Raw genomic sequence first — 80746 nt, forward strand, 5'->3', positions numbered from 1 at the left:
GAAGCCAGAGCAAAACCGGGAAAGGACGGAGGATATGCCTGCACGGGCAAGGCGCCGGGCAATTGCATCCGAGTATTTCCCTGGAATAAAAAAAAGGCAACCGGCTGCAGCCCGGAAAAGCGCACCCTTCCTTCAGTTTTTCCGCCGTTTACAGCATATTGTTCCTGGTTTTGGCCCTTTTGGGGCTCAGGTAAAGAAAATGATGCAGGAGTCCATCCCCAGACCGACATGCAAAGCAAAACATGGGAAATGTGCATGGAAGAAGCCAGGGCAAAATTGGGAAAGGGCGGAGGATATGCCTGCACGGGCAAGGCGCTGGACAACTTCATCCGGGCATTTTCCTGGGATGAAAGGAAAAGCCGTCAGCTGCAGCCTGGAAAAGCGCGCCCCTCTTTCTGTTCTTCCGCCGTTTACGGTGCGCTACTCCTGGCTCTGGAACTCTGGGACTCAGGCAGGGGGGAAAACAGCTTAAACGACAAAACGTGGCAGGCCCTGGCGCCCAAAAAAGTTCCGGATGGCAATGGAGCCTGGGGCTGCGCCAATGCCAACGGCCCCGGCCTGGCCGTCCTGGTTCACAAGCTGGGAGCCGGGCACAGCTTCACCGAATGGGAAAAGGCCCAATCCGGAGATATCATGAAACTGTGGTGGACGGAAGCCATTGGCGCGCGGGAGCGCGGCCATCTGACCATCTACTTGTCCCAGACGGAAGACAGCCTGACCTTCTGGTCCTCCAACCAATCCAATCCTGAAGGAACGCCGGGCTACGGAATAAAAACCGTACCCAAAACAACTGTCAAACATGTCCTCTTCACCCGTATCACCAGGCCGGAAGCTTTCACAAATGCTCCCTCCGTCGGAACGGACCCATGGCTGGGCTCCCTCCTGAAAAAAACCGTCACTATGGAAGAAATGCTCCGCCGCTGCGGCCTTTCCCCGTCATCCTCAGAAATCCATCCATGAATTATCCACCTCCTTCTCCTACACCCTGTTTTTCCATCCCCGCGCTTATATGGAGCGGATGCTGCGCCATCGCCGGAATCACTCTTATTCTGTCCACCTATCAGAATTACACCAGATGGAGCAAAGCCATACCTGGTTCAGGGGATATATGCGCTCAACTGAATCACGCCCGTGAAATCCGCCAACGGCATCTTTCCCTACAGCAGGAATGGCAGGAAAAATCCATCTGCATGGAAATCACGGAACAACAAATGGCCAAACTGAAAGAAGAAACTTCTCAAATCAAACGGAAGATATGGAAAGAAGAAAGAAAATGGGAAGACCTGGCAAAACAGATTGATCAGCAAAAAACTCTGTTTCTACAAGCTCAAGCTGAAATGCAGTTTGCCAAGAGTGCACTCAGGGCGGCAGGCGTGAGCCAGAAAGATATAGAAAACTACGTCTCCCGTCTGGAAGAACAACTGCAAAAAAATCCCCGTTAATTCCCCGATCATGATGAACAGATTGTCCTTTTACTCCTTTTTTTTCCTTGCTCTATGCCTGTCGGTATGGGGCGTCTCCTGGTACGCTCTCACCACGCTGAGCAACAAAATACGCACGATGGATCAGGAACTTGCCTTCTTCCTAGAACAGGAAAAGCACTATCTGAAAACCGCTCCTCAACGGGCATCCGATGCTTACCGTTTTGAACAATTCCCCGCCACTCTGGAAAAGTTCGGGGAACTGGCCATTCAACACCGCCAAATAGTCGGTCGCAAACAGGCTGTTGCGGACGGCTCCTTTCAAAAGTATTTGGAGAAAATACTGGACTCGGTAAAAGAAAAGGAAAAAAGAATCATACTGCTTCAACAGATCACCAAGCAACTTAATAAAGAAGTCCAACGTCTGCCCCCTAAACATTAAATATTGTTATTTCATGAAAATTATTATTATTTTTCTCAACTTATTTCTATCCTTGCCTCTTCTGGCTCAACTGCAGGAGAAAGTAAGCCAGGGTCAATCAATGCAAGTACACCTGAGACCACCCTACAGGCTTTTTACACCATGGCTTACATTGGGAGGATATAAAGGATCTGCCGTTATCGGTTATTCTGTTAATGCAGATATCTCATCCCCTCCTAGCGATGTACAGAGAGCAATTAAATCAGTCACTAGTCCTGTCAAAAATGCCTTTTTAACCTATAAAAAGCTGCATAATAAAACTGTGGATGAAAACAGTTATCTTTCCGACGGTATAGCGTGGTCTTATATGATAATTCGTTTTCATCAAGATAAATCTGAAGACATGCACGGGGCTATAACAGCATGGTCAACAGGAGCCAGTGGCAGCGATTATTATACTGTCGGTGCTTTTAAAAACGTATCCAGAGCCTGCATAGGAAAATGGAGCAAATCAAAAGAAGACGCACCAATGAAAGTCAGCTGGAAAATTGTTGGGAAAGACGGAGAAACTCCCGATAAAGAAGGATATGAATGCTTTGCTGGAACATTAGATCCGGACAATTACACTATCGATGGTCAATGGGTTGCATATGCTTCTCATCTTCAAGAGAAGATGCGGCATCAGTCCGGAAGCATGAAATTTACTTCTCCTCAACTTTTGGGGAACTCTTATTCATTTGAGATGAATAAAATCACTCGCGATCCCACCTGGGATAAAAAAAAGGTTAAACAGATTATCAATGATTACAATCGTATTGCGGATATCTTCGGTTCAGGTTGTTTCCCGTATTTTCTTAGTCATGAGGAACAGGAGCAAATTGTAGCTTATTACGTGCATGAGGCATGGAAGTATTATGCAGAAGACCTCCCATCTGACATTAAGTCCTCTATTGAATCGCACATAAATAAAGATGAAAACAATATTTTTAATTTCAAAGTTAATCTAGGAAATCAATTTTTTTCAGATAGTAAAAGGGATAATAATGGGTACAGGCTTCCTGTTCCTATGCAATATCATCTTCAATCTCCCTGGATATTAAATATATCTACTGGAACATTTCTCACAGATATGGTCGAGAATGAAAAACAATCTAAATCAAGGTTATCACTAATCGCTCACGAAATATTAGGACACGGTATATTCCATCGCTATTATTCAGAATTTATTAAAAAAATATCTACAAAAATAGAACATGAGAAAAACATTTCTACACCTGAAGCAAATACTGCCGCTTCAGAAGGATTAGCTGTTGCTGTTGAATATGCCGTTTACCAAAAGGAAAACGGTAATAAACACGCCAATATTTCAGAATTCGTACAATGCAGATATGTAAATACCAATGGCAAGCAAGCAGCCATGTATAAATTGGGAGTAGAGTTTCTAATACAGGAAGGCATTATAAACAAGGAGGGGAAACTGGATTTTAGCAAAATTAATAACTAAATTGCTGTCATTTTACAGATCTCCATACATTGGACATCCCATGAAAAAATCGGCAAATCTATCGGATGTCTTCCATAATGTCATCCAGATCATCCAGAAATCTCTAGCAGGAGGAGATTCCCTGACGCGAGCGGAAGAAATTATCGCCTTCATCACTGTCACCTCCCTGATAGCGTTTATCTTATACCTTGTAGCCTTTTGCAGAAAGACGCTGAAGCCAAACGCTGAAAATATTGCCCCAATGGTTATTGTCCTTCTGATGGGGATATCCCTGGTCGTGACCATTTACGGATACGTGACGGAAGGATTTTTCCTGAGTATGGTTCTATTATGGATCTTTAGCGGCATCACTCTCGGAATAGGAAGTTCCATGGGACTTTTCCGTGAATCGGACTCTTTCGGGAGTGTCATTCAAGAAACGATGTCAGAATGGAAGGCAGAGGATAAATATGCGGGTTCCCTTGAAGGTAAAAGCATTGTATTTAGCGATGGCTCCAGGGGAACTATTCGGGGTGAAGATATCGAATCTTCCATGGAAAAATGGGGAATGCGGCTTGGAGGACTCGGAGTCGGTCTGGCCATAGGAGCGGCCATTATCGGACCGCTTGTCTGGATTGTATGCGTCTTACAAGCATTTTACAACGGATGTATTTCCTTTAATAAGAAAGCCCCATAAATCAAAATACAGTTTCATGCTGAGTACCTCTATGCCATCGCAAACTACTTCCTCCGAAGTAAGCAGTCATTCCCATTGCAACCGGACATACGCTCATGGAGAGAGCTATACCGGAGAACTCCAAGGTGGATACCGCCATGGGAAAGGAACCTACTACTTTAGTGACGATTCCTGGGTACAGGGAACATGGGAAAACGACAACCTGTCAGGAAATGCCACTTTTTACCATGCAAAACAACAACGGACTGACAAGGGAACTTTTTGCGGAACATCCAGAAAAGGTCACGGAACGATGATATGGGACGACGGCACTCTATATGAAGGGACATGGAACGATACGGAAGAAGGGTTGCAAGGCAAGGGAGTCATGTGCTCTCCAGAAGGAAAAAAAGAGGCAGGAAAATGGATAAATGGCTCGTGGAAAAGAAGCTTCTCTTATAAAAATTCATTTTACGACATAGTATATCCCATTCAAAAACATCCAATTTCTTCTCTGATATCTTTCTCCCTTATCATCATCTTACTTATTCTTGGAATAACCATTGATGTAAAGGATAGTATTACGGATCCATATATAATCTATCTACTTACGGGAGATTCATTCCCATCAGTAAAAACTACTACCTTGATCAATATAGCCTACATCATATCAGGAATGGCGCTACTCCTCATTGCCATGGGCGGCCCAGTATTTAGACGAGTTTCCGGAATTCACTATAATCCACTGACAACAATAGTATTATCATCCATGTCCCTTGGGGGCGCCATGGGATTTCTTCATACATCCTACAGGGGAGAAGCCTATTATATCATTATATGCATATTCAGTCTCTATCTTCTTATTTTCATGGAGAAGTTCTACTATAAATCTGTGCGATTTGAATTTGCGCTCATTGCAGGCATCCTGTTCTCATGGCTGTCTATTTTACTTTTCAGGAATTCTTATTACCTTTTTGAAGGCATGAGCTGGCCTTATGCACTTCCACTATTATCGGTACTCGCATGTTTTGCATTGGGCCATATCAAATATGAGCAAACCGGATTTTTTCCTAATCACAAATCATTTACTTTAGCAGTATTAGGTATTTTAATAAATTATATTATCTTACAATCCTGCCTGAATATTGATAAAATACTATCTTATTTAAAATATATTTTACCTTCTCACAGTTAATGAATATCCTTTCCCTCTTATTTTTCCCTATCATTGCCGCCATATGTGGGAGCTGGGCATTTGCTGATGGAATTCACGCTCCGGCATCCATCCATGGGGCAACGATTAAACTGGATGGAGAATCATTTTACCCATCCGAAATCACTATTGAACAATATGAACCGCTGGGAAACAAAGCTCGGCTCATCATGCGCTACTCAAAGAGAATCATGCCCAGAATCTATTCAGCCGCATCTCTTACCGGGGCGACAAGGGAAGAAGAAGTGTATGGTGAAAAAGTAAAACCAGCGTTCGTCACTTTCTCAGAACGTGCAGGCCATGTCTATTCCGGAACAGTTGAGGGATCATGGCTTTCTTTTCATAGCTACAGGGGAAAAGAAGAAGAACAGGAATTGACCATTTTAAAGGCTCAGAAGATTGAATTCATTCTACCTGACAACGACCGTCCGCAAACAGGCAGTGTAGAAGGCCCGGAAACTCTGAAAAAAGGAACAATCCTTCAGATCAAGACAGATAAGAGAAGCCTCAGTTATGAAATCGGGAGTGACTGCGAGTTATCATACTACTTCCTAAAATATCCGGATGGAAAAGAAGCCGGAATTGCTTTGGATTTAACCGGGGAACCCGGGAAACCGGATGTTTCCCTCCATCTTTCAGCCTCGGAGGCCTTTGAAGAAGCTATGACTATATTTGACCCCGAGCCATATATCGTATTTACAGAAAAATTGCTCGGTAAAATCTATAAAGGAGCTTTCTTCGGCTATTTATACGGATACACCACAGGCCCAGAAACCAATGACACTCAGGAACCTAACTATAAGATGATTTTCAGGGAAAAGCTGCTCAATATTACAATTATCCTGCCGTAATAGTACATTCATATTTTTGCGTATTAATTTAAGAGAAGCTCTTTGAGTCATTTCCATTTCTAAAGTGCAATGAATGGATTTAAATCAGCCCTCATACTCAAAAGAAAAATCATGATTTTAACATATTTATTCCCTGTTTTATGGACTACTATCCTTTTCTGTGGGAATTACGTAACTGCCAAGGAGGTTCAGGCCCCCCAGTCCTTGGAAGGAGCGAATTTGGAAATTTTCGGAAGAAAAGAAGAATACGAGTGCCTGCAAAATGATGTTTTCCTGAACTTAAAAGATGGCCTTTCCTGGGAAGGGAGTGAAGACAGGATTACCAGATATGAACCGAAAGGAAACACTGCTCTTATTACCCTTCTCCATATTGATAAGAAAAAAGAGGATTATTCTTCCGGAGAATATGAAAAGAATCCAGCCTTATTCAAACGCTATTATATATCCGGAGAGACGTCTTATGATCGAGCGCAGAGGAAAAACCCGAAACCAGCGACCATCGTTTTTACTGACAAAGGAGGCCATGATTATTATAAAGGAATCCTTCAGGGATATCTGACTTGCGATAAAAAACAGAAAGCTGAAAATCTTACAAGCCTTCCAGTTGTTATCCTACTGGGTGAGGAAAAGGATCAGGATCCTGAGCTGGTGAAATTGCTTGAACAACTTAAAAACGCCCATGGAGCACGGGAAGCTAACTGGAGCCGTCAGGAGCTGGTCGAGTATTGGAAGGACCGGCTTAATAAAGTTTATCAGGAGCTCATAAATTATTACTCAAATTTTCCGGTTACAACTGAGAAATTGAAGACGGCCCAGAGCGACTGGGAGACCTCCTATGCCTCTATGGTGATTGCATACGTCTCATGCCTGACGGGGGGAGATGAAAAAGAGGAGAAAGGTCAATGGTTTGAGGCCAATATGCTCAAACTGGATTATGATACCATCAAACAGCGTTGCCGTTTTCTGGAAAATATGCTGGATCTGATCAAGATGAACGACCTTTAAGCATTGAAAAAAGTAAAGTAACTTGGTCTATTTTTTAAATTTCATTATTCTCAAACATTCCCTATATTTAGAAAGATATAAAACCAAGTAATCATGCCTCCTAAATTCATATGAATAAAATATCTATTATATTCCTATATACCTCCCTGACTCTTGTGTGCGCCTGTTCCGCCTTTGCCCAGGAAGAGGTGAAGGCGCCCCAATCCCTGGACGGAGCTTCCATCAGAATCAAGACGGCTGATGAGAAGGAAATATTCTGCGATGCGAAAGATTTGCACATCATCCTGTACACGCCGCAGGGCAATACTGCCCAGCTCATCTTCACTCATGCAGCAGAACCCGTGCCCCAAAGAATTCGTTATGAAAAACTTTCAGGAGATGAATCCTACGACGCGAGAGAAAACAAGGGAACTCCGGCCCTTCTTACTTTTACTGCCGTCAAAGGCTCCGTTTACCATGTCTCCGTGGAAGGTTACTGGACCAGCGACTATTCCCAAGAAGTTGATACCATACAGAACATGGAAATCATTTTCCCCGTGAACATATCCATCCAAGGGGATGAGGAATGCATCGAACTCCTCCCTGAACCGGAAGAATTTGAAGATCCTCAACGTACCTGAACCCATTTCCCGCTCCAAATCATTTGAAAACTCCAACAGAGCTCCCTTCCATTAGAATCACTCATCCATTGCATGCATATGATCCCTCCTTTTAACAAACTGTTATCTGCCCTCCTCCTTTTCCTGTTTTTATTCATCCCCCAGTCCTTCGCCCGGGATGATAGAATGCAGCAATTCGCCTCCTTATTGAAGGATACACTCAAAGCCTCTTCCTGCAATGAAAAGACTGCAAAGTCATCAAACCCACGGATGAAGGAATCTCCGTCCTCTGCCATGAAGCAGAAACAGGATAGCAAAAAACAGGAACGCCTGTTTGAAAAAATAGCGGCGGAGGCGGAGAAACTGATCAAAAAATACAAGATTGACGTTAATCAGGAAGTAAAGGTTCTCTCCAAGGAGGTAACCCCCGTCGCTGTCGTGGCAGAATCCGGCAATGTCCCAATGATGGAAGTGCTTATCAAGCACGGAGTAACCCTTAATCAGGAAGGATATACTTATTACGGCGGGCATAAGAGCAAGGCATTTCCCGTCATAATCGTAGCAAAATCCGGCAATGTTCCAATGATGGAACTTCTTATCAAGCACGGGGTAAATCTTGACCTGAAAGATGGGAAAATCCATGTCAATTACGAGACCCATCCAAGCCATTCTGCCGTACTGAATGCCGCGGCGAAATCCGGCTATACCTCGATGGTGGAGCTACTTTTGAAATACATACCGGATATTGACTTCCAGAGAGTAGGAACTACAAACATCGCCGCACGAAGAGGGGATTTGAACATGCTCCGCTTCCTGAAAGAACAAGGAATTCCCTTTCATTCCGGCTGTCTGGCAGCAGTCAGCCATCAGTGCAATATACTAACAGGCTGTCGTTCAAAACAGAACACCAATTGCCCCCATCTGATGGTCATTCAGTATTTGTTGGAGAACGGGTTTGATATTAAAAAGGACAGAGGCGAAGCACTGGCCTGGGCCTGTTTAAGTGGAAATGAAACCATGGTTCGCTTCTTGCTGGAACATGGGGCGGAATGCCATATTCACAGCGCAGCCATTTGCCCAGCCTCCGGCTCAGCCATTGTCAAAGCAGGAGAAGGAGGAAACATCAATGTCATCAAGATGCTCCTTGCGAAAGGAGCCAATATCCATGACGTCAGGAAAGATGGCAAAGCCAATGCCCTTCATCAAGCAGCCAACTACGGTAAAGCTGCCATTGTTCCCTTCCTTGTCCAACAAGGAATTGAAGTCAATACACCCAATGGCTACGGGCAAACGCCATTGATCCTGGCCGCCAAATTTGGCTGGCTGGATACGGTAAAAGTCCTGCTTGCCCAAGGGGCAGACGCCTCCGTCAGGGACCACAAGGGGAAAACAGCCGCCGACTATGCCTTGGAATCGTCAAATCATACCAAGGATACTCTGGACGGAGCCCGTTTTGACAAGAAGGGAGCTGGAGAAGCCTATCGTCTCCTAAAGAAAGCTCGCTAACTGACTCGAACCCACTTTCGGCTCACAGAGCCATGCTCTTTCCCCTGCCGGATCTTCCAACTTCCAATTCCCTGCACCGGGTTATCCCGGCAACGCTCCCGATCTTAACGTCATCAGCTTGGGCTGGGCCGTGTATTCGCGGCCTTTTTTCACCAGGCCGCCGGCGCTCACCAGATTCTGGAGCTTTTCATAAATCCTCAGCCTCAGGATCTCCTCACCGCCCAGGGACATATGCTTTTCCTTCATCACAACGACGGTACGCTGGAAGATGTCATTGAATTCCAGCATGCCCGCCTCATGAAGAATGATAATAAGCTCATCAGTCACCAAATCCGGTGTCTTGCGCGAGGAATGTGATCTCCTATCCTCCAGCATGATGTTAGAATATTATATGACACACTTCCAGGAGTCAAGTTGATAAGACCAGCGTCATTTTCCGCCGGAAAACGGCAAAAAGGCCTCAAAGAAGAATGACCGGGGATCAAATGAGCAAATTCCCCGGCGTCCGGGAGGCCGCTTTCATGAGCTGCCTTGTAAAGAACGGGCCCGGACCGGATAACAAACGCGGAGATAACTACCCGGCCCGGATGATTTGATTGTCCATCAGCAGCGGAAGGCAACAAATCCTCCCTGCTTTCCGGAAATTTCAAGGCAGCGGGCGGAACACTGATTGAAGAACGCGCCACTTCAACCACCGGCCGTTGCAAGCAGCGGTCCCTTGCTGAAGGGCTGCCTTTGATTCATTCTTCCGTGATGCGCGGCGCGTTTACGCCGCCCACCAGCAGCACGATTTCCCCTTTTGGGGCACGTTCCGCAAATTCCGCCGCCAGACGGGAAGCCGGACCGCGGTGGTAGGTTTCAAAGGTCTTGGTCAGTTCCCTGGCTACGCAGACGGGCACGTCCGGATCCAGCGCCGCCAGGGCCTGCACGGTTTTGACAATGCGGTGGGGGGATTCGTAAAAGATGCTCGTGTGGCTGGCTTCCACCGCCGCCTGAAGCATGGCTCCCTTCCTGCCGGATTTGACGGGCAGAAAGCCGCCAAAGAAAAAAGCGTCCGTAGGCAGTCCGGAACCCACCAGGGCCGTCACCACGGCGGACGGTCCGGGAAGCACGGTAAAGCTTATCCCCTTTTCCTTGAGCGTCTGGATAAGGCGGTAGCCCGGATCGCTCACGCCCGGCATTCCCGCATCACTGATCACGGCAAAGCTTTCCCCGCCCGCGGCACGCGCGGCAATTTCTCCAGAGCGCGGCTGCTCATTGTGGTCATGCATGCTTATCAGCGGCTTGCGGATTTCATAATGGGAGAGCAGCAGTCCGGAATGGCGGGTGTCTTCACACGCAATGACATCCACCTTGCGCAGCACGTCCAGAGCACGCAGGGTAACATCCGTCCGGTTGCCGATCGGCACCGGAACAAAGTAAACGCTGTATTCCACTTCCGCCATAAGCACAAATTCTACGGAGCAGTACGGAGCTATCCGTTGGTAAGGGTTTCCGCAATGGAGGTGGCCACCAGCCGCGCCGCATAGGAGAGGGCGTTGGTCCTGGCCGTTTGAATGTTGCCCAGGTCAAAGAACTGGCTCACTTCCTCCGCGGAGTTGGAGTACAGCACCTCTCCCGTCTTTCCGTCCACCACCCGGTACTTGACGGACAGGCGCAGGCCCAGTTCCGTACTCTTGTAGGTGTCTTCCCGGCTGGAACGCAACTGGTCAAACGTAACGGAGTACACTTCCCCTTCCACCCGGATATCCGCATCCGCTCTGGTGCTCAGCCGGTAGGTGCCGTCCCGCTGCAATTCATCCGCCAGAGCGCCGGTCACCAGCGTAGCGGCACGGGGTTCCAGCGAGTTATTGGCAAAGAGGCAGACCTTGACCGTCTGCGCAAATTCCAGCTTGGGCGGCTTGGTTCCCCCCAGCTGGTAGCCGCAGGAACCGGCCAGCAGGCACAGAACGGGCAGAAGAAGTTTGAAGACGTTCCGGATACGGTTCATGCGGACGGAGAGTTCCTGTTATTTGCTGGTCACGCCCAGTTTTTTCAGGCGCGCCTTCGCTTTGGCGGCGGCGGCCGGATTGACGTCACCCTTGGCGGCCACTTCCTGATAGCAGAAGATGGCCGCATTGGTATCCTTCATCTTGGTAAGGTAGTATTCCGCCACTTCCAGCTGCTGGGCCACCAGCTCACGCTTCATGGCGGCCAGGTCGGAACGGGCGGCTCCAGCACGGGCGCTGTTGGGATAGCGCTGGAGGTAGTCTTCATACGCTTCCTGGGCACGGGCTACATTGACGTGGTTGCGGTCGCCGTCGGCAGCCGCCTGGCGGTACAGGGTGGCTATCTGGAGCTGGGCCGTGGGGGCCAGCGGAGAGTTCGGGTGGTTGTCCACCAGGTTCTGGTACGCCTCAATGGCTTCCTTCATCCGGCCGCGGGCGGCCAGGTAGCTGCCCAGCACGTTCATGGCCTGCGGAGCGGTGGAGGCATACGGGGCGTTGTCACGCACGTGGTTCAGCCACTCCGTGACATTCTTGGGATCCATCCTGACATCAAACATCCACAGCACGCGGTTGGTCAGCGCGCCGCTCGCCGCGCCAAAAGCCATTTCCTTCTGCCGCTCCATCGCCTTCTTGTACAGGGGGCTGTCCGGGTGCCGGTCAATGAGTTTCTGGTACTGGTCAAACGCATCCGCAGGCTCCTTCCGGGCCTCGTAAAGTTCCGCCATTCTGAACCGGGCCTGCGGCGCTTCCTTGGAAAGGGGGTGCTTTTCTACCACGCGCCTGTATTTCTTGATGGCTCCGGAAAGATCGTTCTTTGCTTCCTTAGCCCGGGCCTCCTGCATCAGGGCAATAGCCTGCTGGTCCACCATGCGGACGGTTCCGGGGGGAGGGGGCGCTTCCGAAGAGCACTGGCACAGCGCCAGCGTTCCGGATACGGCGGCCATCATGAGAAGCAGCTTTTTCACATTCATCATTTTACAGCAGAAAAAGAGCGCGCGTCAACCTGGTGAACGCAGATTGACGCGCAAAAAAAGTCAGTGTCCCTTGCCGTACACGGCTTCGGCATCAAAAACAACGCCGCCGTCCGCTTCACGCAGCGTGACGGGTTCGCCCTGGGGCCGGGCCTTCAGTTCATCGCCGAACGGCACGGAACGGTAGAAGCAGGAGTGGTGACCGGTGTGGCAGGCTCCGGCGCCGCACTGGTCCACCAGCACGATCAGGGCGTCCTGGTCACAGTCGATCAATATTTGCTTCACCTTCTGCACGTGGCCGCTGGTAGCCCCCTTGTGCCAGATTTCCTGGCGGCTGCGGGAATAATAAACGGCTTCCCCCAGTTCCATGGTCATGCGCAGGGATTCTGCATTCATGTACGCCAGCATCAGCGGTTCATGGGTAACATGGTCCATGGCGAGGGCCGGAATCAGGCCGTTCTGGTCAAATTTGGGGGCGAATTCCACGCCTTTTTCCACATTCACCTTGCCGCGGTCGGCAAAGACAATCCGGGATGAGATGTCATTTTGTTCCATAACCGGCCCCCTTAGTACATGAAATATCCGACATATACCAATCTTTTCTGTTGCTCTGACGCAACGAAATGTTTTCATAGGGAGCGTATGGCATTCACGGCACCCCAAGCGTTCGACCTGCTGCGCACCGCCTTCTCCCGCAACAGGCTTCCCCATGCCCTGCTCGTCGTGGGAGACGAACACCAGGGCGCCTCCCGCCTGATCCTGCAGCTGCTGGAGCTGATCAACGGCATCCGGGCGGACCATCTGGACGGCGTGCGGGACGAGTACTGCCGCCTGGTGCGCCCCAAATCCAAGTCCCGCCGCATCCTGCGGGACGACATCCGGGCAGTGGAACCCTTCCTCCAGCAGCGTGCGGCGGAAGGGAAATGGAAGATAGCCGTGTTCATGGATGCGGAGCGCATGAATGACGAGGCCGCCAACGCCTTCCTGAAAACCCTGGAGGAGCCTCCCAGCCAGTGCCTGCTCATTCTGGCCACCTCCCAGCCGGACCAGCTTCTCCAGACCATTCTTTCCCGTTGCGTGCGCGTCAACCTGCAACAGTCCCCGGAGTTCAAGCTAACCCCTGTCCAGGAGGCCCTGCTGCCCCACTGGCTGGAAACCTGCCGCAACCTGGACAACGACCTGGCCGCACTGGCCTTCCGCAGCAAGTTCATGGAGGTCATGACGGAAGCCAAAGCCGCCATCACCAGGAACCTGAACCAGGCCCTGAAGGATGAGGCGAAGGAAGCCGCCCAGGGCACGGATACTTCAGACTGGGAAGCCCGCAACAAGGATGCGAACGCCGCCCAGATTGAAACGGAATACCTGGAACAGCGCAACCAGGCTCTGGAACTGCTTATCAGCTGGTTCGGCCAGGCGGCCCTGATCGCTTCCGGAGCCCCGGAGGTCACGCCCATTCATCCGGAAGTGCAAACACTGGCCGCACAGATGCCCGTGAACGAACTGCTGCGGCGCATGGACGCACTCAGCAAGCTGCGGGACGATCTGAATTTCAACATTCATGAGGCGCTGGCCCTGGATGTGCACCTGCTCGCCGCCGTAGGTTCCTCCTGAGCGGGGGATCCCCCTTTTTCCAAACCAACGCCACCCATGAACACATACCCATTCATTCTGCTCCTGGCCGCCGCCTTTGCAGGCTTGGCGCCCGTCCGCGCCGTCACCCCGGAGGAAGGCAGGCAAATTTACATGGAAGCCAAAGCCGGAAAAGCGGAGGCCCAGTACCGTCTGGGCCTTTGCTACCTGAAAGGGGACGGAGTCAAACGCAGCACGTCCCAAGCCAAAACCTGGCTCACCAAGGCAGCCGCCCAGGGCCACCGCACGGCAAAGCGCTCCCTGCGGCTGATCCCCAAAAAACCGCCCATTCCCGTGAGCCCGTCCATCGACCAGGCCACGCGGGAGAAAAAGAGCCTGGAACTGTACGAATACTTGTATAAGCTTAAAGATTACAAGCCGGAAAGAGCAATTGTCTACAAGTCTTCGGGCCGTGACAAGAAAGGAAAATTCCCCGAACAGGGAACGGCTCCGGACCTGGCCGTAGTCAGCGCCCTCATCCGCGCCGGGGCAGACGTCAACTACCAGGGGGAAGATCTGAATAATTACAAATCCTGCCCGCTGGCCCTGGCCATCAACATGGAGTTTTACGAACTGGCGGACCTGCTCATCGCCAATGGCGCAGACGTTAATAGGGAAGTGAAGGACAACGGCAAGTTCGGCAACTCGTTCTCCCTGCTCTACCTCTCTTCCAACCACTACCCTCTTACCAAGGCAAAGTACCTGCTGGAAAACGGAGCCGATCCTGACTACGTGTTGGATTCAGGCTATCCCCTGCTTGTCTGGGCCGCCAGGCACGGGCAGGACGAATTAGTCGCCCTGCTTTTGGAATACGGAGCGGACCCTGACAAGACACTGACTCAACCGCGCAAAAAAAGCTACAAACCCGGCAACGGGGAAACAGCCCTCTGGGCCGCAGCCAATTCCACCAATTCCAAGGATCCGGAGCTGGAAGCCGTCGCCACCATGCTGATCCAGCACAAGGCGGACGTCAACCGCCGCGCCAAGGACGGCACCACGGCGCTGGACCGCGCCATTGCCAAGAAGAGGGAGGGACTGGTCCGCATTCTGAAATCCGCTGGGGCTAAAACTTCCAGGGAATTAGGCAAGTAAAAGCAGACGGAGTTTCCGATCGTCCGAGCATTTCCGCGACACCGCATTTTTCAGGAAAGCCCTTCCCGGCCGCCGTTTTTCCCCTAACCCGCATGAACATGAACCGATATTCCTACTTGCTGTTGTCCGCCGCCCTTACCGGTTTAACGGCCGCCCAGGCCGTCACCCCGGAGGAAGGCAGGCAAATTTACATGGAAGCCAAAGCCGGAAAAGCGGAGGCCCAGTACCGTCTGGGCCTTTGCTACCTGAAAGGGGACGGAGTCAAGCGCAGTCCGTCCCAGGCCAAATTCTGGTTTTCCAAGGCCGCCAAACAGGGACACCGCACGGCGGAACGCTCCCTGCGCCTGATTCCTAAACAGGCGCCTCTCCCCGTGGACCACGCCATTGACCAAGCCACACGAGAGAAAAAGAGTCTGGAACTGTACGAATACCTGTACAAACTCAAGGATTACCGGCCCGCACGGGAAAACAGGAACTCTTCCACGACCATCAATGGAAAAACAACCTATCAAAAACTCCCTGAGAAGGGAACCAAACCTGATCTTTCCAAGGTAAAAGCCTTCATCCGCACCGGAGCGGACGTCAACTGGCAGGGAGAGGAGAAAGGGGGCGACAAGTCCTGCGCCCTGGCCCTGGCCGTGGAAATGGAGTTTTACGAGTTGGCTGACTTGCTCATTGCCAATGGCGCGGATATCAATCTGGAAATAGGTCGCGGTGACAATCTCAAAAACGGTTCTTCCTCCATCCTCAGCAGAAACAACTTCGGCGGAGCCATTTCCAAGGCTACCTACCTTCTGGAAAACGGAGCTGATCCGGATTACGTGTGCAATGACGGAAGGACCCTGCTGATCACCGCTTCCCGGTATGGAAGCACGGAGACCGTCAAGCTCCTCCTGAGTTACGGGGCGGATCCCAACAAACTCAACGGCAAGCCGCGCTTCGGACATTACAAGCCGGCCAATTCGGAATCCGCCCTCTGGGTCGTGGCAGACACCACGGGCCTTCTGGAAAGATCCACGAATGAAGTCGCCAAACTGCTGATCGAACACAAGGCGGACGTGAATTACCGCGCCAGGAACGGAACCACGCCCCTGGACCGGGCCATAGCCACAGGAAAGAACAGCCTGGCGAACCTTTTGAAATCTGCGGGGGCTAAAACTTCGAAGGAATTGAACGGGAAATAAGGGAAAAAGATCAGCCCTTCCCCCGCCCTCCCTGCAAACGGGGGGCTATGGCTTCTTCATAAGCGCGGAATTTCTGTTCATACGTCAGCCGTGCCGCCGCCGGACTGGTGGAGGGCATCTGCATGATCACGGGAGTTTCCCGGAGGAACAGTTCCGGAAAATACCGTTTAAGGTATTTATGGGAGGCGGTGCCATTGCAGCAGACCAGGCTGATGCCGGGAAAGCATTCCAGCAGGGCGGCAATGTCATTAGGCTGCTCCCCGGAAATATGCTGGTCCAGGCTTCCGGGCCTGATGCCGGAAGCCACCACGTCCCACAGCCCCACCCCGCCCCGGTTGAGCAGGCGCAGGCGTTCCTCATACGGCAGGGAAGGGTCAAAACCCAGCAGAGTCCCCATGATTTTCCAGAAGGCGTTGCGCGGATGGGCGTAATACTGAGCCTGCCTCAGGGATTCATCCCCGGGAAGGGAGCCAAGCACCAGCACGGAACATTCCGGCGTGACGGAAGGAGGGAAGGAACATTTCTTCACGGCCTGTAATGGTCAGGGATTCTGCATGCCGCAGTGTCTGCGCACTTCCTTCATGCCCACCTCCTGCTCCAGCAGGGAGGACAGCCACGGGTGGCTTCCCACCGCGGGAGCCCGATTGAATCGCTCCGGCCTGGTGATGCGCGTGAAGATGACGCGCCGGATCTGGGATTTAGGCACCGTTTTGGCTCCGTACCCGTCCGGCATGTTGGAGGACCAGAAGGTTACCTCGTCCCCGCCATCCTTCACCAGGACGGTCAGATGGCCGGATTCCCGCCTCCCGATGCGGTCCGTCCAGAAAATCTTCATAAAGTCGCCCGGCCTGGCCTTCCGCCAGTCTTCAAAATTGAAGCCGGCCCCCAGCCTGTGCACCAGCACGGCCAGACCGGGGCCGTTGGCGTTCGCCCAGCCCCACGGCCCTTCGCCGTCATGCTGGCCAAGGCGGGGAATCAGGGACAGCCACGCTTGTTCGGAGATAACGGGCTGCGGCTGCCGGTCATCCCATATTTGCAGGGATCTGAGAAGAAGCAGGTAACAGGCGGAGGAGCAGAAGGAGGGGGTGGCTTCCCGGAGAAGGAAAACGGGGCGGCGCGCACGGGCGTCCCAGCGGCAGGTCTTTTCCGCCAGGGCTTCCATGGCCTGCCTGTTGGTCTTGTAACCGCCCCCGTTCCGGAACTGGGAAAGGCCGCTCCGCAGGGCCTGGTACCATGAAACCGCACCCGGAGGCATGGCCGCATCCCGTCCTGCAGAGGCGCGGTCCGCCCCCGGCGCGGCTCCGGGCCACAGCAGGCCCAGGCAGCAAATCAATATCAGGGCACTCCTCATCCTTGCCTCACAGGGTATACGGACGCCGGAAAATATCAAGGGCGGATTGCGCGTGCAAAGACGGGCGGAACGGGAAGAAGGCCAGAGCCTTTTCCCTGGAATTCCTGTTGTTTTGTCTGGACTTGTCGCACGGCGTCCCTTACTGTGCGTCAGGTCACGCGCCGGGTATGCGGAGCGGAGAGGCAACGCACCTTGGGCGGACCTTGTTTCCGGTATTTATTTTTAACCACCACGGACCACATAGAGGCATCATACCATGGCAAAACGCGAAGACATCCGCAAAATCCTCATCATCGGCTCAGGCCCCATCATCATCGGCCAGGCCTGCGAGTTCGACTACTCCGGCACCCAGGCCTGCAAGGCCCTGCGCGCTGAAGGCTACGACGTCGTTCTGGTGAACTCCAACCCCGCCACCATCATGACGGACCCCGGCATGGCGGACCACACCTACATTGAGCCCCTGACCGTGGACCGCATCACGGCCGTGATTGAGAAGGAACGCCCGGATGCCCTGCTGCCCAACCTTGGCGGCCAGACGGCCCTGAACCTGGCCTCCAAGCTGCATGAGGAAGGCATTCTGAAACAGTACAACGTGGAAGTCATCGGCGTGGACCTGGAAGCCATCGCCCGCGGTGAAGACCGCATCATTTTCAAGGAAACCATGGACAAGATCGGCGTGCCGGTCGCCAAGTCCGAACCTATCTACTCCGTGGAGGAAGCGGAAAAAGTAGCCGCCGAGCTGGGCTACCCCGTCGTGCTGCGCCCTGCCTACACCATGGGCGGCACGGGTGGCGGCATCGTTTACAACGTGGAGGAACTGCGGCAGGTGGTTCCCCGCGGCCTGGCCGCCTCCCTGATCAACCAGGTGCTGGTGGAAGAATGCGTGCTGGGCTGGGAAGAACTGGAACTGGAAGTCGTGCGCGATGCCAAGGGCCAGAAGATCACCGTCTGCTTCATTGAAAACGTGGACCCCATGGGCGTGCACACCGGGGACAGCTTCTGCGTGGCCCCCATGCTGACCGTTCCGCAGGAAGTGCAGGACAAGCTTCAGGATTACTCCTACCGCATTCTGGACGCCATCGGCGTCACGGGCGGCACGAACGTGCAGTTCGCCCACAACCGGGAGGACAACCGCATCATCGTCATTGAAATCAATCCCCGCACGTCCCGTTCCTCCGCCCTGGCCTCCAAGGCCACCGGCTTCCCCATCGCCTCCGTATCCACCAAGCTGGCCTCCGGCATCACGATGGACGAACTGCCCTACTGGCGCAAGGGCTCCCTGGAAAAGTACGAACCTTACGGCGACTACGTGGTCGTCAAATTCGCCCGCTGGGCCTTTGAAAAGTTCTCCAAGGCCGCCGACAAGCTGGGTACCCAGATGAAGGCCGTAGGTGAAGTGATGAGCATCGGCCAGAACTTCAAGGAAGCCTTCCAGAAAGCCGTGCGCTCCCTGGAAATCGGCCGTGCCGGCCTGGGCCGCGTGAAGAAGCTGGAAGCCCTGACCACGCCGGAACTGCGTGAAAAAATCACGTACGGCAACAGTGAACGCTTCTTCCAGATTTACGAACTCCTGCGCCGCGGCGTGACCGTGGAGGAAATCGTGAAGCTGACCCGCATCACCCCGTACTTCATTGAACAGATGAAGGAACTGGCGGACTTTGATTTCTCCCTGGATGAGCAGACCTGGGAATCCCTTCCCGCAAAGACCCTGCGCCAGGCCAAGGAAATGGGCTTTTCCGACAAGTACCTGGCCCAGATCTTCGACGTGCCTGAAAAAGCCGTCCGCACCCGCCGCCAGGAAAACGGCATTACGGCCACGTACCGGATCGTTCCCGTCAGCGGCGTGGAGCATGCGGAATACTATTACTCCACCTACAGCGGCGCGGCGGACGAAGTGCCCGTGAACGACAAGAAGAAAATCATGATCCTGGGCGGCGGTCCCAACCGCATCGGCCAGGGCATTGAGTTTGACTACACCTGCGTGCACGCCGCCTTCACCCTGCGCGACCACGGCTATGAGTCCATCATGGTGAACTGCAACCCGGAAACGGTCTCCACGGACTTTGACACGGCCAACAAGCTGTACTTTGAACCCGTGACCGTGGAAGATGTGCTGGCCATTTACGAGAAGGAAAAGCCGGAAGGCGTCATCGTCCAGTTCGGCGGCCAGACCCCGCTCAACATCGCCCAGGCCCTCAAGGACGCCGGCGTGAAAATCATGGGCACCCAGCCGGAAGGCATCCGCCTGGCGGAAGACCGCGAATACTTCCGCGAACGCATGATCGCCCTGAACATCCTCCAGCCGGAAAGCGGAACCGCCCGCTCCCTGGAAGAAGCCGTGGAACTGGGCCGCAAGATCGGCTATCCGGTTATGGTGCGCCCCTCCTTCGTGCTGGGCGGCCGCGGCATGGAAGTCATTTACGATGAAGAAAACCTGAAGCGCTACGGCGTGGAAGCCATCCAGGTCAGCCCGGAATACCCCATGCTGATCGACCGCTTCCTGGACAATGCCATTGAAGCGGAAGTGGACGCGCTGGCCGACGGCACGGACACCTTCGTGGCTACGGTCATGGAACACATTGAGCTGGCCGGCATCCACTCCGGAGACTCCGCCTGCGCCATTCCTCCCGTGACGATCGCTCCCAAGCACATCCGCACCATTGAGGAACATGCCTCCAAGATCGCCAAGGACTTCCAGGTGAAAGGCATCCTGAACGTGCAGTTCGCCATCTGCAACGACGAGGTGTATATCATTGAAGCCAATCCCCGCGCCTCCCGCACGGTTCCCATCGTCTCCAAGGTGACAGGCATCTCCATGGCCCGCCACGCCACGGAAATCATGCTGGGCAAAAAGCTCAAGGACCTCGGCCTGAAGCCGCGCGCCTGCCGCTTCATCGGCGTGAAGGAAGCCGTCTTCCCGTTCAACATGTTCCCGGAAGTGGACCCCGTCCTGGGGCCGGAAATGCGCGCCACCGGGGAAGTCATGGGCATTGCGGACAACTTCGGCATGGCCTACTACAAATCCCAGGAAGCCGCCGGCTGCATCCTGCCCACCTCCGGCAAGGTGCTCATCACCGTCTCCGACCGCGACAAGAAGTTCATTGAACCCATCGCCCGTGACCTGATCTCCCTGGGCTTCCAGATCGTCTCCACCGGAGGCACCGCAGAATACCTGCGCGGCCAGGGCGTGGAAACGGAAGTGGTCAACAAGCTGCACGAAGGCCGCCCGAACCTGGGCGACATGATCACCAACAAGCAGATTGACCTGATCATCAACACCCCGGTGGACCGCACCAGCATGATTGACGACTCCTTCATCCGCATGCAGTCCATCCAGAAAAAGATCCCGTACATGACCACCATCGCCGCCGCCAAGGCTACGGTGGAGGGCATCCGTTCCGCCCAGCATGTGAAGGTATCCCCCCGCTCCCTTCAGGAATACCATTCCTGAACCTGGGAAAAACCGGTTCAGCCAGGTCCTGCATGTCCACTGCGGCATGCAGGATCTGCTTTTTTAATCCCTTCTGAACTGTCTACCCCCGGAACAACGGCACCCTCTGGAAGAAACGCCTTCAAAAAAGGCGGAGAAACCGGCCGCCCCAAACGGGAACCTGGCAATTATTCCCGGGAAACCTTCAGCCTCAAAAACCTGCGGGGGAATGTCTCTCCGACGGCCGCCGTGTCACGGTACTCTCCATGCGTTCCGGAAACCTCAGCAGCCCCTTCTTCCTGCCATACGTTCAGGTCCTCAGAGCTTTCCACCTGGAAGGTCACATCCGTGGCCTCCGGGTTTACCGGCCAGCTCAACGTCATGTAGGACAGGCCTCCTTCATGCCTTAACGTCAGCCTGGTGACGCTTCCGCATGGTTTCGTGGGGTCCAGCCCCGTAGCGTACTTCATCAGGTTGCTGATGCCGTCTCCGGCAGGCACGGCACCCTCTCCCATCTGGTTCTCCGCCGTTCCGGCAGGAAATTTGTCCTTCTTCCATTGGTCATACGGGTCTCCGGCCTGTGCCACGGAGAGCACCCGCGTCAGCCCCTCCGGAGTGGTTACGGTCACCACTCCGTCTCTGGATGAAGAGGAGGCGTTGGAAGCAGCCTCCACCGTAAAACCGCCGTCTCCCCGCCCGGACGCATTCCCCAAAGCCAGCCAGGGCGCGGAGGAAGCGGCATTCCAAGAACCTTCCGCTATCACGGCCACCGGAACGGCACTGGAGCCATGGCGGCCCGGAGAAAGAGACTCGGGGGAAATACGGAATATTTTTACGTCCTCCTGGGCGGATTCAAAATAAAGCGCCGGCATGGCTCCCGGAACGGCTTTCCATGGAGCCTCCTCCTCTTCCCCAAAGGCAAACCCCAGTTCGTTCCAGACGCTTCCGGAACCGGCAGCAGGAGCGGAAGCTCCATTCTTGTTGCCGGAACGGTGCGCCATGGCTACGGCGGCCCCATTCGCGGAAATGGAGCAAGCGCTGTCAAAAACGTTATCCTGTAAACCTGAATTGGCCATGTACCCCAGGATGCCGCCTGTATAAACGCTTTTTCCCGTACCATTTACAGAGACGGAGGCCACGCATCCGGAATAGTTCCCCGCCATGTCATAGCCGCAAAAACCGCCGGACATGGCGTAATAGGAACCGGAGGAAGCTTCCGCCGCTCCGGAAGCATAACAGTGGGAGAACGTCCCCCCCTTGCTGTTGTACCCCGTAAAGCCCCCCGCCATGGCCGTGCAGGCTCCCGAAGCCGCGGCAGCATGCGCTTGGACGCTGAAAGAGGAATAACAATTTACGCAGCTCCCGGCTTCATTTCTTCCTGTGAATCCGCCTGCGCACGCATAATCCTGGGAGGCAAGAGCCTTGACTTCCTCTCCCCGCGCGGCGCAACTCACGTAATGGCAACGGATGCTGTCACCGCAGAAACCTCCCGCCCATCCCTTTGCGGAATGGAGAATGCCCACGTTTCCAGAAGCGGTGCAATTTGTAAACTCCGCCTGGGAGGCCAACCCTGCGAAGCCCCCCATCGTAAAGGTCTTGCCCTCGTCTCCGGCTTCCAGAATACAGGTGGAAAAGCAATTCCGGAACGTGGCGGGCAGCGCCCCGTCCGTCTCGGCTAGAAAAGCTGCCATGCCCCCGCCGTACCCGTGGAAAAATGAATCAAACGCCACGCTGCTTTCCGCTCCAACCATGACCCTTCCCCGGGAATAACTGCCCGTCACACTGCTCCCGGCATGCCCGCGCCCCATGAACCCTCCGGCAAAATAAGAGGCGGAAACAGAGCAGTTCGTCCCGCAGCGGAGGAAGGTACAACCGCCCGCATCCCGTCCCAGGAATCCTCCCGCCTCATACAGGGAACTGACATTTCCTTCCACCGTGCAATACAGGAAATTCGTATTCCTGGCAACCGCGGCCATGCCGCCCGCCGATGAAACGGCCCGGACGGACTGGGAAATGGAAACGCCCCGGAGATGGACATCCCGGATATCCGCCTCATATAAACTCGCAAAAAGCCCGGCATAAGACATGCTTTCCGTTTGAACGGACAAGTGGGAAACGGCGTGGCCGCGTCCATCCAGCTTTCCCTGGAAAGCCCCCTGCCCGTCATCGGCTGCGGAATGGGAACCAATAGGCGTCCAATCCTCTCCCACGGCAATATCCCGGGTCAGGATGAAATGCTTGTCCCTGTGCGCTGCGCCGCAATAATCGTTCAACGCTGCCAGCCCGGCTGCGCTGGAAACCCTGAAGGGCTGCTCTTCGCTTCCATCCCCTCCGTCAAAGGCGGCCGTTCCCATGGCGGAAGGAGCGGCCACGCAGGCCAGCAGGTACAAGGCTAAGAAAAAAGAGGAAAAACGGCTCTTCCTCCCAGAGGCGGTTGCAAGAAATTTTTCCATGGAATCAGGGATGGTAATAATATTCCACACGGTCGTAATAGGCCGTGTTATCCTGGGTGGGAAGATGGTCTCCCATAAACCCGAGATTTTCCACGCTGCAATAGATGTAAAAGGAAAAAGCCGTCCCGAAAGCCAGCCGCTGGGTCTGCCTGAGTCCACCGTCTATGAACCATTTGACCTCATAATTGCCGTTGACCAGGGTCAAATCCATTTCCACCGTGTGCCATCCCGTTTTAACAAGCTGCCTGCCGGATACGTAGGGATTGGCCTGGGAAGTCATCGCCACTACCAAATCATCGTCCTCGGCGCCCAGCCGGGTTCTCTCCGCCTGCGTGCCTGAACCTATCTCAAAATCCAGCTCATGCTGGTCGTCGCAGTAAATCCATGCTCCCACGCTCGTTCTTCCGCACTTATCCAGTTTGGGGAGGTAAAGACGCCATTTGTAACGCCCCGTGGTGTAAATCTTATCCCTGGTCAGCACCTTGCGGCGGTCCTGCGTCCCCTTGCGCACATGAATGGCCAGCATCCCGTTTTCCGTGACGGTTTTCGGCTCCGGATTAGGATTGGAATCATAAGGGGTGTTCTGGTTCATATGGGCCCAATCTTCCATCTCATTGAAATTCCACGTTCTGTGATATACGTCAACGGGAGGTGCGGAAGGATCTGCGGGATCCAGCCTGTCCGGACGTACGGCCTCCATCAGGGCTCTGGCCTCTTCCTCCGTGGTAATTGCCTTTCCCCACAATGCAATGTTGTCAAAATCAGCCTTGACCGACTCATTGGCATTGTTTCCCGTACATCCCAGCCCGATCAGCCGGAAGCGGGGAGCAAACGGGAAATTACCGACAATCGTGCAGGTTCCCCTGTGTTTGCCGTTAATAAAAAGGTTCACCGTCTTATTCTTCACGGAATAGACGACGGACTGCCATTCCTCCCCGGACGGAAGAGCCGGAGACTGAGCGCTGGAATTGCCGGATTCGTCCTTCCAGGAAGTGGAGGAAGTTCCTCCTGCCCCCCACACCGTCCAGCCGTTGTTGACGGTAGCCCCGTCCAGGGCTAGCAGGGCGGACCCTCCTTCATAGTGACGCACATGGAATGAAATGGAAAAATCCGTGCAGGAAACGGGAAGGCCGTTCCCATTGAAAATTTGCAGACTGTCCCCCGTCCCTCCTCTGGTGCGTACATAGCCGGAATTGTCTACTCCCCCGGTTTCATGATATTCCAGGCTGCCCGGATAAATCATGACGGGATATTCCTGTGTGGCTGGTACATTGCCGCTGCCGGCAATGTACCGTTCCGGGATTTGCGGGGAATCAAAATCCAGCAGGTAAATCAACTGGTTGGTGGACAAAGCTCCATGCAGTTGGCTGCACAGGCAGAACGCCGCGGACAGAAACAACAGCTTTTTCATGATGAAGGCGATGATGAATCCCGACCCCTTCAAGTAAAGGAAATGACGCGAACCGCCCGAGACGGATTCCTAGCCCCTCCTGCGGCGGCACAGCAAGGTAAACAGCCCCAGCACACCCAGGCTTGCCGTGGAAGTTTCCGGGACCATGAGGGCGGACGCAGGATGGTCTGACAAGAATTGGACCTCATCTGCGTTCAGGGTCCTGTTCCAAAGGCTGAAATCATCCATTTTCAACGTACCTGCACTCACTCCCTCATTTCCGCAGCCCAGCTGAAAGAAATTGAGGTTTCCGAGATCGGTGCCGCCGAAGTTGTAAGTGGCTGTTTTCGTGCCATCCAGATACAGGGAAATAATTCCGTCTCCGGCCGTCATCGTAAAATTCTGCCAATTGGAGGTATTGCCAGTCAGCGTCCCCACATTGCCTACATAAAAATTCCCCTGGGAGGAACTTACATAGAGTTGAATGGAATTGCCGATGGTTTCAAACTGGAACGTACGGTTGGTGTCCGTCGTCATGCGCAGCACGTAATTGCCGTTCAAGGAAACATCCTTGAACTGGAAATTGACGGAAAAATTGTTCGCGCTGATATTGGCCGCACTTAATGCGGCGGTTCCCGGGTGGGCGCCGGCAGTCCCGTTCAAATTCAAATACCCCGCGCTTCCAAAGGCTCCGCCGGACGCGATTCCGGAGCCCCCCCACGCGTTAACGCCGCCCGTATAGCCCGTATAGCTGTCGTAGCCGTTCGCAACCGTATCAAATCCCATATTGATTACCAACCCCTCCTGAAGGGAAGAAGGAGCCGCCAGGGAAGCGGCATGAGAAACTCCCATAGAAGCCATGCCAGTAGTTAATAGAATCATTAGTAATATTCTCATAGCGATTCATCCCTTTAACGGATTTCAAATCCGGATAAAGTCAATGCCGCTATCAAAAATGCGCATGACAGGAAATATGAAGGTGATAGGAGCAGCAGAAAAATTTTGTTGATTTGCACAATCCCTGTTATCCCGATGTTCCCCTTACCCCTAACAAACTTTTCCCCAGATTTTTTCGTTGACTCCGGATTTGAAATCCGATCACAACCGAAAAAAAGTAAAGAGAATACCCCGGGAAAAACAGAATCACGCTTTCGTTATTTCCGCGCAAATCAGCGTAGCGTTGTCCTGGTTGGGAGCGCCGTCCCTGCTGATGCCATCCAGCACGGAACACACCAGTTCCTCCGCGGACAGCAGGGACAAATACCGCATTCCCGCCGGCCCCAGGGAATCGAGGTAGGGGCCTACCCCGTCACTGGCGACCAACAGGCGGTCTCCGGGAAGCAGAGGGAAGCATTCTTCCCTTAAATCCACCAGCGGCACCTCCTTCCCCATCAGGGCGGAAGTCAGGGAATGGCGGGAAGGATGGCTCAAGGCTTCCTCCCGGCTGATGGCGCCTTCAGCCGCCAGGCGTTCCAGCTCTGCGGAATACTGGTGCAGTTCATTGAGCAGAAATATTTTTTCTTCCCGGATCAGCAGAAGAAGGGAATCACCCACGCTGGCCCAGCGTAGCCCCTCCGGTCCTATCCAGGCCGCTACCAGCGTGGTGCCCATTTCATCATCCTTCCCCCTTTTTTTCCTGACCGCGCGCACCTGTTCATTGGCTGCCGTCACAGCGTCCTTCATCCTTTTTCCGGGGGAGCGGTTTTCCCGTTCAAACGCCCGGGAAAAACCTTCCACAGCCGCGCGGCTGGCCAGCTCTCCCCCAGTGTAGCCCCCCATGCCGTCCGCCAGGACGAGCACCAGGGAATCCTCCCCGGCCAGAATGGAAAAAGAATCCTGCTGGTTGCTGCGGGCGCCCAGAATCTGGTCCCCGTGCAATCCGGAAACCAGAAAAGGTTCTTGGGAAAAAGGCTGCTGCGTCATGGCGGTATGCGAATGTAGCACGGAAAACGCTCACGGATAAAGCAAGAATAGCGTGAAAGAAAATTCCAGGGCCTGCATCTCCACAGGTTGTTCCTCACAAGGACATGAAAAAACGTTCCTTCCCGGAGGCAGAAAAATGGTTGAAGGTCTGACGGAAAACCTGAACGGGAAAAAGGGAGAACACGCGCCAGGCTGGCATGGAACCGGAAATGGCCATCGTTGACCGTCATCTTCCTGTCGCGGGCATGCATGGCTTCTGAAATTTTCCATGGGATTCCGGACAGTAAGATGGAATTTATCTCATCTTTCATGGGCGGCCTGTGCAGGGAGAGAATACCTGCCGAAAATGGCCGAAGGCACCATGAATCCATGGGAAAAAGGAATTTCCTGCATGGAAGTTCCAGTTCTTCCATGGAAATGAACCCGGGGATTCATTTTTACTGGCTTTTTGAGAACGCGCCCTTCATATTTTAGCTATCTCTCTTATTCCATGAACTCTGACTCACCCTTTCCGCCCGTCACGTGGGATCTGTCCGGCGATCCTTGCGAAACGAAGGAAAAAGCCCTTTCCGCCATCAAAAACGACACGGAGGCTTTTATCATTTGCAGCCGCGGAGATGATTTTCTCCAGGCCGTCTGCAATTCCCCGGAAAACTACCATTGCGAAATCTCGTTTGCCGACGGGAAGAACAGGGAGCTTTACATGGCTCCCGAGGACTTGAACTACTCCCAGCTCCGGGACCTTTTTTCCCGCTATGCTGCCGGAGAAGACCTTTCCCATCTTAAAGGGGAGTGGACTCTGGATGTAGATAAAACTAACTACTATACCTCCGTCATCGTCGGACTGCTGATTGTGGGGATTGTGGTTTTCATCTTTTTCTACAATTCCTAGCCGGAGATCTTTTTCTCCTATCCTGAAGCGCCACGGAGGCAGCCCGTGAAGGCTCACCCCCGGCGGCCTCCTACATACACGACGGTTTCATTCGGAACCGTTACACGGCCATCCATCTCAAACCGGTCAAACAGTCCGTTCAGGGCATCCAGCCAGGCGGAACGCTGTTCATCCTTCTCCATCAGGGCATAGGACGTGGACATCATGCGCCGGAGATATTGTTCCCGCGTATAGGCCAGATCATTTGGAAAACGGAAAATCCGGAAGCGGTGATCAAAAAATTCCCCGATCCTGTCCGCCAGCTCGGCCAGGCCTCCGCTGAACCCGTAAAAACGCGGGCAGTAAAGCCGGTGAATATTTCCCTCCTCACGGACTATAGGACTATCTTCCAGCCTTGAATTCCAAAGGAGGGCCACCCTGCCTTCACGGGCCAGAATGCGGCGGCACTCCCGTTTAAACGCAGCGGCGTCAAACCAGTGGAACGCCTGCGCCGCCGCAACCATATCCACGGATCCGGAAGGCAGGAACGTATGCTCTGCCGTTCCCGGAATGGAATGAAAGGAGGGAAAATCCTTCAGGGAAAGTTCCGCTTCCCGGCGCATGTCGGCGTTAGGCTCCACGCCGTACACGGTCCAGCCGCGTTCCAGCATGGCTCGGGACAGGATGCCCGTTCCGGACCCTATGTCCGCCAGGCGGGGACTCTCCCGGCGCGTTTCCTGCGCCAGCAGTTCAAGAACAGCGGGGGGATATCCGGGCCTCCCTTGAGCGTAGGCCCCGGCTCTCCCGGTAAATCGGTCGGTGTGATCCATCAGGCTTGGAGGCATGATTGCCTCTTTTCCTCCGCCGTTCCAGCTTCCATTCCGTCTCCGGAATATGAAAAACCGTCTTCCCGCCGGATTTCGGAAAGAGGAGTGAATCCTGTCGCCCGCGTCCGGCCCGTTGCAGACATACTGCCGGGATCCCCTTTTCCTCATTCGCCTCCATGCCCCTGACATCCGGCGGGCCCCCCATCCCCACTGATGGCTTTACAACTCTTTCACAAGCTTTTAGTATCCGGAACAGGCCCGCCCTTCCTGGATGGCATTCTGATTCCGGGAAAAAGATTCTCTGCGGGTTCCATTTTCCAGACTGCTCCGCCCATGTTCGGATATTACAGACTCGCCTCCGCCGTTCCCCAGCTCCGCGTAGCTGACGTGGACTACAACGTCGACCAGCTCATTGCAGGATTCCGGAAGGCTGCGGAGCAACACGCGGCGGCCGTCGTTTTTCCGGAGCTGAGCATCACGGGCTACTCCTGCGGAGACCTTTTCTTCCAGCCGCGTCTGAGGGAAGCGGCCCTGGACGGCCTGCGCCGTTTTACGGAAGCTACGGAAGGTTCCGGCACGATTGCCGTCGTGGGGCTTCCCTTCCTGTATGAAGACGCCCTGTACAACACGGCGGCGGTAGTTCAATCCGGCCGCGTGGTGGCGCTGGTTCCCAAGACCGTGCTCCCCAACTACCGGGAATTTTACGAAAAACGCCAATTCACCTCCGGAAGGGAACTGGGAACGGAACCGAAGAAAATTACCATCAACGGCGCAAGCATTCCGTTCGGCGCGGAAATCATCTTCCGTGAAGAAGCCTCCCCCTTCAGCTTCGGCCTGGAAATCTGTGAAGACCTCTGGAGCGTCATTCCCCCCAGCTCCACGCTGGCTCTTCAGGGAGCCAGGGCCATGTTCAACCCCTCTGCGGGAACGGAACTCACGGGGAAGGCCGCTTACCGGAGGGAACTGGTCAAGCAGCAGAGCGGCAGATGCCTCTGCGCCTATGTCCTCTCCTCCGCAGGCGTGCATGAATCCACCATGGACACCGTCTTCGGCGGCCACTCTCTCATTGCGGACAACGGCAGGCTGGCGGCGGAGGGCCAGCGGTTCAAGAGGGAAAGCACCCTCATCCTGGCGGACGTGGACTTTGAACGGCTGGCGGCGGCGCGCCTTTCCGAAAGCTCCTTCAATGACAGCAAATCCCTTGCCGCCTCCGGAAACGCCCTGCACGTGACCCTGCCGGAGGAAGTTCCCGCTGCGCCCGGCCTGGAATACGCCTTCAATCCGGCGAGGCCCTTCCTCCCTTCCCCGGAACACCGCCGGGAACGGTGTGAAGAAATCATCGCCATCCAGACGGCGGGGCTGGCCAAAAGAATGGAGCACGCCCAGGCCAGGCGGCTCGTCATTGGAATCTCCGGCGGGCTGGATTCCACGCTGGCCCTGCTCATTTGCGCGCGCGCCTGCCGGGCGTTGAAACGCCCCGCCTCGGACATTCTGGCCGTCACCATGCCGGGCTTCGGCACTACGGACAGGACCCATGGCAACGCCGTGGACATGTGCAGCCTTCTGGGTGCGGAACTCCGGGAAATCCCCATCTCCGAATGCTGCCTTCAGCACTTCAGGGACATCGGGCACGATCCCGCCGAGCACACCACCACCTATGAAAACGTGCAGGCCCGCGAACGCACGCAGATCCTGATGGACCTGGCCAACAAAACGGGGGGGCTGGTTGTAGGAACGGGGGATCTTTCTGAAATAGCCCTGGGGTGGAGCACCTACAACGGGGACCACATGTCCATGTACGCGGTCAACTGCTCCATTCCGAAAACGCTGATCCGGTGCCTCATTGAACATATTGCCGGAGAATCGTCTCCGGAACTGGCCGCCACCCTGGCTGACATCAACAACACCCCCGTCAGCCCGGAACTCCTGCCGCCATCCGGCGACGGCACCATTGAGCAGCGGACGGAAGACGTGCTGGGGCCTTACGACCTGCACGATTTCTTCCTTTTCCACTTCATCAAGTACGGCGCCCAGCCGGATAAAATCCAGCATCTGGCGGAACACGCCTTCCGCGGCGAATTCCGGCCGGACTTCATCCGCCGCTGCCTGGGCATCTTTATCCGCCGCTTTTTCCAGCAGCAGTTCAAACGCAGCTGCATGCCGGACGGCCCCAAGGTAGGCACCATCTCCCTTTCCCCGCGCGGCGACTGGCGCATGCCCTCAGACGCCTGTGGAACCGTGTGGGAAAAAGGCATTTCCCGCCACTGATCCTTTCCGGAAGGATGGCCGCACGCCGGATTTCACCCAGCCGGCTCTGCTTGCTCCAAAGGGTGTTCAATGCCCGGGAGCCAGCTTCAACCCGACAATGCCGATCAGCAGGAAAGTGGCTGCCAGCATGCGCCAGACGTTAGAGGAATCCCCGAACCAGATAATGCCCACCATGAAGGTGCCCAGAGCGCCGATGCCCGTCCACACGGCATAAGCGGTGCCTATGGGAATGCTCCTCTGGGCCAGCCACAGCAGAAAACCGCTCAGTGCCATGCTGAGCACGGAACAGGCAATACAGGCGGCAAACCTGCCGGAACCCGTTCCAGGCGCTTGGGAAAGCTTGAAACCCAGAGGCCATCCAATCTCGCAGAGACCGGCCAACACCAGATAAATCCAGGACATATGCTGAAAGTAGGAATCGTCTTCCGTTTGCCGGCCTTCCCGGATAGGCAGGCTCCAGGGGCAACGGATGCCTTGCAGGGTACCTGCGGGCGCCCCGGAATCAAGCAGGCAAACTATCTTCACCCTGTCATACAGGAAATCTCTGGACAACCAGACCGGGCGAGCTGCCGGGAAACGTGGCGCAGCCTTTTCCAACCTGCGCCATTTCCATTTACTGCCCGTCAAAGACGTATCCGCATTTCAACGCCATCAGCCCGCCGTCATAAGAGATTCTTAATAGCATCCAGCTTCCTGTCCTCCTTTTGCTGTTTTCTCTGCTGGGCCATCCGTTCGGCCAGATCATCAACAAGGTGCAGGCTGGGGCCTGTACGGGCGTCCTTGTACCATTTCATGAGGAACCTCTGCTGGCCATCACGGCTTTTAACATTAAACCATGACTTGAGCTGCTGGGGGGAAAGCTTGGACCAGCCATAAGGCATTGTGGCCCCGTAAGCCACCATCAAGGCGGAATTCAGGTTCAATTGCTTCATACGGTCCACCACCACCAGATGGTGCAGGTACTGTTTTCCCTCCTCGTTTTTGAAAGAGCCCAGGAGTCCCAGATCATGGCTGGGGTAACTCCAGAGCCAGGTGCGTTCCTCCCACCACCGTTCCTGGAGTTCCCGTCCCATTCCTCCCAGGATCTTTCTTACCTCTTGCAGCGTCTGTCCCATCAAGGGCCTTTTCTCCCTGTCCGCAGACTCCTTCAGGGTGGCGGCAAGTGTCCGGGCGGCGGCCTGCTGATCCCGGAGGCGCTGGGCTTGAAGCTTCTTTACCAGAAGTGAAGATTTCAACTCAAAATAACCCTTGTCCGCCCAGTTCTGCAGTTTATACCCCTGCTCAAAATTCCGGGAATACAGGGTGCAGGAAACGGAACCTTTGACGGATGGCAGTGCGAAGGAAATTCCCGGAACAATTTCCCCTGCCAATTCAATAGCCTCAGCTACCGTGAATCCACCCTTGCGGCGAAGATCCAGCCCCACGCACCTGCCATTCCACATGACGGCTGTAATGGATAAATTCTGCGGTGCCGGAAAAAGCCACTGCCAGGCCGTGCATTGGGGAACAATGGAAGAAAAAACGGTATAATCCCGGTCATTTTTACTATTCTTCCCGTCCAAAGTACTGGGCGCCCTCCTCAAATCACGAAACTGGCCTTCGCCCCAGAGGGCTTTCAATTCTTCCAGCGTCATTCCCAGACGCGGCCTGCTGCGCAGCTCGGCCATTTGTTCCTCCGTTCTCTTCACCGCGCCTCCCGTCTCTTCCTCCCGCGGGGTCCACATCGATTCCAGGGAAGTGGCCTCCTTTTTGAGAGGCGCATTCCAGAAATCCAGGCAATACCAGCCGGGCTTGCTTGTCCACGCTCCGGTAGAGGCCAGATTAATGGGATTCTCCGACTCAAATACGACGGACTGGCTGGCATTGGAAGTTCTCTCCCTCACTACGGAATATCCCTTGGGAAGATGGTTCATGATATACCGTGAAGCTTCGGATAGGGTCATCGCTCTTTTTCCATCGCAAACGGAAAGATGATGGGCAATCTTTTCAGGTCCCTGAAAATAAACAAGAAGACTGTAATCCTTGAAAATCCATATCTTCCCGCTGCTGTCCCAGGAGGCTGTAAAATATTTCTTCCCGTAAAGCTGTTCCACCTCTTCCAATGTTTTTCCCAGCGGGGAAGACTTAAGAGTGTCTACGGACAGGACGCCCAGGGTGTCGGAGGAAGAAGCAGCATCTCCCCTGCATGCACAAGTGAACCCTGCCAGCAAACCTGCCATCAGACAAATGATCTTAATCAAATTTTCCATAAACAAACGGAGTTGGGTACCTGCTTATTTAACAAATATAACTGCCTCTTGTACACTGGAATTTATTAACTTTCCAATCATTCGTCCCGTCAATCGAAAGAAAGCGGCCCAAAGGAGGCATGCGCCCTCCCTTCACGCTGCCGGCATGCTCCAGATTCCGGCAGCACATCAACAACAATTCGGGGAGAAAAGGACTGGAAGCCTTTCCTCCCTTCCGGAAAAAGAGCTTCCCGTATGATCCGCAGACCTGGAGAAACGGTAAAAAAAACAGTGCAAACGCCAAGACGGACACGTTGACGGAGTCCTGATACCGCAACGCTCATTTCCATGCGGAAAAAAGCCGTGTTGCCCTCATTGCAAGGACGTTCTCCCCGGCTGAAAACAAGCCGGCAAACCAGGCTTGCCAAACTTGGCGAATCCCCCTGCATCAGGCGCGTTGCGTCCCGATACTCCTATTTCAACGTCGGAGACTTTTTTCCGGAAGCCAGTCCCGTATCCTTTCCGTCGGTCAGCCATTCAATGGTCACGGGAACGAATTTCAGATTCTTGATGTTCGGCTGGTTTTCCTCATAAAGCACCCCAACAACGCCGGGTTCCACCATGGCGAGGCTGGAATAGGCAAAACCGCCTTCACCCAGCAACTTCTTCACCGGCCAGGTCTTGCCGTTGTCATAGCTCATGGCCACCTGTCCCTTGATGCGGCGTCCGGCGCTGGGACCGGAAAACAGAAGGCGGCTCTTGCTTCCGTAAGCAGTCTGGGAACTCAGGGAATACGTCATCAGGGAATTCTGGGTGCTGTCGCAAAACAGCTCTGGAGCATCTTCCACTTCCCCCCACGTTTCCCCGCCGTCCTGCGACCACACGATGCGCCGGCAATTGCCTCCGCCCCAGTGGCGCGCCACCATGACCACGCCGCCGTTATCCGTCTCCGCGATGGACGTTTCATTCACCATGCCCTTCATATTCGTGGTCGGCTGGCCCAGCTTCCAATTCTTGCCGCCGTCATCGCTGTAAATGCAGGAAATCACCCACTTGCCGAAGGGACCCTCGTTCATCGGAATGACCAGGCGCCCCTTGTGAGGACCGCTCTTCAACTGGGTTCCCGCATTCGGACCGGAAGCCATGATATCCACGCCGGCAGGGCGCTTGGTCGTCTTCGTGATATCCTCCGGCTTTGTCCAGGAAGAACCGCCGTTCCTGCTCTGAATCATAAAATTGCGGATGCACTTCTCGTCATCCCATCCCTGGGGAATATTGGGCTGGCGCTCCTTGACCCCGGCAGGATAACGCTGGAAGATGACGGTTACGGTCTTGGCGTCATACACCGGGCACGGATTATTAAACGTGGCCCCATGCGACTTGGCAATTGCGCGGGGGCGTGACCAGGTCTTCCCGCCATTCTTGCTGACGCTCATGATAATGTCATTCTCCCCCTGGTCCGTATTCTTATACCGTCCCTCCGCAAATGCCAGAAGCTGCCCTTTCCCGATATTGAGCAGCGCAGGAATGCGGATGGACGCATAAGGATTTCCCTGCCCGGCGCTGAACACAGTCACAGCCCTGTCCGTGGGAAAATCCGCCTTCTCCTCCTGACCGAATGCCGGCAACGTCACAGCGCATACGGCACTCATCAAACACTTGAATATGGAATTCATCATTTTCTTCACCCTATTCCATTTCCTCCTTCCAGACAACAGCCATGTCATGAATCGATGTGAAGACCAGAGGGACCCTTGGATAATGAGGACAACTCAGTTCGACTTTCCAAAACCTCTTCCCGGCCCTGACGCGCGCTCCGGGAAAAGAATGAACAGGGACAAAACAGGTCTTTCGCGGAATTCATGACTCAATAATCGTGCGCGCTCCTTTTCCATCTTCCTGTGGGAATTGGCCGTCAGGATTTTCAGAGTGTGAAAAAACAGCGGCAACAACCAGACATGCACCATGAAACATTGCCAAAACATGCTGATCGTTAAATCGAAAAGGAATATAATCCATCCCCGGAACAAAGGAAAATCCCTCCGTGTGCCGTTCCGGTCATGCACGCACTGAACATGTGTTAAAAGAAACCCTGCGGCAAGGAGCCTCTCCCTGATGGCACCTTTCGTGCAGAGGTCATACTCTCAACATGAAAATATGGCAGCCTGTCAAAACCGATACGAACATGCAGATATGACATGTTCCCAGTCCCGGCGAAAACCCTTTCATGGGAAACGAAAAACGATGATGCATGCAGCAGCGTGCATTCTTTTCCGCCCGGGTGGAGAACTCCCGTTGACCATATACTCGCAACCGGGAAACAGGGGGGCAGCAACAAACGTGATGCCCATGAAATGCAACAAAAGACATACGATGGAAACTAAGGAAACATTGCAATCTTTGGATGAATGGTCCAGACAGGAATTGAAAGATATCCTGGATTTTTATATCAATTATGACTACGACCCCAAGGGCGGTTTTTACGGAGCCGTGCTGAGGACGTTGGAACCGGTCAAGGAGGCGGACCGTTCTATCGTGCTCAATGCCAGGCTCATGTGGACTTTTGCAAACGCCTACCGTCTCCTGAAGGATCCCCGCTACCTGGAAATGGCCAACCACGCGAAGGACTACATCAAGGAGCACTTTGTGGACAAGGAATACGGAGGAGCCTACTGGGTGGTGGACGCCCATGGCAACCCCGTCGATGAGTCGAAATACCCCTACGGCATTGCTTTCATCATCTACGGAGGAGCGGAATTGACGCGTGCGAGCGGCAGCAAAGACGGCCTGAAGCTGGCCCGGGACATGTATGAAGCCTTGGAAAAACACGCCCTGGACCCCAAACACGGGGGATACTTTGAAACCTTCACGCAGGATTGGAAGAGAAGGGATGACAGCTTCAATATTCCGGACCCTTCCCTGGGTTCCAAGGCACTCAACACGCACTTGCACATGATTGAAAGCTATACGACCCTGATGCTCGTGGATGATGATCCCAAGCTGAGGAAAACCGTAGGCGAGCTGATTGACATCATGACCAACAAGCTGCTGGACCAGGAATACTTCCACTACAAGCCTTACATGACCGACGACTGGAAGTCGACGGACACCCTCTTCTCCTTCGGCCACGACATTGAAGGGGCATGGCTGCTGACGGAAGCCGCAGAAGCATACGGAGGCAAGGAACTGGTGGAAAAATGCAAACCCATTTCCGTCCGGATTGCCGATGCGTGCGCGGACGGCATCAACCCGGACACGGGAGGCCTGTATGCAGAAGCCAACGAACACGGGCTTGTAGACCGCCAGATGTCCTGGTGGGTGCAGAGCGAAGCGGTCATCGGTTTCTTCAATGCCTTCCAGTTGACGGGTGATCCCAAATACCTGGCACTCACGATGAATGTGGTGGACTACATCAGGAACTACATCTCCGACCATAGCGACGGCAAATTCCGCGAATGGCTCTCCAGAGGAGACCTGGATGCCCAGGATGGGGATAATGAATTCCGGGTAAACGCCTGGAAAGGCCCCTACCACAACGGACGCATGTGCATGGAACTGATTGAACGCATTGCGAAAATGCAGGCTTGAATACCGTTCCCGAAAAGGGGGTTGCAATCGGCATAAGCTCTCTTTCCGGAAAAAACGGTCCTGGTCTCATCGGAAAAATGTTTCCAGGCCCGTTTTAACCGGAATGCAGACTATCTGGAAACGGTTATGTATCCGTCGTCAAGAGATGAAACCTGTCACATGGTTTCATCTCTTTTCAGTTAAAAGCAAACAGGAAGGAAATAAAATATCTGCTGCCTGCCCGCAAGGGACAATTATTCCTCTCTCCGGCTCTTATTCCAGAAGGAATCATTTCTTCATATCAGCAACCCCCGGCTATTCCGATTGAAAAAAGGTCTTCCTTCTCTGGCGTTCCTTCCAGATAAAAAGCCTTCACCAGCAGGAAAAGATAAGACACTTCCTGGCAAGCCGTGCCGGATGAACTTGAAACCCCTTTCCGAACTGAAAGGCAGGGAAATGGCACCGGAAAAACCATCCATGCCTCCCTCAGCCATTCTCTTTTCCCTCTATTCTTCCGTCGGTCATCTTTAAGGGGAAGAAGCCGGGCAATACGCTCTCACCAGCGCTTTGATGAAACCGGAACTTCACGAAACATATTCAATCCAGTCCGTCTTTCTCAGATTGAGAAACATCCCTGAATCGGGGGTGTCTGCAACATTTCTCCATATTCGGAACATAACATCTATTTACTCAATCATTAAGGCTCTCAATGCCTTTTTATCTTCGTCCAAAAGAAGAGTTCCGGCAGCATGTTCGTAACACTGGCGGGAATACTTCCGGGCTTCCTCCCTGAACTGTTCGCTATCCAGTTTCCCCAGAGCAGCAAAAGCCTTCATCAACTTGATATCAATAGCCATGATTCCCCCTTCATCCCTTAAAATGGGGGCAAAAATATCGGAAAACAACTGTGCTACTGTCACCGGGGGAACCCAGATCCTCTCGTGCTTCACGTCGGCACGGCGTTCCTCCTGGGCGTACTTCGTCAACAACCTCACCCCCCGGTTGATCATGTCGATACCCGTACCGTAATCATTGACGGCTGCAGACAGGGCTCTGGCGGCGATTTCGGCTAGCACGCACAACCCGAATCTGGGATCCTGCTCAAAATTGCGTTCATGACCGATGACAAAAGCCCCAGCCAGCTGACGCAGGGCCTCATGGGATACCGGTTTATCCACATAAACCAGAATGGAGGAAGCGGAGACGAAATCCCCCGGTAGGGAAACAACGTAAACATCAAGATCCCTGTCTCTGGAAAGGTGGTCCAGCTTTTCCACGTCAATATACTGGATATTGCCTATCTCATCACTTCTGACGGGGACGGCGTTTTCCGGAATATCAAGTTCCTTGTCAACTAGGGGATTGGCTCCCAGGTAGGGATCCCTGGCCCGTGCCAGCAATGCTTTCTCCGTTACTCCTTCCACCAGCTCCGAAGTCTCACCCACCCGGCCAAGCCTGGACAAATGCTCGATCCACCGGATAAGCGTGACCAGAATAACGGCAATCACTCCCAGGGTGACAACAAACAGCACAACCCTTCCCCGCTGGTCATACATGCCGGAATTCAGGAAAATAATCGCAATCAGGCTGAAAATGAAGGAACCGATGAACGTGGAAAGAGCATTTTGGGCCGTGGAATCCTCCATCAGCAATTTGGTAGCCCTGGGCGTCACGCTTGACGTGGCCGCGGCATACGCGGAAACCACGGTTGTCAGGGAAAAAGTAGTCACGGCCAGCATGCTTGAAGCCAGGATGTTCAAAATCATATCAACCGTATCGGGGCCGATCTTTTGAAAAATATCAAACGGAACAAACTCCCCCAGGTAGATTGAGGCAATAGCCGTAATAATAGCCAGCAGCGCAAAATAGGTCGCCTTGACCCAGAGAAGCTTGTTGGCCCGTAAAAACAATAACCTGATTTGAAAAATGAAGGACCCTTTCATCAGAAGCTGGGATTGGAAGAACAGCTGAAGGCTACTCTCCTGTTAAAACAATATCCAAGCCTCTCCGTTCAAGAATAAGACTCTCAAAGAAGAGTGAGAAGCTGATCATTTCTACAGCGGCCCCATCAAAAAGGAAATCCGCATCCGGGAAACACCACGTACCGGAAAACCGCAGGAAACGGCTTCTGAAGCCGGAAGAAGAGTTCATCAAGGTAAGCAACTCAAAACAGCTTTCACTCGCTCCGAAAAGACCGACTCCGTTTAAAAACGGCTGGGAAAAGCAAGGTTCCCTGCTGTGCCATACTCTCTCTATGCGTGCAAACTCAAAAATGCAGGCAGAATCTACCTGTAAATGCCCGTAGAAACCTATGGCTCCGTTGCCTCCGCTTTCTCTATATGGAGAAACACCGCAATTAGGTAGCCCTTATTCAGAACAACGATGTGCTCTCCTTCTATCAGTAATACGAATGAAAAATAAAATCCATCCTGACGGATCATAGGAAAAGAATATTGCGGAAGGCGCGCGGCGGAAGCTCTATGCCGATGTCGAAGAATTTCAGGAGAGCTTGATCAAATAGCTTAAGCGTCCCCGTCACGAACACCCTCATTAGAGCTATCGCAGTATGGGAAAGCGATGGAGTAAAACAATGGAACCCTTTAAAAAACAAAAATCACCCGAAAAGAAGACCCGCTATACAACATAGAAGCATTCTCATTCATCAAGTCGGCTGGTCTTTCGTTGAAGCGGGTTGATTTTTTCGTTTGCCAGCAAGAAGAGAAATGGTGAAAGAAGAGGAAAACGGAAAGTGTAACTTGTAACATCGTAGAATCACCCGTTCCCCACGTTATCATGAATCGAATCATTTCATTCCTTTCCCTGCCCCTGTTGTCGCTCGCATCCATATTTGCCGCCAACATGCCGGAAAGCATCGGCAACGACCTCCAGCTATTCAAGGATGCCTCCTGCACGGCCCTGAAGCAGGATGTCACGGACACTTCCGCCTTCCAGTCCGAGGCAATGAAAAATCTCGCGGACAAAATCCTCGCAGGCAATTACAAGCCGGACTACTTGTATGCCGAATATCAGGCTCTCCCCTCACCGCGCCAGACGGGAAAAAATCTCAGAATCGGGGAAGGGTTCAGTAAATACGATAACATGACGGGCGTCTATCTGGAAAAAGGCCAGCACGTCGTGCTGGTCGGTAAAACGGCTGGACGTGAAATCAGCCTCCTGCTCCCGAACCTGATGCGCAAACCCGCCGAAGGCGTGCAGCCGACGAAGGATCCCAATGGCTGGGGACTACACAAAAAACAGATACCCCTGAAGGAAGGAATCAATATCATTGATGTAGAAACACCCGCCAACGCCTACATCAGCTACTTCACCAACGATGCCGGCAACGCGCCGAAAATCCCCATCCATTTCGTAACGGGCAAAGTCAACGGCTACTTTGACACCACGCGGGGCGACACCAATGAAGACTGGGTGCGTCTGCTTGACCAGGCCGTCTCTCCGATCATGGATGCCCGGGGAAAATACATCCAGGTTGCCTACCCTGTCGAATTCCTGAAAAAATTCACCAGGGACCGCGGCACTGAACTCATCAACGCCTACGACAAGCTGATAGGCATCCAATACCAGCTGATGGGCCTTGAGAAATACGGCAAAATCCCGAAAAACCGTGTCTTTGCCCGTGTGAACTTCAACTACTACATGTTCCGCGACGGTGATGGAGTCGCCTACCTGGGAGACAATGGCACCATGCGAATGGTAACCGATCCTGAAAACGTCCTTAAAGGCGACGCCTGCTGGGGCTTCTCCCACGAAGTCGGCCACGTGATGCAAATGCGCCCGATGACCTGGGGCGGCATGACGGAGGTCAGCAACAATATTTTCTCCCTGCAAGCCGCCGCCAAAACGGGTAATGAAAGCCGCTTGAAACGCCAGGGTGCCTACGACAAGGCGCGTAAGGAAATCATCGACGGAAAAATCGCCTACCTGCAATCAAAGGATGTCTTCAACAAGTTGGTGCCACTATGGCAACTCCATCTCTATTTTATTGAAAACGGACATCCCGACTTCTACCCTGATGTGATGGAATACCTGCGCAACAACGCGGGAAACTACGGGGGGAATGAAACGATCAAGTACCAGTTCGAATTCATCAGAGCATGCTGCGACGTCACGAAAACTGACCTGACTGATTTCTTCGAGAAATGGGGTTTCTTCAAAACCGGCCAATTCCATATCGGAGACTATGCTAATTACGATTTCACCGTCACTCCCGAAATGGTGACTGAAACGAAAAAATGGATTGTCGATAAAGACTACACAAAACCTAAAACTGACATCACCGGAATAAGCGAATAAAGTTACTAGAGAAATCTACTTATTCCTTATAAAGGTCATGGTAACTATGTTCCTTAGTAAAAAAGGGAAACTTTTTCTCCATTAGAAAATGGATGAAACAGAAAAAGAGGAAAGTCTATTTAGCTATTTGTAAGGCAAAATTATTTTTTGCGGGCATTTTTCAGTTTTGCGTGTAGCAATACCCACTCCCGGGCTAAAATTCTTACAGCCAATCCTAGCACTATTCAAAAAATACCCCACCCCGCCATAACTAATCTCTTACTACTGGCTGAGATCACGAAACATTTCCTTCACGGATATTTGGTACAAAGCAGTTTTCAAAAAATATTTTTCCTTGATTTCATGAGTCTCTCTCCATCAATTGAAATATCAAGGAATAGAAGGGCTTAGAGAAATTAATTTTAAATTGTTTTCTACGGAAATTATTTTAAAAGTAGGAAATCCTAAGCACCACTGCCGTAAAATCCGTACAATCAATTCTGGGGATATTCAGAATAAAATAACCTGCGTATAGATGATTCTCCATATACTACCATCTGTATTTCCTCAAACATGGATCCCTCAAGAGATCATATACAATGGAGTAATGGAGAGTAAAAAATGATTAAAAAAATGTGTTTAAAATTTACAAATATATTGTAATGAGCAAGTTATAAAAATATGGTCTCATACAATGTATATTAAAGATAAAGAGAGAGTTTTCAAATGTATACCACAGTATACCATGTATTACTTCCTGGGAAATTTCCTAAATTCGCAAGCATAAGAAAACGAATAAGTTATTAGAAAAACGGTCTCACTGGATGTATGAATATAATAAATGGAGGAATTACCAAATGTATGATTATGGATGAGCAGATTCCATGACTTCCAAGGTCAATCAGCTTTGTATGAAGGCATTTTCAAAAAAAATATAGGAAGTAATTAATCCTAAAATGATTCCTGTGAAAATTGTTCAGAATAGTGAGGAGTACCGATGAAGAAGAGGAAATAAAGTGGATTATAATTTTATGCGAAAAGCGTAGTACTCTGGATCTCTCTCCATTATGTAGCACTTTGCTTCAGGAAAATTTTGAGCAACAATATTTTGAATTTCTTTTTGAAATGTAAGCGTTGTATTAGGACCAATGTAAACGGCTGTTAACCATTTCGCATCTCGATACATCAGATCGCAATGATTTTCAGAGGAACTATCATTAGGTAAATCGATAGGAGGGTTTTGTTTAAGTGCATTAATCAAATATTTAGAAATGTATATTCTCCATTCGTTCTCATATGACCAATCAATACCTTTATATTGAATACGCTTTATAATGGAAAAAACATCATCTGAAGGAATGCTCGGTATGCTTGGAAGAGAATTAGTATAAATAATTTTGAATAAACCTTTCTTCCAAAAATTAGATAACTGTTTGAAGCTAAATTCTAAAGCACACCCTTCTCCAGCTTGTGCATAATGCCCCCACATAAGTGGATTATTAAAATTCTCTGAAAGGCACGTAACTCGGATATCAAAAATACCTCCATATGCGGTTGATGGATCAGCGTGTATTATTTTATTAGATAATACATGTTTTTTTATGGCATTATACAATCCATCAATATAATGATTTTTATTCTCATTCAATAAAATAATAAATTCTCTTATATCATTACATTCATTTGCCTTTTTATAAATCAAGGGATCTATGAATTTTATTATTTTTCTCTTCAAATAAAGATTTGTCGCTAAGTGTTCTTTACATATGTTTTCCGCTACATACTCTTTTGTTATTTCTATGCTTTTTGCCCAACCTTCATAACAATCATTGAATATTAGTGGATTTGTAAAACGAAACGTTTGCTTACTTAGCGCTTCTCTCGCACCCTGTGGGGCCATATACTGAAAAAGAGATTGAGGAGAAGATAACATAATCCATTAATATGAGATTGTTATAAAAAACAAAATAAACCTATTATATATTTTATCTAAATTTGTCATTAACGGTTAATTTTGATGCTGATATTTTGTTGTCTTTCATGGCATCAATTAATATAATATTTTCCGATTTTTCTAATTTAAGATCTTGAAGAATCCTTTTCGTTTTCTCTAATTCTTCGATATTAAAATATAGTATGACCTTTATTGATGCATTTGATTTATTAGCCATTTCGTATACTTCGACCTGCTTAGCTAGGTTATCTTTTAATTTTGAATTACTAGCTAATTTAAATTCAACTAGTGTTTTATCAAAAAATCCATGAGATATCTTGAAATCAACAGGGCCTCTCCCGTTATTAACTTCTGCATTAACGTCATAACCTGTTGCGTACCAAGTTAATTTAAACATAATTTGTAAATCTTTTTCCCTTTTTATAGGTTTCCCATTCACATAAAAAAGACGATATCCATCATTATTTTCAATAACATGCTTAAGGTAAAAAATTCTTTGTAATGATTCCTGATATGAATTTGGATTTATCTTATAAAAATTTGTATTCTCTAGTATATTAACGAGTTCTTTTGTATTTACTATAAATGTATGTTCTGTATTTTTAACTTTCTCTTCACTCAAAGAAACTGCTCTATATCCTTCAGACTCTTTAAACTTAATATAATAATCAAGAAATTCAGGATATCTCTGTAATAATCCTGTGAGTGCATACTGTTCTTCTTTTTTAGAAGGCTCTTTATCTGATATTTTTGGAAGTCGATCTATAAAATATTGATTCATATGAGCTCGCAATTCTTCGTTTGGCACGCTACTTAAAATATCATCAAAATTGCGGAGAGTATCAGCTCTGTTTATCCATGAATCGTCTTTTGTGAGAATATCTTTAGGAGTTAATATAACAAAATCATTTTCAAAGCTTGGTAGTATAAAAGAAGCTTGAGCCCATGTCATTGTAGAATAATTGAATTTGACTTTTGGAATACAGAATGTCCTTAAAAATTTTTCATCTATGTTTTCTATAGAAAATTTTTGAGTATATTCTAATAAAAATTCTTTTATCATATTAGTCGAAAAATCACTAATATTATCTTTTCCAACTCCGCTATCTATGAGACATAATTTTTCTAAGTGCGTTCCTTGAGATATCTTTTCGTCTCCAAAATTCGAAAAGACATGTACCAAATTATAATTTAAGGCAAGAGCAAATTTTTTTCCTAATCCACTTCCCTTGTTACCAGTATTACTATAACCAAGCCAATTTTGTCTCACTTCCGGAAATCTAAAAAGGCTTTGAATTAGGCCATTACTTATCCCATTCTTAGAAATATTTTTTAGAAATAAAACATAATTTATTATATTTTCATGCAATTTTTTGTATTCTTCTTTCCCACTATTGAAAAGAAGGAAGGGGTCAATGAATAATGGTAGATCATTGATAAGTGAAATATTGAAAGCACCATAATCTTCTAAAATATCAGGAGACACTTCAAAAAAATCAGAAAAATAAATCTTCATTCTTCCTAGATCATTAACATACTTCTTATGCATGTCCAGTTTCTTTCTTCAAATTTTCCCCATTTCTTCCCCATTCTCCTATAAACAAAAACCGCAATATACTCATTACGAATATATTGCGGTGAAAAATTGATGGCGGACAGGGAGGGATTCGAACCCTCGAATTATTGAGTATAAGTGGTTAACAGCGAATTCACTGGGCTGAAAATGGATACTTTGGGGGTAGTATTGTGTAAGTTATTCATCACAAACGCTTATCATTTCTCTGGGGAAATAAAAAACGGAAAAATTCCCCCCAGTGAAGGAGGGAATCCGTGCCGTTCTCCGGGATGATCCTAGAGGGCTTTAACCTTGTAGTAGTATTTGTGTTTGTCCAGGGTTCGTTTGAGCGAATCAATCAGATCAGTCCTGTCTGCCGGTATGTACACGGCATCATGGAGACTGATGCAAACGGAATGTTGTTTGCAAAACTCCCGGAGTATATCCTCGTAGTGGAACAGAGTATGGGGAGATTCCAGATCGTCGATCGCTTTGATGAAGGATTCCATTTCGTCGAAGTAGTCGTCAGTGAGGAATTCCCTCAATTGGTTTTTGCATCTAGTAATCCACCTGTTTGTTTTGTTGTTTGAAACCAGGGAAAATATCCATGTCAGAAGCTTTTCCTTGATTTCATCCCTCATGCCTTGATCTGTAGGAAGAAGCGTATTGGTTTTGATCGCTTGAAGCATGTTGACGCATTTTCCATGTGAAGCGAGGCACTGGACAATGGAATTGGTCAGGTCTATTTCCACCATGTCGACTCCATAGACATTTTTGAATACATGCTGCCTGATGGACGAAGGCATTTGCGTGAACATGTTGAATACCCGGGGATGCTCGTCATTTTTGCTGTATGCGTTACGGAAACGCTTATCGGCAATTTCAGAAATGAAGGCCGTCTTGCCTATTGGTTTTCTCTTCCTTGCGTTTTCAATGAGCAGATTGAACGCCGGCGCATTGATTTCAGCTTTGAATAGGGAACTGGTGTTGTTCTTCTTCAACACATAGGAGGGTACCCATATAGCCTCAATACCAAGATTGGATAACGCTTCTTCAAATACAGGGGTGATTTTTGCCCTGGTTTTCTTGTTGAGCGAACCATCCTTGATGTTGGCATTGAACAACATCCTATAGAGGTCGTGCTTCACCTTGTTGACAGGGATGGTGAAGTAGACGTATTTCTTGGAAGGAAGTATTGGAGCCGGTTCTCCGTTCTCTTGGACTAGAGGTAGGGCGTTCAACAAGTTCTCGGAGTCTACTTGTTTCATGTCTTTTTTGAGCATCCCAATTTTCTCGGCCATCTGTTTGGCCTTGATGAGATTGGAGTTGTTGATAATAATTTTAACAACGCGTGTATTGGTTGTTCCAATTTTTGTTTGAACTTGAGTATGTTTTATTTTTTTCATACCCATGTAGCTTTAGGAAATTCTCAATTTCCCTAAGTACACGTTTATTATAGAAATATTATGTTATCATAAATCACCTATTATAAGCATATAATAGTATTTTTATTGATTATTTCTTCTGTTCTCCGTATGGTTGTCCACAGAAAAATGAGGAAAAGGAAACGTCCATTTGTCCCGGCGGATATTCAGGACACCAGAAAACTGACTGCGGAAGAACGGGAAAAACTCCGCAGGAAAGCAGTATTGCTCTATAAGAGGGAAAATTCTGTTCCAACCATTTCAAAGAAGCTGGGAATACGTCCTGCGACTATCTACCGATGGATCGATAATTACCTGAACGAAGGACCTATCAAATACAGGGAGAATAAGAGGGGTAGGCGTCCTCTTGATCCGTCCAAGCTCTCCACCTGGCAGAAATGGGTAAGGAAACAGAGAGCATCATACCAAGGACCAGGAAAATGGGTTCCTGATCTTCCCGATCATTTGGATCTGTACAAGGGTAAGGAATTCCTAGAATGGTGCCGGGTTGGAAAAACCTACAAACTCATCTACCTGCTTGACGTAAGACAGCAATTAGAAAAATTAAGCATCGGGGAGGATGATGCAACCAAACTCTCAGAGTGTTCCTTTCTTTGGAATCAATACATAGGTTTTCAGTTCGAAAACACAGGAATAGGATGGGAGAGGTATTGCCTGTTTCTTTTAGGAGGAGAGTATGGAACTTCCAAAAAGAAATTCATTCGGGGCTATTGCGATGCCACTATTCTTGAAAATCTGTCGTCAGATGCCTTATGGATTTACAATGAATACTCTGAAAATCCCGTCAAGAAATCAGAACTTTTCAGTAATGTCACTTTATACAGGAGCAAAGAATTCTTTGAATGGTGTTCTAAACTGACGGAAGAAGACAGACATATTTATTACTTTCAGATCAGGCGGAAACTGGATGAATTGAGAATCAAGGAAAATGACCCGATTCCACTGCAGGACAGGGATTTTATAAAAAGTCAGTACTTTAAATCTAGCCGCAACAACACTGGATGGATGAAGTACTGCATGTTTCTGCTGGGAAAACCATTCGAATTCGGTAGTAAAAAAATCTGGTACAAGGAAATTTAATTATCAATGCATTTGAAGACATACAGACAATTCCCGAATATCCGTCTGGTATTATAACAAGGGGAGCATTCTGCTAATTCTTACAAATGATTCTGGAGAATTATTCGGAATAAGTCAGTTACTGTCTTCTTCTGCTTCTTTGGGCTAAAAACAAGCCTCTGTTTTCATAATATGCTGATAACAATTCCATGATACAAAAAATGGTCTCATACAATGTATATATAAAATAATGGAGAGAGGATCTTTTTACCCGTATACCTGATACATATCCCAAGGAATTTGCCCATGACGGAGCCTGGTTTATCCCATACGGCTTTGGGAACATATACTCCAAGACAGCTGTCCAGGGCATGTTTTTTACATAAAATGGATATGGAGAGAATGGGAGACAGTGTTTTGAGAAAATTGCTCGGAGTAATAAAGACTGATAAAAACCGAATCAGACTACCATGACTTCAATCAAGAAAGGAGCGATTGAGTTACAAAAGAAAACAACATCTTTACTGTATCAAAAGTTATATCAATTCCTTTATTTACTGCTGTTTCTTTCATTTTTTCCCAAATTTGAGGTTTTCTCATTGAGTCTAATAAATCATGACCTTCCATTGTCAGATTTTGTATCATTACTGTTGCTACACCCGATTCATATTGGCCTAAAGTTTTAATAAGCTTCCCTTCCATATAGCCGGATTCAATGAGAAGCTTAGCATTGTATTTTATATTTTCTTCATCATATTTTGATAAATTCGACTCAATTTCCGGTGAGTTTTTTTCGATTTGCATTAATAGAAGCCTGATTATGTCCCAATTTCTTTCCATGATTTTCTGATCATAAATCTTTTGAGAAGAAAGACAAGGAGATTACAGACAATTTCCGAGTATCCTTCCGGTATCTTAGCAAGCGAAGCATTCCGCTATTTTTTATAAGCGACTACAGGGAATTATTCTGAATATATATCCAAGGGAATTTACTCATAAGACCTCATGGATTGCCCTATATGGATTTGATAGGAATAGGCCAAGTGAGCCCACTGGGAGAAATTGAACCTGGATTCATTCCATTATTCAAATAGCTCAATGGGCATGTATTGCGTAATACAGTTTCAGGGAGACTGCCGGGCATCATCCATGTAAAATTGTCCCATTATGATTTTGGCGACAAAGATTCATTTCCAGTACGGCTGTCCAGCTCATCCCAGTGAACAGGACATTCAATCCATTTATCTGTCAGGAGAAGAATTGGAAGGTTTTTATCTCAAGGAACAAGTGTACGACATGATTCTCCAAGGAGAAATTATCAGGGTCAACATTTACCCTTATCCCATATTGGAGGAAATGACGAGTTCCAAGGGAGAGAAGTATGTAAGATCCATGCCTAACGAGAGTCGACATGACAATCTGCTCAATTTGCCCCGGGCGTAAATCCCGTCAATTTTCATATTGAGAGGATTGGAACATAGGATTTTTACATGAACTCTTTTCCTTCGGCAATATTCAACAAACTGGGAAAACAGTAAATGCTGGCTTTTCTGCCGGAGCCTTCCCTGATTGTTTTCAGAATATTATTTTCCTTGAGTTTCCGGCATAGTTGATGTGCCGTAGGTACGGCAATGCCAAGCTTCTGGATCAGGTAATTAACCTGAAAAATAGGACGATTGAATATGGCATCCGTCAAAAGAGAACTGTTAGGTGATTTCGTGATCTCAACAATAGTTTTTTTAGTCTCTTCATACAAGGCCATGATCAGCTTGGTTTTGTCTATGTTGAATTTGGCCTGGGATGTAATCGCTTTTAAGAAAAAGGAGATCCATGGCGTCCAGTTGCCGGAGGAAGAGATACTTTTCAGCGAGGCGTAATAGGATTCCCGGTTTTTCTCCAGATAGGCGGAAAGATAGAACATAGGTGCCGAAAGGGCTTTCTTCTGATACAAATACAAAGGAATCAATAAACGGCCAATACGGCCATTTCCATCATTGAAAGGGTGGAGAATTTCAAATTGGGCGTGGACGATGGCTGTTTGGACAAGAGGATCCTTTTCATCGAATGAAAGGTAATTTTCCCATTCTATTAATGCATTTTCCAGAACATGAGGAGCGGGAGGAACAAATGATGCTTCTTCCATTTTGCATCCTTTAGAGCCTATCCAGTTTTGGGTTGTCCTAAAGTACCCCGGATGTTTGTCCTGTCCCCTTACGCTATCCATCAATATTGCATGCAATTGCCTAATAAAACCTAGGCGGACGGAAGCCGAGGAAAGATGTTCGGATGCAAGGGTAAGCGCTTTCCGGTAATTTTTAATCTCCTGAATGTCCGTTTCCTTTCCCAAGTCGTATGCTTGCCCTGCTTCATGTTCTAAAACCTCTTCGATAGTTGCCTGTGTTCCTTCAATCCGGGAAGAAAGAACCGCTTCCTCATTTGTCAGGGGAGAAAGCAATATACCGGGATTAATGATCCCTTGCAGAAGCCCGTCATATCTGGCCAAGGCGGCATTTGCCTGACCGACATCCGATATGATATCTTCATAGTTGATGTTTTCAAGAGGAAGGTGTTCAGGGATATATGGGATCATATTGTGAATGGAGATAGTATGGTTCTTGATTTTGATTATGTCAATTCGCGTTTCGGTATAGACAAGAGATTTTGTGTGTATTGTGCGATAGTCAAACAGGGTGATTTCCATTGTAACCATCCATGGGGAGTCCGGTTAATCCAGATTGAGTGAATCAACGTATTCGGGAGTCAGTTTCCAATAGAGTTCCGCATCCTTCTTCCTGGTCGGCTTGTAGTAGTGTTTTCGGATCATCTGGATGCTGTTCCCCATTTCATCCGCCACACTTGCCATGTTTCCAAAGCAGGTAACCTTGTAGGTACAGTAACTGTGCCGGTATCCGTTCTGCCTGGCTTCGACGTATTCGGGGATTGTTCTTCTGAAGGCGTCGTAGATGCGGTCTACATGTTTTTTGCATCGTCCAAAGTCAAAGACAAGGCCGTTGGAACGTTCGCATGTAAGAAGCCATTTTTTGGCAACGCTGTGGAGATGGACAATACGGCGTCCTGTTTTTCCTCCTGACAAGTAGAAGTCTCCGTCCTCATCGGGATTGCTCAAGTCGAGTTCTTTCCATTCAATATACTCAAATTCGGACAGTCTTACTCCGCAGAACATGGCGATGACCAGGGGAGCGAGCATTCTGTTCTGATGAGTTTTGGTATAATGGAGGATTTGAACGGCTTCATCGACGGAATAAATGCCGGGTTCTGGGCGTACAGACTTGGGGCATTTAATGTTGGTCATGTCGATTTCACACCATTTGAAGAACGAGATGACGGCCGCCCTGTAATGCTGGCGTGTCTTTTCGGCTATATCCAATCCATAGAGCCATTTTTCTACTTCATCCTTCTGGATGGCGCTGACGATTTTCTTTCCAAATACTTCCTTGAAGACATTGACTCTTGAAAGTGTGAGGCGGATGTTTTCCCTATTGGAGGCTGTCAGGAGCTTGTGCTTTTTCCATTCCTTGAAGAGATCTTTGACCACCCTGCTTTGCTTGGGATGGGCGACGAAGCTCATGTATCTTCTGATGAATTCCGCCAGTGAGATGGAAGGATTGGTTTTGTAGAAGCGGTCGATCATGATCCTGTCTTCGGGATCGATGACCGTTTCTTCTACTAATCCGGTTTGAGAAAGTTCTTCCTCGAGAAGCCGGCATTTTTCCAGTCCTTCCTTCCTGTCCTTGACTCGGCATTTGTTATTCTTGGTGGAACCGTCGGGATTGATGGTGTTCCAGTAGACGCGGAATCTCCCGTCGTTCTCCTGAACCAGTCTGCATAATTTGAACTTCTTCGCTGCCATGTATGAGTTAATTATACCGTGGAAACAGGAGTTCGTACGCGGTAAAACTCAATCGAAATCAGTTTTTTTTCGACAATAGAGATAAATTGTCTCTATACTGGAATAACATAATCCAAAATGGCAATGAAACTCGCAGAAGTAGAAATATTACCACTATACGATAAGGATAAAAATGTGTTGAAGGCAACTTTGAAAATAGCAATTTTCAATAATAAAATTGGTATATTTTTCGAATCAAATGGAGGGAGTAAAGGGGAAGAATCAAACCCTCATTATAATGATGCTATAAACCATATATTAAAAATTTTAAATGAAATGGGAATAACTCAAATAACTGCGTACCATGCACCTTATATGAAATTGAAGAATGTGTTCATAAAAGACGAAAATATAGGAAGTATTAATCACAAGATCATATCTTCAAAATTACAAAATGCTGGAGGCCCTCCAAATGGACCTATATATATTACTTCAAATGATGAAGAATCTATAAAAAAGGGTGATTTAAAGAAATTGAGCGAAGAAGTATTACTACAAGAATATTTAAAAAAAGGCACTAGATCATTTGGATATAGAAACCCAGTTGAAACATTAGATGAATCTGAAGAAGAAACAGAAAAAAATCATTCGTTTTTGATTGTTGTTGTAGGAATAGTATCTGTACTCCTCGGAGGATATTTTTTATATAGACATTTAAAAAAAGTAACTCATCCAAATAATGACAATTAGGCAAACTGAGTAAAAGACACAAGATAGGATCCAAATACCAATATTCTTCCAGTTCAAGTCTCCGCCGTCAGTTCCTATGGTGTTTCCTCTGCCCAAAAATTGATACAATCGGTAGGCGTCTCCTATTTTGACCAAACATCCCAACAGGAGGTAAAAGAGAATGCTTTTCGATGAACCGGCTTTAGCTGGCTTGCCATCCGTATAGCGATGGGTGGATAGCGTGTTTCCTTGGTGGTCGCAAATGTGGATCGCGTTTCCTTTGAGTATGGAAACAGCCTCAGAAGAAAATCCCAACAGTTTTCCTTTCTGAGTGAACAGGATTTGTCCTTCAGGAGATATTACGCGGACATGTGTTCCTTGTTGGTATGCAGCTCCGATCATGAACCCATCATGTCGAGAAAGATGAGTTTTGTACGCGATAAAACGCAATGATAGTTAATTATTTTCGCCGCAATTTCATAACGACTTAATGAAAATGTTCAAGACTGGGGAGGAAGGATAACTTTACGCGTTTTCAAGGAATGAGGAAATCCGATTGTCCATTGATAAGGGAGGAAATGGCCTGCGCCACCATGTCTCCCAGGGATATTCCCTGCTGGGACGCCTTGGCTTCAAGCTGGCTGTAAAGTTCAGGGGAAAGTTTAACCGTTAGGGACAAGGAGGCGTCTACCTGAATACCGGGAATGGAACTGGGAGATGATGTCGGTTGAACGGTTGACATTTGGTCCATGACCCGTTCAATCAACTGCTGCTTCAATGGGGGAATCGCCTTCTGGGACATCCAGTTGCGGAAAGTAATTTCAGATATTCCGCATTGGTCAGCCATCCATTTGTAATCAAGATTTCGCTCTTTGAGCCATCGCTTGACTCCAATCTTGAATACGGATTGATCCTCCACATGCTTCATGCGAGAGAGTTTATCACCGTTTGGGTAGAAAACAAGGCAACAAGCATCTCTATTGGAGACATACTCCCAGTATCAAAGGAGGGAATGAAGATAACGGGCAACCAATTCTTCAAGGGAACAACCAGACTCCAGGGCTTTCCGGGAAAGTTTGGCCTGATCGTCCAGGGACAATTTGAACTTGAGGCCGTCCTCCCTGTTTCCTTCAAGAAAAGTCACCGTCTGTTTGGAAGATTCAACCATTGTCTTGAGACAATGGGAAAACCTCTCAGGGATACCTTTTTGAGATACCCATTGGCGTACGGTACGCTCTGAAACCCCACAGGCAGACGCAATGAAAGAATAGCTCAAATCATTGTTCATCATCCATTTTTCAAATCCTTTCACAGACTGAACACCTGTTCCACGCGTCTTCATGAGGTCACTATGCCACAAAACCATCCCCAAGTAAATTATCTTTTAGAGATATTTATGGTTTACAAAAATATCTTATGGAGATAATATGGAATCAGCAGCTGAGAAAATCTCTCGTAGCCATTCTTCGTGTAAAATCCCGTATAGAGACGCTCCGACCGGCTGCGCCAACAACAACCTAATTAACGAACCATCATGAAACCATCTATCATCACATGCGCTTTAGTGATCTCTACGATAACCCCCTTGTTTTTGGGATCCTGTTCCAGCATGTCCGGACTCGCCAAGTTAGCAGGAGCCAATGTGGATTCCCTGCCCGGTGTTAATGACTTGACGGCGGATCAAAAAAAACTGACCGCCAAACATTCAAAGGCGACGATCATGCTGCTGGAGTCTCAGCAACAGGCTTTAAATGCCCTCGGGAACCGAAAAGATGCCGCTAAAATTGAAGCTCAGATCAATAACCTGAAATCCAATCCCAACGACAGCTCTGCTTTGACCTCCATCATGGAATCCATGCCGGGACGGCAGGAAATGATCAACAAAAAAGCCGCTGAACTTCAAAGCAAGAATGAGCTGAAGCTTGACCTTTGGACGCAAAGTTGCCAAACCTTGAATAAGGCGTTGATTGAAGAAGGCAAGCTGGCAGCCTCCAACACGGAACTTGGTCTCAAGTTAATTAAACTGATGAAGAGCGCCAATTCCACGCAAAAGGCTATCTTGGCCACCCAATTTCGTCCGATTGTCTACTTTGTAACCTCCCTGCCTAAAGATTACAAGTTGATGAAAGACGCGACCGCCTTGCAGGATGAGGTAAATAAGAAGTTGGAAATCAAGCTGCCGTTGATGAAAACCGTCCCGTCCTCTCTGCCGTCCATGGACTTCTCTTTCTGAGTATAGCGAAAATAATACATATTCATTCCATCAATGCGTTGCCCTTTGCGTAGAGTAACGCATTGATGGAATAATCCCCCCGCTTTCTTCCCATGTCTCTGCGATTTCTTCTGTTATTCCTGTTTCCATTTGGTGTTTCCATCTCATTGGGAGAAGAAGAAAACCCGGGCCGTCCCTGCGTGGAATTTGCGGGGATATGGTTTTATTCCGTAATCAAACAGGATACGACCAAAAAGCAATTTCCCGTCGGATATGTTTATGGCCCGTCTGCTTCAGAAGAGGCAGGAAAAGACAACATCAGCAATCTGCATAAAGCTATGCACGCCAGCCTACTGAAGGAGCGTAAGAAAGACGGCGTTCGCATGCTGGATTATATGCCAGAGAATCAAGACGCTGATTTCTCTAATTCGGTTACATCTGATTCTGTAGTGTTCGCCTGTGCGTTAAATTATGAACACGTGGAAGGCCATTATGAAGGGGAAACAGGAACTGCTTATTCAAAAATTCTTGCGGAAATCGGTTTTGATCTCGTTATCTGTAACTTTAAAGATAGGAGAATTTTAGCTACTATCCCGGGACGGGTCATTGCCATTGATGCCGTACCAGGACGAGTCTCTCAGGCGAAAAAAAATGCGATGCTCCGTCACCTCTACGAAACGAAGCTCATTCCGGAATTCGTCAAATTGGCCAAGACTCCCTACTCTTCCGCAATGGCACCCAAAACACTGGGAATTAGTAAAATACAGGTTGACACCAAAGCTCTGGAAAAAATCCCTGCAAACTATAAAGCTGCAGGAAAAAACGGTTATATAACTTACCTGTCCTCCCTTATTTCTTCATCCTTCTATTCTGCAGTCAAGGTTCCTGTACTTCCTTGGTCGGGAGGGGGAGATAAAATTTTCTATGTTATGAGTGAACGAATCAAGGATACCGGTCGGGTGATGAATGAAGCCATGAAAGACAATGCTTCTCTTGGTCAGGGGGAGAATAACGACGATTCTGTTGGTAAGGATTTTTTGCTAAAAAAGCCGGACTATACGCTGGAAATTGTTTTTCCGGGCTTTCTCACCTATACAATGCAATCCAACCAATTTCAGAAACAGCTGGCATTCGTCGCTTATTGCGGCTTGCGCCTCAAGCAAGGAGAACGGGAAATGATCGCGGAAAAATTCAAGGATTTTGTAACATCCACTTATCCTAAAGAAATCAAATTTGAATCCTCCTGGATTAATTATGAAGACGCTATCATCAAAATGTTCCGTTCAGCAGCTCTTGCGCTGAAAAAGAATAAAAGAACAAAATCCATGATCCGGGAAACATCCATTAACTAATCAACCTCCAAATTTTCCATCATATGAAAGCTTTTTTATTCACTATTTTAATTGCCTGCTCCTTTGTCCTGCAAGCGGGGGAATTGCCGTTGAAAGGTTCCCATTCAGTGATTTTCTCGGCAGCTTCACCAGAGGGACAGCATAATGCGGCTCATGAAGCACAGCGTTACGCAGCCATACACGCAATTGAGCAAATGATTAGCTCCCAGCCATCAGCGATAAGGCAACTTTACAATGACAGAAAGCCATACATACTCAATGACATCCTTGCTCTTTGCACTAAAGCGACGAATACTCAGTCCATTAACGCGGAAAAGGATGAAGTTACAGTTACTTTTTCTGCCGTCATTGATGAAGATCGAATGAAGGATCTTTTGCAAAAAACACAGCCTGTTCAAGCAAACGTTAAGCTGGAATCCGTGGATATAGCCGTTTTTTTCACTGCGAGAAACGCGGCGGCCTTGCAAAAACAAAGTCAGGCGGTTATCCAAACAAATGACCTGAAAAAGTCTAAAGAAACCTCGGAGGCGGAGGCCGTCGCTGATACAGTGGTTCAGTCCAACGCCTCTGTCGCTGAACGGGCAACCAAGACAACCGGCGCCGCTACTGTGGTGACGGCAGATCAAATTACCTACCGTCTGGATCCTCCGGCCCGTGAAGAATTCGGCACGGCCCTCACTGCCCGTTTTGCCGAAAAGGGATTTGAGGAAATTATTGATGGCGCCATGTTGGACGCCAGCGCCCTGCTCGATGAAGCCTACGGGGGAGGAAACGTTATCCCTGCTAAAACATGGAGAAGCATCATTACCAGCCTCCGCACTGATGTGCCCTCCGTCCAGTATGTGGTTGTCGGAACCTTGGATATGGGTACTCCCAGAGTCGATGAAGCTACCAATATGTGGGTGATAGACGCGACGGTGAGTGGAAAGATTTACAAAATGACCGGTGAATTGCCTCGCTTGGTGGCGGCCCTTTCTCCCCAAACTCAGAAGGCAAAGGCGGCGGACCAGCTGCAAGCCAAAAAGAGAGTTCTCTCCGGCCTGACACCGTTGGCGGCAGATGAAATCCTGGCCAAGTTAAAAGCGAAAAACTTAATCAAAAGCAATTAAGCGTCATGAATAAGAAATCTATCTTCATAGCCGGAGCGTCCGTTCTTCTGCTCGGTTTAACGGCTTGGTTCGTCTGGCCTTGGTTTAAAGGCCGGGAGCGGAACGCGACCGCACCTCTGACTAAGCAGCAACTGGAAATACGGGAAATAACCTCAACCGGATATGGATACGGGAAAGAGGACGCTATCCGCCAAGCCTTGGACTTGGCCAAGGCTCAGATGTACGGAGACCGTATCTCCAAAAAAGACATTTTGTTGAATGTAAAACATCCCGGAGGGGGACACCTCAGACTGGAAGTGGCCGCGGATCAGCATGCCCCCGATATTATTTCTTTTGAAGTTTTATCCGAAAAACAAACGGAAGAAAAGGAATGGGAAGTTTCCGTGCGTGCTAAAATGTATGCTCCCCATAAGGATATGTTCAAAGATAAGATCTCCTTAGTGATGAGCTCCGCCGAAGAGCTTGGCGAAAAAATCCGGCAATTTGGCTTCCCTCAACAAATTGTTTCCTCTTTATCGCAAAGTATCGTGACGCCCTTTCATGAGGCATTTGGCGCATCTCAAGAATTCGTCCTCTTGGAACGCGGTAATCAAACAATGTCCGCGGAACGTGACATGTTAAAACATGACGAAATTGCCTCCGCGGAAAAAATCAAGTCCAAGCAACTGAAAGCCGCCGACTTCGTTTTTGATATTCAGCCTGAAGGTGGGGATTTTCAAATCAATTCTAGAACTTCATCATTTACCGGGCAAACCGTATACTCCGGACAGTGGAGCCTGAACATCCGCCTGAAAATGATAGAACTGGCTTCCAATGCCATTTTGGCGGCGACTACGGTATCCGTTTCCGGAAAAGGGAATGGATTCCGCGAGGATGCCTGTATGAACGCCTTCGTAAAAGACATGGAGAAAAAAGTATCCCGAAGTATCCGGACTGAAGGGGGTAAACTCATTTTCCGCCTCGGCTATCCCCAACTTAAACATGGACGCCTGCTTAAGCAGGATGGAGATTCTTATGTCTATCAATTCATGCTTAAGGGTCCGCATTTGTTAAACAACGGAGCCTTTGTTTCCCTTTACACCAAAACAAGCGCCGGGCAGAAGACCGCTTTGGAAAAATCTGTTATTCATTCATATGATGTTAATTCCAAGCAAATTATTATAAAAACAAATAGAAAATTAAACTTGGATTCCGACCCTTGTTTTGGCATACTCACAATGGAAAATTCCAATTTTTAACAATCCTGATCAATCATTCATGGCAATGAAGCCACACATCCATATTTCATTGATTGTCTACCTGTCATTGATGTGCTCGTGTACCACCTCAGACCCTACCCCATCGGTGAAGATAACACCTGTACCGCCCCCGCCTTCTCCGAAAGTGATTTCCAAGTCCGCTCCCCCATCATCTCAAAATGTAAAAACTTCTCCGTCCGTCAAAAAAGCCCAACCCCCAACTCGCACGGCATTGCCTTATATTCCGGACTTACCCCCTGTCCTATGAGTTCCGCCGAACGCTTGAAAACATTTTGGCTCATCGTCAAAATAGAAGGTTAAGCGCACAGCAGAACCACCCTGAAAAACCGGAAGAGAGTCATCAAATTGGACAGAAGCCGTAAAATTTTTGTGATGAGGCAGGAAGAGTTCTTTTCTCAAATTGGATGGGGTTGAAGTAGGATAACGATGAATGCGCTCGTTTTGGGCTATGAAATGTTCCGATGTAACTAATCGAACAGTTGCTTTTCGGCATCGTTGATATCTCGGGAAATACATCTATTATGTTCTGTGAGGAAACCTATAGTCTATTCGACGGAAACCCCGTAGTAGTTTTCTATGCTTCCTCAATTACGGGAGATTTGTCGTTACTCTCTGCATGGCAAGAACCGTTTGAAGATATGAATGGTAATGCACTACCCATTTCACAGATGAGTGATAAAAAGTTCATTTCCGTTTACAGGATAATGGTCTCTATGCATTGACTTTAGTAGATGCAAATTTAATTCCTGAACCGACTGCATCATCACTCAGTCTCTTAGGTCTCGCAACGCTTATGATGCGTCGCCGTAGAGTTTAATCACTCAATCAAACATTCCTTCAAAGAAACAAGGTGAGATCTGTCTATAGGCCTCACCTTGTTCTATCTCATCATACCCATACCATCTACCGTATACCCTACCTCATTCCATACACTACCCCCATCAAATCAAAAGTGCGCCCCAATTATCAGCCTATCTCTGTCTAGTTTCAAAATATACAAGGAGGCTTTCATATGAAGGGGAGACTTTCCCAAACGCTCCAAAAATTGTTTTTCTAAAAAATGAAATTCTTTTTCTGCATTAGGAAATGTTTCAATGGGAGAAATGAAAAAGAGTCTGCCCCCCGGCGCCTAAAGAAAAAAATAATCTCTTCATCTCACACCCTCTCACACCCTTCTTCTATTGAATGAGACCGGATTAATCCTGCTTTTTGTCTGATGAGTTTTTTAATTCTAAATTAATTTCTACGGATTTAATTTAGAAAAGGAATACATTTTCTAAGGAAGTTCCTAGATAATTCTTATCAATCATTCTGGAATTGTTTAGAATAAAACGGAAAAGAATACCGGGAAGACTCTTTTCATTTTTTGTGAATGGTTCTCGAGGATATGCGGATAGATAAACACTAATTATCTTCCAACCATATAAAACTATATCCTTATTGGGAGTTATAGTCTCATACAATGTATAATATAGAGAGGAGTTGAGGGGCTTGTTATGTCATTACGATCGATTGGGGAAAAATAAGAGGGAAAAACTACTTACACATTGTGGTAGAAATGAGTCTTGTCCAATGTAAGTTACGGGGCATGGCGGACATTTCTTATCCATTGAAAGGACATTGAGAATTAAGGGCAGAGGAAAGAGGAGGAATCCCCATGCCGCGAGAAAAAACGCTCCGAATATCCTCCTGTAATGATCGCAAAATCATACTAATATGGTTACAAATGGCTTATGAGAAAAACGGTCTCACTCAATGTATATTAAAGATGAAGAGAGAGGTTTCGTCCATATGCCTTGTTTAATCCTTTGGAACAATTCCCATGTTCAATCAGCTTTGTAGGAAGGTATTTTTAAAAGATCATTGGAAGTAGTTATTTCTAAATTAATTACTATGAAAATTATTCAGAATATTGGATGCAATGCCAATTGAGAGTACAGAAAGAAATTCAGGGAAGTTTAAAGCAATGAGAATAGCAGAACAACTGGATAGGAGTAATGAGTCAAAAGAAGAGAATCCTGATTGGAACAGATTTTGGGGCTATAAACCTAATCTAGATGATCCTCATAGGTTCGGAGAGTGCATGGAGGATTGGTACGACTACGATTGAAGAAAGGAATAGAAAGAAATTGATCGTAGGAAGAATGGGAAAGGTGGTTTACTACAATTGGGGATAAGGTTCCGCAGAATACAGGATTGTAATTACATGTAAATTTGTTATTGAGGCCTTATGGATGTTTTTTCTCCAGAGAAGCGAAGCCAAGTGATGTCCCGAATTAGAGCCTGAGTACAAAAAGAATTAACTTTATTCTGAAAAATCATCATAATCGTCATCTTCCTCTGGAAGAATAATTTCATATTTTGTAGGAGAATATTTAGCTTTATCTATATATATATCATAATTTGATTTTCCAGCTGTGTAGTGCCTCACAAGCGTTCGTGTTTTGTCGACTGAATGCTTGCATTTTAACCCTAGAATAATGCGACTTATATATTTATTGTATCCTTTTACGAAAAAATTATCATTGATTGCAATTTCAGGTTGATATAAATTTATAAGGATTCTTTTTTCTTCTTCAAAACTCCAAGATGGGTCCTTTTGAGTCATAAGATATAAAGCATTCCAGTCCGCTAATGAAAATTTTTCATATAAAAACTTATGATCATCAGGAATCTCTGCTTTTTTTATAGCTTTACACACTATATCCAGGAATTCATTCGATAATAGGGGGGGACGCTCATGATCATACCTGACATCAAACAACCAATTCTTATAAAGAGAATACGCTTTACCTTCCGGGGTGTCCGCTAAATCTAAATAATGTATTTTGCAAGGAAATAGAGGTAAACTAATACTTTTAAGGATAGGAAATTCAAACTCTATACACACACCCCTATGTGAATCTGCATAATGCCCCCAAAGAGCAGCTGAATTATGATTAGAGGAAAAGCTTAAAAATCCCATTTCCGATACAAACCTCCTATATTGGAAAAGAGTATCATCTTCATTGTCTTTTGTGTATTGAGGCCGAAATTCAAAAGGGTCATTTGTTTCATCTGCAAGGATAAGCTTCAGGCACCAGTTTGAAATTATTTTAATAAAATTTTCGTATGAAGTGTATAAATATAAATTGATATATTTATTTTTTTCATTTTTATCATTAAATATTTTATTGTTGAAATTCATTCATATATAAATGTAAAGAAATTCACCCTGCGGATATAAACTTAAAAGTTGTTAACAGATAAATAAGATTCACCTATTTGAGACGCATTTCTTAATATACGCCTAATAACATCATCTAACCTCATAGCATCATTAAAAATAAGAGAATACATGTGTGAATGATCTAACATTAGAATCCATGTACGATCATTCGAAGCAGAAGCTTTTGCTCCTGGACTAAATCCACTCATTGAAATCATGAGTCCTTTTGTTCCATCAGCCATTTTTCTTATTTTTGCATTAAATGAATCAATATCAGTAACCTGCGCGGGGGTGCTTGTAAATTTTACTTCAACAATATATTGTAATCCATCTAAAGTAAAAGCCATGTCAATTTGTCTACCACTTGGTTCTCTATATGCTGGTCTTGTATGGATATCAAATAGATTAAATAATCTAATTAACCATTTTTCAAAAGAATATCCACCTTCTTGAGTTCCTAATTTTTGTGTAGCAAGTAAATCCAATTCTTCTTTCAATTCCCTAAGGTTTTCTAGAAATAGATTTCTTTGCTTTCTAATCTCTTCTTCTCGTTCAAGCCTGTGTTGACGCCTAGTTTCATCATCAGTTAGGCTTTTTATTTTATCAATATGTGGTTTAAGATTAGCTATCGCATCTTTTGCTGCAGGTATCATGGATTTTGTTTCTTCTTTTCTTTCCAAATAAGGAAAAGAAGTCATTTCGCATAGATTTGCACCAATTTCATAAATAATTTGATGCCCATTATTTCCCGTTTTTTCGCTAAGAGCATAAAATAATTTACCTAAAAATTCAACTTTGGTCATCTCTTTCAACGGGACAAAGTTTACTTCAGGAATGCGATGAAGTCGTAAAAAATTACTTAGATCATTTTTATACCAAAAAACTTTTCCACAAGTCTCCTGAATAAGGGATATTAGAGTTGGAGATAATTTTTTTTGCATATCACGTTCTCAGCTTAATCTAGCATTATCACTTCATAATTGCAATAGCTCTCATTGTTATTGAATCTTCCGATTTTCCCCATTTCTTCCCCACGTTCCCGCAAACAAAAACCGCAATATACTCATTACGAATATATTGCGGAGGAAAATTAATGGCGGACAGGGAGGGATTCGAACCCTCGGTACTGTTGCCAGTACACACACTTTCCAGGCGTGCTCATTCGACCACTCTGACACCTGCCCGTTGAAGATTGTGTAAGATAGGAAAGCGGAGACAATGTAACCGTAGTGACAGGACTTGGCAATCTTTTTTTCACCTGGAAGACGTTTTCATATTTTTTCAGCTTTCCTAGTGACCTCATAAGACAGGATAATTGTATGACGGTCAACAAAAACAGTCTCCTGAAACTTCAGGAGACTGCCATGTGTGAGTCAGATTGATGCTCTTACCGTTTCAGAAGAAAATGGGAAACAGGAAGAAGCCCTCTTCAGTGCTACTGAGCAAGAGGTCTCCTGCCATGGTTTATTTCTTTTCCGGCCGTTCGAAGCTGATGCCCCATTTTTCCTGCATGATTTTTTTATGCAATTCCAGCTTGTCCTTGAAGCGGTCCAGGTTTTTCACTTCCTTGGGGGACCATGCGGTTTCCACCAGAGCCAGCGCGCGCGGGTAAGCCTGGTAGAAGACGCGTTCAATGTCCGGCAGGCGTTCCGCCCACAGACAGCAGTCTACGCCGCGCACCCGTTCCATTTCCTTGGAGGAGAGGCCTGCACCAGGTTCAAAGGAATACACGTTTTCCAACGTATTGACGGGCATCCAGCCCGTGTCCGGCTGTCCGGAAGGCCAGTCACCGGGAAGCTGGGGATAGTCAAAGTAGCATTTGCCGTTGGGAGCACAGATGACCTCCACTTTCTCACCGGTAGTGTTGGCCACGGTTTTAGGCGTGTGGCCGCCTCTCCATGTGGTGACGATCACGCCATCCGGGTATTTACCCATGGGTTCATACCAGAAAACGGCCGTTTTCCCGCGGCTTTTCAACATCTTGGCACACCGGGTAAAGAATTCCACCATTTCCTTTTGTGCGGCGGCTTTCTTGTTTTCATCCCGGATGCCGGCTTTCTCGCGGAAATCGGCGCATTTGGGACATTTCATCCAGTTGTCTTCCGGAGCTTCGTCTCCGCCCAGATGCACGTACTGGGATGGGAAGATGTCCTTGAGTTCATTGAAGACGGCGTTGTAGAATTTCCACACGTCTGGATTGCCGGGACATACGAGCGTGTAGGAGATACCCGCATTTGTGCGCACTTCCAGCTTGGGGTTCGGGAAGCAGAGGAATTCCGGATAAGCAGAGCAAAGGGCCTGGTTATGGCCGGGCACGTCTATTTCCGGGATGATTTCAATGTTCCGGGCGGCAGCGTATTTCACCAGGTCCTTGAGCTGTTCCTTGGTATACATGCCTCCATGAGGAGTTTTGTTGCCAAAAGTTTCCTTGCGCTTGGAGGCCACGGTTTCCAGCTTGTGGTAGCCGGGCACCGGAAGGCGCCAGCCCTGGTCATCCGTCAGGTGGAAATGGAGCTTGTTGAATTTATAGAAGGACATCACATCAATGAATTTTTTGACGTCCTCCACCGGTACAAAGTGGCGGGCGGTATCCATCATCATGCTGCGCCATCCAAACCGGGGCTTGTCTTCAATGACGCCGCAGGGAATACCGCCGTCCTTATATTGGGTCTGGAGCTGTTCCAGCGTGTTTTTGGCATAGAAAAGGCCCGCGCGGTTGCCAGCCTGAATTTCCACGCCCTGCGGCTTGATGGTGATTTTGTATCCCTCCGGCCCCAGGGCCTTATTGGCCGCCTGTTTGAGGATTTTAGGAGACTTGCAGACACCGGAAGAAGCGGTGACTTCGGCCGGTTCCGGAATGATGTGATAGGGACGGGATTCTACGTCACCGGCAGCAAAAACGCCGCTGCCCATCGCCAGCAGAAGAGGTAAAATACGCCATTTCATTGCCCATGATTCTGACGGAACGGGATTCCCTCCGCAATCAAAAAAAGCGTGGAGGGCTCCGGCATGTCCCGGAAAAGGAGGTTCCTTCCTGCACTTCCATCTTGACGGATGGCTGAAAGACGGGTTTGCTAGTCTTGCGCATGGGAGAGTCCTTTTACACACGCACTACGGAGACGCCCCCCTCCGCCTTTGATTTGTCCCTCAGACCGCCCGCTTTCAGTGAATTCCGCGGGCAGGAGAAGATCAAGGACCGCCTGATGCTGATGGTGGAAGCCGCCCGACAGCGCGACGACGTGCTGGACCACATCCTGCTGAGCGGTCCTCCGGGCCTGGGGAAGACGACGCTTGCCAATATCATCGCAAATGCCGTCGGCTGCCGCATTCATACTACGTCCGGCCCCCAGATTGAGAAGGCGGGAGACCTGGCAGGGGTGCTGACCAATCTGGAGAAGGGGGATATTTTGTTCATTGATGAGATCCACCGACTGCACCCCGCCATCGAGGAGTACCTGTACCCGGCCATGGAAGATTTCCGGCTGGATATTATCATTGACCAGGGGCCGAATGCCCGCTCCATCCAACTGAATCTTCCCAAGTTCACGCTGGTGGGGGCTACCACGCGCGCCGGTATGCTGACCAGTCCGCTCCGTTCCCGCTTCGGCCTCGTGAACCGGCTGGATTATTACACGCAGGAGGAGTTGTGCTCCATTATCGAACGTTCCGCCGGGCTGCTGAATGTGCCCGTGGACCCCGCAGGAGCCCTGCAAATTGCTCTGCGTTCCCGCGGAACGCCCCGCGTAGCCAATTCCCTGTTGCGCTGGGTACGGGATTACGCCCAGGTAAGGGGCGACGGCGTGATTACGGAGCAATTGGCCCACGACGCCCTGACCATGATTGAGATTGACGACGACGGCCTGGACGAGATGGACAAGCGGCTGCTGGAAGCCATGATTTACAAATTCAACGGGGGACCGGTAGGCCTTTCCTCCCTGGCGGTGGCCGTAGGGGAAGACGCCTCCACGCTGGAGGACGTACATGAGCCTTTCCTGATCATGCAGGGGTACATCAACCGCACACCCAGGGGACGCGTGGCGATGCCTTCCGCCTACCTCAAGATGGGCGCCACGCCGCCCTCCAACGGCCAGGGATGGCTATTGTAAGCCATCCCTTTACGGCATGGCAGGAGTCCTGCGTTTTGTGCTGGTCATGAGGTGCCTTTTCTTTTAAACTATTTCCACATAAAACGTCAGGACGTTTTCTGCTCATCATACGCCCAAAGCTATGGCTGCCAATTCTGATATCACCTTTAAAAGACTGCCCGTCAAGATCATCGGTACGGGTTCCTATGTTCCGGAACGCCGCCTGACCAATGCGGACCTGGAGAAGATGGTGGACACTTCCCACGAATGGATCATCGAACGCACGGGCATCGTGGAACGCCGCATCGCCGCCCCTGACGAGTATACTTCCCACATGGGGACCAAGGCTGCACAACGCGCGCTGGAATCCTGCGGCCTGCAACCGGAAGACATTGACCTGATCATCGTTTCCACCATTACGCCGGATACGTTCACTCCTTCCACCTCCTGCTATATTCAGGACGCCCTGGGTGCCCGGAATGCCGCCGCCTTTGACATTTCCGCCGCCTGCTCCGGCTTCCTGTTCGCCATGAAGACGGCCGTCCAGTTCCTTGGCACGGGCCAGATGAAGACGGCGCTCATCATTGCCGCGGAAAAACTTTCCACCGTCGTGAACTGGGAGGACCGCACCACCTGCGTCCTGTTTGGGGACGGCGCCGGCGCCGCCGTGCTCCAGGCTGCCACGGGGGAAGAAGGGGAAGGCTCCATCCTCGCCACGGACATCGGCACGGATGGCTCCCTGCATGATCTGCTCCAGATCCCCGGCGGCGGGTCCCGCTGCCCCACCACGGCAGAGAACGCCCATGAACGCCTGGCTACGCTCGCCATGCGTGGTAAGGAGACCTTCCGCCAGGCAGTTCCCCGCATGAAGGATTCCGCCGCCAGCGTAATTGAACGCGCCGGCCTGACGTCAGACGACATCAAACTGATTATTCCCCACCAGGCCAACCTCCGCATTATCAATGCCGTGGCCCAGCGCCTCTCTATTCCGGAAGACAAGGTGTTCATCAATATTGAAAAGTACGGCAACACTTCCGCCGCCGCCGTGGCCATCGCCTTTGACGAAGCGCGCCGCACTGGAAGATTCGGCAAGGGAGACAACGTCGTCCTGGTCACCTTTGGCGCAGGCCTCACATGGGGTGCCGCGGCCATCCGCTGGTAATTTCTTTTTCCATTCCAGACCTATATTACACATGACAACCGAACCGTACGGCAAAAAGAACCCGTTCCCCGCACCCGTCCTCTCCGTCAAGCACATTACCGGAGAAGGCAGTCCGAAAGAAACGATCCATATTGAATACAGCCTGGACGGCTCCGGAATGGAATACATTGCCGGAGATGCCCTCGCCGTCATTGCCGCCAATGATTCTTCCCTAGTGGATGCCCTGATTGCAAAGCTCGGCCTCAACCCCGATTCCCAAGTTCCTACACCGGAAGGGAATACCGTCAGCCTGAGGGACGCCCTGATCAATTGCTATGACATCACCAACGTCAACAAGGCTCTTCTGACCAAATGGGCGGCCGCCTCCGGCAGCCAGGAACTGGAAGCTCTGCTGGCCGGAGACAAGGATACCCTTAACGATTTTCTATGGGGCCGGGACGTGCTGGACCTGGCGACGGAATATCCCGCCGCTTTTGAGTCCGCAGAGGCTTTTACAGGCATTCTGAAAAAAATCATGCCGCGCCTTTATTCCATCGCTTCCAGTCCCAACGCCCATCCTGAAGAAGTGCATTTGTGTGTGGGAGCAGTGCGCTATACGGCCCGGGACCGCAAACGCGGCGGCGTATGCTCCACTTACATGGCGGACCGCCTCCAGCCGGGCCACACGGCCAGAGTGTTTGTACATACCAACAAAAATTTCCGTCTGCCTGAAGACGGAGACACCCCCATCATCATGGTTGGCCCGGGTACCGGCATCGCCCCCTTCCGCGCATTCTGGGAGGAACGTATCGCCTCCGGCCACAAAGGCGGCAATTGGCTGTTTTTCGGCAACCCTTACAAGGCAACTGATTTTTGCTATGAAGATGAGCTGAACAAACTGACAGCCAGCGGCAAATTGAAGTTATCCGTAGCTTGGTCCCGTGACCAGGAAAAGAAGGTATATGTCCAGCACCTCATGGTCCAGGAAGGTGAAGAACTCTGGAAATGGCTGGAAAACGGCGCCTGCTTCTACGTCTGCGGTGACGCTTCCCGCATGGCGAAGGACGTCGACGCAGCCCTTCACGAGGTCATCCAGACCTGGGGCCACAAGTCTCCGGAAGAAGCTGCGGAATACGTAGCGGACATGAAACAACACCACCGCTACCAGCGGGACGTGTATTAAGACAGAATTACCTTGTACGGGTAATATCCGCGTACAGTATGAGTGACTTAAGAGATCCATCATACGCCGATGGCTTGTCTTTTGCATGAATACCGGGGGTTTTATTGAAATCACAGGTACATCATTTGTCATGAATATAGTATACGCTACAGATGAGAACGGCGTGATAGGCGTCGGAGTGAGTATTGTGTCTCTCATGGAAAATCTGGCGTCCTCAGTCCATGCAGATATTTATATTCTCGCAAATGGCCTGACAAACCACTCCATAACCCGGCTTCAATCTCTGGAACAAAAGTATGATCTTCAACTCCATCTCATCGATGTCGGAGACAGGTTTCAGGATTTTCCTGTCGGGCCCAATTGGTCTGCAGCTACTTATTATCGCCTTGGCTTGTCCTCTTTCTTGCCACCGACAGTAGATAGGGTCCTTTACGTAGATATTGATGTCATTTTCAATCGTGATGCCTTTACGATGTATCAAACGGAAATGGGAGATGCCCTCATTGCCGGTGTCTTTACCACGGAACATCTATCCTCCGATACTTTCCAGCGTTGGGAAAAAGAAATGGAGTTGCCACACGATTCCATTTACATCAACGCAGGCGTCATCCTTTACAATTTATCAAAGATCCGGGAAGAACATTTTGAAAAACATGTCCTCGAGTATGCCGTACAGCACATTTCCTCTCTGACCTGGCAAGACCAAGATATTCTCAATAAGTGTTACCAGAAAAGGATTTTGCTACTTCACCCCATGTGGAACATCTGCGAGCCTGCTATTTGGCAAATTCGATGGAATGGAGTTAAAAAATTCACTAACAACCCGTTACAGGAAGAAGAATTGCTTGAGGCAGTCAAGCATCCCGGCATTATTCATTACTGGGGCATCCCCAAACCCTGGCACCCCAATAGCATACGGCACGACTACGGACTGTTTAATAAATATTGGAAAATATCAAATTTTTCTGATAAAATTAAAGAAAAAAAAATGAATTCCAATAATTTTAGAATGTTGTCGTCATATTTCAAATGCGCATGTGGAAAGGCTATTCGCTTGATGAAAAGACATCATCGATAATATTGGGATTGCCATAGCAAATCCTATTTGAGGATTTCCCGCAACTGAAAGAGATTGACCATTAAGTTTAAACCTCTTTTCTCCGGGCTTCTTTTCAATCAAACACATGTTCTCTTTGATTGAAAAGAAAGAATGAAAAGGACATAACCGGCAAAAGCAAGGTTTATACTTTCCATGAGAATCTTTTTTCTAAAGAAAAATCATGTGTGCTTTTATTTTCATAACGATAAATTTTAAAGAATATTGGGGAACATATAATTAACAAACAGAAATTTATAATATTAACACATATAATCAAAAATATTTCAATCCTGTAAAAATTTTCGAGCAAACAGTATGGAATCCTGACTATAAGTTTGACTTGAAGATTCAAAAATTGAAGATCATTTCTTTACGCTGCTCATCATGAGTTCCCTGAAAAACCAGGCCATTGAAGGCACCAAATGGAGTTCTCTGCAAACGGGCGCCAATCAGCTTATTGCCTTTTTCATCTCTTTGGTTCTTGCCCGGCTGCTGACGCCTGAAGATTATGGCACAGTAGGAGTACTGGGTGTTTTTATCGCCGTGTCCAATATCTTTGTCGGCAGCGGTTTATCCCTTTCTCTCATTCGGGACAAGGAAAGCACCAATGTAGATTATTCCACTGTCTTTTATTATAACATAGCCGTAGCCGTCCTGTGTTACATTATCTTATATTTCGCAGCTCCTGCGATATCGTTTTTTTTCCATAATCCAATTCTGACGGATATCCTCAGAGTCATCGCTCTCAATATCATTATCTCCTCCTTTGGGGCTATACAAAATATAATCCTGTCCAAAAACCTCAATTTTAAGGCATACACTAAAATTTCAGTTGGTGTTCAATTAATTACAGGAATAATAGGCATTATTTTAGCGTACACGGGATTTGGCGTATGGACTTTGGTGATCACGGGCTTGCTCTCCTCTCTGCTAACCACTGTATTGCTGTGGTTCAAGGTAAGCTGGCATCCGGATTTTTGTTTTTCAAAAACTTCATTTCAAAAACATTTTCATTTCGGTTCCAGACTGTTGATCTCCAGCCTGTTCGATACTTTCTACAAAAATATCTATCAGCTCGTGATTGGGAAAAAGTTCTCCGCCATTGATCTGGGGTATTATACCAGAGCCAATAATTTTGCCTCCTTGCCGATGAACAGCGTACTTGATGTCATTGGGAAAGTAGCCTTTCCCCTATTATCGAAAATTCAGGACGATGATGAACGGCTGGCAACTGCCTATCGGAAAATAATCCGGATGGTCAATTTTTTCGTAACTCCAATCATGCTGGGCATCATTTCCATTGCACACCCCATGGTATCGGTACTGATCACGGATAAATGGCTGCCTTGCGTTCCATATTTACAGGTTTTGTGCCTCGTCTGCCTGTTATACCCCGTTCATGCTTTAAATTTAAACCTGCTTCAAGTCAAGGGGAAGAGCAATTTGTTTCTCAAACTTGAAGTCATTAAAAAAATCCTCGGATTCGGCATATTATGCATCACTGTCCCTTTCGGTATTTTAGCCATGTGCCTGGGAAGTTTTGCCGCGTCGCTCATCTGCCTGTTCATCAATACTTATTACACAAAGAAACTTATCGGATTCGGATTATACGAACAGATAAGGGATCTCATCCCTGTATTCGCACTAGGAATTTTCATGATGACGGGTTCTTTTCTATGTCAAAATCTTGTAGAATCCAGTATTGCCAAATTAATCATGGGATGTACTGTAGGGAGCGTTATTTATATAACAGGTTCCGTTTTTGGAAAATTTCAAGAATGGCGTGAAAGTATCAGCATTTTTAAACAGCAGCTTTATGGATGTTCAAAAGCCCGTTAATGTTACTTCTCCCCTCCTCCCCCCCCTGGATGAATTGATCGTTTTGTTAAAGGATATCTGGCAGCGCAAATGGTTGACAAACAATGGACATTATCACCAGTTGCTTGAACAGGCGCTGGCTGAATACCTGGGTGTGAAATATCTGAGCCTTTTCACCAATGGCACTCTCCCTCTTATTACGGCATTGCAGGCATTGCATGTCAGCGGAGAAGTCATCACTACACCTTATAGTTTCGTTGCTACAACTCATGCCTTATGGTGGAACGGCATTACGCCGGTTTTTGTCGACATTGATCCCGTTACACTTAATCTGGATGCAGAACAGATTGAATCGGCCATTACAAACAAAACCACAGCCATTATGCCCGTACATGTTTACGGTACGCCATGTCATACGGATGCCATCCAGCAAATAGCAAACAAATACGGCCTAAAAATCATTTACGATGCGGCCCATGCGTTTGGCGTGAGAATGAATGGGCAAAGCATCCTGCATGCCGGTGACATGAGTTCCTTAAGTTTTCATGCAACCAAAGTGTTCAATACGATTGAAGGCGGGGCTCTTATCTGCAAAAATGCTGAAACAAAAAGAACCATTGATCAGTTAAAAAACTTTGGCTTCGTTAACGAGACGACCGTTGAAGCTTCCGGCATCAATGGAAAAATGGATGAAGTAAGAGCCGCCTACGGCCTTATCAACCTTCAATATGTGGACCATTCCATTAGCCAAAGAAAATATTTGACCAATCTTTACCGGGAATGTCTTGCTGATATACGGGGAATCGCTCTCCTTCCCGAGTTCCCAAACGTAGAGTCCAATTATTCCTATTTCCCCATTTTTGTGGATGAACAGACCTATGGAATGAGCCGGGATACTCTTTATGAAAAATTAAAAGATGCAGGAATTATGGGGCGTCGTTATTTTTATCCCCTCATCTCAGAGTTTCCCATGTATAAAGACCTGCCGTCTTCAGGCAAATCGAATTTGCCCGTAGCTCACCGGACAGCTGACAGCGTCATCTGCCTGCCGATGTATGGAGACCTTGAACCGGACTCCATCAAATTCATTGCCCACCAAATGAGCCACAAGTAAGAGATGGGTACAGGTATTTACATTCTGGGTGTTGGGCACAATACACTGTTGATGATCGACATGCTGGAGGCATGCGGCAAAAAAATCAGGGGACTTTATCATTACGAAGAAGGCAAGACAGGCAGTTCCATTTACGGGTACCCCGTTTTAGGAACTTTTGATGATTTGTTTTCAAGCGATATCACAAATCAGCAATTTGCCCTAAGCATGGGGGACAATAAAATCCGCGCCGGATTATTTGATAAAATTACCGCCCTAGACGGTATTCCCGTCAATATTATCCATCCATCGGCATCGGTTTCTTCACGGGCCAAACTGGGACAAGGCGTCATTATCGGGGCCAATTCCACCATACATCCAGATGTCTACATTGGGAATAATACCATGATTGGAGAAAATGTGGTCATCACGCATTCTACAAAGATAGGAGCATCTTGCCTAATAGCCTCCGGCAACATCATTGGCTCTTATATTGAATTCGGAGATTTCATCTTCTCCGGCCTGGGCGCGATTTACATCTCGGACAAAGTACCTCAAGTCGGTTCCGGAGCCGTCATCGGGGCTGGAAGCGTAATCACCAAAGCCGTTCAACCGGGACAAACCATTGCGGGAAATCCCGGAAGAAAACTATAAATTCCTTTTCATGAATCCGTTGGTCAGCATTTGTTGCATTACTTACAACCAGAAAAATTTCATACGGGATGCACTGGAAGGTTTTTTGATGCAGCAAACCAGTTTTCCGTTTGAAATTTTGATCCATGACGACGCGTCTACAGATGGAACTCCTGAGGTCATTCATGAATATGAAAAACAATACCCGAATATCATTAAGGCTATCTGCCAACCTGAAAACAAGTATTCCCAGGGAGAATCCATTAATGAGCTATACAACTTTCCCCGTGCAAAAGGCAAATATCTGGCACTATGCGAAGGTGATGATTACTGGACAGACCCGTTAAAATTGCAGAAACAAGTTGATCTTCTGGAAACCTATCCCAATATGGGAATGGTCTGCACCGGTTTTACCACCTTGGACATGTCGACTAACAGCATCCATAAACAATCTGCCGGAAATGAATCGGCCATGTTGAGGGGCATCATGGATAGAGGGAAAATTGTAACGGCAACAACCTTATTTAGAAAAAGCCTATACGAACAATATGCCGCCGAACTCGATATTGAAAATATCAGATTTTGGAAAATGAATGATTATCCGTTATGGGTGTGGTTCTTAAAAAAGTCTTCCGTTTTTTATCTTTCCGACCTGACTTCCGTATACCGACTCTTGCCTACAAGCGCTTCACATTTCCAACATGACTGGTCAAGAGCGCAACAATTCCACCAGTCCTTTATCGAAATTACGAAATACCTGCATGAGAAGAAGATCATCACACACGCGGAATACATTCAAGAAGTTCAAACATCATTTTGCAATAATTGCCACATATTTATTATGGCTGGAAGGAAAAGAGATTTCATCAAGGGTTTGTGGCTCCTGCTCCGGCGTCATCAATTCCGCCAATTTGCAAAACTAAGCTGTCTTTTCATGAGCCGTTTATTTCATTCATGAAAATTTGTTATGCTTTCACAAATGCTCCTCAAATAATTAACCAGCAGAAACAAATTTTTAGCTGCAAATCATTATGAAAAACTGGCCGAGCTTAACATGCATTTTTACTACCTATAATAGAAAAGACTTTATCAGGCAGTCTTTTTTCTCCATCCTGCATCAGGACTACGAAGGTAAATTGCAAATTATAGCCTCAGATGACGGTTCCACTGACGGAACGTATGAAATTTTACAGGCTATGATGCAAGCCTATGAAGGTCCCCATGAAGTCCTGGTTATTCAAACTCCGCGGAATGGACGATTGGCCGCCAACGTAAATTATGCATTGAGGCATGCCAAATATGACTGGATTGTACGGCACGATGATGATGATGTGGCATCTCCCTATAAATGTAAAATATTGGGATGGGCGATTGCACGCCAAACACCGTCTTTGTTTATCCTTTCTGAAGCAAGGGCGACATCAGAGCAAGAAAAAACGGTTTCTTTCCCAACAGTTGATTTAAATCACCTATCCCTCGACAAATCTCCTGATATATATGGTTTATTTTCAAACCGAAATAAAGAAATTTTGGAAGTAAAGTGTTTCTCTAAAAAATTGTGGACTCAATTTGGAGACCTGCCGGACTGTGCCTACTACATCGACGATTTGACGTTCTTCTTACGAGCACGTATCCAGCATGACGCCGCCATTGTGCGGGGTTATAAAACAGCTGTCTTAAGTTATCACGGTTCCAATAGCTCCGGTCCCAAAAACGGCTTCAAAACACTTCGGAATATCAAATCATGGGAAGCATTCATTGATCAGTATTATACTATTTCCCTTCCCGCATTCATTGCATTGGAGCGGGAGATAAAAGTGTTTATAGAGAATGCGAAAGCCAACCAAGGCCATGTGGATCAGCATGCTGCAACACCAATTCTCAATTTTATCTCCTCCATGATTTGTCACTCCAAATTTGAATCAGGATGGTATAGTTCATGCAATACATATCAGAGATTTCAAAGATGGCTGAAGATAAAAAAAAGCTCCTATTATAAAAATAATAAATATTATTTTCTTATTAAAGTTTTTCCTCTATCGCTATTTGCCTGCATCATAAAAATGAAACATTTTCTAAATAATAGATAAATCCAAAATATTAGGACTCTATACAGATTAATCTAGAATCAACACAAACACCTAATCTGTAATGAACAATAGCCTTCTTTCCATACGCTAATCCCATGATGAAATGTTAAACACAACAGCTATAATTGAATGAAATCATAAGCAAAAACTGTGAGCGATTATTTATTTTCAAATATTTATTAACCGACAATTTCAGAAACATATACGGTAAATACCATTTTAAGGAGCAATTATCTCCCGATGCACCTCTTGTATTCCTGGGTAGAATAGACCCTATTAAAGGAGCGCACATAGCTATTCACGTAGCACAACAGACAGGTAACAGTCTGATTATTGCAGGAAATGTGATACCTCAATTTCAAGACTATTTTGACCAGAGCATTAAAACTCACCTATCAGCCAACATCCGTTATATCGGTCCGGTTGACAATGCACAGGAAAATGAATTATTCAGCAATTCCAAAGCTTTCATTTTTCCACTTCAGTGGCAGGAACCTTTTGGAATTCCAGTTATTGAATTTATGGCTTGCGGAACTTCCGTGCTTGCTTTCTCTTATAACTTCATGCCAGAATTGATCTAGCACGGAGTCAATGGATTTTTATGTGATTCAGAAGAAGGCATGAAAGATAAGATTAATTCACTTCATCTTATTTCCAGGTGGAATTGCCGTCGCATTGTCAAAGGAAAATTTTCACCGCAAATAATGGCGGAACAATATTTGCAGGTTTATTATGAACTCTTAAGTGAAAGAGCTCCCCGAGCTTTATAAAAACCTTTATCTTTCTAGGAATTATCTAAAGTCTATTCCATATGAAACATCAAGCCTATCAACCTATTATTGTCATTCTTGCAGATATGCCCCTGGGACGTCTTCTCCCGCATGAATTTCAAAATCATGACCATAGCTTAACGCCATGGATTTATGCTCTTTTCAATGATTTGGAAGATCAAAAAGATTATCAAATTCACTGGGTTACTTTTAAAAAATATGTATCCCATTCTACCACCCGTCGTCTTAAGGGCCAGATTATTCATATATTACCGGCCTCCAGCCTAGCTGTTGGGCTATTTACCAACCACTTCCTCGCTGCCAAAAAGATTCGCAAACTGCTTCGAAGCTTGCGTCCGGACCTTGTTCATGCATGGGGAATTGAGTTATCCTATGCAAAAGCATGCATGACACAACCGTGTGCAAAATTACTGTCCTATCAGGGAGCTCTCCACGCTTATTGCCAGCGCGCTAAAATGTCTCTGTTTCCCCGCTTGCAAGCATTCTGGGAAAAGAGAATCACTCCCTCATATCCTTTCATCACCTGCGAATCTCCATGGGCCAAAGACCGCATTCTGGAAATAGCTCCCTCTTCACATGTATCTCTCATTGAATATGGAGTGGAGGAATCTTTCTATCATGTAGAAAGACATCCTTCCGTAACTCCAGAATGCCTGTTCGTAGGAACACTTTACGAATTAAAAGGACTAAGATATCTGGTTCAGGCATTTAGTGATCCTTCTCTGCAACATGTTAAACTTTACATTGTTGGCTCAGGCTCTCTAAGAGCAGAGCTGGAGCCCGCAAGTACGCCCAATATCCATTGGACCGGTCCTTTGAACCGTCCGGAACTACAAAAAAGACTGTCTTCTGCATGGTGCCTTGTCCATCCAACTCTAGCCGATACAGGCCCTACCATTATTAAGGAAGCTCGTTGCATGAATTTGCCGGTTATTACTACGGTCAATGCCGGTAGCAAACAATACGTTGAAGACGGTAAATCGGGATACATTATCCCTGTCAAAGACAGTGCAGCAATCTGCCGGGCAGTACTTTCTCTGACCGACTCTCTGGGAAAAAATATCACCATGGGGCTTCAAGGTGCTGATGAAGCCAAAGAAGCCCTTAGGATTCAGCTAACCAGCCGGAAATTCCTTTCCCTTTACAAATCTCTGCTATCTGTTGATCCAGAAACCTCTACCAATTAGCGAATTACAAGGCCGTACAAAAATCCATCCGCCAAATTATTCTATTGCTTGATAGATATGAAAAAAGTTGTCTTCATCAACTTCGGATCTGTCCAGTATCTACACCGACAAATACTGCAGCTTCTTTCTGCAAAATATGCCGGCAAAGCGACTTATGTGCGTGGGTATCAATGCGGAGATTTAAAAAGACTGGGGTTTTATACCTCCCGTCCATGGGCAACCCCTTTACAAAGAGGGGTTTTCTTCTGGTCATGGAAACCTTTTATTATTAATCATGCATTACAGTTATTACAAGATGGAGATATATTGATTTATTCCGACATAGGAAGGCCCTGGGTCCGGCTGTTCTCCTCCCTCCTTCCATTTGCCCAGAATTGGCTGGATGAATTGCAACAGGATATCATTCCCGGAGTGTACATCCCATATACAGGTACCATAGAAAACTGGACCAAGGCAACAACCTTAAAGCAAATGGGAAATCTTTCTACAAACATCCTACATTCCCCACCTATCCAAGCATCTTTCTCTATTTGGAGAAAGACTTCTGTGTCCATGGAACTGGCGGCGGAATGGAATGATAAGTCACGGCATCTTTCTCTTATTGGTGATTACAACACCCAAACGGATATTCCTAATCATCCTGAATTCATTGACCATAGACATGACCAATCCATTCTCTCTATTCTATGTTATCAGAGAGGTCTACATGCATTGGATCTGCCTGCTAAGCCCTTTCTGCAGAATGACAAAGATCTCAATGAATGGTTTCAATATAAAGGTGCACCCCAATCAAAAAAGCTTCCTCTTACGATCATTTCTTTATTATCAGAAGGCACCTATCAACTTGAAAAAATATTACGCCTCTGCTCAAAATCAACTATCTTATGTTGATCCCGTCAACCTCTCTCAGGCATTCTTCTTCCATCTCAACGCATATGGAAAGTGCTTCTGAAGGAAAACTCTGCGTGTTACATTTGAAAAACACATTTTTATCTTAATTTCCTTCTATACATCCTACCTGCGGAATCTCGCATCTTGACAGCGTTTCCTATGCATTTACTATTTATATTTAACCACACCAGGCACTTTACCATTTCTGAATAGATCCACATGAAAATTCTAATTTCCGGTATGTCCTCATGGCATATGAATAAAACTGCTTCATCGCTTGAAAAGCTTGATGCATTGGAAAGTATGTGGACAGGAAACAAAAATCACGGACTTCCATCAGAAAAATATAAAAGAATCTGGCCTTATCATTTGGCCATGAAACCGTTTTATCACTTTTCTCCTGCCAATCTCGAAGAAAAGATGAGATGGCGCCTCCTTTGGCTTTATGATGCATGGATAAAAAAGCAGGTTCTTCCTGAAAGAGTGGATATTGTGCAATGTCCCATGGGATCCTGTACGCCCGTGTTTGATCTGGCAGAAAATTCTGGACGCCGCATTCTAAAGGTTTTTGAAGCTATGAACGGCCATCCCACTACCCAGCGGGGATATTGGCAGAGGGAAGCGGACATTCATTATCCAGGATTTGTCATCCCTATTGGAGAAAAGACATGGGGGCGCATGAATCGTGAAATTTACCGGGCGGATTATATTCTTTGTCCAAGTACATACGTAATGGAAAGCATGGTTTCCAATGGCGTTCCCCCAGAAAAATGCATTCTTAACCCCTTCGGAGTGGATACCTCCCTGTTCTCCCACCGCAGTCAAGAAGAGGTATCCCCGACACCGAAATTCATTGTGACAGGTAATCTGACAGTACGCAAAGGTCATCAATATCTTTTCCAGGCTTTCAGTAAACTGCAGGAGGAATATCCGGATGCGGAATTGCATTCTTTTGGATCTCCGAGGCCTGACTTTAAAAAAGTATTAAAGCAATGGGAAGGTTTTCCCCGCCTGTATTTGAACAGAAATGTACCTCAAACAGAACTGGTACAACATCTTAAAACATGTACAGCTTTTGTGTTCCCTTCCCTGGAAGAAGGTTTTGCCCGTTCTTTACTGGAAGCAATGGCAATAGGTCTGCCCATCATTGCCACGCATGAATCCGGAGCCACGACCATTTTAGACAGGAAATCCGCAATGATAGTGCCTGGCGCCAATGCAAATGCCATTTATCAAGCCATGAAAGCATTATGTGAAAACAAAGAACTTGTCCGGCATTACGGAGAAAAGGCATGGGAGAAGGGAGGACAAAGAAACACCTGGGATGATTATGCATCCCGATTAGTAGCTGCCTATGAAACCCGGTTGTGAACTCGTTCCCGCCCCGATATAAAGGGAACTTGCCGAAAAGTTCCACTCCCCATTCGTCTCTGTTTTTAACGCTCCACATGTCCCTATCATTCCTTTCTTCATTGAATCTCTGATGCACATACATGCAATATTCCTTAAAATTCCGAGATAATTTTTATTGAAGCAGTGCCATGGAAGATTGATCTTATTCAAATGCAAATCACCTTTCTGCCTGCATGGCTGTTGCCCTGAAAATTCTGTTGCAACACCTTCCTACATTCTTTAAATGCCAGGAAATCCCACAGTTGTTTTATGATTGATTCCTTCTCCACGGCACATGTTTCATGCCCTCCTATTCTATTCATCGCCGGCCCTACCGGGTCTGGAAAATCTGCCGTAGCCGTGGAATTGGCGGAGATGATGGGGGCGGAAATCGTCAGTTCGGATGCCTATCAGGTATACCGTGAAATTCCCGTTCTGACGGCGGCTCCTTCCTCAGAAGACCAGGCGCGAATTCCCCATCACATGGTTTCCATCATCCCGGTCCAAATGACTTGGGATGCTACGGAACACTACCATCGGGCCATGCAGTGTCTGAAAGACATCCATGCACGGGGAAAAACGGCTATCGTCACGGGAGGCTCCGGCCTATACTTCAAATTTCTCTCCCACGGCATGTCGGAAGCTCCTCCGGGAGATACGGCTCTCCGTGCCACTTTTGCAAATTATTCCACGGAAGAGTTGTACTCCCAGCTCACTTCTCTGGATCCTGAAGGCGCGTCTGCGACGAATTCCTCCAACCGACGCTATGTAGAACGCAACCTGGAAATTGTCCTTGCCGGAGGAAAACCTCTTTCTTTCTGGAAACAGAACTGGCTGAATCCACCTCTGGGACCCGGCTGGGTCATTACGAGGGACGTTCTGGAACTGGACCGCAGAATCGCCCAGCGTGCTGCCCGCATGATGCAGGAAGGAGCGGTAGAGGAAGTGGCCGCCCTTGGCTCCTGCTCCGCTACGGCAAACCGCACGCTAGGTCTGCAACTCATCCGCTCCATGCTCCGGGGCGAACTTACCCCGGAAGAATGCCAAATACAATTGGCCCTCTCCACCAGGCAATACGCCAAACGTCAACGTACTTGGCTCAAACGGGAGCAATGGCTCAGGAACCTTCCGGCTGCTTCCGATTGTAGCGCCCGAAAACTAGCGGAATACATTCTTCAAGAAGCGAAGATAATTCTCCCGGGCATATGATGACCTCCTTGCGCTCACTTTCCCTAATCCATTTTTGCAAGATGGGAAAGCTATGGCTTCCTAACAAATAGTTCATAATTCACATTCCCTTTTTTGACTATCCCTTTTCTTGCATAGGAAGAACGCAACAATTCGGCAAACATGCGCCCACTTTTCCTTCTGTCATCCAATAAGCTTTCCTTAACGGCCAAATATTCGATCTTTTTATCCTCCACTTCCCTATACTGCTGAAATGTAAGATTTTCCATGATTTCAGGAGTGGAAGAACAAATCGTAAACAGTCGGATATCCGGAATACGATCCAGAAGCCAGTACATGCCCTGATCATTGATCCCTATCAGGGCGAAAGTTTTGTCCGGTGGCACCAGTTCCTGCAAATCTTTTTTCATTGAGGCCATTTTCCTATAGGACCCAGACAATTCATGGACATTGACGGAGTTGCACAAAGCGTACACCACAAGACCTACTGCCATGCATTTCTCCAAAAGGGGGAACCGTTCCCGAGGCACCAGTCTTCCAGGACAAATCATCTCCGACAGGATTAGCAACCCTACATAAGCATAAGGAACCAGGGTAATTAAATAATGTCCGCACTGCATCCGCGCTGAACCGAACAGACAGACAAGACAGAATAGAAAGGAAAAAGTATACAATAGTTTAATTTTACCGGAAATCCGGCTGAAAAGCACCATCACTATCCCAAATGCTATCCAGATGCTATTTATATCACCTGCCAGAATGGATTTGAACAAAACGGCATATTGCGTCAGAACCACTGACAGAGATTCTGCATGTAACCCATAGTAAACAGAAAACAGGAAATATCCCTCCTTCAGAAATACGAGAGAATGGTGATAAATGAAATAAGTCAGGAAGGGAATAATGACGCAGGCCGCTCCCACCAAAGAACCTGCTAAAAGAGAAAGAAACTTTTTCCGTTTCCAACAAAAAAAGGTAGTTACTAATATAGGAAATACCCAGAAACAGCAAATATTGAATTTACTCATGAAAGCCGCTCCCACACCAACTCCCAATACAAATCCGGTTTTCCAGGAAGAAAAGCGCTGTGGTAATAAATATGACCCTGCCATCCAGTACATTCCCATGAATTGCAAAGGCAATAAAAACTCGGAAGGATTACCTCCATTTTCAAAATAAGAGAACTTACATAGCAGACACGGAAGAGTCAAGGCAACGAGAAAAGCCTTTCTTTTACCGACACGAAACAGGGCCAGCCGGTAAGCATATATTAAGGAAATGAAAAGGCAGGCCACTTCCACCAGCAGTACAGGCGTAAATGAATGCCAGCCCCATTGGGCAAGTCCATACAGCAAAAACACCAGCGGTCCTTTTTGGTCAAATAAATCCCTGTAAGGAATAAGCCCTTCCATCATCCCGCGGCCAACAGAACTGTAAATATGAGGATCACACGCCATTGGCATTCCATAAAAAGGAGACAAGGTGCTGGCTAATAATAGAACAATCAAACTAACTCCGACAAAAAAGCAATATTCCCTTTTCATGCACAGGAAAAACCCATAACGGATTACAAATCCGAAGAAGGTGGCTTTTTGGTGTGAGAGCGTAAAATCCAAGGAAATGAAAGGAGTTGGGAAAACTGTGAGAAGGGGTCATATCCCACACCGTTGTTTTATGGAGCATGTCCGGTTATTCCTATTCCTTTTCAAATTTGGCTGTTTGGTTTGACTTCGGATTTGTAATCCGCTATGTATGCAAATAGGAAGAACTCCTGCATGGTGCT

At 48.2% G+C, this 80746-nt stretch carries 69 protein-coding genes and 1 tRNA gene; 39 read left to right on the forward strand and 31 right to left on the reverse strand.

All coding sequences use genetic code 11. The features are described 5' to 3' along the window. On the reverse strand, positions 1-257 hold a 257-nt coding region (locus LIO64_RS11285; protein ID WP_290549549.1), incomplete at its 3' end, for a hypothetical protein. Between LIO64_RS11285 and LIO64_RS11290 the strand changes: the two genes are divergently transcribed. From LIO64_RS11290 to LIO64_RS11335, 10 genes are all read left to right on the forward strand, one after another. Further along, a complete protein-coding gene (locus tag LIO64_RS11290) occupies positions 256-960 on the forward strand; it encodes a hypothetical protein (RefSeq protein WP_290549550.1) in 705 nt (234 codons plus the stop codon). The genes LIO64_RS11285 and LIO64_RS11290 overlap by 2 nt on opposite strands. Continuing rightward, positions 957-1442 carry a hypothetical protein gene (locus LIO64_RS11295; RefSeq protein ID WP_290549551.1) on the forward strand — a complete coding sequence of 162 codons (486 nt, stop codon included), beginning with the start codon at positions 957-959 and terminating at the stop codon, positions 1440-1442. Before LIO64_RS11290 ends, LIO64_RS11295 begins: the two co-directional genes overlap by 4 nt. Positions 1443-1452: 10 nt before the next feature. Then, positions 1453-1863, forward strand: coding sequence for a hypothetical protein (locus tag LIO64_RS11300; protein ID WP_290549552.1), 411 nt, complete (start codon positions 1453-1455; stop codon positions 1861-1863). Between the two features lie 13 nt (positions 1864-1876). Next, positions 1877-3346 carry a hypothetical protein gene (locus LIO64_RS11305; RefSeq protein WP_290549553.1) on the forward strand — a complete coding sequence of 490 codons (1470 nt, stop codon included), beginning with the start codon at positions 1877-1879 and terminating at the stop codon, positions 3344-3346. Between the two features lie 40 nt (positions 3347-3386). Continuing rightward, positions 3387-4022, forward strand: a complete 636-nt coding sequence (locus LIO64_RS11310; RefSeq protein ID WP_290549554.1) for a hypothetical protein — start codon at positions 3387-3389, stop codon at positions 4020-4022. Between the two features lie 16 nt (positions 4023-4038). Next, positions 4039-5196 (forward strand): hypothetical protein, encoded by a 1158-nt coding sequence (locus LIO64_RS11315; RefSeq protein ID WP_290549555.1) that lies wholly within the window; start codon positions 4039-4041, stop codon positions 5194-5196. After that, entirely contained in the window at positions 5196-6065 is an 870-nt protein-coding gene (locus LIO64_RS11320; protein WP_290549556.1) for a hypothetical protein, read from the forward strand. The genes LIO64_RS11315 and LIO64_RS11320 overlap by 1 nt, the downstream gene beginning before the upstream one ends. Before the next feature lie 111 nt (positions 6066-6176). Continuing rightward, the gene (locus tag LIO64_RS11325) at positions 6177-7070 is read left to right on the forward strand and encodes a hypothetical protein (protein ID WP_290549557.1); all 894 of its coding nucleotides are present in this window, start codon (positions 6177-6179) and stop codon (positions 7068-7070) included. A 110-nt stretch (positions 7071-7180) separates the two neighbouring features. Then, the gene (locus tag LIO64_RS11330; RefSeq protein WP_290549558.1) at positions 7181-7690 is read left to right on the forward strand and encodes a hypothetical protein; all 510 of its coding nucleotides are present in this window, start codon (positions 7181-7183) and stop codon (positions 7688-7690) included. Between the two features lie 72 nt (positions 7691-7762). Further along, positions 7763-9175 carry an ankyrin repeat domain-containing protein gene (locus tag LIO64_RS11335; RefSeq protein WP_290549559.1) on the forward strand — a complete coding sequence of 471 codons (1413 nt, stop codon included), beginning with the start codon at positions 7763-7765 and terminating at the stop codon, positions 9173-9175. Positions 9176-9256: 81 nt separating this feature from the next. Here LIO64_RS11335 and LIO64_RS11340 read toward each other — a convergent pair whose 3' ends face one another. The 5 genes from LIO64_RS11340 to hisI all read right to left on the reverse strand — a co-directional run bounded on the left by LIO64_RS11340 (position 9257) and on the right by hisI (position 12689). Continuing rightward, positions 9257-9502 (reverse strand): hypothetical protein, encoded by a 246-nt coding sequence (locus LIO64_RS11340; RefSeq protein ID WP_290549560.1) that lies wholly within the window; start codon positions 9500-9502, stop codon positions 9257-9259. 413 nt (positions 9503-9915) lie between these two features. Beyond that, positions 9916-10620 carry a 16S rRNA (cytidine(1402)-2'-O)-methyltransferase gene (gene rsmI, locus LIO64_RS11345; protein ID WP_290549561.1) on the reverse strand — a complete coding sequence of 235 codons (705 nt, stop codon included), beginning with the start codon at positions 10618-10620 and terminating at the stop codon, positions 9916-9918. A 29-nt stretch (positions 10621-10649) separates the two neighbouring features. Further along, positions 10650-11165 (reverse strand): LPS assembly lipoprotein LptE, encoded by a 516-nt coding sequence (gene lptE, locus LIO64_RS11350; RefSeq protein ID WP_290549562.1) that lies wholly within the window; start codon positions 11163-11165, stop codon positions 10650-10652. 18 nt (positions 11166-11183) lie between these two features. Next, entirely contained in the window at positions 11184-12128 is a 945-nt protein-coding gene (locus LIO64_RS11355; protein ID WP_290549563.1) for a tetratricopeptide repeat protein, read from the reverse strand. A 69-nt stretch (positions 12129-12197) separates the two neighbouring features. Next, entirely contained in the window at positions 12198-12689 is a 492-nt protein-coding gene (hisI, locus tag LIO64_RS11360) for a phosphoribosyl-AMP cyclohydrolase (protein WP_290528465.1), read from the reverse strand. A gap of 87 nt (positions 12690-12776) precedes the next feature. Here hisI and LIO64_RS11365 point away from each other — a divergent pair, with 87 nt between their 5' ends. The 3 genes from LIO64_RS11365 to LIO64_RS11375 all read left to right on the forward strand — a co-directional run bounded on the left by LIO64_RS11365 (position 12777) and on the right by LIO64_RS11375 (position 16039). Continuing rightward, positions 12777-13745 (forward strand): hypothetical protein, encoded by a 969-nt coding sequence (locus LIO64_RS11365; protein ID WP_290549564.1) that lies wholly within the window; start codon positions 12777-12779, stop codon positions 13743-13745. Positions 13746-13781: 36 nt separating this feature from the next. After that, complete coding sequence (locus LIO64_RS11370; protein ID WP_290549565.1) at positions 13782-14855, forward strand: ankyrin repeat domain-containing protein; 1074 nt, start codon at positions 13782-13784, stop codon at positions 14853-14855. A gap of 92 nt (positions 14856-14947) precedes the next feature. After that, positions 14948-16039, forward strand: coding sequence for an ankyrin repeat domain-containing protein (locus LIO64_RS11375; protein WP_290549566.1), 1092 nt, complete (start codon positions 14948-14950; stop codon positions 16037-16039). Positions 16040-16049: 10 nt separating this feature from the next. Here LIO64_RS11375 and LIO64_RS11380 read toward each other — a convergent pair whose 3' ends face one another. Together LIO64_RS11380 and LIO64_RS11385 are read right to left on the reverse strand one after the other, a co-directional pair. Continuing rightward, a complete protein-coding gene (locus LIO64_RS11380) occupies positions 16050-16568 on the reverse strand; it encodes a DNA-deoxyinosine glycosylase (protein ID WP_290549567.1) in 519 nt (172 codons plus the stop codon). A gap of 12 nt (positions 16569-16580) precedes the next feature. Then, complete coding sequence (locus LIO64_RS11385; RefSeq protein ID WP_290549568.1) at positions 16581-17390, reverse strand: hypothetical protein; 810 nt, start codon at positions 17388-17390, stop codon at positions 16581-16583. Between the two features lie 256 nt (positions 17391-17646). Here LIO64_RS11385 and carB point away from each other — a divergent pair, with 256 nt between their 5' ends. Beyond that, complete coding sequence (gene carB / locus LIO64_RS11390) at positions 17647-20841, forward strand: carbamoyl-phosphate synthase large subunit (protein WP_290549569.1); 3195 nt, start codon at positions 17647-17649, stop codon at positions 20839-20841. A 167-nt stretch (positions 20842-21008) separates the two neighbouring features. Here the strand turns inward: carB and LIO64_RS11395 are convergent, their stop codons facing one another. The 4 genes from LIO64_RS11395 to LIO64_RS11410 form a co-directional block, all read right to left on the reverse strand. Continuing rightward, positions 21009-23273 (reverse strand): BACON domain-containing protein, encoded by a 2265-nt coding sequence (locus tag LIO64_RS11395; protein ID WP_290549570.1) that lies wholly within the window; start codon positions 23271-23273, stop codon positions 21009-21011. Between the two features lie 4 nt (positions 23274-23277). Beyond that, complete coding sequence (locus LIO64_RS11400; RefSeq protein WP_290549571.1) at positions 23278-24684, reverse strand: LamG-like jellyroll fold domain-containing protein; 1407 nt, start codon at positions 24682-24684, stop codon at positions 23278-23280. Between the two features lie 69 nt (positions 24685-24753). Beyond that, entirely contained in the window at positions 24754-25524 is a 771-nt protein-coding gene (locus tag LIO64_RS11405; protein WP_290549572.1) for a LamG-like jellyroll fold domain-containing protein, read from the reverse strand. A gap of 282 nt (positions 25525-25806) precedes the next feature. Beyond that, positions 25807-26586 (reverse strand): protein phosphatase 2C domain-containing protein, encoded by a 780-nt coding sequence (locus LIO64_RS11410; RefSeq protein ID WP_290549573.1) that lies wholly within the window; start codon positions 26584-26586, stop codon positions 25807-25809. Between the two features lie 490 nt (positions 26587-27076). Here LIO64_RS11410 and LIO64_RS11415 point away from each other — a divergent pair, with 490 nt between their 5' ends. Continuing rightward, positions 27077-27478, forward strand: coding sequence for a hypothetical protein (locus tag LIO64_RS11415; RefSeq protein WP_290549574.1), 402 nt, complete (start codon positions 27077-27079; stop codon positions 27476-27478). A 53-nt stretch (positions 27479-27531) separates the two neighbouring features. Here the strand turns inward: LIO64_RS11415 and LIO64_RS11420 are convergent, their stop codons facing one another. Next, on the reverse strand, positions 27532-28287 hold the full coding sequence (locus LIO64_RS11420; protein ID WP_290549575.1) for a class I SAM-dependent methyltransferase: 756 nt from the start codon (positions 28285-28287) through the stop codon (positions 27532-27534). Between the two features lie 330 nt (positions 28288-28617). On the opposite strand from LIO64_RS11420, the gene LIO64_RS11425 reads away from it, so the two are divergent. Further along, positions 28618-30552: an NAD(+) synthase gene (locus tag LIO64_RS11425; RefSeq protein WP_290549576.1), complete on the forward strand. Its 1935-nt coding sequence runs from the start codon at positions 28618-28620 to the stop codon at positions 30550-30552. A gap of 66 nt (positions 30553-30618) precedes the next feature. On the opposite strand, the gene LIO64_RS11430 is transcribed toward LIO64_RS11425, so the two are convergent. From LIO64_RS11430 to LIO64_RS11440, 3 genes are all read right to left on the reverse strand, one after another. Further along, positions 30619-30954 (reverse strand): multidrug efflux SMR transporter, encoded by a 336-nt coding sequence (locus LIO64_RS11430; RefSeq protein ID WP_290549577.1) that lies wholly within the window; start codon positions 30952-30954, stop codon positions 30619-30621. A 260-nt stretch (positions 30955-31214) separates the two neighbouring features. Beyond that, a complete protein-coding gene (locus tag LIO64_RS11435) occupies positions 31215-32801 on the reverse strand; it encodes a hypothetical protein (protein WP_290549578.1) in 1587 nt (528 codons plus the stop codon). Between the two features lie 452 nt (positions 32802-33253). Further along, the gene (locus tag LIO64_RS11440; RefSeq protein WP_290549616.1) at positions 33254-34432 is read right to left on the reverse strand and encodes a sialidase family protein; all 1179 of its coding nucleotides are present in this window, start codon (positions 34430-34432) and stop codon (positions 33254-33256) included. A 721-nt stretch (positions 34433-35153) separates the two neighbouring features. Between LIO64_RS11440 and LIO64_RS11445 the strand changes: the two genes are divergently transcribed. Continuing rightward, positions 35154-36368 carry an AGE family epimerase/isomerase gene (locus tag LIO64_RS11445; RefSeq protein WP_290549579.1) on the forward strand — a complete coding sequence of 405 codons (1215 nt, stop codon included), beginning with the start codon at positions 35154-35156 and terminating at the stop codon, positions 36366-36368. A 665-nt stretch (positions 36369-37033) separates the two neighbouring features. On the opposite strand, the gene LIO64_RS11450 is transcribed toward LIO64_RS11445, so the two are convergent. Next, positions 37034-38290 carry a DUF2254 domain-containing protein gene (locus LIO64_RS11450; protein ID WP_290549580.1) on the reverse strand — a complete coding sequence of 419 codons (1257 nt, stop codon included), beginning with the start codon at positions 38288-38290 and terminating at the stop codon, positions 37034-37036. Positions 38291-39140: 850 nt separating this feature from the next. Between LIO64_RS11450 and LIO64_RS11455 the strand changes: the two genes are divergently transcribed. After that, entirely contained in the window at positions 39141-40661 is a 1521-nt protein-coding gene (locus tag LIO64_RS11455; RefSeq protein WP_290549581.1) for a M60 family metallopeptidase, read from the forward strand. Positions 40662-41661: 1000 nt separating this feature from the next. Here LIO64_RS11455 and LIO64_RS11460 read toward each other — a convergent pair. The 3 genes from LIO64_RS11460 to LIO64_RS11470 form a co-directional block, all read right to left on the reverse strand. Further along, positions 41662-42573 carry a DUF2971 domain-containing protein gene (locus LIO64_RS11460; protein ID WP_290549582.1) on the reverse strand — a complete coding sequence of 304 codons (912 nt, stop codon included), beginning with the start codon at positions 42571-42573 and terminating at the stop codon, positions 41662-41664. 52 nt (positions 42574-42625) lie between these two features. Then, positions 42626-44143 carry a hypothetical protein gene (locus LIO64_RS11465; protein ID WP_290549583.1) on the reverse strand — a complete coding sequence of 506 codons (1518 nt, stop codon included), beginning with the start codon at positions 44141-44143 and terminating at the stop codon, positions 42626-42628. A gap of 302 nt (positions 44144-44445) precedes the next feature. Then, a complete protein-coding gene (locus tag LIO64_RS11470; protein WP_290549584.1) occupies positions 44446-45555 on the reverse strand; it encodes a hypothetical protein in 1110 nt (369 codons plus the stop codon). Positions 45556-45684: 129 nt separating this feature from the next. Here LIO64_RS11470 and LIO64_RS11475 point away from each other — a divergent pair, with 129 nt between their 5' ends. Then, complete coding sequence (locus LIO64_RS11475; RefSeq protein ID WP_290549585.1) at positions 45685-46674, forward strand: helix-turn-helix domain-containing protein; 990 nt, start codon at positions 45685-45687, stop codon at positions 46672-46674. 459 nt (positions 46675-47133) lie between these two features. Here the strand turns inward: LIO64_RS11475 and LIO64_RS11480 are convergent, their stop codons facing one another. Beyond that, a complete protein-coding gene (locus LIO64_RS11480) occupies positions 47134-47493 on the reverse strand; it encodes a DUF2513 domain-containing protein (RefSeq protein WP_290549586.1) in 360 nt (119 codons plus the stop codon). Positions 47494-47820: 327 nt separating this feature from the next. On the opposite strand from LIO64_RS11480, the gene LIO64_RS11485 reads away from it, so the two are divergent. Then, on the forward strand, positions 47821-48096 hold the full coding sequence (locus LIO64_RS11485; RefSeq protein WP_290549587.1) for a DUF3892 domain-containing protein: 276 nt from the start codon (positions 47821-47823) through the stop codon (positions 48094-48096). Between the two features lie 43 nt (positions 48097-48139). On the opposite strand, the gene LIO64_RS11490 is transcribed toward LIO64_RS11485, so the two are convergent. Together LIO64_RS11490 and LIO64_RS11495 are read right to left on the reverse strand one after the other, a co-directional pair. Next, complete coding sequence (locus LIO64_RS11490) at positions 48140-49354, reverse strand: Fic/DOC family N-terminal domain-containing protein (protein ID WP_290549588.1); 1215 nt, start codon at positions 49352-49354, stop codon at positions 48140-48142. Between the two features lie 24 nt (positions 49355-49378). Then, positions 49379-50524 carry a site-specific integrase gene (locus LIO64_RS11495; protein WP_290549589.1) on the reverse strand — a complete coding sequence of 382 codons (1146 nt, stop codon included), beginning with the start codon at positions 50522-50524 and terminating at the stop codon, positions 49379-49381. Between the two features lie 117 nt (positions 50525-50641). Between LIO64_RS11495 and LIO64_RS11500 the strand changes: the two genes are divergently transcribed. Continuing rightward, the gene (locus LIO64_RS11500; protein ID WP_290549590.1) at positions 50642-51253 is read left to right on the forward strand and encodes a hypothetical protein; all 612 of its coding nucleotides are present in this window, start codon (positions 50642-50644) and stop codon (positions 51251-51253) included. Here the strand turns inward: LIO64_RS11500 and LIO64_RS11505 are convergent. The 3 genes from LIO64_RS11505 to LIO64_RS11515 all read right to left on the reverse strand — a co-directional run bounded on the left by LIO64_RS11505 (position 51218) and on the right by LIO64_RS11515 (position 52574). Then, complete coding sequence (locus LIO64_RS11505) at positions 51218-51634, reverse strand: hypothetical protein (RefSeq protein ID WP_290549591.1); 417 nt, start codon at positions 51632-51634, stop codon at positions 51218-51220. The genes LIO64_RS11500 and LIO64_RS11505 overlap by 36 nt on opposite strands. A gap of 133 nt (positions 51635-51767) precedes the next feature. Further along, a complete protein-coding gene (locus LIO64_RS11510) occupies positions 51768-52160 on the reverse strand; it encodes a hypothetical protein (RefSeq protein WP_290549592.1) in 393 nt (130 codons plus the stop codon). A 72-nt stretch (positions 52161-52232) separates the two neighbouring features. Then, positions 52233-52574, reverse strand: a complete 342-nt coding sequence (locus LIO64_RS11515) for a hypothetical protein (protein ID WP_290549593.1) — start codon at positions 52572-52574, stop codon at positions 52233-52235. Positions 52575-52841: 267 nt separating this feature from the next. Here LIO64_RS11515 and LIO64_RS11520 point away from each other — a divergent pair, with 267 nt between their 5' ends. From LIO64_RS11520 to LIO64_RS11535, 4 genes are all read left to right on the forward strand, one after another. Further along, positions 52842-53465 carry a hypothetical protein gene (locus tag LIO64_RS11520; RefSeq protein WP_290549594.1) on the forward strand — a complete coding sequence of 208 codons (624 nt, stop codon included), beginning with the start codon at positions 52842-52844 and terminating at the stop codon, positions 53463-53465. Positions 53466-53557: 92 nt separating this feature from the next. Then, on the forward strand, positions 53558-54796 hold the full coding sequence (locus LIO64_RS11525) for a hypothetical protein (RefSeq protein ID WP_290549595.1): 1239 nt from the start codon (positions 53558-53560) through the stop codon (positions 54794-54796). A gap of 23 nt (positions 54797-54819) precedes the next feature. Beyond that, positions 54820-55905 carry a hypothetical protein gene (locus tag LIO64_RS11530; protein ID WP_290549596.1) on the forward strand — a complete coding sequence of 362 codons (1086 nt, stop codon included), beginning with the start codon at positions 54820-54822 and terminating at the stop codon, positions 55903-55905. Positions 55906-55910: 5 nt separating this feature from the next. Then, the gene (locus LIO64_RS11535) at positions 55911-57143 is read left to right on the forward strand and encodes a hypothetical protein (protein ID WP_290549597.1); all 1233 of its coding nucleotides are present in this window, start codon (positions 55911-55913) and stop codon (positions 57141-57143) included. Between the two features lie 2326 nt (positions 57144-59469). On the opposite strand, the gene LIO64_RS11540 is transcribed toward LIO64_RS11535, so the two are convergent. The 4 genes from LIO64_RS11540 to LIO64_RS11555 all read right to left on the reverse strand — a co-directional run bounded on the left by LIO64_RS11540 (position 59470) and on the right by LIO64_RS11555 (position 63318). Continuing rightward, positions 59470-60351 (reverse strand): DUF2971 domain-containing protein, encoded by an 882-nt coding sequence (locus LIO64_RS11540; RefSeq protein WP_290549598.1) that lies wholly within the window; start codon positions 60349-60351, stop codon positions 59470-59472. Between the two features lie 41 nt (positions 60352-60392). Continuing rightward, complete coding sequence (locus LIO64_RS11545) at positions 60393-61313, reverse strand: restriction endonuclease (protein ID WP_290549599.1); 921 nt, start codon at positions 61311-61313, stop codon at positions 60393-60395. A gap of 153 nt (positions 61314-61466) precedes the next feature. Further along, positions 61467-61556, reverse strand: a tRNA-Ser gene (locus tag LIO64_RS11550). Between the two features lie 280 nt (positions 61557-61836). Further along, a complete protein-coding gene (locus tag LIO64_RS11555) occupies positions 61837-63318 on the reverse strand; it encodes a beta-N-acetylhexosaminidase (RefSeq protein ID WP_290549600.1) in 1482 nt (493 codons plus the stop codon). Between the two features lie 140 nt (positions 63319-63458). Between LIO64_RS11555 and ruvB the strand changes: the two genes are divergently transcribed. The 14 genes from ruvB (at position 63459) to miaA (ending at position 78984) form a co-directional block, all read left to right on the forward strand. Then, positions 63459-64478: a Holliday junction branch migration DNA helicase RuvB gene (ruvB, locus tag LIO64_RS11560; protein WP_290549601.1), complete on the forward strand. Its 1020-nt coding sequence runs from the start codon at positions 63459-63461 to the stop codon at positions 64476-64478. Between the two features lie 121 nt (positions 64479-64599). After that, positions 64600-65619, forward strand: coding sequence for a beta-ketoacyl-ACP synthase III (locus LIO64_RS11565; protein WP_290549602.1), 1020 nt, complete (start codon positions 64600-64602; stop codon positions 65617-65619). Positions 65620-65650: 31 nt separating this feature from the next. Further along, positions 65651-66781, forward strand: a complete 1131-nt coding sequence (locus LIO64_RS11570; RefSeq protein WP_290549603.1) for a sulfite reductase subunit alpha — start codon at positions 65651-65653, stop codon at positions 66779-66781. A gap of 130 nt (positions 66782-66911) precedes the next feature. Next, positions 66912-67859 carry a glycosyltransferase family 8 protein gene (locus tag LIO64_RS11575; protein WP_290549604.1) on the forward strand — a complete coding sequence of 316 codons (948 nt, stop codon included), beginning with the start codon at positions 66912-66914 and terminating at the stop codon, positions 67857-67859. A gap of 405 nt (positions 67860-68264) precedes the next feature. Next, positions 68265-69719, forward strand: a complete 1455-nt coding sequence (locus LIO64_RS11580; protein ID WP_290549605.1) for a lipopolysaccharide biosynthesis protein — start codon at positions 68265-68267, stop codon at positions 69717-69719. Next, positions 69697-70812: a DegT/DnrJ/EryC1/StrS family aminotransferase gene (locus LIO64_RS11585; protein ID WP_345779590.1), complete on the forward strand. Its 1116-nt coding sequence runs from the start codon at positions 69697-69699 to the stop codon at positions 70810-70812. The genes LIO64_RS11580 and LIO64_RS11585 overlap by 23 nt, the downstream gene beginning before the upstream one ends. Before the next feature lie 3 nt (positions 70813-70815). Then, positions 70816-71445 carry a DapH/DapD/GlmU-related protein gene (locus LIO64_RS11590; RefSeq protein ID WP_290549607.1) on the forward strand — a complete coding sequence of 210 codons (630 nt, stop codon included), beginning with the start codon at positions 70816-70818 and terminating at the stop codon, positions 71443-71445. A 10-nt stretch (positions 71446-71455) separates the two neighbouring features. Next, positions 71456-72382, forward strand: a complete 927-nt coding sequence (locus LIO64_RS11595; RefSeq protein ID WP_290549608.1) for a glycosyltransferase — start codon at positions 71456-71458, stop codon at positions 72380-72382. 73 nt (positions 72383-72455) lie between these two features. Continuing rightward, positions 72456-73514: a glycosyltransferase family 2 protein gene (locus LIO64_RS11600; protein WP_290549609.1), complete on the forward strand. Its 1059-nt coding sequence runs from the start codon at positions 72456-72458 to the stop codon at positions 73512-73514. A 125-nt stretch (positions 73515-73639) separates the two neighbouring features. Further along, entirely contained in the window at positions 73640-74095 is a 456-nt protein-coding gene (locus LIO64_RS11605; RefSeq protein WP_290549610.1) for a glycosyltransferase, read from the forward strand. A gap of 230 nt (positions 74096-74325) precedes the next feature. Next, on the forward strand, positions 74326-75492 hold the full coding sequence (locus LIO64_RS11610) for a glycosyltransferase family 4 protein (RefSeq protein ID WP_290549611.1): 1167 nt from the start codon (positions 74326-74328) through the stop codon (positions 75490-75492). A 57-nt stretch (positions 75493-75549) separates the two neighbouring features. Continuing rightward, a complete protein-coding gene (locus LIO64_RS11615; RefSeq protein WP_290549612.1) occupies positions 75550-76383 on the forward strand; it encodes a hypothetical protein in 834 nt (277 codons plus the stop codon). A 219-nt stretch (positions 76384-76602) separates the two neighbouring features. After that, entirely contained in the window at positions 76603-77754 is a 1152-nt protein-coding gene (locus tag LIO64_RS11620) for a glycosyltransferase family 4 protein (RefSeq protein WP_290549613.1), read from the forward strand. A 291-nt stretch (positions 77755-78045) separates the two neighbouring features. Next, the gene (miaA, locus tag LIO64_RS11625; RefSeq protein WP_290549614.1) at positions 78046-78984 is read left to right on the forward strand and encodes a tRNA (adenosine(37)-N6)-dimethylallyltransferase MiaA; all 939 of its coding nucleotides are present in this window, start codon (positions 78046-78048) and stop codon (positions 78982-78984) included. 50 nt (positions 78985-79034) lie between these two features. On the opposite strand, the gene LIO64_RS11630 is transcribed toward miaA, so the two are convergent. Further along, positions 79035-80579, reverse strand: a complete 1545-nt coding sequence (locus LIO64_RS11630) for a glycosyltransferase family 39 protein (RefSeq protein ID WP_290549615.1) — start codon at positions 80577-80579, stop codon at positions 79035-79037. Positions 80580-80746: the final 167 nt, after the last annotated feature.

Origin of the sequence: Akkermansia sp. (genome assembly GCF_020860705.1) — a bacterium.
Classification (GTDB): Bacteria; Verrucomicrobiota; Verrucomicrobiia; order Verrucomicrobiales; family Akkermansiaceae; genus Akkermansia.

Excerpts from the sequence above, each read along its gene's own strand:
- LIO64_RS11290 (WP_290549550.1), top strand. The coding sequence starts at position 256 with ATGGAAGAAGCCAGGGCAAAATTGGGAAAGGGCGGAGGATATGCCTGC.
- LIO64_RS11295 (WP_290549551.1), top strand. The coding sequence starts at position 957 with ATGAATTATCCACCTCCTTCTCCTACACCCTGTTTTTCCATCCCCGCG.
- LIO64_RS11300 (WP_290549552.1), top strand. The coding sequence starts at position 1,453 with ATGATGAACAGATTGTCCTTTTACTCCTTTTTTTTCCTTGCTCTATGC.
- LIO64_RS11305 (WP_290549553.1), top strand. The coding sequence starts at position 1,877 with ATGAAAATTATTATTATTTTTCTCAACTTATTTCTATCCTTGCCTCTT.
- LIO64_RS11310 (WP_290549554.1), top strand. The coding sequence starts at position 3,387 with ATGAAAAAATCGGCAAATCTATCGGATGTCTTCCATAATGTCATCCAG.
- LIO64_RS11315 (WP_290549555.1), top strand. The coding sequence starts at position 4,039 with ATGCTGAGTACCTCTATGCCATCGCAAACTACTTCCTCCGAAGTAAGC.
- LIO64_RS11320 (WP_290549556.1), top strand. The coding sequence starts at position 5,196 with ATGAATATCCTTTCCCTCTTATTTTTCCCTATCATTGCCGCCATATGT.
- LIO64_RS11325 (WP_290549557.1), top strand. The coding sequence starts at position 6,177 with ATGATTTTAACATATTTATTCCCTGTTTTATGGACTACTATCCTTTTC.
- LIO64_RS11330 (WP_290549558.1), top strand. The coding sequence starts at position 7,181 with ATGAATAAAATATCTATTATATTCCTATATACCTCCCTGACTCTTGTG.
- LIO64_RS11335 (WP_290549559.1), top strand. The coding sequence starts at position 7,763 with ATGCATATGATCCCTCCTTTTAACAAACTGTTATCTGCCCTCCTCCTT.
- rsmI (WP_290549561.1), bottom strand. The coding sequence starts at position 10,620 with ATGGCGGAAGTGGAATACAGCGTTTACTTTGTTCCGGTGCCGATCGGC.
- lptE (WP_290549562.1), bottom strand. The coding sequence starts at position 11,165 with ATGAACCGTATCCGGAACGTCTTCAAACTTCTTCTGCCCGTTCTGTGC.
- hisI (WP_290528465.1), bottom strand. The coding sequence starts at position 12,689 with ATGGAACAAAATGACATCTCATCCCGGATTGTCTTTGCCGACCGCGGC.
- LIO64_RS11365 (WP_290549564.1), top strand. The coding sequence starts at position 12,777 with ATGGCATTCACGGCACCCCAAGCGTTCGACCTGCTGCGCACCGCCTTC.
- LIO64_RS11370 (WP_290549565.1), top strand. The coding sequence starts at position 13,782 with ATGAACACATACCCATTCATTCTGCTCCTGGCCGCCGCCTTTGCAGGC.
- LIO64_RS11375 (WP_290549566.1), top strand. The coding sequence starts at position 14,948 with ATGAACATGAACCGATATTCCTACTTGCTGTTGTCCGCCGCCCTTACC.
- LIO64_RS11385 (WP_290549568.1), bottom strand. The coding sequence starts at position 17,390 with ATGAGGAGTGCCCTGATATTGATTTGCTGCCTGGGCCTGCTGTGGCCC.
- carB (WP_290549569.1), top strand. The coding sequence starts at position 17,647 with ATGGCAAAACGCGAAGACATCCGCAAAATCCTCATCATCGGCTCAGGC.
- LIO64_RS11395 (WP_290549570.1), bottom strand. The coding sequence starts at position 23,273 with ATGGAAAAATTTCTTGCAACCGCCTCTGGGAGGAAGAGCCGTTTTTCC.
- LIO64_RS11400 (WP_290549571.1), bottom strand. The coding sequence starts at position 24,684 with ATGAAAAAGCTGTTGTTTCTGTCCGCGGCGTTCTGCCTGTGCAGCCAA.
- LIO64_RS11405 (WP_290549572.1), bottom strand. The coding sequence starts at position 25,524 with ATGGCTTCTATGGGAGTTTCTCATGCCGCTTCCCTGGCGGCTCCTTCT.
- LIO64_RS11410 (WP_290549573.1), bottom strand. The coding sequence starts at position 26,586 with ATGACGCAGCAGCCTTTTTCCCAAGAACCTTTTCTGGTTTCCGGATTG.
- LIO64_RS11415 (WP_290549574.1), top strand. The coding sequence starts at position 27,077 with ATGAACTCTGACTCACCCTTTCCGCCCGTCACGTGGGATCTGTCCGGC.
- LIO64_RS11420 (WP_290549575.1), bottom strand. The coding sequence starts at position 28,287 with ATGGATCACACCGACCGATTTACCGGGAGAGCCGGGGCCTACGCTCAA.
- LIO64_RS11425 (WP_290549576.1), top strand. The coding sequence starts at position 28,618 with ATGTTCGGATATTACAGACTCGCCTCCGCCGTTCCCCAGCTCCGCGTA.
- LIO64_RS11430 (WP_290549577.1), bottom strand. The coding sequence starts at position 30,954 with ATGTCCTGGATTTATCTGGTGTTGGCCGGTCTCTGCGAGATTGGATGG.
- LIO64_RS11435 (WP_290549578.1), bottom strand. The coding sequence starts at position 32,801 with ATGGAAAATTTGATTAAGATCATTTGTCTGATGGCAGGTTTGCTGGCA.
- LIO64_RS11440 (WP_290549616.1), bottom strand. The coding sequence starts at position 34,432 with ATGAGTGCCGTATGCGCTGTGACGTTGCCGGCATTCGGTCAGGAGGAG.
- LIO64_RS11445 (WP_290549579.1), top strand. The coding sequence starts at position 35,154 with ATGGAAACTAAGGAAACATTGCAATCTTTGGATGAATGGTCCAGACAG.
- LIO64_RS11450 (WP_290549580.1), bottom strand. The coding sequence starts at position 38,290 with ATGAAAGGGTCCTTCATTTTTCAAATCAGGTTATTGTTTTTACGGGCC.
- LIO64_RS11455 (WP_290549581.1), top strand. The coding sequence starts at position 39,141 with ATGAATCGAATCATTTCATTCCTTTCCCTGCCCCTGTTGTCGCTCGCA.
- LIO64_RS11460 (WP_290549582.1), bottom strand. The coding sequence starts at position 42,573 with ATGTTATCTTCTCCTCAATCTCTTTTTCAGTATATGGCCCCACAGGGT.
- LIO64_RS11465 (WP_290549583.1), bottom strand. The coding sequence starts at position 44,143 with ATGCATAAGAAGTATGTTAATGATCTAGGAAGAATGAAGATTTATTTT.
- LIO64_RS11470 (WP_290549584.1), bottom strand. The coding sequence starts at position 45,555 with ATGAAAAAAATAAAACATACTCAAGTTCAAACAAAAATTGGAACAACC.
- LIO64_RS11475 (WP_290549585.1), top strand. The coding sequence starts at position 45,685 with ATGGTTGTCCACAGAAAAATGAGGAAAAGGAAACGTCCATTTGTCCCG.
- LIO64_RS11480 (WP_290549586.1), bottom strand. The coding sequence starts at position 47,493 with ATGGAAAGAAATTGGGACATAATCAGGCTTCTATTAATGCAAATCGAA.
- LIO64_RS11485 (WP_290549587.1), top strand. The coding sequence starts at position 47,821 with ATGATTTTGGCGACAAAGATTCATTTCCAGTACGGCTGTCCAGCTCAT.
- LIO64_RS11490 (WP_290549588.1), bottom strand. The coding sequence starts at position 49,354 with ATGGAAATCACCCTGTTTGACTATCGCACAATACACACAAAATCTCTT.
- LIO64_RS11495 (WP_290549589.1), bottom strand. The coding sequence starts at position 50,524 with ATGGCAGCGAAGAAGTTCAAATTATGCAGACTGGTTCAGGAGAACGAC.
- LIO64_RS11500 (WP_290549590.1), top strand. The coding sequence starts at position 50,642 with ATGGCAATGAAACTCGCAGAAGTAGAAATATTACCACTATACGATAAG.
- LIO64_RS11505 (WP_290549591.1), bottom strand. The coding sequence starts at position 51,634 with ATGATCGGAGCTGCATACCAACAAGGAACACATGTCCGCGTAATATCT.
- LIO64_RS11510 (WP_290549592.1), bottom strand. The coding sequence starts at position 52,160 with ATGAAGCATGTGGAGGATCAATCCGTATTCAAGATTGGAGTCAAGCGA.
- LIO64_RS11515 (WP_290549593.1), bottom strand. The coding sequence starts at position 52,574 with ATGAAGACGCGTGGAACAGGTGTTCAGTCTGTGAAAGGATTTGAAAAA.
- LIO64_RS11520 (WP_290549594.1), top strand. The coding sequence starts at position 52,842 with ATGTCCGGACTCGCCAAGTTAGCAGGAGCCAATGTGGATTCCCTGCCC.
- LIO64_RS11525 (WP_290549595.1), top strand. The coding sequence starts at position 53,558 with ATGTCTCTGCGATTTCTTCTGTTATTCCTGTTTCCATTTGGTGTTTCC.
- LIO64_RS11530 (WP_290549596.1), top strand. The coding sequence starts at position 54,820 with ATGAAAGCTTTTTTATTCACTATTTTAATTGCCTGCTCCTTTGTCCTG.
- LIO64_RS11535 (WP_290549597.1), top strand. The coding sequence starts at position 55,911 with ATGAATAAGAAATCTATCTTCATAGCCGGAGCGTCCGTTCTTCTGCTC.
- LIO64_RS11540 (WP_290549598.1), bottom strand. The coding sequence starts at position 60,351 with ATGAATTTCAACAATAAAATATTTAATGATAAAAATGAAAAAAATAAA.
- LIO64_RS11545 (WP_290549599.1), bottom strand. The coding sequence starts at position 61,313 with ATGCAAAAAAAATTATCTCCAACTCTAATATCCCTTATTCAGGAGACT.
- LIO64_RS11555 (WP_290549600.1), bottom strand. The coding sequence starts at position 63,318 with ATGAAATGGCGTATTTTACCTCTTCTGCTGGCGATGGGCAGCGGCGTT.
- ruvB (WP_290549601.1), top strand. The coding sequence starts at position 63,459 with ATGGGAGAGTCCTTTTACACACGCACTACGGAGACGCCCCCCTCCGCC.
- LIO64_RS11565 (WP_290549602.1), top strand. The coding sequence starts at position 64,600 with ATGGCTGCCAATTCTGATATCACCTTTAAAAGACTGCCCGTCAAGATC.
- LIO64_RS11570 (WP_290549603.1), top strand. The coding sequence starts at position 65,651 with ATGACAACCGAACCGTACGGCAAAAAGAACCCGTTCCCCGCACCCGTC.
- LIO64_RS11575 (WP_290549604.1), top strand. The coding sequence starts at position 66,912 with ATGAATATAGTATACGCTACAGATGAGAACGGCGTGATAGGCGTCGGA.
- LIO64_RS11580 (WP_290549605.1), top strand. The coding sequence starts at position 68,265 with ATGAGTTCCCTGAAAAACCAGGCCATTGAAGGCACCAAATGGAGTTCT.
- LIO64_RS11585 (WP_345779590.1), top strand. The coding sequence starts at position 69,697 with ATGGATGTTCAAAAGCCCGTTAATGTTACTTCTCCCCTCCTCCCCCCC.
- LIO64_RS11590 (WP_290549607.1), top strand. The coding sequence starts at position 70,816 with ATGGGTACAGGTATTTACATTCTGGGTGTTGGGCACAATACACTGTTG.
- LIO64_RS11595 (WP_290549608.1), top strand. The coding sequence starts at position 71,456 with ATGAATCCGTTGGTCAGCATTTGTTGCATTACTTACAACCAGAAAAAT.
- LIO64_RS11600 (WP_290549609.1), top strand. The coding sequence starts at position 72,456 with ATGAAAAACTGGCCGAGCTTAACATGCATTTTTACTACCTATAATAGA.
- LIO64_RS11610 (WP_290549611.1), top strand. The coding sequence starts at position 74,326 with ATGAAACATCAAGCCTATCAACCTATTATTGTCATTCTTGCAGATATG.
- LIO64_RS11615 (WP_290549612.1), top strand. The coding sequence starts at position 75,550 with ATGAAAAAAGTTGTCTTCATCAACTTCGGATCTGTCCAGTATCTACAC.
- LIO64_RS11620 (WP_290549613.1), top strand. The coding sequence starts at position 76,603 with ATGAAAATTCTAATTTCCGGTATGTCCTCATGGCATATGAATAAAACT.
- miaA (WP_290549614.1), top strand. The coding sequence starts at position 78,046 with ATGATTGATTCCTTCTCCACGGCACATGTTTCATGCCCTCCTATTCTA.